General features: G+C 27.5%; 69 protein-coding genes and 2 tRNA genes (2 of these 71 running past the window's edge). 52 read left to right on the forward strand and 19 right to left on the reverse strand.

Annotation, left to right across the window (positions count from 1 at the left end; genetic code table 4):
* The 5 genes from H9M94_RS00480 to H9M94_RS00500 form a co-directional block, all read left to right on the forward strand.
* A protein-coding gene (locus H9M94_RS00480) for a M60 family metallopeptidase (protein WP_187469646.1) crosses the window boundary here: on the forward strand, positions 1-2108 show its end. The gene continues 8029 nt to the left of window position 1, outside the view; only the last 2108 of its 10137 coding nucleotides appear in the window; the start codon falls outside the window, past its left edge; it ends in the stop codon at positions 2106-2108.
* Positions 2109-2435: 327 nt separating this feature from the next.
* Entirely contained in the window at positions 2436-5396 is a 2961-nt protein-coding gene (locus tag H9M94_RS00485) for an MIP family Ig-specific serine endopeptidase (protein ID WP_187469647.1), read from the forward strand.
* A gap of 118 nt (positions 5397-5514) precedes the next feature.
* Positions 5515-5604 (forward strand) — tRNA-Ser (locus H9M94_RS00490).
* Positions 5605-5771: 167 nt separating this feature from the next.
* A complete protein-coding gene (locus H9M94_RS00495; RefSeq protein ID WP_187469648.1) occupies positions 5772-6608 on the forward strand; it encodes a hypothetical protein in 837 nt (278 codons plus the stop codon).
* A gap of 172 nt (positions 6609-6780) precedes the next feature.
* Positions 6781-8682, forward strand: a complete 1902-nt coding sequence (locus H9M94_RS00500; RefSeq protein WP_187469649.1) for a ribonuclease J — start codon at positions 6781-6783, stop codon at positions 8680-8682.
* Between the two features lie 29 nt (positions 8683-8711).
* On the opposite strand, the gene rlmD is transcribed toward H9M94_RS00500, so the two are convergent.
* Together rlmD and rsmD are read right to left on the reverse strand one after the other, a co-directional pair.
* Complete coding sequence (rlmD, locus tag H9M94_RS00505; protein WP_187469650.1) at positions 8712-10058, reverse strand: 23S rRNA (uracil(1939)-C(5))-methyltransferase RlmD; 1347 nt, start codon at positions 10056-10058, stop codon at positions 8712-8714.
* Positions 10046-10591: a 16S rRNA (guanine(966)-N(2))-methyltransferase RsmD gene (rsmD, locus tag H9M94_RS00510; protein WP_187469651.1), complete on the reverse strand. Its 546-nt coding sequence runs from the start codon at positions 10589-10591 to the stop codon at positions 10046-10048. Before rsmD ends, rlmD begins: the two co-directional genes overlap by 13 nt.
* An 83-nt stretch (positions 10592-10674) precedes the next feature.
* Between rsmD and trmB the strand changes: the two genes are divergently transcribed.
* The 19 genes from trmB (at position 10675) to H9M94_RS00605 (ending at position 35970) form a co-directional block, all read left to right on the forward strand.
* Complete coding sequence (gene trmB / locus H9M94_RS00515) at positions 10675-11286, forward strand: tRNA (guanosine(46)-N7)-methyltransferase TrmB (protein ID WP_187469652.1); 612 nt, start codon at positions 10675-10677, stop codon at positions 11284-11286.
* A 7-nt stretch (positions 11287-11293) separates the two neighbouring features.
* Positions 11294-11887, forward strand: coding sequence for a M48 family metallopeptidase (locus tag H9M94_RS00520; protein WP_187469653.1), 594 nt, complete (start codon positions 11294-11296; stop codon positions 11885-11887).
* 134 nt (positions 11888-12021) lie between these two features.
* On the forward strand, positions 12022-13044 hold the full coding sequence (locus H9M94_RS00525) for a glycosyltransferase (protein WP_187469654.1): 1023 nt from the start codon (positions 12022-12024) through the stop codon (positions 13042-13044).
* On the forward strand, positions 13044-13766 hold the full coding sequence (locus H9M94_RS00530; protein ID WP_187469655.1) for an RDD family protein: 723 nt from the start codon (positions 13044-13046) through the stop codon (positions 13764-13766). Before H9M94_RS00525 ends, H9M94_RS00530 begins: the two co-directional genes overlap by 1 nt.
* A gap of 3 nt (positions 13767-13769) precedes the next feature.
* Positions 13770-16010, forward strand: a complete 2241-nt coding sequence (locus tag H9M94_RS00535; protein ID WP_187469656.1) for an ATP-dependent helicase — start codon at positions 13770-13772, stop codon at positions 16008-16010.
* Between the two features lie 3 nt (positions 16011-16013).
* Positions 16014-17693: an MHO_4530 family protein gene (locus tag H9M94_RS00540; protein ID WP_187469657.1), complete on the forward strand. Its 1680-nt coding sequence runs from the start codon at positions 16014-16016 to the stop codon at positions 17691-17693.
* 101 nt (positions 17694-17794) lie between these two features.
* Positions 17795-18697 (forward strand): hypothetical protein, encoded by a 903-nt coding sequence (locus H9M94_RS00545; RefSeq protein ID WP_187469658.1) that lies wholly within the window; start codon positions 17795-17797, stop codon positions 18695-18697.
* 109 nt (positions 18698-18806) lie between these two features.
* Positions 18807-19145: a hypothetical protein gene (locus H9M94_RS00550; RefSeq protein ID WP_187469659.1), complete on the forward strand. Its 339-nt coding sequence runs from the start codon at positions 18807-18809 to the stop codon at positions 19143-19145.
* 8 nt (positions 19146-19153) lie between these two features.
* On the forward strand, positions 19154-20416 hold the full coding sequence (locus H9M94_RS00555; RefSeq protein WP_187469660.1) for a hypothetical protein: 1263 nt from the start codon (positions 19154-19156) through the stop codon (positions 20414-20416).
* Positions 20417-20835: 419 nt separating this feature from the next.
* Positions 20836-22512, forward strand: a complete 1677-nt coding sequence (locus tag H9M94_RS00560) for a type IV secretory system conjugative DNA transfer family protein (RefSeq protein ID WP_255483483.1) — start codon at positions 20836-20838, stop codon at positions 22510-22512.
* Positions 22505-23332, forward strand: coding sequence for a hypothetical protein (locus H9M94_RS00565; RefSeq protein WP_187469662.1), 828 nt, complete (start codon positions 22505-22507; stop codon positions 23330-23332). Before H9M94_RS00560 ends, H9M94_RS00565 begins: the two co-directional genes overlap by 8 nt.
* A gap of 22 nt (positions 23333-23354) precedes the next feature.
* A complete protein-coding gene (locus tag H9M94_RS00570) occupies positions 23355-23927 on the forward strand; it encodes an Mbov_0392 family ICE element protein (RefSeq protein WP_187469663.1) in 573 nt (190 codons plus the stop codon).
* Positions 23928-23937: 10 nt separating this feature from the next.
* Positions 23938-24588, forward strand: a complete 651-nt coding sequence (locus H9M94_RS00575) for a hypothetical protein (RefSeq protein WP_187469664.1) — start codon at positions 23938-23940, stop codon at positions 24586-24588.
* 2 nt (positions 24589-24590) lie between these two features.
* Entirely contained in the window at positions 24591-24980 is a 390-nt protein-coding gene (locus tag H9M94_RS00580) for a hypothetical protein (RefSeq protein WP_187469665.1), read from the forward strand.
* Positions 24973-27303, forward strand: coding sequence for a DNA topoisomerase (locus H9M94_RS00585; protein ID WP_187469666.1), 2331 nt, complete (start codon positions 24973-24975; stop codon positions 27301-27303). Before H9M94_RS00580 ends, H9M94_RS00585 begins: the two co-directional genes overlap by 8 nt.
* A complete protein-coding gene (locus tag H9M94_RS00590; RefSeq protein WP_187469667.1) occupies positions 27304-27954 on the forward strand; it encodes an Mbov_0398 family ICE element protein in 651 nt (216 codons plus the stop codon).
* Positions 27932-33250, forward strand: a complete 5319-nt coding sequence (locus tag H9M94_RS00595; RefSeq protein ID WP_187469668.1) for an Mbov_0399 family ICE element protein — start codon at positions 27932-27934, stop codon at positions 33248-33250. Before H9M94_RS00590 ends, H9M94_RS00595 begins: the two co-directional genes overlap by 23 nt.
* Before the next feature lie 116 nt (positions 33251-33366).
* On the forward strand, positions 33367-34569 hold the full coding sequence (locus H9M94_RS00600; protein ID WP_187469669.1) for an Mbov_0400 family ICE element protein: 1203 nt from the start codon (positions 33367-33369) through the stop codon (positions 34567-34569).
* A gap of 150 nt (positions 34570-34719) precedes the next feature.
* Positions 34720-35970: an Mbov_0401 family ICE element transposase-like protein gene (locus tag H9M94_RS00605; RefSeq protein ID WP_187469670.1), complete on the forward strand. Its 1251-nt coding sequence runs from the start codon at positions 34720-34722 to the stop codon at positions 35968-35970.
* A 452-nt stretch (positions 35971-36422) separates the two neighbouring features.
* On the opposite strand, the gene rpsR is transcribed toward H9M94_RS00605, so the two are convergent.
* From rpsR to rpsF, 3 genes are read right to left on the reverse strand one after another with little or no spacing between them, the layout of a single operon-like run.
* Complete coding sequence (rpsR, locus tag H9M94_RS00610) at positions 36423-36686, reverse strand: 30S ribosomal protein S18 (protein ID WP_187469671.1); 264 nt, start codon at positions 36684-36686, stop codon at positions 36423-36425.
* A gap of 14 nt (positions 36687-36700) precedes the next feature.
* Entirely contained in the window at positions 36701-37336 is a 636-nt protein-coding gene (locus H9M94_RS00615) for a single-stranded DNA-binding protein (RefSeq protein WP_187469672.1), read from the reverse strand.
* A 29-nt stretch (positions 37337-37365) separates the two neighbouring features.
* Positions 37366-37770 carry a 30S ribosomal protein S6 gene (rpsF, locus tag H9M94_RS00620; RefSeq protein WP_187469673.1) on the reverse strand — a complete coding sequence of 135 codons (405 nt, stop codon included), beginning with the start codon at positions 37768-37770 and terminating at the stop codon, positions 37366-37368.
* Between the two features lie 305 nt (positions 37771-38075).
* On the opposite strand from rpsF, the gene topA reads away from it, so the two are divergent.
* The 4 genes from topA (at position 38076) to H9M94_RS00640 (ending at position 42360) form a co-directional block, all read left to right on the forward strand.
* Entirely contained in the window at positions 38076-39932 is a 1857-nt protein-coding gene (gene topA / locus H9M94_RS00625) for a type I DNA topoisomerase (protein ID WP_187469674.1), read from the forward strand.
* Positions 39933-40258: 326 nt separating this feature from the next.
* Positions 40259-41215 carry an SPFH domain-containing protein gene (locus tag H9M94_RS00630; RefSeq protein ID WP_255483484.1) on the forward strand — a complete coding sequence of 319 codons (957 nt, stop codon included), beginning with the start codon at positions 40259-40261 and terminating at the stop codon, positions 41213-41215.
* A gap of 61 nt (positions 41216-41276) precedes the next feature.
* Positions 41277-41732, forward strand: coding sequence for a hypothetical protein (locus H9M94_RS00635; RefSeq protein WP_187469676.1), 456 nt, complete (start codon positions 41277-41279; stop codon positions 41730-41732).
* Positions 41733-41868: 136 nt separating this feature from the next.
* Positions 41869-42360 (forward strand): hypothetical protein, encoded by a 492-nt coding sequence (locus tag H9M94_RS00640; protein WP_187469677.1) that lies wholly within the window; start codon positions 41869-41871, stop codon positions 42358-42360.
* Positions 42361-42525: 165 nt separating this feature from the next.
* Here H9M94_RS00640 and msrA read toward each other — a convergent pair whose 3' ends face one another.
* From msrA to H9M94_RS00665, 5 genes are all read right to left on the reverse strand, one after another.
* The gene (msrA, locus tag H9M94_RS00645; RefSeq protein WP_187469678.1) at positions 42526-43404 is read right to left on the reverse strand and encodes a peptide-methionine (S)-S-oxide reductase MsrA; all 879 of its coding nucleotides are present in this window, start codon (positions 43402-43404) and stop codon (positions 42526-42528) included.
* Between the two features lie 153 nt (positions 43405-43557).
* Positions 43558-43926: a hypothetical protein gene (locus H9M94_RS00650; protein ID WP_187469679.1), complete on the reverse strand. Its 369-nt coding sequence runs from the start codon at positions 43924-43926 to the stop codon at positions 43558-43560.
* A 147-nt stretch (positions 43927-44073) separates the two neighbouring features.
* Positions 44074-44406 (reverse strand): hypothetical protein, encoded by a 333-nt coding sequence (locus H9M94_RS00655; RefSeq protein ID WP_187469680.1) that lies wholly within the window; start codon positions 44404-44406, stop codon positions 44074-44076.
* Positions 44407-44599: 193 nt separating this feature from the next.
* Positions 44600-48262, reverse strand: a complete 3663-nt coding sequence (locus H9M94_RS00660; protein ID WP_187469681.1) for a leucine-rich repeat protein — start codon at positions 48260-48262, stop codon at positions 44600-44602.
* Between the two features lie 231 nt (positions 48263-48493).
* Positions 48494-54067, reverse strand: coding sequence for a PA14 domain-containing protein (locus tag H9M94_RS00665; RefSeq protein WP_187469682.1), 5574 nt, complete (start codon positions 54065-54067; stop codon positions 48494-48496).
* Between the two features lie 446 nt (positions 54068-54513).
* On the opposite strand from H9M94_RS00665, the gene H9M94_RS00670 reads away from it, so the two are divergent.
* On the forward strand, positions 54514-56772 hold the full coding sequence (locus H9M94_RS00670; protein ID WP_187469683.1) for a hypothetical protein: 2259 nt from the start codon (positions 54514-54516) through the stop codon (positions 56770-56772).
* 142 nt (positions 56773-56914) lie between these two features.
* Positions 56915-56999, forward strand: a tRNA-Leu gene (locus H9M94_RS00675).
* Between the two features lie 129 nt (positions 57000-57128).
* Here the strand turns inward: H9M94_RS00675 and H9M94_RS00680 are convergent.
* Together H9M94_RS00680 and H9M94_RS00685 are read right to left on the reverse strand one after the other, a co-directional pair.
* Positions 57129-57416 carry an HPr family phosphocarrier protein gene (locus tag H9M94_RS00680; protein ID WP_370576685.1) on the reverse strand — a complete coding sequence of 96 codons (288 nt, stop codon included), beginning with the start codon at positions 57414-57416 and terminating at the stop codon, positions 57129-57131.
* 93 nt (positions 57417-57509) lie between these two features.
* Positions 57510-59027, reverse strand: a complete 1518-nt coding sequence (locus H9M94_RS00685; protein ID WP_187469684.1) for a phospholipase D-like domain-containing protein — start codon at positions 59025-59027, stop codon at positions 57510-57512.
* Between the two features lie 115 nt (positions 59028-59142).
* Between H9M94_RS00685 and ybeY the strand changes: the two genes are divergently transcribed.
* The 11 genes from ybeY to H9M94_RS00740 all read left to right on the forward strand — a co-directional run bounded on the left by ybeY (position 59143) and on the right by H9M94_RS00740 (position 87748).
* Entirely contained in the window at positions 59143-59610 is a 468-nt protein-coding gene (ybeY, locus tag H9M94_RS00690; RefSeq protein ID WP_187469685.1) for an rRNA maturation RNase YbeY, read from the forward strand.
* Position 59611: 1 nt separating this feature from the next.
* The gene (cdd, locus tag H9M94_RS00695; RefSeq protein WP_255483466.1) at positions 59612-60028 is read left to right on the forward strand and encodes a cytidine deaminase; all 417 of its coding nucleotides are present in this window, start codon (positions 59612-59614) and stop codon (positions 60026-60028) included.
* Between the two features lie 2 nt (positions 60029-60030).
* Positions 60031-60912 carry a GTPase Era gene (gene era / locus H9M94_RS00700; protein ID WP_187469686.1) on the forward strand — a complete coding sequence of 294 codons (882 nt, stop codon included), beginning with the start codon at positions 60031-60033 and terminating at the stop codon, positions 60910-60912.
* A gap of 101 nt (positions 60913-61013) precedes the next feature.
* On the forward strand, positions 61014-62051 hold the full coding sequence (locus H9M94_RS00705) for a heat-inducible transcriptional repressor HrcA (protein ID WP_187469687.1): 1038 nt from the start codon (positions 61014-61016) through the stop codon (positions 62049-62051).
* A gap of 10 nt (positions 62052-62061) precedes the next feature.
* Positions 62062-62907, forward strand: coding sequence for a nucleotide exchange factor GrpE (gene grpE / locus H9M94_RS00710; protein WP_187469688.1), 846 nt, complete (start codon positions 62062-62064; stop codon positions 62905-62907).
* 116 nt (positions 62908-63023) lie between these two features.
* Positions 63024-64817, forward strand: coding sequence for a molecular chaperone DnaK (dnaK, locus tag H9M94_RS00715; RefSeq protein ID WP_187469689.1), 1794 nt, complete (start codon positions 63024-63026; stop codon positions 64815-64817).
* A 160-nt stretch (positions 64818-64977) separates the two neighbouring features.
* Complete coding sequence (locus H9M94_RS00720; RefSeq protein ID WP_187469690.1) at positions 64978-67482, forward strand: DUF262 domain-containing protein; 2505 nt, start codon at positions 64978-64980, stop codon at positions 67480-67482.
* Positions 67483-67898: 416 nt separating this feature from the next.
* Positions 67899-70283 carry a DUF262 domain-containing protein gene (locus H9M94_RS00725; RefSeq protein WP_187469691.1) on the forward strand — a complete coding sequence of 795 codons (2385 nt, stop codon included), beginning with the start codon at positions 67899-67901 and terminating at the stop codon, positions 70281-70283.
* A gap of 226 nt (positions 70284-70509) precedes the next feature.
* Positions 70510-71769, forward strand: a complete 1260-nt coding sequence (gene dcm / locus H9M94_RS00730) for a DNA (cytosine-5-)-methyltransferase (RefSeq protein WP_187469692.1) — start codon at positions 70510-70512, stop codon at positions 71767-71769.
* Complete coding sequence (locus H9M94_RS00735; RefSeq protein ID WP_187469693.1) at positions 71756-74716, forward strand: DUF262 domain-containing protein; 2961 nt, start codon at positions 71756-71758, stop codon at positions 74714-74716. Before dcm ends, H9M94_RS00735 begins: the two co-directional genes overlap by 14 nt.
* A gap of 459 nt (positions 74717-75175) precedes the next feature.
* On the forward strand, positions 75176-87748 hold the full coding sequence (locus H9M94_RS00740) for a GA module-containing protein (protein WP_187469694.1): 12573 nt from the start codon (positions 75176-75178) through the stop codon (positions 87746-87748).
* Between the two features lie 164 nt (positions 87749-87912).
* On the opposite strand, the gene H9M94_RS00745 is transcribed toward H9M94_RS00740, so the two are convergent.
* Together H9M94_RS00745 and H9M94_RS00750 are read right to left on the reverse strand one after the other, a co-directional pair.
* Entirely contained in the window at positions 87913-89427 is a 1515-nt protein-coding gene (locus H9M94_RS00745) for a hypothetical protein (RefSeq protein ID WP_187469695.1), read from the reverse strand.
* A 211-nt stretch (positions 89428-89638) separates the two neighbouring features.
* Positions 89639-90685, reverse strand: a complete 1047-nt coding sequence (locus tag H9M94_RS00750; protein ID WP_187469696.1) for a S66 peptidase family protein — start codon at positions 90683-90685, stop codon at positions 89639-89641.
* Positions 90686-90758: 73 nt separating this feature from the next.
* On the opposite strand from H9M94_RS00750, the gene H9M94_RS00755 reads away from it, so the two are divergent.
* The 5 genes from H9M94_RS00755 (at position 90759) to H9M94_RS00775 (ending at position 101682) form a co-directional block, all read left to right on the forward strand.
* Complete coding sequence (locus H9M94_RS00755; RefSeq protein ID WP_187469697.1) at positions 90759-91841, forward strand: M42 family metallopeptidase; 1083 nt, start codon at positions 90759-90761, stop codon at positions 91839-91841.
* Positions 91842-91861: 20 nt separating this feature from the next.
* Positions 91862-92104: a YneF family protein gene (locus H9M94_RS00760; RefSeq protein WP_187469698.1), complete on the forward strand. Its 243-nt coding sequence runs from the start codon at positions 91862-91864 to the stop codon at positions 92102-92104.
* A gap of 324 nt (positions 92105-92428) precedes the next feature.
* A complete protein-coding gene (locus H9M94_RS00765; RefSeq protein WP_255483467.1) occupies positions 92429-93967 on the forward strand; it encodes a potassium transporter TrkG in 1539 nt (512 codons plus the stop codon).
* 6 nt (positions 93968-93973) lie between these two features.
* Positions 93974-94645: a TrkA family potassium uptake protein gene (locus tag H9M94_RS00770; RefSeq protein WP_187469700.1), complete on the forward strand. Its 672-nt coding sequence runs from the start codon at positions 93974-93976 to the stop codon at positions 94643-94645.
* 218 nt (positions 94646-94863) lie between these two features.
* A complete protein-coding gene (locus H9M94_RS00775) occupies positions 94864-101682 on the forward strand; it encodes a hypothetical protein (protein WP_187469701.1) in 6819 nt (2272 codons plus the stop codon).
* A 99-nt stretch (positions 101683-101781) separates the two neighbouring features.
* Here H9M94_RS00775 and uvrC read toward each other — a convergent pair whose 3' ends face one another.
* Positions 101782-103533, reverse strand: coding sequence for an excinuclease ABC subunit UvrC (uvrC, locus tag H9M94_RS00780; RefSeq protein WP_187469702.1), 1752 nt, complete (start codon positions 103531-103533; stop codon positions 101782-101784).
* 42 nt (positions 103534-103575) lie between these two features.
* Complete coding sequence (locus H9M94_RS00785; RefSeq protein WP_187469703.1) at positions 103576-104172, reverse strand: FMN-dependent NADH-azoreductase; 597 nt, start codon at positions 104170-104172, stop codon at positions 103576-103578.
* 244 nt (positions 104173-104416) lie between these two features.
* On the opposite strand from H9M94_RS00785, the gene H9M94_RS00790 reads away from it, so the two are divergent.
* A complete protein-coding gene (locus H9M94_RS00790; protein ID WP_187469704.1) occupies positions 104417-105604 on the forward strand; it encodes a phosphopentomutase in 1188 nt (395 codons plus the stop codon).
* Positions 105605-105764: 160 nt separating this feature from the next.
* Entirely contained in the window at positions 105765-108860 is a 3096-nt protein-coding gene (locus H9M94_RS00795; protein WP_187469705.1) for a hypothetical protein, read from the forward strand.
* Between the two features lie 98 nt (positions 108861-108958).
* Here the strand turns inward: H9M94_RS00795 and H9M94_RS00800 are convergent, their stop codons facing one another.
* The 3 genes from H9M94_RS00800 to H9M94_RS00810 form a co-directional block, all read right to left on the reverse strand.
* Complete coding sequence (locus H9M94_RS00800; protein WP_187469706.1) at positions 108959-109678, reverse strand: pseudouridine synthase; 720 nt, start codon at positions 109676-109678, stop codon at positions 108959-108961.
* A gap of 1 nt (position 109679) precedes the next feature.
* Entirely contained in the window at positions 109680-110975 is a 1296-nt protein-coding gene (locus tag H9M94_RS00805) for a hypothetical protein (protein ID WP_187469707.1), read from the reverse strand.
* 434 nt (positions 110976-111409) lie between these two features.
* The gene (locus H9M94_RS00810) at positions 111410-111814 is read right to left on the reverse strand and encodes a hypothetical protein (RefSeq protein WP_187469708.1); all 405 of its coding nucleotides are present in this window, start codon (positions 111812-111814) and stop codon (positions 111410-111412) included.
* A 110-nt stretch (positions 111815-111924) separates the two neighbouring features.
* Between H9M94_RS00810 and H9M94_RS00815 the strand changes: the two genes are divergently transcribed.
* The 4 genes from H9M94_RS00815 to H9M94_RS00830 form a co-directional block, all read left to right on the forward strand.
* Positions 111925-112389: a YhcH/YjgK/YiaL family protein gene (locus H9M94_RS00815; RefSeq protein WP_187469709.1), complete on the forward strand. Its 465-nt coding sequence runs from the start codon at positions 111925-111927 to the stop codon at positions 112387-112389.
* Between the two features lie 15 nt (positions 112390-112404).
* Positions 112405-113766: an asparagine--tRNA ligase gene (gene asnS / locus H9M94_RS00820; RefSeq protein WP_187469710.1), complete on the forward strand. Its 1362-nt coding sequence runs from the start codon at positions 112405-112407 to the stop codon at positions 113764-113766.
* Positions 113767-113879: 113 nt separating this feature from the next.
* Positions 113880-114272, forward strand: a complete 393-nt coding sequence (locus tag H9M94_RS00825) for a hypothetical protein (RefSeq protein ID WP_187469711.1) — start codon at positions 113880-113882, stop codon at positions 114270-114272.
* A 290-nt stretch (positions 114273-114562) separates the two neighbouring features.
* Positions 114563-115343 carry the start of a 5'-nucleotidase C-terminal domain-containing protein gene (locus tag H9M94_RS00830; protein ID WP_187469712.1) on the forward strand. The gene runs 1397 nt beyond the window's last position, so 781 of the gene's 2178 nt are visible here — the first part of the coding sequence; it begins with the start codon at positions 114563-114565; its stop codon lies off the right edge, out of view.

Below are 115343 nucleotides of genomic sequence, written 5' to 3' on the forward strand. Positions count from 1 at the left end.
TCCAAGATTGAGGAAACTACCATGAAGTTAACCACAACTTCCAAAACAACCAAGATCCATTTAACATTCGTGATCATGGATGAACCAACACTGTTTCAACAATCAACTTAAGTTATATTAATGACACAAACAGATGAAGAAGTTTTAAAAACTTAAATGGTGAGCATGGTTGAGGCTGATCATACTTATCTAACCCGTTTATTAATATTAAACATGGAACAAATTGATATGCACTTTATGCATCAATGATTTATTCACTTGGGCAAGATCGTTTTATTGATTGAACTGAGTGATCTGCACAAAACGGACATCATGATAAAGGTTTTGAAACTGTTCAAGCATTATCGGATTACTTTAAATTAGATTTTGTTCATCCATTTAAAGCAAGAAACTGAAGTTCGAAATTAACTGATTCAATTTCTGATTTAACACCACGTTTTGAAGCAGAGATTCAAAATATTAAAAATCAACAAAAACGTCTATCAGATAGATATGAAGTGCTTAGTGCTCAATATGCTGAAGGTATTAAAAAATATGAAGATAATTCACCTGAAATTACAAATAGAGATGAATTTAAAGTATCATTAGATGCAAAAGTAGAAGAAATGAGACAAATTGAAATTGATATTAGATTATTGAATATCAATATTAATGGTGTAAAACAAAAAATAGAAGCTGAAAAACAAAAACAAATTGAAATTAAGAAAATCAATAAAAAATATACAGCTTTTGATTTTGTTGGTAACTTATATGCATCAGGTCAATATTTCTATAATAGTCAAACAAGAGCATTCTCATACGAAGAAGATACAACTGCTGCATTCCAAATTCCAGCAGGAGAAGATTACGTATTTGACTTTGAACATGGTATAAATAGTCCAAATCAGAATTTTAGATGATCAAAAATTAAGTTTAATAAAAATTCAAAATTAGGTGGAACATTAACTGTTGATCCAAATAATCCTAAAAAAGTTATTTATCATGCAAATCCCAATTCATTAGATCAAATTGATGAGTTTGATGTAGAAATAACACCGGATGAATTTGATGGAAAACCAGAAAATTATGTACCATCATACAAATGAAAAATTAAGGTTAGAAATGTTGTTAACAGACCCGTTTACTACATTTATGATACATTGCCAAATAATGTAAACAGCATAGATGAAGCGGTAAACAAAGCAAATGAATTAGTTAGATTAGGTCAAATTTCAGTTGTTAAAACGCCAGCTGATCATAGACTAAATGCTATGAACTACCTAAATAACAAAAATAGACAACTAGTTCAATACAAAATGAAATGAACACCAGATGAAACAGGTGATTATGATATTATGGCCAGATTCGATGATTATTTCATGGCTAAGATTAATGGTGAAGTTGTCTTCAGACAAAATAGATGAACAAGTAGACCATTAAATATCAGAACATATCATTTTGAAAAAGGTAAATATTATGACATTGAATTCAATGCTTACAATGTAAGTAGTGCAGGAAGTTTTGATGTATGACTTAAAAAAGGCGATAAAACTTATCCAATTGATAAAAATACATTATCTGACACAATAGCAAATGTAACAACAGATCACAACAAGTGAGCAGAATACGCAACTGATCCAAAATATAATTACAAGAGACGTTATTATAATTCAGAAGTTAAAGATAAAAGTCAAGTTGCTAAATTTTGAAACTGAAGTGGAACACTAGGTGAAAAACGAATGACACACATCATTGGGATTAACAATCCTGAAATTAAATATTATGGTGATTGAGACTTTGATAAGAATCAATACAATAAATTCAATTCAAATGTAAATAACTTAACCGCAGTTACAAACGGAGCAAATAATTATTTTGAATATGAATTTGAAGGTAAACAAATTTCTATTTTTGGAAAACGTTCAACCGAAGCTACAAATTTTGATGTTTACATTGATGGTAAACTTATTAGTACAAATTCAACCAATTCAGATGATGTTAAATACAATTCAAACTTATTCACTTATGTTTTAACTCAAGAAGAAATTAAGAGTGGAAAACACACAATCAAAGTAAAAAACAAACAAAATAAACCGCTCGCAATTACATTTTTAGGTATTTTAAAATAAGAAAAAATCAGATGTTTTAGGCATCTGGTTTTTGATTTAAAATATTTGTTTCCTCGTCTGGGTTTTTATCCTACATAATCTTTAATAATTAATATTTGAAGTGAATTATTTAACAACTAATAAATTTTAGAATCAAGATAAGTTTTTCGAACAAGATTACCTGTATTTTTCCTAAGTAGGCCATTTTGAATTTTGTTTTATTAATATTAGACAAAATAATTAAAATCAAACAATTCATATAAATTTGTTTACAAATTATATGATTCTCAAAGTAGTATAATTTTTTAAAAGAAAATAAGAAACAATTTATACATAAAAAAGGCAAATATGAAATTTAAAAAAATATGAAAAATAGGTTTAATTCTTGGTTCAACAATTCCGTTCACATCACTTGTTTCATGTGCATGCGCAAATGTTGAAACTATTGTTGATTTTAAGATGGAAGCATTAGATCATTTAAATCAAATCAAGAACAATATTTCACAAGTTCAATATTCTCATTTTGTGAAACAAATTAATAACACAGAAACAAAACAAGGTATTGGTGAAATAATAAAATCATTACCTTCATTTAAACGTTTATATAATGAATTATTAGATTCATTTAATAACACAAAACCTGTAATTATTAATAAAAATAATTTTAGTGATTATATTTCAAAGATAACCACATTAGAAGACTTAAGTAAAACTAAGTCTGCATTTAATTCAACTTTAAATAAGATTCAAAAGGCAATTCAAAGTATTAATTCATTATCATCTGCATCATTTGAGACAAGTAAAATTAAAGAATATTCAATTAATTTAATTGATAAATGAGATTCGTTACCTGTTTATAACATAAACGATGAAAAAATAGTTTTATTAACTAGAGAATTGATTTCTAAACTAGAGAACACATATGCTCAAATTACTCAAATTAAAAACAAGTTAGAACCACTTAATGATCCAACATTAGATAGTGAGATTCAAGATATTCAAAATGAATTACCAAATTTAAATATTAATAGCAATTTAGATGAATTTAATCAAAAGATTACTATCCTAGATCAAAAAGTAAATAATTTAAAAGATAAAAAAGATAAAGAAGCTGAAGAAACAACAAACAAAGAATCAACAGAAGATGATAAAACTAAACAAGATAATCATGATAGTGATTCAAGTTCTTCGGTTTCTGATAGTGATACAATAGATGAAAAAGAACCAAAAAATGAAGAATCAACCACTGATAAAGGTGAAAAAGAAACAGATTTAGATGGTAGCGTGGATAATTCAGGAGATGCAGCTCATTCATCAGAAAATAATCACGACTCATCAGAGAATGAAGACACTGATTCTAAATCTGCTGATAATACTGATATAGAAGGAAAAGAAAACGAAAATAGTGATCCATCGTCACAACCTACTACTGATAAAGATGATGCCACTGATTCAAGTGATTCATCTACAAGTGATTCTGTAAACTCAGATGAAACAAAAGAAAAAGATGATCAAGAAAATTCAAGTAATAATCCTGATGTAAACAGCACAAGCGAAACCACAGATACAAACTCATCATCTGAAACTAGCGATCAATCATCGAATGGTGAAAAAGAAACTTCTGATCAAGAAGATAATGAAACAAATACTCATTCATCAGACACTGAGAGTGAAAATGCTAATCAAGGTGATAATGAAAATAGCAATCCTGATGAAACTACAAATAACACTCCAACTACACCAACTGAACCTAAGATTTTAGATAAAACAGAAATAAATAATTATTATGAAACTCACCCAGAAGTTCATAGATATGGTGAAAGTAATTATGATGATTCTTTAAAATTTGATAAAAACATTGATTATGTTAAAAATATTTTAGGAAGAACTGTTTCATTATTTTTTAGATACACTGATGAGACATTTAGTGGTGGGACTGCTTGATTATTGGATTACATCAAGACTGGTGCACCTCATGAAAATAAATACAAATTATTTTTAGCAACCAATTATCACGTAGCGATAGAATTATTTGCCGATGATGATTATGATATTTATAAACAACCAAATAAATTAGCTCAAAAACATATGAAAGAGTTTGTGGTTAGTTTTAATCACAAATATGATGATAGTCTAAAGGATAGCATTTGAACAAAGAAACTTAGAAGCGATTATGTTCACGTAAGACTTAAACCTTCAAAGATGGCAAGAACATTCTTTTTAGCTCAAAACTTCATGGACAAAGCAGTAGTTGATGTTGATAAAAATTATTATGCAGATTTTGCTGTGCTTGAGTGAGATGTAGATTTAGATAATCTACTTGCTCCATCTGATTTAGCATTATCAAATCCCGATACATCTTCTCATGTTGGTGCGTATGAATATAGTCAAGCATCAATTGAATGAAAATTACTTACAGATCATTTAAAAAATGGAATTAAATTAATGGAAGAAAATAAAGCGAGATTAACACACAATGACAAAGTTGTTAATTTAGATAAAACTTCTGATTATCCTTATGCAACTGTAGGAGTTGATTCATTATGATATGCAAGAAATGAATTATTAGGTGCAAAAGGTTTTGAAAGATATAAAAATATTTATGCAGATTCAGACATTATTTATAAAAAATTAGACACTGATGAAAAAATAAATAATATGTCTAAATACATTAATGAAACATTACCAAATTCAAAATATAATCCATTTTCTTATTTATATTCTGCTGGTTATCCAATTCTTGGAATTCGTATCACTACACAAGTAACTGTGCCAGCTGCAGCAAATAATCTTCAAGGTTATAAAAATTATTCAGTTGATAGAAATCTTATTTCTGCTTCATTCGATTTAAATGCAACTGCATCAGCGGATCATGGTCTTAAATTTAACAATGAAGCACAGTCATTATATTATGGTACTGCTTATGAGTTTTTAGGATTTAATCCAGTTATTGGAGGCCAAAGTGGTTCAATGGTAATTGATGAACAAGGCTTAACCGTAGGAATATTATGAGGAACATATGGTGATATTCCATTCTTAGATAATAACAATAAACAAGTTAGATTATATAGACATGCATTTGCTCCATTGATTCAAAACTTCCAATTCAATGGTGAGCACTTAATGAATAATTCTGATGGTAGCCAAACAAGAAAACCATTTAATGTTCGTAGATATAATTTAATTGACGGAACTAATAAAGAGATCTATAAATACCAAAGAGACTCATTTAGAGAAAGATTGATAAAAATATATGGTGATCAATATCAATCATCATTCTTATTTAAGAAAATAAAAACCAGTGAATAGATCATACACACCGCAACAAAATGTTGTGGTGTTTTTGTTATTTTAAAATTTTTTACAACTATGTTTAAGTTAAATTGATATTTTTCTAAATAATGGTGTAAAATCTAAATAGAGATATGGATAGTTGGATGAGCGGTTGAAATCGGCAGCCTCGAAAACTGTTAAAGTGGCAACACTTTCGGGGGTTCGAATCCCCCACTATCCGCCAAATTTATTTTCTAAATTCTGAATTTCAATGATCAGAATTTTTATTTTACCTTTTTAACTATCTATTAGTTTCAAAAGTGACAAAATTCGTGATATTTTACAAAAAATTAATAATAAATTATTAAAAGGTGCTAATTTAGTAAAATTTATGTATCAAAAGGAGTTCAAATGACATCTACAATAATTAAATATTTTGCTAACCAAGATGAAACAAGTTCAACTGTAGTTAACAAATTAAGTGATACATCTAATGCTTTTGCATTATCAAACTATATTTTAGGATCATTTATGATTGTATTTTTCTTAGCTATCATTATGCTTCAATCATCATTTATTAATAGAACAAAGATGATTATTAATCAGTTTTCAGATAATCCTAGTTTTTTTAAAAAAGTAAAACTACCACATTTATTAATGAAATATTGAAAAATTAAATTTATAGTATTTTTTATTAGTGTTGCATTATTTTATTTAATGGCAACATCAACAATTGTCACATCCGTTTTATACTCATATTGAGCATTAAAAGTAGATGGTGTAAATTCAAGTTCAAGTATTTTTTCAACAACATTATCTAAAATTGGTATCACTATTGTGTTTTCGATTTTATCAATGTTCTTCACTTACTATATTTACAAAATTTCTTACAGTATCTATATTTGAAATAAACAAATGAATTTTTGAGAAATTACTGAAACAGGTGATCAAATTTCATATCTTGAATTCCTTGAAACAAAAATTCCAGATAAAGAATGACCAATCAAACAAAACCTTGACAATGCAATCATTAAAAGTAAGAGTACATCTTTAACTTTTAGAATTAGTAGACTTTCACGTGTTGCAAGAAGTAAACAATTACCAAAAGATATCAAAATTGGTAGAACATTATTAGAGACATTTTTTGACTATGACAAAGCAACAGTAAATGACAAAAACTTTACAGATACCGATTTTGTTTTTAACTTAATCACACTATTAAAACGTCTAGAAAAACAAGTAAAATAGCATAATCTTTTATGCTTTTTTTATTGCTAAAAGTGCAAATTTGTTTTATAATTTGAAAGATAAATACATATAACTTATGTATGCATTATATTTTCACAAGAAATAATTTATTTATATTAACAGAACTCAATATATTGAGTTGCTTTGTTTTTATAATTTTAGGAGAAACAATATGAAACCAACACAAATATTCGCACTAGGTGGAGCAGAAGAAATTGGTAAGTCAACTTTAGTTATCGATCATGAAAACCACATTTTCTTAATTGACTCAGGTATTAAATTTGCCGATACTTTTAATACTGGTATTAAGGGGATTATTCCTAATTATTCATACTTAAATCAAAAAGGTAAAACAATTGAAGGTTTATTTGTTACACACGGTCACGAAGATCATATTGGTGGGATTGTTTATTTAGTTAAACAAACTTCACTTAAAAAGATTTTTGCACCTAGAATTGCAATTCAATATTTAAAACTTAAATTCGAAGAACACAGAATTACTAAAGACATCGAATTTATCGAAATTCACAAAAGTGATGTTTATGACTTTCCTAAAGGATGTAAAGTTGATTTCTGAACTGCACAACACTCAATCCCAGATGCATTTGGAGTGAGATTAACAACACCAAATGGTTCATTAATGTGTACGGGTGATTTCAGATTTGATTACACACCAATTGGAAACTATACTGATTTCGCTAGATTAGATGAAATTGGTAAAGATGGTCTTACAGCTTTATTCTCAGATTCAACAAATGCAATGCGTCCAAATCACTCGCCTTCTGAATCAGATATTTTAACTGACATTGAAAACCACATGAGATCAGCAAAAAGAAAGATTATTATTACATCTTTTGCCTCAAACTTAACTCGTGTTAAAGTAATTATTGAACTTGCAGCTAAATTAAACAAAAAAGTCATCACATTCGGTCGTTCAATGATTCAAGGGGTTAAAATTGGAAGAAAATTAGGCTACATCAATGTTGCTAATGAGGTTTTAATTGATAAAAAAGATTTACCAAATGTTAAAGACTCTGATTTAGTTATTTTAACAACTGGTTCACAGGGTGAACAACTTGCAGCTTTATCAAGAATGTCTTTTGGTAAACATGCAACAATTAAGATCATGAAAAATGATATGGTTATTTTCTCATCAAGTCCAATTCCGGGTAATAGAATGATTGTTGAATTAATGGTTAACCGTTTATACAAACTTGGTGCAATCATTAAAGAAAATGGTGTGGATGGATATTTACATACATCAGGACATGCTTATAAGTGAGAACATGATAAAATTTTCCAATTAACTAAACCAAAATACTTTATGCCATATCACGGTGATTATCGTATGTGTCTTGTGCATGGTCAAACTGCTGTTGAAAATGGTGTTAAACCTGAAAATGTTTTAATTCCAGCAAAAGGACAAGTGTTTGAAATGTATAAAGGTGAGATTAAATTAACTGATAAAAAAGTTGATTTTGGTCCAATTTATATCGATGGAAATTCTATTTTATCAACATCAGGGAAAATTCTTGAAGAACGTTCACAACTTAAAAATGGTGGTTTTGTAAATATTATTTTCTTATTAGATAAAGAAAAAAATGCAATTGTTACTAGACCACAAATTGTAACTAGAGGTAGTTTCTTTGTTAAAACATCAAAAGAATTAATCGAAGAATCAAAAAGAGTTGCTCATGGTGCTGTTTTATACCACATTAAAAACAACAAAACATGAACAACACAAGAACTTGAAAAAATTATTCAAGAAAGACTTTCATCTCTATTTTATAAAGAAAAACGTCGTAATCCAATCATTATCCCAACTATAATGTATACAAATGAAGAAACAGATCCAAAATTCAAAAAAGTAAAAGTTAAATTCTCAAATTCATCAAATAGTAATGATGAAACAATTTCAAATTTAAAACCATCTAAAGTGGCAAAACTCGCACCAAAAGCAGATGATAAGAAACTTAAAAAATCACAAAAACAACAACTTAAAGACATTAAACAAATTATGTTTGATGATGCAAAAATTGATGAACTTGAATTAGATGAAGAAGATGAAATTTAAAAACATATTGCTGTAAAAGGCAATATGTTTTATTTCAATTTTAAGAATGATAAAACTTCAAAGTGATGTGTATTTGGAAACATATCAAAACCTTGAATATATTCTAATTCATATAAATCATTTATTTCTTTAATATCTCTAATTAGTGTTCTTGCATCGCAAGACATATAGATGATGTTTTTTGGATTATTTGTTTTGATAAAGTTGATCATTTCTTTTTCAATACCGGCTCTAGGTGGATCTAAAATTAATAATGACTTAGAGAAATCTAAGTTGTTTTTATTTAGTTTTTGAATAAATCTATTCGCATCACCAACAATGTATTCACCTTTTACATTATTGTTTTTAGCATTTACTCTAGCTGTAAATATTGATTCTGGTGAAATGTCAAAACCATTTATTTTTGTGTCTGGATTACCAACTATCTGAGATATTGCTCCAGCGCCACAATATGCATCAATAATATGTTTTGGTTGCAACTCATTAACTTTATTTTTCATTAAATTAAAGATATGATCTGCTACATCATTATTAATTTGAAAGAAACCGTTTATATCTATGCAAAAGTCTTTTTGATTTAATGACATTAAGAATTTTTCTTTATTATATTTTGTCTTAAATGGATATTTATGATTAAAAGGTATATATTCAAAATTAGCTATACTTTTGATCTCTAAAATCTCTTTAATTAATTCTTGTGATAAGAAATCTGGACACTTAGAAATTAATTGTGCTGAAATTAAATTTTTATTATTGCAACGTAATACTATTGAAGCATTAAAATTATCAATTTTATTACCTTTTAAATCTATAACATAGTCTTTAAAGGTTTCATTCATAATATCTAATATTTTATTTAACGTTTCATTTAAAACTTCTTGGTTTTGCACGAAACTATCTGTTTTAATTGTTTTATGTGTACCTGTTATTATTTCTGTAGCTTGAATTTTATTGTCAATAATATTTAATGGGTATGTACATTTATTTCTATAATTAAGTTCTTTTGGTGATTTATATAAATCATGATAAATAGAATCTAATTCATTTAAATCAGTAATTAAATTACGATTTAATAAGTTTTTAAAATAGTTATTTTTAAATTCTACTTGTGCATCATATTTGTAGTTAATTAAATGTGCAGAATAAATACATTCATATCTTTGATCTTTTCTGTTATCACTACTTTTGTGAAGTTTTATCACTTTACCAAAGGCAAATTTAGATAAAACATCAGTTACTAAAACATCAGCAATTTCACCTGGGAAGAAATCATAAATAAAAATAGGTTTATTGAATTCACGATTAACTCCTAAACCTTCATAAGTTAAATCTTGACATTCAATTTTGATGACTTGATTTTTAATTAGTTTTGACATAAGTATAAAATGTGAATTTTCCCATATTTTTTGTTTTTGAATTCAGTGAATTTATCAGGGATAACCAATTCTCTTGGATCATCAGTTTCAATGATTATTTCAAAACCTTCTTCAAGAATATCTCTTTGTGCTAGTTCTGAAAGTATTTTATTTACTAATTCATATTCTCTATAAGGTGCATCAATATATACGAAATCATATTTTTGAGATGTTCTTGAAACAAAATCTAAAGCATCTGCTTTGATAAGGTTAATTTTGTCTTGTGTTTTAGTTTTTAAAATATTCTTTTTTGCAACTTCAAAAACTTCTCTATTTAATTCGATTGCATCAACACTTTTTGCACCACGACTGATGCTTTCAATAGCTCATGCTGCTGAACCAGTGAATAAATCAAGACAATTGGTATCAACAACCTTAAATTGAATACTTGAAAATACTGCTTCTCTTACTCTATCTGTTGTTGGTCTTGTAAATTTATCAGATGGTTGTTCTATTTGTAAACCACGTAATTCTCCTGCGATAATTCTAATCATAAAAACTCCTTAAATATTATTAATTAATGATTAAATTATATTTTATTATTCAGTATATTAGGTAAAACATTTATAATAATGCTATGAGATTAAGATTTGACAAAACAGCAGAAGAAAATATTAGAAAATCACCTTACTTTTTAAATGAATTTCCAATTAAATTACAAGCTAATGATGTGCTTGAAATTGGAGCAGGTAAAGGTGAAATGATTGCACAGTTGGCTAAAATGAACCCAAATACAAGATACATTGCATTTGAAAAATACCCAACTGTAGCAAATAAAATTATTAAAAAAATTGATGAAAATAATTTAACAAATTTATATGTAGTTACAAAAGATGCTAAAGACTTAAATGAACTTTTTGAAGGGAATATCGACACAATTTGACTTACATTTAGTGACCCATGACCCAAAAACGCTCATGAAAAAAGACGTTTAACATACAAAACATTTTTAGCACAATATGCACCATTACTTGGTGAAAATGGAAAATTATATTTCAAAACTGATAATGATAAATTATTTGAATATTCAGTTGAATCATTACAACTTAATAATTGAGAAATCATTGACCAAACAACAGATTTACATAACTCTAAATATGCCGCAAATAACGTGCAAACAGGTTATGAAACTAAGTGATCCCAATTAGGTAAAAACATTAATTTCTTAATTGCAAAACCTAAAAGATAATTAAGATATGTTTAAAATATCTTGTCACCCAGACCAAGATCAAATAATTATTTTTGGAACTATCTGCAAGTTTAAATGGTTATTTATCAGTGGTTATGGTAAAGATAATTATATTTATGATTCGCAAAATAAGAAATTAACTATTTTTTGTGATTTAAAACATAAAGAAAACCCACTTAAACTCAAGACGATTTTAATCGCTACATTAAAGGATATTTTGCTCAAATATATCATTGATAGACAAACGTATTTTTCAAAAATAATGAATGTTGAAGATTCTACAATTTCTAGTATCGGAGCTATCGAGACTTGAACACTAGGCGCAAATACTATTAAACGTATTGCTGGTAATATCAAAGCACACACAATTAGATATTCTGGTCGTTTAATTTGTTTTGATAAAGAAATTATTGATGCTGTGATAATTCATGAATTAGGTCATAATAAACATCGTAATCATAGCAGGGATTTTTGAAACTTCCTTGAGAGTTGTTTTAATGGGTATATTGAGTACAATAAAACCTTAAATAAAATTGCATTTACAGCAAGAAAAAGTAGCGCTAAAGTTGTCTTTGAATTAGTGCAATATGATGATGAATAAGTCTTGATAGGCTTATTTTTTATTTTTGTTGATTTCTTTATTGTTTTACTCCTGCAAGTAGTGCGCAATATGTTAAAATTTAATATATATGTCTTATTTATAAAATAAGACAACAAAATGTCAAAAGGAGAATTATGAGATTATCAATTATTTCATTAGTAGGTGATGATAGTAAACAAGTTGCATCATACTTAGAATCGTTAAAAAATCAAGAAAATCAAAACTTTGAAGTTGTTTTATGTATTAACAAAAAAACACAAGCAAAAGCAATCTATCAAGTTGTACAAGAATACTACCATTTCTTTGGAAGTAGATTAATTGTCATTTACAACACAAAAGAAAATTCATATCAATTTAACTTGGTTAGTGCATTTAGAGTTATCAAAGGTGATTTTGTCACAATTAAGAACTCTGAAGTTGTCTTAAAACGTACATTTGTAGATGATTTATTAACACAAGCAGTTAGATTTAATGTTGATGTTTTAGAATTTAAACCACGTTTAGTTGGTTCAATTCGTTTTAAACCAAAAGAAAGAATGGTGTTAGATAAAGTTGTTGATATTAACAAAAACCCACAAATTTATGCTTACACATTCCCATTTATCTTTAACAAAGTGTTTAAAAAATCACTTGTTAAGAAAATGGTGAAACATCATGTTGTAAATACTAATGACACAAAAATGTGTATGGAAGTAAATTACATCTTATTACTTAAAGCTAAAACTTATAAGTATTTAGATTATTGTTTAAATCGTGAATATATCGATGAATCTATCTGATTGATTCCAAGTAATGTTGATAAAACATTTGCTTACTTAGAAAACTATGCAAAAATTAATGAACTCAAAGTTAGTCAAGAGTTAATGTATGCATATTTCTATTGTCTCAAAATTCTCTTCTCTGGTTTCATACATGAAACATACTTCTTCTGAAGACATTTTGTTTCAATAAAAACAATTGAGGAATTAAGAATCAAACGTGGTAAGTTAGCGATTGATCGTCATGCTAAAACCATCGCAGATTTAGAAAACTCACAAAAATATCAAGAATTTATTACAACAAATGTTTATGCATCAAAAGATAACATTGAAACAAAAATGTTAAAAACAAAATACAGTCAAATTATCAAAGATAAAATTTTAGATAATCTTGAATAATGTATAAAAACGCTCCTTTTTGAAAACGTTTTGGAACTAACTTAATTGATCTTGCTATTGTTATTGGATTTTGTATATTGATTTACATCGCTGGCGGATCTAGTCAGCCTGCATCAGACAAAACCCAACAAGGCTTAGATCCAAAATTCTTTTACACATCAATATCTTTAAGTATAGTTCTGATAAATTTCTATTATTTAATCACACCAATTTTCTTTCATGGACGAACTATTGGGATGTTGATTTATAAAATAAAAATAATTGATACAGATACAAAGGATTTCAAGTATTACAAATTAATTATGCGTAATATATTAGGTTCAATCTATGTGTCTGTATTATTAATTATTGTAATGGCTGTAATTGATCCATCAAATGATTTTGTTTATGCACCAGATAAAGATGGAGTCTCTAAGTTAGTCTTCAAATTTCAAACTATAAAAGAATCAAAAGATTTTACAACTCATGACCAAATTGTTCAATTAGCAACAGGTGTTGTTGCGGCATTATTTAGTTTATGACTTGCAATTAATACTATTGGTTATGCGATGAATATTATTTATTCTAAAAAACTCTCTCTTGTGGATTTGGTTTCATCCACAAGAATCGTTAATCAAGAACCACAAGCAACAATAGATGTTAAAGAAATTCATTTATTACCATTCTTTGACACCACTCGTAAATGAAAATACTTTAAAGATACAACTACTATAGGAGAATAATTTATGGAATTAATCAAAACTGATCTTTTAGCAGATCTTAATGAGACACAGCGTGAAGCAGTTACACATTTTGATTCACACTTAAGAATTGTTGCTGGTGCTGGTTCAGGTAAAACGAGAGTTTTAACTAGAAAAGTAGCACACTTAATTAATGATATCGGTATTCCTCCTAAGAGAATTTTAGCCATGACCTTCTCTAACAAGGCTACAAACGATATGAAACAACGTATTGTGCAATATTGTTCAAAATCTAAAAAAGAGTTGAATATTTTTACATTCCACTCTTTTTGTGCTCGTGTGTTAAGAAAACACATTCGTGCATTAGGTTTTCGTCCAGATTTTACAATTATTGATGATAAAGATAAAGAACAAGTATTATCAGATATTTATACTCGTTTACAAATTTCAAGTCATGATATTAGTTACAAAAATATGATTGAATATATTTCATATGCTAAAACACGTGAAATTTTTACTGGACATGAATTAGCAGAAGAACGTGGTGAAACAATTGATGATATTGTTCCAAAAGTATTTCAAGAATACTTAAATGATGTTATTTTAAAGGGAGCATTAGATTTCGATGATTTAATCTCACTTACTAAGTTATTATTCAGTACACACCCAGAGATAGCAGATGAATATCGTGAACAATTTAGATATGTTTTAATTGATGAGTTTCAAGATATCTCAAGAGTACAATACGAAGTTTTCAAAGTTATTATTGGACCTAAAACAGTTGCGACAATTGTTGGAGATCCTGATCAAACAATTTATAACTGACGTGGTGCAGATGTTAATTTAATCCTTGATTTTGATAAAGATTTTGAAAACACCAAAACTGTTGTGCTTGATACTAATTATCGTTCTACAAATACGATTCTTGATGCCGCAAATGAATTGATTTCACACAACAAAAATCGTTTAGATAAAAAACTTAAATCCGCAAATACAAACCGTGAAAATGAACCTGAAATTGAATACTACCATGGATTTAGCCCAGAAGCTGAAGCTAGATGAGTAGTTCAAAAGATCAATGAACTTAAAAAACAAAAAACACAATTAAAAGACATTGCGATTTTATATAGAACCAATTACTACTCACGTCCATTTGAGGAAGCATTAATTGAAGAAAATATTAACCACAAAATCTTCAATGGTGTTAAATTCTTCCAACGCGCTGAAATTAAAGACACAATTGCTTTCTTAAGAACAATTGCCGAGCAAAAAGATATTGCATTTGAACGTATTATTAATGTTCCAAACCGTGGTATTGGTGAAAAAACATTACAAAAATTGCGTGACTATGCAAAAAGCATAAACAAATCATTGTTTAGAACATTACATGAAAACATCAAAGAACTTCCAATTCCTAAGTCAAAAATTAAAGAAGTGATATTCCCGTTAATGAAAACATTAATTAAATATTGCAAGGCACTTAGAACAAATAAGATTTGACTTACTTTAAATATGCTTCTTGAAGAAATTGGTTACTATAAACATATTGAAAATAACGAAAACTTACGTGGATCAGCAGTTGATAATGTTCGTGAGTTAATTAACTCAATTAAAACTTGAGAAGAAACTAAAGGAAACCAAAACAAAACAGTTATTGATTATTTAAACATGGTTTCATTATGAACTATTCAAGATGATTATGATAATGTTCCAAATTATGTTTCGATGATGGCAGTTCACTCTGCTAAAGGACTAGAATTCGAAAACGTCTTTATCGTAGGACTTTCTGAAGGTATTTTCCCACATGATAATGTTTTATTAAGCTCAAAAAGTTCAAAAGAAAAGAAAAAGAAATTTGCTAAAAAAGGTACATACGACACCGATATTGAAGATGAAAGAAGATTGGTTTATGTTGCTGTAACACGTACTAAACAAAAATTATTCCTTAGCGATTCTCGTGGTAAGTTACTTGGAACAAGTGAAGAAAAAAGACCATCTCGTTTTATCTCAGAAATGGGTATTAATCTTAATGACACAATCATTGGTTACAATGAACGTGTAAAACGCATTGGTTTTGATGATGAAAACAAAGAAATCCATAATACAAAGATTGTTGTGGGAGATATCATCTCACATACAACATTTGGGGAAGGTGAAGTTGTTGAAGTTACAAGCGATGAAATAGTTGTTAAATTTATCAAAGATAATGAAACTAAAACATTAAATAAAAACCACTCATCATTCCAAGTGGTTGTTCCGCAAGTTGTTGTAACTTCTCAAAAATAGCTTATGATCATAGCTCTAATTATTTTTGTAATAATAGCATTAGTGTTATTGACAACTGTCTTTATATTTGCTTTTTATTACTTTTATTATCGTTCATCATCAGGCATTATCACATTTAAAATTGATAATAATAATGCGCGTGTAATGCGTGATAATGACCGAAATCGTTTTTTATCAACTATCTTTGATACTAAAAAAGTTAATTTTGATAAATATCATTTCATCCCATTAGATACATTTTTAAACATCATCCAACCAAAACAACGTAAGTTGCTTGAAAATCACTTAAGCGAAAACTTAGAACGTAAATATTCAATGAAAATCAATGCTAATCCTGATTTTTATAAGAACCTAGGTTGAATTGAAAAAATTATTGTTCAATTTGATAAGTGATTTTCATTTATAACTACATATCATTTAAAAATAGTACCAACAGGTGTTGTTGGTGAATATACATGTTTTATTAAATGACAAAGACAAAAGGATAAGCATCGCTTTAATTTTGAAATTGCACCACTTCAAGTCAATGAAACTACAAACCAAGATAAGATATACAAAGAAAATTTAGTAGTTGGATTTGCATTAAAACCTTATTACTTTGATAAAAAAATTGATAATGAAATTTTAGATGACATAATAAAAACATTTAACTTTACTACTAAATCGGTGCGGATTTATCGTGAAGACGGAATTATCTATATGATTTCAAAATTAAGTCGTAGAAATTCATTAAAACGAGCAACTGAGTTGGTTAATGGTTTTAATCGTAATATGGCTACAGATAAGATGTTTTTATCTGCGACTGCATTTCAAATGGATAAAGTTAATTCAACTTTTTCAAAATCAATTTTAATTAACTTATTACAATATTCTTTATTTAATATCATTAATGATCCAACACAATATAGTAAATTTACTGGTTTTAATCTTAAAACAATTGAAACACCTGAATATAAAATATTTGTTAATAACTTGAATCGTTATATTAATGAAAACAATAATATTGCATTGTATCCAGATGATACACGATACCTAAAAATGCTTAAATTTAGTTTCTTTAGAAAATATGCAACAAATCAAAAGATTGCATACGCAGTTGCAAATATTAATTTAGAAAAAGAAAGCAACAATAGTGATGAAACTAAAAAATGAATTGAATTCTTTAATAAGATTCCATTCTTAAATTATAAAAATGAACATAGTTGATATAAATATATCTCTAATGCTTCAAGAATATCACAACAAAATAAACAACAAAAAACCACAATTCTTGTCAAAGTTTCTCAAGAAACCTTCTTGAATAAAGAGTTAAATCTTACAGATAAAACGCCAGTATGTTTAATTTATGCATATAATAATATGTTTAATTCATACGAGTTAAAACAAAAGATCAGTAAGTGTTTCTCACAAAAAATTCCAACAGCGTTATATATTAATAAGGTTGATAAATCAATTATTAACATCTTGAATGATTCTAAAATTAATGTGCTTGTGATTGGAAAAAATATTTCAGAGAACTTACATCAAAACAAGAATTACTTAGATTGTGTTGGAATTGTCAACCTAGCAAAGAACAATAAAATCAAAGTTGTTTATGAAGATGTTCGTGAAGATTTAGATCCATTAATTGTGCAAAAAACTAAACTAGATGTTTATTATAAAACTAATGATAATGACAAATAAAACACCTTAAATAAGGTGTTTTAGGAACCGAGAAATGTTGGTGTGTAGCGATACACACTAACATTTTTTTATACTTGCTGCTTCTAAAAAAGGAGAAGGCAATGCAAGATAAATTGTGAGAAGCGTTAGCAACTGTTGATTTTAAAATTAGCAAACATTTAATGAAAAGAATTGGTAGAAGCAAAATAATGATTATTATGTTTGCTTTAATGCTCCATATGAAAGAGAAAGGTATCACCATAACTTTACAAGCATTTATGGAGTTCGGTTTAAAGTATGACAGTACACAAAAAAATATGAAGAAACTCGAAAAGATGAACTTTGTTAGAAAAACAAGAAGAGTTAAAAATCTTTACTGAGAATACAAGGTAGTTAGAGCATCAAGAATTAAAGGACAAACTAACGATTGACTAGAACTTAAAACTAAAACAGATTGAGTGCTATTTTTGCAAGGAAATCTAACTACTGTTAAACTGTATCAATTCATAATTTCAAGCGCTAAAAAATCTCACAATAAAATCACATTAAATCTCTCAAATAAAAAACTACAAAAATACACTGATGAAATCTCAAGAAAGACAATTTATAACCACTTGAAAATCATCGCTAAATTTGTTTTTAAAGATAAGTACAAAAATATTTTTAATATAAACAAAAAATCATTTTTAAAGAGAGCAAGAATAACAAAAAATTTCCTAACCTTACAAGAATATAAAAATGCAATTATTTCAAGAAGCACACCAACTTCACAAAGAAATTTATTATCGAATATTAGTTATTTAAATTGCATTAAATGTTCTTCAAAAAAACTTTCATTACAAAATAATCACTATCAACACTTTTTCTCAAGAGATGGTAAGTGCATTTGATGAACCAAAAATAAAAGTTGCAAAACATACATTCATCAACCATCAATGGAACACTACAACTACGAACCAAGTTCTATTCGTTGAACTAGAAAGCGTTCAATAGATGTAAATACTTTTTTAAATAGTGTTGCTTAGCAAATTATTACCCATTATAAATATATAAATATATTTATATAATACGTGCTTTGCACATATTATGCTTTGTTTTGTTGCGGAACCACTAAAAAAAGAAAGGAATTAGACTATGTTTGACATTTCAAATAGAAAAGATGATGTTTTTTGTTGAATAAATTTCGAAAAATTTAATTTCAATGCTTTTGATAAGGTTTTACCTCCTTGCGATGATATAGAATGCAAAATATCTGGTTTTCAACATTTATGCATCGAAAACAACATAGAACTTTTGGAAAATAGATTTGGAAACAATAACAAATCATTGCACTTAAAATTCAAAAATCAAAAAGATTTATCAAAACTATTAAAACTTTTTTACAAACTAGACAATAACACCATTTTGAATAGTGTTATTAAAGTTAATATGGTTAAGACTAAAGAATACACCTTATCTTGAAAAGATAATTAGACATTAAAATGAGTAATTCTAATGACGCTGTTTTTGTTCAATTTGAATTCACTAAATTTGGTGTTGATAAAAAACAAAAAGTAGGACAAAAAGGTGTTCACGACTTTGAATTTTATACATCTGGTAATTACCTAAATTACATTTCTCGTGAAGAAGCTGTTTATATTCAAGATAACAATTCATCAACAGAAGAATTGAAAAGAAATTACCTAACATCAAATTTAACTTTTGATGAATGATATAAATCAAAAACAAAAGCAGCAAGCAAGAGTGATAAAAGTGGTGTTTATAAACTGTTTAGCGATCGTGCTGATGATTTAAATGAAAAAGAAATTAAAGAATTAAATAATCACGTTAAAAAATTGAGCAAAGAACAAAATATCTGAGAAATGATAATCAACCTTGGAGATGTTGATGGCGAGAAATATTTCTTTGTAGATAAAAACCAATGAAATGATGTTTTGTCGAGAACATTAAGTGGTTTGTTAAAAAACAATGGACTTAAACCAAAAGACATTGATGGTTTTTACACTTTACACGCTAATACCGGTAAACCGCATCTACATTTGTGTTTTTATGAAAACAAACCATCATTTAGAAATGGCACATATCGTCCAAAAGGGGCATTTAAAAAAGAAAGCATTAGTCATTTTGCACAAATGTTTAAAGCTGAAGTTACTAACCCCACCGAGTTAGCGAAACTTCAAAATATTAAATCAACGATTTGAAATGATAAAAAAATGATTAAAGCTGATTTAAAAAATAGATTAAATGATTTCTCAAGCGACTTTAATGTTCTTAGCAAAATTAGACAAATTAAACACGAGTATTACAAAGAACAAGGAGAACATAAAACAAGTTATGGTTGATTAAATAAAAATCAATCATCTAATTCACAAAAACTTATCAAAGAACTTGCTTATTGACTTTTAGAAACTGATACTTCCCTTTCAAATAAATATAAAAGTTTCAAAAACCAAATCTTTCAGTTAATTAATTTAAAAACCAATAATCAGTTTTTAGAAAAGCAAAAACAAGATTTCTTAGAAAGTGAATTTAATGAGTTAGAAAGCGCTTTATGTAATCTAGTCTTGAATTTAGTTGTTAATACACCAACTCAACAATTATCAGACTGGTTTAACCCTAATAAACGCAAAAATACACTCGATTATTTAATTAAAAAATGAATTTATCAAGCAAACAGAGTTCTAGATGAGAAAGAATATCAAGCAAAACAAAATTATAAGCACAACATAGCACAAGGTAGATAAAGGAGTTATGAAATATGACGTTTAAAAAAGATTCGATACTTTGAATTGTATTAAAAGCACTTCTTTGTTTTATTATTCTTCCTACACTTGCTTTCATAATTGTCTCGTTGACTTTGCATATTGTTCATTTTGGTTCAAAAGTTTTATCTAATGTTCTTAATAAACACATTTCATTAAAATAAACTCATTTCATTTTATGAGAAACTGCTAAAAACCATTCTTATTATCGTTGATACCTTATCGGCATTCCATTAGCAATAGCAATCATTTCTTTCTTATATTTCTTTACAACTGGAAAAGGAAACAAAAAAACAAAAAGTAAATGTGGTTGATTATGAAATCAAGTTAAACATTTAGGTTCTTGAAAAAAATTCCACAAAACATTTAAAGAACCAACCGATAACTTTTGTTTTGGTGTATTAAATAAAAAATTCTATTCTGATAAAAAAGATAATCACGCAATTGTTCTTGGTACTTCAGGTAGTGGTAAGACACAAAAGGTTTTATTACCCAATATCGAGTATATGGCGACACATCATAAACCTAACTTAGTTTTAACCGACCCGAAAGGCGAAATTCTAAGTCTTAGTGGAAATATTTTAAAAGAAAACGGTTATGACATCAAGGTGCTTGATTTAATGAATATCAAAGATAGTATTCTCTGAAACCCTTTATTCCCCGCCTGAGAAGCAATTCATAAGTCGCCAAAAAATCTAAACCTAACTTTAAAAGAACAAGAAAATGAGAATGCTGATGAAGAAATTACAATGAAAGTATCTGAATGAGAAATTGCGGAAGCATTTAAAGAAATAGAAACTTTAGTTGATGCAATTGCAATCGGTATATCTGATGGTGGAAGTAAAAGAGATATTTGAGAACGTAATGGAAAGGTAACTGTAAATATTATTCTTAAATTTATGTTGCTCTACTCAATTCAAGAAGCAAGTTTTAAACTTGAAAACTTCAATTTATCATCAGTTCTTGAATTTTTAGAATTGCAACAATTTAAAAATGGTGCTTGAACAAAAATACTTCAACAAAATAAAGAACAACAATATTGAAAAAGTCTTTTTGATATATGAAAAACACAAGCATCAATCAATGATGATACATTGACTTCTACGTTATTTAATGCAACAGATATTATTGGGCCGTTTTCAAAAAACCCTGAACTAGTAACACTAACAAGTAGAAACAACTTTGTTTTATCGGAATTATTCAAAGAAAGTCCTGAGAAACCTTTTGCACTTTATATTCGTTATAACGATGCAGAAGCATCAACTAAATTCTTGATAACAATATTTGTTACTCAAGTTTATAATGCTGCAATTAAATTTACAAGAACAATTAAGAATAATCAATTACCAAGATCGCTTTATTTCTTATTGGAAGAATTTAACACTTTAGCAAATATAGATATTGCTGATTGAATGGCGATATCACGTTCAAGAAAAATATTCTTTATGTTAATCTTGCAAGATTTTGAACAATTAGCAAAATATGCAAATGGTCGCAAAGGAGATGAATTAATTAAAAATCAAGCACAAATACTTTATTACTTGCATACTAATTCAGTCGATTCGATGAATACAATTTCTAAACTTCTAGGAAAGGTTGAAGTTGAAAAAGTTTCAACAACCGCATCTAAGAATGGAACATCAGAAAGTACATCAATCATAGAAAAAGATTTAATGTCTGTTGATGAACTTAAAACAAAAGATACTGATGAGATGATAGTTTTTACTGCTGGTTATAAACCATTCTTATTTAAACCAAAACCCTTTTATAAGATGCACGATTTAAGCAAATTAGAAAAATATGTTGTTGAAAGACAATGAAATGAAAATAAAGATAATTCAATATTTAGTTTCGATTACTCATCAATGCTAAAAAAGAAAGTTAAAAAAGAATTACCAACTCAAGAAAATAAAAATTCCCCATCACATTATGATGAAGAAATCGCTAAAAACACTTCAGATAATCGAATTAAATTGCCAGAAGTTGCACTTCCAAAACAACAAGATACCCCACCTGAACTACTTGCACAACAAAATTATAGTTATGCAAAAGTTCTTTTAAGAAGCATTGATGAATAACGAACAATATAAATCATCTGAAGGTATCTTTAATACGATTATAGAAAATGCTGAATATGTTTTAAATACTTTTATTGCTTCAAATTTTATTTTCAATGCATTTATTCAATTTGTTAAACTGCAAGTTAATCAATTTGACTTATTCACTCTTTTACACTTATTCTACATATCACAAATTGTTAATAATAATCAAAATGAAGTATTTTTATATGAATGACAAGCAAAAGAAATTGGTTCAGAGTACGAAACTTCAACCAAAGAACAAATAATTGGTGTTTGTACATTGAAAAATAACACTACTAAGAAGTTTTACAAGTATCAAATAATAGGCGTGATACCTAAAAGAACTAGACAAAATTCATATCGTATGATAATGCAACAAGCAAAATTAAGAAATATTTGAGATGTACTAAAAGAACATTTATCAAAGTATTACAACTTTTTTGAGTGCTCGTCTCCCCAAAAACAAGCGATTGATTTAGACAATAGAAAAATTTACGTATTTGAAAAAACAAAAACTATAGAGCTGTTGCTTTTAGCTGAGATTGCATTAAATTTCAAAAATAATCAAGACTTTTGAAATGCTAATAATCAAGAAACAACTACCATGACATTAATTTGATTACATTCATTCTATAATGCGCACCTAAAAAATAGTGCAAAGTTATCAAAATTAACAAAATTATTAAATTTTTTAAATAATGATGAATTGAATTCCATCAAAATTGAAATCTTGCAAAAAACTTTTGATTTAGCATTGAAAATTTTTAACAAGATTGGACATAGTGATGAAACATTCAAGTTAATGACTGAAAAATAATAAATAAAACCAAGGAGATACTATGGAATTAACAAAAGAATTAAAAGATGCATTGTGACTTTATACTGGTTATTTACAATATGGCTTAGATGATGAAGTTTTATATGAAGCAATAGAAAATACAAATCAAGTAGCTGATATTAATTCATTCCTTAAATTACTTAATACTATGCGTGATACTTGTAGTGATTATACACTTACCGATTTTACATCATTGTGTTGCTCTGGTAAATTAACCGATGAAAACGTAAGTGATTTACTTGAAATCATTAATACTGAAGATAAAACCACCTTTGTTCTTGAACACGATGAAGACATTATTTCATATGATGGTTTATTAGAAATAGTTGATATTGATTTAAAAGAAAATGGACTAGAAAGTCAATATAGATATTTAATAAACCCATTAACAAGAAATGTTAGTGAAAACGTTGAGTATGTCAAAGTAAATGTTTATTTAAATGATTTAAAAGAAATTGATATTGATGAAGAATTTTGAAATTTAAGAGATGATGCAATATCTGATTATGTTAATGAAACTTTTAAAATCATAGAAGAAGCAAGACAAAAATCAAGTTCAACAACCAAAATATAAGGAGATTAATATGAATAATATTAACGAAAAACTAAACCCGAAATTTATTATTGAAGAATTAACTTCATTTATGGAAAAACTCAAAAATGCAGATGTAGATTTGATAATTGAAGCACTTAAACAGACACAACTAACAAATGATGTTGTTCCTAATTTAAAGAAAATATTTAAAAACTTTGAACAAGAAGAAGCAAAAGAAACAGCAAGAGAAGCGTTTATTAATGTTTTAAAAAATAAAGAACTCACAAACAATGACATAAATGAGATTTTAGAAGCAACAAATGTTTTTAATATTAGTGATACATATGAAAAATTTACTTATTTATCTGAACCTAAGAATGGAGGATGGTATGGTGCTGAATTTATTTTATGTGAAACACTAAAAGAAGTAATTGATGATGATTTTGCTAGAAACGGAATTAAATCTGAGTATGTGAATTTAGCATATCGCTTAAAAAACGAATTAACCGAATTAATTGAAGATGCTCACTATATTATGTTAAACGATGTAGATTGCAAAACTCTTGAAGGTATCGAACCCACTGCTCTAAGTGATGATGATGTTAACGATTACTTCCGAGAAGTAGCAAATTGAAATGTTGAGTACTTTCTTGAAAAATGAACTAAAAAACAAACATCAAGTTCAACATCAAAAATGTAGTAATGAAAAAACAAGTTAAAAAAGATGCATTAAATCACTATTTGCAATCAATGCAATGACCTGGTTATGATGATTTTATAAATTCTCACGACATAAAATACTCATTTGATAGCGAATGCAAGTTAATCAATAAAGTCAATTCAGATGTAGATGAATGAGTTAAGAGTTTAACCGCTCAGCAAATATATCAATTATTAGATACATATTGTAAAGAAGACTTATATCTAGCAAAATATCATCTAACAATCATCATCAAAAACGAAATTGTTAAAATCGCAAAACAACTAGAAAAAGAAAAAGAAATTAACAAATGAAATTTATTTAAACCTAATGAATTTGATGATTTCAGGAATGAAATTAAAAGACTAAAAAAGGAGATTAAAGATGAGTAAGAAACTTTTCATCATCGAAAGTCCGAACAAAATTAAAAAACTAAGAGAAATCTTGGGACCTGGTTATGATGTGAAAGCAACAGTTGGACACTTTAGAGAACTATCGAATAAAGGTGAAGCAAATATTGGAGTTGATGCAAGCTTTAACCCTGATTTTGTCATTAGCGACAACAAAAAAGAAAATTGAAACAACATTATTCAAAATGTAGATAAATGGTATGACGAAATTTTCATTGCTACTGACCCGGACCGTGAAGGTGAAGCAATTGCTTTTCACGTTTGATGATGCTTGCCAAAGAAAGTTAAAGATAAAGGAATTGTCAAAAGAATTACATTTAATGAAATTACTTCATCTGCTGTAGAAAGCGCGATTGCTAACCCTAGAGAATTAGATAAAAATCTTATAAATTCTCAATTTTTGAGACAAATAGGAGACAAACTTATTGGTTATAAAGGAAGTAGAGCTGTAAGAAAAGTTGCAAATGTGCCAAGCACTGGTAGAGTGCAAGGTGTTGCATTAAAATTGGTTATTGATCGAGAAAAAGAAATTAAAAACCACATTGAAATCATCAAAAAGAAATATCAAGCAATTTTCAAAGATGATATTTCAAATAATGTAACAGCATCACACGTAAATGATGATTTAAAGGAAATCATTTATGAATTGAATGAACAACCCTGTCCTGTCGGAATTAATCTTAAATTGATTAATCAAATTACAAAAGATGAGACTATCACAGAACCGCCTAAACCTTTCATTACAAGTACATTGCTTAAGAAAGGTATTTCATTAGGAATGAAGACTGATGAAACTCAAAAGGCAATGCAAGAGTTATACGAAAAAGGACTGTATGATTTGCATTTCCTAGTTATTAATCAAGCAGAAACAATAGAAGAATTAAAAGAAATAGAGAATAAAAACTATAGATTATGTAGAAAATATAAGATTAATCTTAACCCCTTACCGTTTAAACAATTTGATGCTTTTGCACAGATGTGTCTAATTACAACAAATAATTTAAAAGAACAACTTGAAATTAGTAGTTATAACCTAACACACGGTTGAGCATTTGATAATGCATTAAATAATGATGGTAATTTAAATTTACAAAGTTTAACTAAAGAAACTGGTGAACCATTAATCATTAATAGGTTCTTCAAAAATTCATCTAAGAGAAGTAATTACAATTCATTTACACTTGGTAGTTCAGGACGTGGTAAAAGTACGTTCTTAGGTAAAGAAATTTTAAGTTTACTTGCGGAAAACCAAAGAGTTTATGTAATTGATATTCAAGGTGAATATACAAAATTAGCATCACAATTTGGTGGTGATGTATTAGATTTAGGAAGTGGTAAAGAAACTACTGTAAACCCACTCCAAATTAGAGTGCAATTATATGATGAAGATGAAATTGATGAAACGAGTGTAAAACTCATCATAAATAAACACATTGAGTGATTAGAACAATACTTTAGATTAGTTGCTCCAGAATGGAATAATTCATACATTATGATGCTTATTAAGGTAATCAAAGCATTGTATAAAGAGTTTGGAATTTATAATTTCAAAACTATAAATGATGTTATTGATTTTGACTACCCAACAATTTCTGAACTGATTGCTTTCGCACATAATTATCAGATTGATGATGCTATAAATTCAAAAACAAAAGAAATAATGTTGGTTGATATTATCGAAACATTGGAATATTTATTTGAAAATAATGGTAAATATCAATATTTATATAATGGTAAAACAAATTTAGATTTAGATGGCGACTTCTTAGTCTTTAATATTTCTAAATTAGCAATTGCTGATGAAGAATTATCTGCTGTTGGTATCTTTGTTTTACTTAGTTATTTACAAACTAAAATATTTAACAATTTTATTCTTGATAAAGAAGTTAATACAACAATATTGGTAGATGAATTCCATAGATTTAAAGACAATAAATTAACACTAGATGCTTTATTCTTTATGACAAAAACAGTAAGAAAATATAATGCTGGAATGTTATTTGCTACACAAAATCCTTCAGATTTCTTATCAAGTGCTGATGCATCTAAAAAGTCTGAAGCAATTATGATGAACTCACAATATTCATATTTCTTTGGACTTAGAGCAAATGACTTAAATGCTGTACAAGAATTATTTAAAAACTCTGGTGGACTTAACAATTCAACAACAAGATTTTTAGCTGAAGCTGAAATAGGTGATTGCTTAGCATCACTTCACGAATTCTCTAAAATACAAGCTGAAGTTTATTACAATGAATTTGAAAAGTCAATCTTATTTAGACAAGGAAGTTTCGGAAAGGAATAGATGGAAAAAGAATTAAAAAATGAACTTGAGACAAGTTCGAAAATGAGCGAAACAATTCTTAATGACGCTATTAAAATTGAAAAAGCGAAAAAGAAGGTAGAAACTAAAAAGAAACGTAAGAAAACAAGTTTATCAACAACAGTTCGTTTCTATAATGCAAGTGATATTGTAAGACTTAAACAATTACAAATTGAACTTAAAAAGAAAGGTGAAACACTTTCTAACTTTATTTCCGAAGCTGCAATTAATGCGGTTGATGAAATAGATAAAGAAGCATTGTTAAAGACTTTTAAAAATGATATGTTTTACTCATTTAGAAAAGCATTTTATGCTTCATTGGTGCCTTTTTCCAAAAGTATTACACAACAAGTGTTTATCAATCAAGATAAACTAACGATTATTGAATCGAAACTAGACTTGATTTTAGATGCATTAACAGGTAAAGAAATTACATCAGATGCAATTCAAAATATCAATAACAAAGTTAATGAACTAAAAGAATTAAGAGAACAATTAGAAAAAAACGATAGCAAAGCAATCAAACAAGTAGAAACTAGATATCAAAAGTTTGTTGAATATGATAATAGTCAATCTAGTGATACCGAAACTTATAGAGACGAGGTAGACGATGAAATTATTGAATTTGAATAAAAAGAAAATCTTAACAACATTATTATTAGGTGGTACTCTTGTAGTACCACTTACTACTATATCTGCAACACTTTGAAGACAAGATCGCGACGGAGATGATGAAGCGTATAAATTTTCAACATATTATTATTTAGATTCTGAACATTTAAGCAGAAACTTATATTATGTTGGTGATTCTGCACCTTCCTATGATAAATTTGATAAATGAAGATATAATGGTTTTTCTCGTGAAAACTTTAATTATGAATTAAATAAAGATTTAAATGAATTAGATTATAGAATTCTTAACCCAAGTGACAATGGTGGTGTTTTGGTTGTTTCTGGTTCTGAGCAAATTAAATTACCAAGACTTACTGGTAGAAATAGCATCAAAACAACTAGACTACCCCAAACACTAGGAAGAGATTTTGAAAATAGTGCTAATTATGATTTTTTAAGAAAAAAAGCAATATACAAGATGTCTGATTTAATTCAAAATGAGACTGATAAAGAAAAATGAGTAAATTTACTCATAACATCTGCAAAAAATAATTATGGGAATATTTCTATTAGTTTAAACAATAGAAATGGTAGACGTATATCAACGAAATACTTAAAATTACCTAAGGTTTTTGTTTCAAAACTCTTACAAGAAGAAATAAAAGGTAATAAAGAGAAAATGAAAAGATTTTTTGATGTTTATTTCAGAGATTTAAGCATTGAACTATCATTCGATGCTGCAACATATGATGATGGTCGTTCTAGTGATTTAAACAGTATTGTTTTTTCTGGTGCTACATTTAAAACTGATTTTCAAATTCCAAGTAATGAGAAAATAACAAGAAAATATGATGAACAAGTGGTTCAATGAATTAGTGAATTAAAAGAACTAGAAACAAATAGAACTTTAATTCAAACAAATGGTTCTTCAAGTGTCCCAATTATTCAAAGGCAATCTGGTTCAAGAGATAGATATAGATTGAATTTAATTTCAGATACTGGCGGTGATTTAAACACAATAAATGATGGAACTTTATTTCAAAGTAATCGCGAAAAACTTGATAAATTATTTCAAAGTTTAAACACAATTCAAGCAAAAATTAAGTCAAACTTGAGCATTCAAAATGACGATGATATCTTAGAAGTTGTTTACAAAACCATTCCAAACAAAAATGACTTAATCGATATCTATCTACGTAGCAAAACAAACAATGAATATGAATTCCCGATTTATAGAATGATGTCTATAAACTTTATTGCATCAACAGCAGCATTAGATCAGGGAATGAACGAAAGAATTAACATTGAATATGGTAGATGAGTAGATTTTGAGAGCGGAACCACTGAATTAGTTGCTGATACACCTGTTCGTGTTCCAAATGATAAACCAATTGGAACAAAAGGAAAAGATGTTTATTTAGGTAAATGAGAAGTTCACACACCATTAAAAATATCATTCATTGGTAAACCTACTGAAAACGAAGTTTTGGTTATTAATGGTAAAAAGATCGATGTTTTAAATCAAAGATTTAATGAGATATTAACTGATAACAGAACAAGCGCAGATGATAATGAAAGAGTTTTTAATGAAGGTGTAAGCACTACTGATAGTGATGGTAATGAAGTTACAAAAACCGAAGAAAATTCACACCCTAAAAACCAATATACAATTGAAGTTTATGAATACAACAATAATGGTAAAGGGAATTTAGAATCTGATTTAGTGAAAAAATATACCAAAATTCTTGTTATCAACTCAAGAGCAATTCAAGAAGACTTTAAATGATATGCTTGAAAACCGGAAGAAAACTTCCATCAAAGAATTTTAATTGAACCATTTTTAATTGATGAACAAGGCAATGTCATTAAAGACGAAAATGGAAATAGCATTCCTAACCCAAAATACGATTCGAGCATTGACCCGAAAACAGGTACTAAAAAACAAGTTCTTTGATTGAATTTGAGTGGTTTTAGTACATTACAAGATTTTCTTGACATTTGAAAAACAAACCCAGGCAATCAAATTGAAAATATACCTGCAAGAGCAAGATGAAGTGATGACGAAGATAATTATTATTACAAAACATTTTTACCACAAGATACAAAAACACTTTTGGTACCATTCACCGAAATAAATGATGAAGTTGGAATTCCGGTTGAAGCTGTAGTTCTTGGTAAAGGTGGTTTAAGACAATTTGTAGGAAACATATCTAATGCGAAAATATTCAAAATAAGTGTAGGAGACCAGAGTTTAGATAGAATGCTTGAAGCAAAAGCTGATTATCTTGCTTATTTAGGTTCACCAATAAATTTAACAACTGTTAGTGGTGATTCGTCTTACTTTTCTGACGAAGGTTTATATTTATTTGCTATTAGCGGCGAAAAAACTATATCACAATATAAATTAGTTTATGTCACTCCAAACACTTCACCACAAACTTTATTCGCAGATGTTATACATAACACTAACTTAACGCCATTTTGAAAGACTTCAATTGGTGCTCAAGTTTATAATTTCATTATTGATAGATTTCATTTAAAAGAGCAAGATATTTATAACTTGTCATATGAAAATCTCAATGAATATTACAAACTATTTATGGACGCAATATGAAGAAATCATAAATTTGATAATAAAATCAATGCATCATTGAGATTGAAAGATAGATTTGGAAGATTAACAGAAAAAGAATTCAAGAGAAATTTCTTTAATCTGGAAACATCAAAATGAAATTTTGATGATATTAAAGAATACTATTTTGTAAAAAATAATTCTTACAAAATTATCGATGTTGAAAACGTTGAATTCATACACACAATAGAAGGTGTTGAAAGTGATTCAGATGTAGAACACGATACAGTTAAACTTACATTAGTTTTAAATTCATACAATATAAATCATAAATTGACTACAAATACCATTTATATTCCGCTTTCAAAATTAGATAGCAACGGAATACAAATTTATACTGCAAATTGAAATGAAGATTATTTTACATCAGTAGCAAAACAAACTAGAACTTATGATGAATTTATAGAACAAATTAATAGTAATCGTAATAATTGATTTATTGAACCTAGTGAAGAATTCTTGAATTCAATTCAAAGTGGCGATATTGAAGTTAATTTAAGTAGATTGAATGATACATTAACAATTCATTTAATTCCATCTAATACATGAATTAGAATATTTCCTACAACTATATTTAGATTTGATGTTTCATCATTTTGAAGACAACAAAACTCAAGAAATCACAAAAATACAAAGAACATTTTTGACGGAATTAAACCATTCGAGATACATATACCAGGTATCAAAGATAATGATGATTATGTAGAAGATGCTATAACTGAAGAATTAGAAAAGCATTTAGAAAACATTCCTAACCCACTTAGACTAGATGAAGACTACGAAATTAGCAACATTGAAGAAGTGTTGAAACAATTAAGGGAACCAGAATATATACTTTCTGAAAAATTTAAACCAACTAATAAAGCATATTTAATCTTAACTGCTAAATCACCTAATATTGGTGTTCTTCAAATTCCAGTTTTCAACTGAACAAAAACTCTTATCAAAGATAAAATAGATTTATCAACCATCACTATTCCACCAATTAAAATTGAAAATAGTGATGAAGCAACAATGCGTAATGCTATTTACACACACATTAATAATGAATTTTCAAGTAGAAATCTTGGTATTTCTATTCCCAAAGATGTTTTATTAAGAAATGATATTAATCTTCAAATTTCTATTTTAAAACGCAAAACAAAAGTTAAACTAACAGTTATTCCAAATAGAAATGGACAAATAGTTGGTGAAACAAGTTTTAATGTCGAAACTGATTTCGATGCAACGAAATTAGTAAGAATTCCATTGAATTTAATTAAAGATTGAACAACCACTAAGTTTAACGAAAACATCTTATCAATACTTAGACAAAAAGTAGTAGATAAAGCAGTTAAATTTTTAAGAGATGAATATCAATTAGATTTTCTATTAGATTACAATATTGATTTCAAAGATTTAAATGAGATTATTAGAGGAATTTCTATTTCTGATAATCTAGAACGCTTTGGTGCAATTAGAATTTTAGGAGATAATCGTACAACTGAAGGCACTAAAGAATTACCATTTAGTAATCAAACAGATAAACAAATAACTGATGATTTAGATACAACTGATTTAGTTGTTGATGGTATAAAAATTAGAAATTTAGCACTTATTCCTGATTGAGAAACAAGAGATTATACAGAAAATAGAATAAGCATAATTGAAACAAAAATAATCAATTCTGCTATTAGTTATATGACTGATAACAACTATGTTTTTGGTATTGATTATTTAATTGATAATCAAGAACTAAGAAACACTCTTAGAAATATTTCAAAAAATGATGGTTTAAAACACGAAGGTGTTATAACATTGATATCTGTTTTTGGTAAAACCATCGGGAAGAAACAACTAAAATTTACAAACACAATAAGTTCTGAATTGAATGTAATTGATGACTTAAAAGAACCTGTAGATTTATCTATTATTCCTGATTGAGAAAATGCAAATTATTCAGAAAATTCAAAACAAGAATTAAGAAACAAATTAATTCAAGCAATAACAACATATCTTGAAAAACATAATTTGACTTTATTCAAAGATTATAAATTCAATGCAAACGAAATCAATCAAGTAATAAATGAAGTAATGATTAGTGATAATCAAATACATAATGGTACAATAACCATTTACCCAATTCAAGGTAAGAGCATTAACACTAAAAGTTTTACTTTTACTAACCAAACCGATAAGCAAATAATTGATGATTTAGATGAAACAATAGATTATGGAAATAGTCTTAAAAAAGCAACTTTAAGTGCAATTAATGGTGATTTATTTGTGTTTAGAGAAAATGATAAGGAACGCATAAAAAGACTTTTCTTAGAGCGTTTATCATCTCATATTAAAAACATTTATAAACTAGATTTAAATGTGCATTATGAAGTTGATGATACACAATTAAACAATGCTATTGAAGCAATAGCAATACCTGATGATTTAGTTCATACAAGTAGAGTTATTTTACATTCAAAAGATAATAAAGCTGATGAAAATGGTTATGTATTAATTGCTAACAAAACAAGTATTCCATTTATTAATAAAAATAACATAACATCAACAGAAACAAATAGAGAAAAAGAAGCTTTCAAAAAAGCAGTTTCATATTTCCTTATACCTGTTGGAATTCTTAGTTTTATATCGTTAGCATTACTTGGTTGATTTGTATATATGAAAAAATATAAGAACAAAGTTCAATAAAATAAGTCTCAACGTAAAAGTTGAGATTTTATTTGCGGAACAAAATAACAATAATTATTTTTAATAATTATTGTTGTATAATATTTATAAGAAAATATGATTAAGGTGGTGAATATATGTTTAATTTATTAAAACGCAAAAATACATTAAAAGAATTTATATCTGGTAAAGATGATAAGGGAATGATATTCAATGTTCTTGGAGAAAAAATCTCTGAACACCCATTAGTGATTTATTACGATGTTGATTCGAGACAAGTTTTTTATTTAAAAATGCGTTCTAAGAAGTCGAATGAATTAAAAAGTCGTAATGCATTTGATTGAGAAGAAGAAATTAAAATTAACGGTACATCTAAATTTAGTTTTATTAAGCATACATCATATGTAGATTGTGCACAAATTTTTGTAATGTCTGAAGATGATTTTCAAAAATTACACCCTGATAATGATTATTTAGATTTAAATTCATTAGGTTTTCAAACATCAAAGAAAATTTTAGATAAGGTAATCAGCAATTTAAATCACACACCACCAAAAGTAAGTATTACAGAAGTTAGTGTTAAAGAAGAAAATAACGAACTTAAAACAGTTCCAAATATTTTATATTGTTGAGAAACATTAGAAAATATTGAATCTGTAGCAGCAACCAAAAATATAGACAATGAAAAAGATATAAAAACTAAAACAAAATTAATGAAGCAATATATAACAGCAATTGACAAAATAAACTTTATAAACAAAAATAAGAATTTTGTTAGTGTTGAAATGGTTTCTGCTTCATTACGAGAAGCGCAAAAGTATCTAAACGAAGACATTGATTTATATAAGACAGAGAAGAATAAGAATTTTGTTTTTGATGCATTAGAAAACAAAATTAAAGACACTACATTACCATATATTAGAACTGCAATTTATATAAGAAATTATAGAAGTCAAAACAAACAAAAAGATGATATATATGATGTTATGAAATATATCAAAAAGCATATGTACAATGAGAAGAAAAATGCTCTTAGAGTTGATATAGACAAAGCAGAAGAAAAATGAATGGAATATATAAGTTCAAGTGAAAGAGATGAAATTGTAAGTACATTCTATAAAACAAATCAAATCAAATTACCAGATTGTTTTAATAAACCTGAGTTTTTAAAACAACAAAAGAAACAAGTACAAGAATTAAAAGTGCAACAATATTGTGCAGAACAAAGGAAAACAGAAGCCGAAAATAAAATAGATGTAAATCTTTTTGATGAAGAATATCTAGATGAAACTAATCAAACCATTACTAGTCAAACAAAAAAATCTACTTCTATAATGTAGGAAATAGATTATAATATATGTACTGCTTTAGTGCTCCCAAAATTTAAGGAGCACTTTTTTTATGCAAAAATTTAATAAAAATGTGGAAAATTACTTGAAATGCGGAAATGTTTTTCTACTGAAAAAACACTAAAATATAATATTTTTGTTATGAGAAATATTATAGAAATCGAAGAAAATAAAAATCACATTAAACAAGCATTAGAAGAAAAGATTGCTAAAATCAATGAATTAGAAAAACATTTTAGAGAAGTAATTCGTAAAAAAGAACACCCAAATTGAAAAATTTGTAGATATAAGAAAAGAAAATATATCACTAAATTTGGTGTTTTTGAACTGAACATTACTATGTATGAAAAGAAACAAGAGAATGGAAAATTAAAGAGATTTGTTTATTATCATCACGATTTATTAAAGCAATTATCACGCCAAAAATATGATTTTACAATAATAGAAGAAACAATAGAAGCGATATTAAAAAATGATAGTTTGCCAACCGTTAATGGTAAAAGAATAGAACCAAGCACAGCAAGATTTTGAATGAAAAAATATGCAATAGAAGAAAAGATAATTAATGAAAATAACAAGTTAATCGAGCACTTTCAAAAGGAAAAAATCAATAAGAAAAACGAGCAAATTAACATTGAAATTGATGATACGTACCACAAGATAAATTATGGAAAATCAAAGGAAAAAGTACGCTTTAGAACGGCTGTTTTTCACACTGATTTTACCAATAAAGATATTAAGAAAAAAGGTGTCGTTTTACTTGAAATTAATGAGTTCATCAAAGGTAAAGAACACACTAAAAAATCATCACAATATTACGATATTTTAGCCGAAAAAACATCTGAATTTGTACACGAAGAATCGCAAATTTTAGTGAAAGGTGATGGCGCAAGATGAATAAAAAATTCGATTTTATTGTGAGAGAATTCATCATTTTACCTTGATAAATTTCATCTCATAAAGAAAATAAAAGGTGCAATCGGACACCAAAGAAATGTATCAAACCCATTCAAAAAAGTCTTTCAAAATCTCAAAGTTGAACATCATAATCAGTATTGATATGATGTATTTTTGTATGTTCTGGAAAACAAAAATAAAGATGATTTTATGAAATTGAAAGATGATTTTTTAGCTGTATTAGAAGAAAAATTCAATGATAAAAAATTGTTAAATCACGTAAAAGAATTATTTAGATACATCAAAAATAATGAAAACGGAATATGAGATTTAGATGGAAAAAGAAAAATTGTAAGATGTTATACTGAACATTTTATGTATTACAAATGCAAAAAGAACATCAAAAAATCACATAGTTTCTTTGGTTTAAATCTAACAAAATTAAAGATTATGTACAATAACTTGGTAAATGGTTTTGCAACTATTTTTGCATAGTGGTGCAAATTTGGTGCGCATTTTTAAGATATGTATATACATAGTATATAAAAAATGTGTTGGTGCAAAAGTGATGCAAATTTGATAATACTGATGCAAATTTCAAAAAGAAAAATCTTGAATTTTTTACCAAAGTAATTATTTATAAAATAAATAATTAAAAAACAAGATAATGCGCCATACAGTAAGTATGTGGTGCGCACCTTATCTTGCCTTTAAAGGACGCGCATATGCGTGCGCGTTATTTTTGCTGAAGCAAAAATGCGGAAAATTTTGTGGAAATTTTCAAAAAATAACGAAAAAAAGCGAAAATGATGTAACATTAGAATGAAGCAGGAAATATATACGTTCCTACACACCTTAATTTCACCCTTCCGTGTTTTATTTAGTTTTAAGAGATTAAAAGCAAAAGAAAAGCTCGGCATTATTTGACCGAGCGAGTAAAGTATATCTTAGTTTCCTTTTGAAACACGAGCACGTACAACGTGGTAAGGCATTAAAGCAATGATTCTTGCTCTTTTAATTGCGTTTGCAACTTTTCTTTGGTGTTTTGCACATGTACCTGTTGATGATTTAGCTTTGATTTGTCCTGTTGCTGTTACATATTTTCCTAATAATTCTACATTTTTGTAGTCTACATAGTGCATTTTGTTATCACAAAATTCACATGATTTTCTTCTACCTGCAAATGATTTTTTACGTTTGATTAAAGCCATATTTTCTCCTTTATTTAATCAAGATTATCTAAGTCAAATAATGGGGCTAAATTTTGTTCAGCATCATTATTTGCTTCTTGATTTGATTTATTTGTTGAAATTTCGTTACTTAATGTAGGAGTGTTGTCGATTTTGTTGCCTTCAACATTATAGTTGTAATCAAATTTTTGGTTTCTTGTGTAACTACGTGTATTTGCACCTTGATTAAAACTGTTGTTTAACCCATAGGCCTGAGGTGCATTTGACGTTGTGTTATTAGGTTGTCTCAAGTTTGGTGTAAATGTTGCATTTGATCCGTTTGCAGCAATTCTTGCTTCAACAACTTGTTTTGGTTCTAACGGGTTAATACTGTTAATTCTAACATCATAACTACGAACCAATTGATTAGTTTGAGTACTATTGTAAGTACTTGATTGTAAAGAACCTGTTACAAGCACAAGTGAACCTTTTCTAATGTTTCTTGAAATAAACTCAGCAGTTTGAGTTCAAGCAACAAGTGGAATAAAATCAGCAATATCTTGCCCATTTACTTGATTTGAACCTGGACGATTAACTGCAATAGTTAAACGAACATATGGTACGTTATTTGAAGTATGAGCTAAGACTGGATCTGCTGTAATACGTCCAACTAATGTAATTTGATTTAGCATAAAATCTCTCCTAATTTAAAATTTGATTATTATTCAGTAACTAGTGCTTGTTCACTTGCAGTTTTATTAGCATGTGTTCTAGCAACTTTTTTATCTGAGTCTTGTTTAACAACTCTTTTAGCTCTTGGTTTTGCAGCTTCTTTAGCAGCTTTGTGTAAACCGTTTTCTGTATCTAAGTTGATTACAAGAATTCTTCAGATATCTTTGATGATGTTTGTACGACGTGTGAATTCAGCGATGTTTGTTCCGTCTGATTCTACGTAAGCTAAAACGTATTGTGCGTGTTTTGATTTGTTAATTTCGTAAGCTAATTCGTTTCTTTCAAGTTTTTCAACTTTTAAAACTCCTTTACCAAAAACTTCAGCCACTAAGTCTGTGTAAACTTTAACGTCTGCTTTTGGGCTAACGATTGACATAATTTCGTATTTGTTCATTTTTTCTCCTTTTGGACTTTACTGGGTTAAATTACATTTAACCAAGGAGTACTATATACTCTTATTTATTATATAACATAATATGTTATAAAAATTTTGTTGACTTTGTTTTTTAGCACTATGAGATAAAACAAAAAGATATTTTTTAAGAAAATAAGGAATTTTTCAATTTTTAAATCATCTGGTTTTTCATTTTCATTGACTAAGAAATAATTTTTTTCACAATAGATATTATTAATATAATATGCAGTCACACTGATAAAAAAATTGTTTTTATTTTAGGAATAATTGATATATTTATTTGTATGAATGCAAGCAAATTAATTATTGTCGAGTCACCCAATAAGGTAGCGACTATTAAAAAATACGTTGGACCAGACTTTGAAGTTTTAGCAAGTGTGGGACATATTTTAAAAATGAAGAGTTCAGGTCAATTTGGACTTGGAATTGATTTTGAAAATTGAGAACCTCAATATGCAAAGGATGCTTCTAAAAATGAAGTTATAAAAAAACTAAAAGAAGCAGTTAAAAATGCTGATCATGTTTACATTGCAACTGACCCGGACCGGGAAGGTGAAGCAATCGCTGAACACTTAGTTGATTATTTAAAAATTAAATCTCGTTATTCAAGAATTAAATACAACGAGATCACAAAAGATGCTATTTTAAGAGCTCTAAATAATCCAATTATGATCGATGAGCACTTAGTTGATGCACAAAAATCACGTAGAATGTTAGACCGTATTATTGGTTATAGATTAAGTAATTTAATGCGCTCAAAATTTAGCAATGCACCTGGTAATGCAACCGCAGGTAGAGTGCAAAGTATTGCTTTAAAATTAATTGTTGATCGTGAAAATGAAATTAGAAATTTCATCCCTGAAGATTACTACACATTAAAAGCAAAATTACCTAATGATGATAATTTAGCAGTTTACTTTAATGAGAACAATGAAACAAAGAAAAGAAACTGAATTTTACCTAATGAATATGAAGTAGTTAAAAAATACTTTGACAGCTGTGACAAAGAATTGGAAGTTGCAAATGTTCAAGTTAAAAATATCAAAATGCCTGCTGTAACACCATTTAAACAAGCAGCATTATATAAACGTTCACCATTGTCATCAACAGTTACACAAAATGCTTTACAAAAACTTTATGAGGGGTATGGAGATGGCGGACTTATAAGCTACCCAAGAACTGATTCTACAAGACTTTCAAATCATTTTATTGAAGAAGCACAAAAATACATTTTCAATAAATGAGGAAATGATTATGTAAGTAAAGAAATTAAAGGTTTTAGTGGTGAACAAGATGCCCATGAGGCTATTAGACCAACAGATGTTGCATTAACACCGAGTGATGCAAAAGTAACATATCCTGAAATGTCATCATCTGAGTTTAAAATTTATAAACTTGTATATGAAAACACTATGCAAGCATTAATCTCGCAACCAGAGCGTAGAAGTACTCAATACATCTACAACACAGGCGAATACAAATTTACAAATTCATATTCAAAAGTTATTTTTGAGGGATATTACGTCGTAACAGGATACACTGATGAAAAAGTTGATCCAGGTTATACACAAGGTCAAAAAGTTGCAGTTGAAAGTTTTGACTTTGATAAATCACAAACAAAACCAAAACCACGTTATAATGGTGGAACATTAATCGAAGCACTTGATTTAATTAAAGTTGGTAGACCTTCTACTTTTGCAACTACAGTTAAGACGGTTAAGGATCGTTTATTTGTTGAACCAAAACAAAAACAATTAAAACCAACTGAATTTGGAGAAATTTTATTAAATAACTTAATCAAAGCATTTCCGGATATCATCAACGAAACATATACTGCTTCTGTTGAAGAGCAACTTGATTTAATTTCTGAAGACAAATTAGACTATAAACAAGTTATGCAAGAATTTTGAGATAAGTTTATTGCAGAATATGAAAAAGCTGGTGATAAGATTGAGAAACATACATTCAAATTAATCCACCTTGGAAAACCATGTCCTGAATGTGGCGGGGATTTAGTAATTAGACACAATAAAAAGAATTTACAAAAATTCATTGCATGTGCAAACTTCCCTAAATGTAAATTCACTGATTCATACATTGAAGAACCTGAATCAGATGAAGAAATTGAAAATGAAGAATAATATCAAAATTAGTCATTCTAGTAATGGCTATTTTTGTTACTTTTATTTAATGAAAAACACTACGTTTATGGTGAATTAGTAATTTTTGATATTTTTGAGCTTAAGTAAAAAATCATTTGAATTCATTGTTAAAAAGGTTAATTTCTAGTAAAAATTGAATGTAAAAATACCATATTTCCATATTATTCCATCAATTTCGACTATATATACTTCAAAGTAGGAGGAATTAAATGAACATTTACTCAGTTATTGAACACACAGGTGGCACAAATTTAGATTAATTAATTTGAAAACACCCTGAATCTTATGTAAATACAAAATCAAAATTAATTGTTAGGCCAGGGCAAGTGTGTATTGTTGTCTCGTCGGGTCAAATGATAGCTGTTGTTGAACCTGGGACTTCAAATATTGATAGTGCATGACTCCCAATAGTTTCTTCGGGAACCCAAAAATGATGAAGTGGAAATGCATATCCTGTAGAATTTTATTTTATTAATAAGAGACTCAAACTTGATATGAAATGAGGAACACCATCTTCTTTTTCAATCACAGATCCAAAATATGCACTAGTCCTTGATTTAAGGGCTAGAGGACAATTTGGGCTAGCGGTGAATAATTATCAATATCTACTAGATAGATTAGTTGGGTCTTTTGATAATGGCAGTTATTTAACATTTGATTTTATAAAAAATCAATTAAGAGGATGGATAAATCAAAATATTAAACGTATTATTTCAGCAATAATTATTCAAAAAGAAATTTCATATTTTGATATTCTTCCAAGACTTGATGAAATTAATGATTTCTTCATTTTAGAATTGAATAAACATACACAAACAATCGGAATGGATGTTGTAAGTTCAAGTATAGAAGATATTGGAGCTCCAGAAGAAACCAAAGCAGAATTGAATAAACTCTTAATGGGGAAAGCAAAAATTAATATCCTTGGTGATGATTACTACAAAGTTCGCGAATTAGATAATATTGAACATGCAGCGAAAAATGAAGGCATTAGTGGTACTATACTTGGCTTAGGAGTTGCTAACATGATGGGGCAAGGAATGGTTAATTCTATGCAATATGGACAACGTCAATTTTCACAGTCGATGTCTGAGGTTAAAGAAATTGTAATATTAGCTTGTCCTTCATGTGCCGCAAAAAACAATGAAAAATCTAAATTTTGCATTGAATGTGGCAATAAATTACAACCATCTTGCAAAGCATGTAATGCTTCATTGCTCCCTAAATCAAAATTTTGCATAGAATGCGGGGAAAGGGTATAAAAATGAAGTCTAAATTATTAAAAAGACTTAAAGATAGATTTATATTTGCGATAACTTTGGGATGATATTGATTGTAGCAATTATTATTCCAATTCTTATTGACTCATTACTTTTAGGATATATCACAGGTGTTGGAACAGTTTTCTACTGATATATAGCAATTAAAGTGTTTGCGATTATATGATTTTTAGTTATTGGATGATTTGTAATTTTAAGTGATAAATTAGCACGTGGAATTAGTGTGAGGTTATTTACTATTGCTATAGTGTTACAATTAACTCCATTTTTCGCAAGATTTTTCTTTTTAATTAAAGATCCTAAACCTATAGTTAATTTATGAATGTTTATATACTTTGCGATAGTTCTGACTATATTTGTACCATTAACATTATTAATATTTAAGCACAGTGCTATTATGGTGAAACACGATAAAGATTTTAGATCAAAAGAAACTTTATTACGTCACTATTATGATGAAAACGCTACACATAAAACTAATTATAAAGGCTTATTATAATGGTATTTATAATCAAAACTAGATAATTAAAATAAAAAAATGACGTTAGTATTTTTTAAATTACTAACACATATAAATGATTTATTGAATCAATAACAATAATGAAAAATTACAAAAAGAAAGGTGATTTTATAATATGGAACAACAATGTTCAAAATGTGGCGCAACATTTACAAGACTAATGGAAAAATGTGAATATTGTGATGCAGTTACTTCATACGGAATGGAAAAAGGAACTAATCAAGATCCAAATGAAGTTATTAAAGAAGTTCAAGAAGAAACTAACCAAGATAATTATGAAGAGGTAAAAGAAGAAGGTGAATACAATAATAACCTCAAGACAGGATTTACTACAGCTAAAGTTGCACTAGTATTATCGTTTGTGGTTCTTATTGTTGGTGTTGCTAAATTAGGACTTACTTTGGGAGGTATTAATTTAGATACGGTTCAGACAATGTTGAGTGCTATTTTATGGCCAGCATTAGCAATATATCTTATTTTATACATCATACTAATTTTTAGAACAGCAATTAAGCAAATGCCTGGTTATGTAATATTGATAATTGGTTTATTTGTCCCGATATGTAATTGAATCGGTTTGGTCAAAGCCATTAAGCACGACTACTAAAATAAAGATTATTATTTAATATTTCAAACTTATTAAATTAAACATTTATGCATATTCTATGTAGAATATGCATTTTTATATGTTTTTTTCCATAAAAAACGCAAAGTGATAACTTACACTTTACATTTTGGATTAGTTGTTTTTCAATGATTATTTTCTATCTTACTATTTAACGAAAAAAGCTATGTATTTGGCGAATTCAGAATTTTCTATGTCTTTTATATCAATGAATGATAATAAGTTTTTATTAATGTAATATTCATTTTTATTATCTTCAACTTGTTTTACATGCCCGATGTGAAGTTGTTGGATGCTTGAGTATATTTCTAAAACATCAACAACATTTTGTACTGTAATTGCATCAGTAACTATTGGTTTTAAAAATACAACATATTCATTTTCTTCACGAAGTTTATCATTTGATGAAAATAAAGGTTGTTTAGAAATTTTATCTACAAAAATTCCTTCTTGATCTAATGGTAAGTTAAAACTTAATGATGCAAAGCTAAAATTATTAATTTCATCAATTGATACTTTTTTAACTACATTACAGAAGTTTTGGTAAAGCGCCATAACATTTATGTGGCAGTAACCATTTGGATTTTTGTCTAAATAATCTTGGTGATAGTCTTCTGCATCAATAAGGTTTTTTAATTCTTCTACTTCAACTGCTAATTTTTTATTATCATGTTGTTTAACATATGTATCTAATACATAGTCAATTACTTTTACATCTGTTGCATCAGTATAGTAAATTCCTGTACGATATTGTAATCCTTCATCTTCTCCTTGTTTATTAAGAGAATATGGATCAATTATGCTTAAAAATCTTAAAATAATTTCCGGTAACGAAACAATGTTTGGGTTGTAGTTTATCACTACTACTTCTGCATGTTCTGTTAGTTTTAATTCTTTATAACTTGTTTGTTTTGTAAGCCCATTTGCATAAGCAACTTTTGTGTTTATAACACCTGGTAGTTTTTTGAAATATGCTTGAACACCTCAAAAACACCCACCAGCTAAAATGATTGTTTTATCTTGCATTTTACTCCTTATTTATTAATAAAATAAATTATATTTTAAAATCTAAAAACACATAATTTGTTTTGTTTTTTTATTTATTTTTAATGTTTTAGGTAATATTGTGAAAATTGACTTGCATTTGTAATTTTAAGTTTTTGTTAAAAGAAAATACCATTATAAAATGGTATTTTGATTATGATTTTCAGTTTCTTTTAGGTCTCTAACAGTTGTTCATGCAAAGATAATACCTACAATCCCGACAATTGGAACAAATAAACCGATAATTAGTAATATAAACACTGTGTTATCGTTATTTTTTAAATTACGAGATTCGATTATACAGAATATGTAATATACGAACCTAGCTACAAAAACACCAAACGCTACTGCAAAAGATATATAACCAAAAATTGCCGGAATCATAGATGCACCATGGTGACCTAGACCAAATGATATTCCTACAAGAATTGCCCCAATAATAATTGCGGCGAAACTTATAAGAGTTAGGTAAAATCATATTTTGATATATTTTTTTAATTTCATCAATATTCCTTTATTGTAATGTGATTAATTTAATAATATCAAAAAACACTATAAAATCAAAATTCGCCCTTAATATTAAAGAAGTATTTTAAAAAGAAAACACCATTATGCAATAGTATTTTCATTATGATTTTGCTGATTAGTTTGTTAGAGATTTTTAGCTTTTACTCAACCCATCATCATAGCTACAAAACCAACAAACGGAACAAAAAAACCAATTATTAGTAGGATGAATACTAAATGGTTATTGTCTTCTAATTTGTGTGACTCAATTATACATATTAAATAAAATACAATACTTGTAGTAAGAGAGCCTATTGCTGCTACTAAAAACAATGCACCTAATATTTCGGGTAAAACGGAGAAATCAGAAACTCTTTTTTCTTTTGCAATTGCAAGCATAATTGCTCCCGCTATGGTTGACAATATAGTAGCTAAGAATAAGAAAAATCATATTTGAATATATTTTTTTAATTTCATAAATAATCCTTAATAAGTTTGTACTACAAAATGATTATTTTAATAATACCAGAAAATAGAATTTCATTATGAATAAGTCTTACGCATTAACTTATTCTTAAAATTGTAGCTTTTATTGTTTAAAAATCTTTTCAAATTGATTATAAAAGTTTAAAAAACAAAAGCACAAGATAATAACTTGTACTTTTATGACTTAATTATTGGGTTGTTCTTTATTATTTTCTATTATTGCTGAGACTTTTTTAAGAATTTCATCTTCGTTTGGAGTTTTATAGAAAACACCTCTACCAATTTTCTTTAATTTATTGAAATCTACATCTTTTAATGCAGTAAAACAAAATGCTCCATCACCTATTCTCTCAACATTAGGTGCATCAATTTCTGTTAATGATGATTTAGCAAAGGCACTAGAGTATATAATTTGTAATTTTGGTGCAATTATTTTTGTGATATTAGTTGATTGAAATGCTCCATAAAATGGGTCGGCACCAGATATGAAATAACATGTACCGCCATCTATTTGTACTAACTCTGGGAATGTTAATTCAGTATTACTGAAAGTAGCATCTTCAAATGCGCTTTGATAAAAACGCTTAACCTTAGGCATAATTACATTTTCTAATGTTGTCGCACTAAAGGCACCATTATATACTGTTTCGGCAGCTGGAAAGTTTGCATTAGTAAGCCCACTAGATTTAAAGGCATCATGACCTATTGTTCTTAATTTAGGTGCATTAAGAGTTCTAATTTTAGATCTTTGGAACACTCCTGCCACATCAGATCTACCATGTAAAAGTTCAAGTTCAGGTAAATCCACATCACTTAAATTAGTTCCAGAAAAGGCTCCATATCCAATTTCTCTAACTTTTGGTCCAACAAATTTTACTAAAGGAATATCTTTAAATAAATAATCCTTAATAACTTCTATCTCATTGAAGTAAACATTTGTTAAATTAGTGGCTTTGTTGAAAACTTTGCTTGCAACTTGTTTTACTTTAGGAGCATCAATTGTGTCTAAACTTGAGTTGTAAAAAGCAAAATCCTTAATTTCTAAAGCACTATTTAACTCTACATGAGAAAGACTTCCTGTGTTAGCGAATGCATTTGCGGAAACGGTAATTAAATTTGGCGTAATAACTCTGGTTATTGGTGTGTTATTAAATGCTTCAACTCCAACAAATTTTAAACTTGCTAAATTAACTTCTAACAATTGTGATGATTTAAAAGCATTGTTTCCTATGGTTTCTAACATTGGTGCATCAATTGTTTTTAATGTCGAATCTTTAAAAGCATTATCACCAACGGTTACTAAAAGTGGGAAGTTAACTTCGTTCAATTGTGTTGAACTAAAAGCATTATCTCTAATAGTTTTTAAATTTAATGCATCAATTTTTTCTAATGGAAGATTAGCAAACGTATCACTATTGATTAATTCTATTGAATTTAAAAATGCATTGGTTAATTTTGAACCTTTAAAAGCATCTTGACCAATTTGTTTTAATTTTGGTGCATCAATAAGTTGAAGATTTGAATCTTTAAATGCTCCACTTGGTATTGCTTCTAAATTTGGTGCTATTAGATATTTGACTTTCATTTCACTTGTAGAATCTGGAACTAGTGCACTACGTGAAATGATGCTTACATTAGGTAAATAAATTCATTCTAGATTTGGATTTATTAATTCTAATAGTTGAGTATTTGAGATATTGGTTCTAAAGTATTTTTCAGGGTGTTGTTTTTGATCATATAGTTGTTCTGCTATTTCATTGTTTGTTCTGAAAGATTCAGCAATTGTATTAGTTGTTTTTTCAATGTATATGTTTCTAAATGATCTAATTTCATTTATGTATGTTATAACGACTTGCACTTCTTCTCTTATTGCAAGTGCATTTGTAATTGCTTCACGTAATTTATTTTCTAAATCTTCTTTTGCAACTGGAATAATTGTAGCGGTTTGATTATCTGCGCTTCAAGTGAAAAGATCCCTACCTTTTTGAACAACAGGATTTAGTTCGTTTTGTTTGTTTTGTGAAATAATGGTATTTTCACTTTCGAATTCTCTTTTAACTGTAAAAACTTGTTCTTTTATGCCGTTATAAATATTTTGCATTGTTTTTGCTAGACCACTTAATTTATCTGCCTCAATTAAATTCCCGAGATTATTTGAACTATCATTAACTAAGTTGGTGATGTATGTCTTGGCATCATCGTTTAGGGTGTTTAAACTATCTAAACCGGTAATGATGTTATTTTTGAATTCATCTAAACCTTCTTTTATCTTTCTATCAGCATTTGTTAGGTACGTAATAAGATCTTTAATATCACTGATTTTATTAACGCTTAAACTTTCAGCACTTAATAATTCTTTAGCAGCATTTAATTTTAGTTGAACTTCTGGATTTTGGAATTGTTCTAAATCTTTAAGTGCTTCAAGTTTTGAACTTACTGAATTGAAAATATTTTCAAGTTCAGGAGTTAAACTATCTAATTCTGCTTTTTTAATATTGTAATCTTGAATATCTTTCTTTAGTTGAGTTTTTGATTCACTTAATTCCACGATTTTTCTCTTAATATCACCAATTCTACTGATACTTAAATTTTCTATAGCTAATAACTCTTTAGCTGAATTTAATTTTTCTTTAAAGTTTTCAGCAGAAATATCTGTTACATTTTTAACTGGTTCAAATAATTTTTTCGACTCACTAACTGTGGTTTCTAAATTAGTTAATAAGGTTTTTAATTCTGTTTTTTTGATATTGTAATCTTGAATATCTTTCTCTAGTTGAGTTTTTGATTCACTTAATTCCGCGATATTTCTCTTAATATCACCAATTTTACTGATACTTAAATTTTCTGTAGTTAATAATTCTTTAGCAGAATTTAATTTTTCTTTAAAACTTTCAGTAGAAAGATCTGTTTCATTTTTAACTGGTTCAAATAAAGTTTTTGATTCATTAACTGTGGTTTCTAAATTAGTTAATAAGGTTTTTAATTCTTCTTTTTTGATATTGTAATTTTGAATATCTTTTTCTAATTGAGTATTTGATTCGTTTAATTCTGTGATGATTCTTTTAATATCGCTAATTTTGTCAATACCTAAATTATCTGTGATTAACAATTCTTTGGCTGCATTTAGTTTCTCTTTAAAACTCTCAGTAGAAAGATCTGTTTCATTTTTAACTGGTTCAAATAATTTTTTCGACTCACTAACTGTGGTTTCTAAATTAGTTAATAAGGTTTTTAGTTCTTCTTTCTTAACTTGGTAATTTTGAATATCAACAACTAATTTTCTGTTTATTTGTTGAAGATCTAAAATAGCAGCATTAACTTCATCGATTTTTGTAATGCTTAATTTTTGTGTTAAGTAATTGTTGCTATTTGTTAATTTTGTTTTTAATTCATTTGAGTTGAAATCTTTTGCATTGATTACTGGGTTCAATAAATCATTAGCATGAAGAATTTCTTGTTTTAATTGTTTTAATAATTCATCTAATTCTTGTTTCTTTTTGTTGTAGTTTTCGATGTTTAGTTTCAAGTTTGTATTTGCTTGTTTTAGGTCAAATAATTTGTTTTTAACTTCTTGAATTTTCTCAATATCTTGAGTTGAAATTGTTGCTAATTTTGTAGCTGTTTCAAGTTTGGATTTAAGAGTATTTAAGTCAATATCAACATTATCGCCTACTGTTGAAACTAAAACATTTGACTGGTTAATTTCAGTTTCCAGTTCTTTTAATTTGTCCTTTAATTCTTGAACTCTTGATTCTCTTTCTTTATCAGTACATGAAATTGAAATAAGAGGTAATGGTGCAATGGTTCCAAGAAATAAAGAAGTAGCAATTTTCTTTCTTATCTTCATTTTTGTCTCTTTTCACATTTTTTGCTCCATAAATGTCGAAAAATAACACTTGGAGTACCGTTATTATATATATATATATATATATATATATATATAATCCAAGATTAACACCAAATTTAGACTGATAATATGAAAAATTTTCACATTCTTGTATACTGAAAAAATATAATAGTTTAAAACTTTTAAACCATCTCTAAAAGAAAACACACTAGCAATAGCTAGTGTGAAGGGTTATTTTGATAAATAAGGAATGTAGTTTAAAACAAGTAGTTTATCTTCTTTGTTAACTATTTTTAATATGTGCGGTTTATTATCTGGTTTTGGTGAGTTATAACTAAAGATTAAAGCATTTAATTTTCTTGTATCCGATGATGTGGTTACGTTGCTTCCAATTAATTCATCATCAAGATAAACATCAAAACTGCTTGAATTTAAATCTTCCTTACCTACAATTGCGAATGAATTTGTATTAATTGTGGTTGTTAAATAATCAGAACTTGTATTTGATGTTAATGCGATATTATTAACAACTGATCCAATGTTTGTTTGGTTATTTTCTAATTTTCAATTACCAAAGAATTTGATTTTTTCAGAATTAATTGGTAATATCTTGTTTGTGTTTATTGCTAAACTAAATTGCACGTTTACTAATTTAAGACCATTGGTTGGTTTTGAAACAGTTAGATAAAGATTTTTAACCACTTTACTATTAATAAAGTTTAAATCAAATATAGCTGGTACTTTGTTATCAGTTAAGTAATAATCTAATAATTTTGTTTTTTCTCCATTTACATCTTCACCATAGACAATATAGTGTGTTGGCACAAATTCAGTGTCTTCTTTTTCTTCTTTATCTTTATGAACAACTGGAACGCTTTCGTTTTCGTGGTTTTCAGGTTCATCTTCAAAATCATCATCAGTAATTTTGGTTTTATCAACTACTCTTGTAATGCTCATTTTGTTAATTAAACTTGCTTGATCTAAGGTAAATTTAAATGTTGCTTCATTTGCATCTTCTATATAAAGAACATCATTTACATTTGTGTTTAATAGTTTATTCAATTCTGCTTGATCAATTTGATCATCAGAAGAAATTGTATATCTGGTTTTAGATCTTTTACTTGGAATGTATTTATTGATTTGTGAAGTGAATCTATCATTTGAATCAATAAATCTTGGTTTATATTGATATTCTGGATTGTTTAAAATTGATCTTAATTCTTCAATGGTTTTCCCTGTTGTATCGAAGTTTTCTGTTAGTGCATAATCATCAAATTGATAGTGCTTATTATCATTGAATAACCATACGTTCAATCCACCTGCACCACTAGAGTTATATCCATATATTTCTATGTCGTAGACTTGGTTGGCATCGAAATATATAGTAGATAAGTTTTGTGCATACTCAATTCATTGATTTTTAGTTATTACACTTTCACCATTTACAAACATTTTAAAATGATCATCAACTTGACCTCTTATTTCATAATTACCACTCACAGGTGGAATAAATTTAAAGTGTGATTTAATTAATCTTTTCTCAGCATTTAAATAGTTATTTGAACCATTGTTAAAATGGAAGTCTTGAACTATTTTTAAAGCTTCAACATTGTTATCTTTAGCATATTGAATTGCTTGATCAATATTATTACCTGTAAAGTTTGTAAGGTTGTTATAAATGTAAAATGTTGGTTTATTAACTACATTTCTAATTTTAATTTTAAATTTATAAGCAGGTACATAATTAGAAGGTTTACCTTCGAAATTATCTGGATAAATCGTTAAATCGAATTCATCAATTTGATTTAAGTAATTTTCATTTGCATGATAAATTAGTTTCTTAGGATTTGTTGGATCAACTTTTAAAGTCCCAAACCACTTGGTGGTAGGTTCGAAAGTCATTTTTGATCATGTAAAGTTTGAATTAACTGATGCAATACCTTTTTCAAAATCAAATGTGTAATCTTCATAAGCAGGTATTTGGAAAGGTGCTTGTACATCGGAACTATATTCAAAACTATTATTTTTTGGATTATATAAGTAGTTTCCAATTGCATATAAGTTACCAACAAAATCGATTCCCATTTTTTCTTGCATACTTTCAATATTTTCAACTACTTTTGGATCCTTTGGATAATCTAAATCTGCTATTCTTAAGGCTTCTTTTGCTTCAGATAATTTGTTTAATGCATCTTTTTGAGCTTCTGCATAGTCAGAAAGTTGTGCTGTTAATTCTAAATTCTTTTCAACTTTTTCTAAAATAGAAAGAGTTTTATCTGCTTGTATTTTGTCTTTTTCGATTTGAATTTTATCTTTTGCATCTTGTAATGCTTTATTGGCATTTTCATAATTTTCAGTCGCTTGATTAAACGCTTTAATTGCATTTAAAGTAGTTTCTTTTTCAAAATCATTTCCAAATTTAGGAACATCTCGTCTAAAGTTTGAACTGTGTTTTAATAAATCTGTATATGTTCTTAAAGCATAGTAGAAATTAAGGTCAAAATAATCTGATAAATATTTAACTGTTGCAGTATTGCTTCAGTGATGACCAGATCTACCTGAACTTTGGACTCATTGCATAAATTTGTCTGGACCTAGAGTGTAGATTAAAAAGCTATAAAGTGAATATCAATCTTTTCCTGTTTTAGTTAAATTAAATGCATTTGCAAGTCTTGCCCATCCTCAAGTTCATCTACCAGATGTATTAATTAAATTTCTTTTTCTGCTTTCATCATTTACAAACGAAATATCAATAATTGATGGTATGTTTGTCCATCCATGATCACGAATATTAAATGGATCTTGATAATCTTGGAAGTTATGGTTTATTTCATGGTAGTTACCTCAGTTGTCAAAACTGAATTCAGATTTGCCCGAAATATACGAACTTGCTCAACTTGTATCGGCGTATAAATAACCATTTCCACCTCAAGCACCTGCACCACCTCAAACATCGTTGCAATAATTTAAAACAACTTTAGAAGCACCATAATTTCCTCATGCATATGACATTTGATAAAATGAATCTCATTTTCTGAAGTTATACTCTGGGAAAATTGCGTGATCAATATTGACTCCTGCAATTGTAGTAGGTGCTGTAAAGGGAATTAAAATTGATGAATAATCAGTTTGAATCGCAAATACTGGCGATGATATTTCGCCTGATTTTACTTTTCCAATTTGAGTGTTTCAATTTTCTAAATCAGTTTGCTTATAGACATAAAAGAGTTGCTCTACCCCACCATCAATGCTTAAATTAACAGTATGGAATGAACCATCCTTATTATATAAATGACTATTTAAAGAAATTGATAATGAACCACCAAATGGAGTAGCTATTTTAAGTTTTTTTGTTTCTGGGTCAATTTCATTAAATCTATATGTGAAATTTGATTGAATTCTTGGGTATCTATTTGAAATTCTTCCTGAGTTATTAAAAGGTCGATTATCTCAATAATTTTCATTTATAACAAATTGGAATGGTAAAAAATCATTATTATTTGCATAATTTTCTTTAAGGAGATTATAAGTATTATCATCAAATTGAATTGTTGCAATTTCACCAGCAGGTATATAAATACCAGTTGAATTAAAACCTAATATATTTGATGCGATTTGAATATTTTTAACAACTGCTTGTGTGGTGTCTAAGACATTTCTTTCATAAAAGTTTTTAACTGCTGGGTGAACTTTTAATTCGCCTAATTGAATTTGTTTTTTAATTCAATTGGGATCGGCATAATCGGTATTATCTGGTGTTTTTTCAGCTAAAACTAAATCTGAAATATTGACAAATTTAGTTTCACCGTTTTCTTGATATTTTAATCATGAATTTAAATAATCTAACTGTTTACCATTATCAATATAATCAGATCTACGTTTATTGCCATTTGATTCATAGTTATTATCATAACCAGGATATCTAAAGCCATATTGACCATATTTTGTTTCTAAGTCTGTAACATAGTATTGTTTATTTCCTGTTCTTTCATGATAACTTAATATTTTTGAGCTAAATGATTGTAAGTTAAGTTCATTTGTAAGTTTTTTAGCAAATTCTTGATCATTATTTAGGAGTTTTTTATCTGAAACATGAATTACATTTGTACTTCATTCAACACCATTGTCATCTGTTAAAAGTGCATAATATTCACCAGGTTGACTTGTTTCAAGATTATCTAAATTATTGCTTGCAAATAATTCATTATTTTTGTATCAATCAATTTTACTAATGTTATTAATAGTAGCGTTTTGTAATGATAATGTATTATTGTTATCAACTATTAAACCATTTGCAGAAGAATTTAAATTAATTGATGATAATGGGTTATTTTTGTGAATTTCTACTGTAGGTGTTTTAACAATGATTTCTTCATCATTAAAAATAGTAGATAGTTGTAAATGGAAATTGCTGTCATTTACAATTTGATTTTTATTTACTGATAGTTTATTTGTATTTTGATTATAAATAGGTAAATCATCTTTAAACCATTGATATTTAATGTTTTCAAGAATTGGGTTGAGTGATGATGAAGTGATTGTTATCTCATCGTTATTATTCTTAAAATAACCATTGTTAGATGCAATTATTCTTACATTCTTGAGATAATATTGAATCAAAGGTTTCGATAGTGTTTCAGTGTCTAAAAAACCATCTAATTCAAATGTTTTTGGATCTGATAAAAGGTTTCTAGCAGTATCAATGATTCTATATTGAATTCTAGCAGTTTGATTAGAAGTCGAGACTAATTCAACATTGCTCAAGTGATAAACGTTTCTATCAATGTTTGGGTTTTCGACTAATTCAATTTTAGATAAGTCAATATCGCTCGCGATTAGAGAAACTTTATCACCATTATAATTAAGTGATGATAAATTTAATACGTTGTTTAATTTTTCTTGATATTGAATTTCTCTTTTAAAACCATTAATTACAATATTTCTCGTTTCACTTAATAAGTTATATTTTTTGTTTTCTAATCTAACAACAAAACTTACTGAATCGTTGTTTTTTGTAAATGAAATTACATCTAGGGTGTATTGCCCTGAATCATATTCACCAATTGTAAAGTTTGATTGATTTATATCTGTGATGAATGTCTCACTTGGAGTTACATTTGGTGTTATTGTAATTCTAGACAATTCATTGTTTAATTTGTTTATTAAAGTTTCTTTAGTTATAAAGCCATCAATTGTATTTGAACGTAAATTAGATAATTCTTTAGTTGCTTTATCTTGCAATTGGAAACTAATAGATACAGTGCCATTAGTTTTTTTATTTATCGACTTATTAACTAATTCATATTTGTCTTTGTCGTAGCGTACAAAGGTGAAATTATCTATTGTAACATCACCTATATATTTTTTTGTTATATCTCCATTGAAAGCAGGTAAAACACTTTTGATTTCTGAATTCAATTGTTCAATTGGGTTCATGAAATTTCTATTGTCAAATAGAGATATTGTTCTCTTTTTTGAATATGTTTGTGTTTTTTTGTCTTTTAATTGTAGACTTAGAGTTAGTCTGTCAACTTCATAATTTTCTATTTTGAAATTAACAATTTGATATTTATCACTAATCTTAGAAAAGTTAAAATCATCAATATTTAAACTTTCTTTTGTTTTGTTTTTGGATGTTTCTTTAATAGTTACTTTGAGTTTGTTTAGCTCTTCATTAATTTCGAGTGTTTTCTCTTTTTTGTTCTCATTTGTACCTTTACATGCAATAACTAAAATTGGAGTTATAGCACTGACAAAAGTAATTGGAAGAACTAATAAATGTTTTTTAAATCTTCTTGTTTTCATATATTTCCTTGTATTAAATTAATTTTAATACAATTAAGAAACAACAAATTGTTATTTTGTATCTTTTAAGCCATAGTTTAATAAATATATTAATTATTTATTATGAAAACTTCCAATTTGAAAATTGAATATAAACAATTTTGAATTTACATTGGTTTGTTTGAGTTTTTAAATTGTTAATTTAAATTAAAAAAGTTTATGCTAGATTTAAAAATTGGGTTTGTGTATTTTTTCATCTTCATATACTATAAAGTAACACAATTTGCTTGGTATATATATATATATATATATATATATATAATGTCGTTTGCTTAGAGAAACCTTCGTTTCTTTTATTAAGCATATTACTTTAAGATTAGACAAATAATTAAATCTTAGAAAAGAATCTTATGTAATTTTTGATCCTAAAGTAATAGATAATTAGTTACTTGAAAGGTAATTTATAAATGGCAAATTATACAACTGAAAAACAAGGTCAACAAGATTTTTTTATTAAATATGGAATTTGAGATCCTAATAGTCCAAATGATGAAAATGTAAAATTAATAAATAATACAGACGGAATATATAAAGGTGTTATTTTTGAGTTTAAAATACAAATTGGTAATTATAATGCAGTGCTATATCAAGCAATAAAATATTTATCCTCGCAAAGAATAAAAGGCCAAAATATACCTAAAAATATTTTGTTAATTTCTTTAAATGAAGAAAAAGCATTTTTATATAATTCTGCAGACTTTATTGAAGAGATTGAAAAAGTTTATGTTGGTGGAGCAAGTAAACATAATAATGAATTCTTAAATGAAAAGAATGTAGAACCCATTATCATTAAAAATATTTTTAAAAGAGATGGTATGGATAAGATATTAGAAATTATGAAAGATGTAAGTTTCACCAAAATTAATATTGATCAAATTTGTGTAGTTGGATGAGCTGAAAGATATTATAAAAGTATTGAAAATGCTACGAAAACAGATTTTTTTCATGAATTAAAAAACCCAACTGAATTTAGAGATTTCATCAATCCTTGAAAAGGAAGTGAAGAAGATTTTAAGTATATTATGGATTTATTAAATGATCCTGATAATAAAGCAAAACTTGGCGCTTTTTATACTCCTAAAGAGTATACGAAATATTCATATAAAATGATTAAACAAGCAATTAACGAAGTCCCCAATGGTAATGACTATGTAATTATTGATAGATGTGCTGGATCAGGTAATCTTGAAGAACTATTTACAGATGAAGAATTATCACATACAATCGTATCAACTTATGAATTATGAGAATGAGTTGTTTTAAATAAAAGAATTGGAGATAAAGTTAAGTTAATTATACCGCCTCAACCAAATCACGAAAACGGACTTTTAACGGGCGGCGATGCCATGTCTCAACCGATTTTTAAAGAATGTTTAGAATATGTAAACGACCCCAAATGTACTGTTATTTTATTAGAAAATCCGCCTTATAGAGATGAAACTACCAATTTGAGAAAAACTGGAGCAGGAGAAGCCAGGGATACTTTTGTTAAAAAAGCAATGAAAGAAAGCACGGTTAATGGAAGAATAGCGAATGAATTATCGAGTCAGTTTATTTGAAGTGCTTTTGAATATTATCTTAAAAAAGAAGGCGATAGTTTAATTTTGTATAGTCCAATTAAATACTGAAAATCACAACATTTGATTAATAAAGAATTTAAACAGGGATATTTATTAAATAGAAAGTTTTTTCATGCCTCTGAAAGTGCAATATCCTTAATTTGATGAAAGAATAGTAATGAAGTTAAGGAATTAGAAGAATTAACTCTACAACCTATCACATTGATTCCTCAACAAAATAATGCAGCTTTTATGATTGATGAACCGATTGTAGTGAAGAAGGTTTATAATAATTTTAATTCATACTTTGATAATACAAGAGATAAAGAAAATTATATTGCGATGTTGAATGTATCGGGTTTTAATTTAGATAATGCTAGTGGTAGGTTACTGAGAAGAAATGAAGATTTAAAAGGACACGGAACTAAAAAATTATTATATCCTACTGATTTTTATACCAAATTACCACTTTTTGCCGCTAAAAAATATATTCATAAAAGCTGAACTGAAAAAGATGTGATTTTTACAACTAGTGATGGTGGTAAAAAATATCTAAAAGATGAAGAATTTTTAAGAAAAAGTGCATTTTGAGTTGCAATGACTCAGAAAAACGAGTGTTTTTCATATTATTGTAAAGATCAAGTTTTTCAAAATGAGTTAGTATTTTCTAATATAGAAATCGATGGTGAAATATTGCATAGTTATAAAACCGAAATGGATAAGTATTTTAATAATTATAAGTTTGATAATGAAGAGAAAAAGATTCTTACTCAATTTGCTAAAATACATAAAATATTACGAGGCAAAGAATTACAAAAGCAATTAAGTGAGTTATACCATTATTCAGGCATAACAAAATTTGATAAAAATTTGGTATATGGTTCAGCACAAATTAACAAATTATTTAATTTGAATTTTAAAAAAGATGAATTAGGAAATAATATTTATAAAGAAACTAATAAACAACTTTATAATTCATTAAAGGGGAAAACTTTTAAAATGAACGATATGCTAAATACTGAATTAGATAAATTGAACAAGATGACTAATAAATATTATGAAACTCATATCTCTAAAAAGTTGTTTAAATATGAGTTGCTTAAATAATGAATAATTTAAGATTTTAAGTAAATTTAAAAAGTACAATTATGAATTAAATAATTTTGTACTTTTTTATTTTTATATTATAAAAATAATTAAAAAAATATATTGACTAGAATTACGAATAAGTTATAATAATAGAGCAAATGCCCGAGTGGTGAAATTGGCAGACACGCTAGACTAAGGATCTAGTGGAGCAATCCGTGCAGGTTCAAATCCTGTCTTGGGCACCAGATTTCCTGTTTTCAGGATTTTTATTTTGCTTTTTTACGATTAGAGCTACTTATTTTAAGTAGTTTTTATTTTGCAAAATTGCAAACAAAAAATCAACTCTTAAGTTGATTCTTGTTACTATTTAAATCCTATATTAATCCATTTGCGTGGAATGTGTCTTTAATTGCTTTAATTGCTTCTTCTTCGTCTTCACCTTGTACTTTAATTGTAATTTCTGAGCTGTGTTTAATTCCTAAAGCCATAATGTTCATAATTGATTTTAAGTTAGCTTCTCTTCCTCTATAAATTAATTTAGAATCAGATTTGAATTTTGTAGCTGTTGAAACAATTAGAGTTGCTGGACGAGCATGTAAACCAATTGGATCGATAATTTTTGCTGAAAATTCTTTCATTAAGTTACCTCCATTATTTGACATTTTGTCATTTTTTCTGTATTATTTCATTCATTTATTCACTTGTTGTTAATGTTAGCAAAGCGAATAGATGAGCAATTAATTTTTCTTTTTTTATTATATCAATGGTTTAACCAAATCATATAAAAATTTTTCAATTACATTAGGTTTTTTGCATAATTGTGGAACTTTTTCCATAAATACGCAATGTTGATCATATAAGTCGAAAATACCTTGAATATCTTTAACTGTTTCACCTTCCACAATATCCATAGTTTCATATTGTTGGAACATACTTCTTGAGTCTAGGTTATTTGTTCCAATTCAAGCGATTTTATCATCGATAAGACCACATTTGGTATGTAAGAAATGATCCTTATAAATTTTGATTTTAAGTCCATATTTAGTGAGTTCTTTTAATTGATAAATACCAATTTTATGAACTGTTTTTTTATCAGGAAATCCAGGGAAATAGATTGTCACATCAACACCACATTTTAAAGCGAGAATAATTTGTTTCTTTAAGGCGCTTGTCACTGAGAAATATGGGGTTGCTATTTTAATACTCTTTTTAGCACTTGAAATCATTTTGATTCAGAATAATTCTGCTTCACTATGATCAAACGATGGTGACTCAGTTACTAAGATTGATTTATTATGATAAATTTGATCTTTTACATCAATGAATAAGTGTTTTTTGATTTCAATATCTTTACGTGTGATTATTTTTCAGAATAAAGCAAAGTGAACAATGTAATTGTTAATATATGGTCCTGTGATTTCATAATTTAAATCAATTCAATGACCATATTTTTTTGAAAGTGAAGCATATTCATCTGAAATATTATTACCACCAGAGAAAACCACTAAATCATCTACAATAATGAATTTTTGGTGATTTCTTAAGAATGATGATGCAAGCACAAATGGATAGTAGATTTTTCCGATAAATCTAATTTCGATGTTTGGGTGTTTAGAGAGTTTTTTGAGTAATCTTTTTTGAGATGGCATAGCACCAAAATCATCAACTAATCATTTAATTTCAACTCCTTCATCTGCTTTTTTACGCATCACTTCAAGGAATTCTTTACTAATCTCAGATTTTTTAATTATGTATGTAACTATATAAATGTTCTTTTTGGCTTTAAATAAGACTTCCATGAGTTTTTCATAAAATCTATAACCTTCATTGTAAAGTTTGTAATTTGCATCTAAAACAAGTGATTGATTAATATTTGCATACTGTTTTAAAGTTTCAGATTTAATTCCATTATCATTATCTACATTAATTAAATCTTTGTACGTAGAGATATGAAATTTAGGATCATTTAGCAGTTTTAATTCATATTTGTTTTTGAAAATCAATCCATATGTTAAGAAAATAACATGTCCAATGATCGGAAATAATAAAACTAAATAAATTCAACTAAATTTTGATTCATGTTGACGTTTTTGTGTATAGATAATAAACACAAAAACACAATTGACTAAGTAGAATAAAACTAAGCTCAAATAAATTCATTGTTCGTCAATTTGAGTGATTAAAAATGCAATTCCTGTAATTGAACCAACGAATATTGCAAGTAAGATAATAAATGTAATTGTTCTTTTTGTACTTAAAAGTAATTTATTCATACTTAAATTTTATATTTTTATCGCTTTATTTAAATAAGTTTATTAGTGAATTTTATATTGTTCTAAAACTATTTAGTTTTATTAATGTTCCATGAAAATAGTATAATTTAACTATATGAAAAATAATATTGAATTAAATATCAAAAACCGTATTAAAAAAGCAATTATCTTTGAAGATGAAATGATGCAAATTTTAAAGAACTTTTGTAAGTACTTTAAAATCAAAAAAGACATTATTCTAGATGTTAACATTGTTTCAAAAAACAAAATTAGAGAATTAAACTATATTCACCGTGGTAAGGATTATGTAACAGATATTCTTTCGTTCGATTTTAGAGATGATGAATTATATGATAAGTTACCATTCTACCATTTAGGTGAATTAGTAATTTGTTGAGATAAAGTAGAAAGACAAGCTAAAGAATTTGGCCACTCAGTTCGTAGAGAGTTTTGCTACTTATTCACTCATGGTTTAGTTCACCTTAAAGGATATGATCATGAAATCGAAGAAGAAAGAATTGCTATGAATAAGATGGTTGATGATATTTTTAATCCATTAAAAATTACTAGAGAAAAGGAATAACATGACAAAAATCGATATGACAAAAGTAGAAAAATTAAGAGAGTTATTAACAAAAGCTTATGCTCCATATTCTAACTTCCCAGTTGCGGCTATTGCAATTGACTATGATGGAAAAGAATACTACGGAGTTAACGTAGAAAATGCTGCATACCCATCAGGACTTTGTGCAGAACGTTCAGCAATGTTTGGATCAGTTGCATACGGTGGGCATGTAGGTAAATTTAAAGAAATTCACATTATTAGTGGTAAAAACGAAGTTATTAGTCCTTGTGCTGGATGTAGACAAGTTATGACAGAATTCATGCCATCAGATGCAAAAGTATACCAATACAGCAATGACGGTGAACAAGTTAGAATCAACACAGTAGATGAAATTTGTCCATATGCAATTCGTGTTGAAGAAATTACAATTAAATAATTATGAAAATTTGTTTTGCAAGTATAGTTGGTAGACCTAATGTTGGTAAAAGTAGTTTATTAAATGCAATTATTGGTTACAATGTTGCAATTGTTACTGATACCGCTCAAACTACTAGAGATCAAATTACAGGTATTTATACTGATGATGATTTCCAAATTATCTTTACTGATACTCCAGGGATCCATAAACCATTAAATAAACTTGGTGAAGCCTTAAATAAAAATGCCTATGATGCTACTAAAGATGTTGATGTTTTATTATTTTTAACACCAGCAGATGAAAAAATAGCAAAAGGTGATGAAATGATTTTAGAAAAAATAGCACATGCAAAAAATAAAATCGCTGTCATTACTAAATTAGACAAAATCAGATCACAACCAGAGTTATTAACTCAAAAAATTGCTGAGTTACAAAAACACAATTTTACCAACATCATGGGAACATCAGTGAATGATCCGCGTTCAATTCGTGATTTACTTGATGAAATTGAAAAATTCGCATATGAAGGTGAAGCGCAATATGACCCTGATTATTTAACCGATAAATCAATGCGTTTTATCGCTAAAGAGATTATTCGTGAAAGTGCAATTAATAATCTTTATGAAGAATTGCCTCACTCAATCGCTGTTGAAGTGACTGAGTTTAATGAAGAAGAAGATCATTTAACAATCGATGCAATTATTTATGTTAAAAAAGAATCACAAAAAGGTATGGTTATTGGTAAAGGTGGAACCAAAATCAAAAGAATTGGTTCAACAGCACGTTCAAAAATTTCATTCCAATTCGATATTCCAACAACTCTTAATTTAAAAGTTAAAGTTGCTAATAAATGAATTGATGATAACGATGCATTAGTAAAATTCGGTTATTCATCAAAATAATTTTAGATAGGTAAAGTTCGCTTCGGCGAATTTTATTTTTGTAATTTAGCAAATTTATAATGCGTTTGCTAAAAAATGAAAAAATGTGGTAAAATATTTCTATGAAAACAGTAGCAAATGAACAAGATTTAAACATCAAATGCAAACCAGTTTTAAAATATACAGTCCAAGCATATATTGAAACTGGTGAACCAGTAAGTAGTAGTTTATTACTTTCAAAATACGCTGCCACAAATCCAGAAATTAACTTTTCAAGTGCTAAAATAAGGTATTTAATGAATGAACTTGAAGATGAAGGTTACTTAGCTAAATCAGCACATACAAGTGGTCGTATACCAACTCTTAAAGGTTTAAACTATTATGCAAAATATTTATTAAACAAATCGAACAATAGTATTGAATCTAGGCTTGAAGCAATTTTAGCAAATAAGAATGTCCAAATTGATACAACAGTTGATCAAGCGGCACAAATTATTGCTGATATGACAGGTTTCACAATGATTACTTCACATGCTGAAGCTGATACTTTATTATTAAAAAGTATTGAACTTGTTGAATTAGATAAAAATAAAGCAGCAATTGTAATGGTTGTTTCAAATGGTGAAGTTTTTTCAAAGGTTATGGACATCACAAATGAAAAATACAAAATGAAGGACGTTAGAATTGCGATTAAAATCTTTAAAGAACGCCTTGTTGATTCTTTATTAAGTGAAATTAATGACAAGTTAGAAATTCTTAAAGATATTCTTGCACAATCTGTGAAACAATACCAAGAATTAATCAATGCATTTGTTAAAAATATTTTTGTAAACATTGCAAATAGAACTAAGAGTAAAAACAATATATATGGAAAAAACAATATTATCTTAAGTCCAAATATTGATCGTGAAAGTTTAAACAAAATGATTGATCTTATTGAAAACCATTCAGTTTGAGAATCAATTGAAGCAGATATTGATGAAGATGAAAAAATTAAAATACATATTGATCAAACTGGTTCATATATGTCTAAAAAAATCCAAATTGGAAATAATCCAAGTTCAGTTACTGAAATTTCAGTTGTTGGTGCAACAAAATCAGATTACGATGCAATGCACTCAGCTATCAAAATATTAGATAAGTTTTTAAATCGTAAATAAAGGGGGAATTATGACAAAAAACAAACTATATAATAACGATGTTTTAAAAGGTGATTTCACTTTATATGTTGAAGATCAATTAGTACCAGAATACAGTAAATTTTTCGAAATAACAATTGGTAAAAATGAATATTTACCTGATGTTGATGAATTTTTAATTAATCGTAAAGTAAAAGATTCTTTAGAAGTTAAATTAACTTTCAATAAGCATTATGCAATTCAAGAATTTGCAGGAAAAACTGCAAAAATTGAAATTAAAAATATTGAAATTATTAAAGATACAGCATCAAATAATGATGAATTAGAGCAATTAAAATCTCAATTAGCACAAGCGCAGTTAGAATTAATTAATAAAGATAAACGTATTGTTGAACTTGAGATGCAATATAAAAGAGCAGAATGAACATTTAAAGAAAAAGCTACTGAATTAACAACAAAAGCAAAAGAACAAGTTGAAGCAAAACAAAATGAATTGGTTGAAAAAATGAATCAAGAAAAAGCACAAATCAAAAAATATGCTTTACAAAAATTCTTAGAAGACTTTATCGAACCATTCAATAACTTCCAACTTGCAAATCAAGCAGGTATTAATTCAGATGATGCAAAAGTTAAAAACTATTGTTTAGGTTTCTCAATGATTGCACGTCAATTCATTATGCTTTTAGAACAACATAATGCAAGTTTAATTGAACCACAAGTCGGTGCAGAGTTTAATCCAGAACAAGAAGAAGTAATTGATTTCGTTCAAGACGAGACAAAAGCAAATAATACAATTGTAAGACTTGTACGTTATGGTTTAAAAATTGAAGATAGATTAGTGAAACCAGCATCAGTTGTAGTGGTAAAAAACAACTAAAAAATTATTTTAAAAAAATTTAGCAAATAAGCATTGTGTTTGCTAAATTGTGTTATAATATTAATAATTAAAAGGCTGAGAATGCCTATAAACAAACTCATACGGAGGTATAAATTATGTCTAAAGAAATAGTATTAGGAATTGACTTAGGGACAACAAACTCAGTTGTTACAGTCATGGAAAACAAACAAGCAGTTGTTTTAGAAAACCCAAATGGTAAAAGAACAACTCCATCAGTAGTTGCTTTCAAAGGTGATGAAATTATTATTGGGGACGCTGCTAAAAGACAAGTAGAAACAAACCCAAACACAGTTGTATCTATTAAAAGATTAATTGGTACAAATAAAACAGTTAAAGCAAATGGTAAAGAATATAAACCAGAAGAAATTTCAGCAATGATCTTACAATACATGAAGGACTATGCTGAAGCTAAATTAGGTCAAAAAGTATCAAAAGCAGTTATTACTGTTCCAGCATACTTTGATAATGCTCAACGTGAAGCTACAAAAATTGCAGGTAAAATTGCAGGTTTAGATGTATTAAGAATTATTAATGAACCTACAGCCGCAGCATTAGCTTTCGGACTTGAAAAAACACACAAAACAATGAAAGTTCTTGTATACGATTTAGGAGGGGGAACATTTGACGTTTCTGTACTTGAATTAGAAAACGGAACATTCGAAGTATTATCAACTTCAGGAGATAACCACCTTGGTGGGGACGACTGAGATCACGAAATCGTAAACTGATTAATTAACAAAATTAAATCAGAATACAACCACGATGTTACAACAGACAAAATGGCTATGGCTCGTTTAAAAGAAGCTGCTGAAAAAGCGAAAATTGATTTATCAAACCAATCAACAACATCAATCAACTTACCATTCTTAGCAGTTACTGCAAACGGACCATTAAACGTTGAATTAGAACTTAAACGTAGTGAATTTGAAGCTATGACAGCTCACTTATTAGATAGAACAAGAAAACCAATTCAAGATGCATTAAAAGAAGCAGGAATTGCTGCAAGTGATCTTGATGAAGTATTACTTGTTGGAGGATCAACAAGAATGCCTGCTGTACAAGAAATGGTACGTTTAACTTTAGGTAAAGAACCTAACCGTTCAATTAACCCTGATGAAGTTGTATCAATCGGTGCTGCAATTCAAGGTGCTGTATTAGCAGGAGATATTCAAGACGTATTACTTCTTGATGTTACTCCATTAACATTAGGAATTGAAACATTAGGTGGAATTGCAACTCCATTAATTGCAAGAAACACAACAATTCCTGTAACAAAATCACAAATCTTCTCAACAGCAGCAGATAACCAAGAAGAAGTTACAATTAGCGTAATTCAAGGTGAAAGACAAATGGCTGCTGATAACAAATTACTTGGACGTTTCAATTTATCAGGAATCGAAAAAGCTCCTAGAGGTGTACCACAAATCGAAGTAAGTTTCACAATCGATGTTAACGGTATTACAAAAGTTACAGCAAAAGATGTAAAAACAAATAAAGAACAATCAATCACAATCGAAAATTCATCTAAATTATCAGAAGAAGAAATCGAAAGAATGGTTAAAGATGCTGAAATGAACAGAGAAGCAGATAAAAAACGTAAAGAAGATGCTGAAGTTATCGTTAAAGCTGAAACATTAGTTGCACAAATCAAAAAAGCACAAGCAGATCAAGGTGACAACGTTGATCCTAAAGCTAAAGAAACAACAGATAAATTAGTATCAGAATTAGAAGAATTAATTGCTAAAAAAGACATTGAAGCATTAAAAACAAAAACAGAACAATTAGAAGAAATGGTTAAAAACTTCGCTAACCAAGCAGCAGAAAACAAATCTTCACAACAACCAAATAATGAAGAAGTAGTTGAAGAAGCTGAAGTTGTAAACGAATAATAATAGGCACAAAATTCCAGAGTAAAATCTGGGATTTTTATTTTCTGATGCTATGACAAAGTGAAATAAATTCCAGAATCTGCAAAAAACCTGGAAATCTAAATATTTTCTGACGTCTCACAGCGTACCTGGTAAAATAACAGACAGAACAGGAGAAAATATGAGTGATTTTTCAATTAATAAACTAGATGCAGAAAATTTTGATATTTATAATGAGAAAAAAATAAATATGATAGCCGATTGTGAATGCGAAAGCACCAAAAATATCGGTATTAGCTCATTATTTAAAATATTAAATAATCGTCAGTCAAAATATGTAATACCCGAATATCAAAGAGAATATGTATGAGATAAAAAAATGCTTATAAATTTATTTAAAGATTTTAAATTAATTTTAAATAGCAATAGCGTATACTACAATGAACATTTCTTAGGTTTCATGATAATTAAACAATTGACATCTCCTAATCAAAAAATCACTAATCGTATTATTGACGGCCAACAACGTTTAGTAACATTGGTTATATTTTTATGTGTAATTAGAGATTATATAATAGAAGATCAGGAAAAAATAAAAAATAGTGAATATAGTGAAATTGCTGCACAAATAAATGAATGATTACAAATAGATAATCTAGAACCAAGAATAAAATATGATGATGAATTTAAGAGTCCTATCAAAGAAGATTTTAAAAATATCATTATGCATGAAATGTCAAATGAAAAATCCAAACATAATAAAAAAACACAAATTATTGATGCATATCACAAACTTAAATCTCTTTTTACAAAATTATTGACTGAAGAACAAGAAGAGCACCAAAACGTTAGCGAAGTAAATTATTTAAGAAAATTAGTATTTACGTTGACACAAAAAATGTTTTTTGCATTGATAAGTTTGACGGCTGATCCAAATTCAAATAAATTTCCAATAGAAAATAGAATTTTTGAATCGCTGAATAATAATGGTAAAAAACTCGAACAATATGATTTAGTTAAAAACTATTTAATAAATTTATGAAAATATTCAAGTGATGACAAAAGAACAAAGGAAAAGAAAAAAGAGTTTTCAAACAAGTTTTGACCGTTTATAGACACCCTTAAAAAAGAAAAAAATAATTTTTTCTATCAATTTGTCAAAACATACAAAAGCGATAATAGCAAGGTAAGGGAGCAAGATTATTATGATGCTTTCAAGAATATTGTAGAAATAAAATTAGAAAGTGATTTTATTAAAACTATCGAATTATTAGGAAGTTTTAAAGATAAATATAAGTATTTTCTAATCGAACCTAAATCAACACAAAAAATAAATAAGACTGATGATTTATATGTCCAAAGGTTTTATTACAAAAAATTCAATAACCATGTTTCATTACCTATATTAATAAAATTAAAAGAGATTATCGAAGATAACAATAACCAATATGATGAAAACATTTTAATAGAAATGCTAAAAAGATTAAATAGTTATTTGATGAGAAGAATATGTGTTTCAGGAGGTGATGGTCTTAAAGATGATAATAATGTTTTATTAAGATTTTATTACGAGAACTTAAATAATAATAATGATATTTCAGATATTATAGTTAAATTTGATAGATTTGTTGCCAAACGTGAGGTAACTACTACAAAGAATCCTGATAATACCCTTATTAATAATAGTTTCTTTGAAAAAGATTTTTATCAAAATAAAAAAACAGCTAAGTGGTTAAAAAATTATTTTGATTATTTAGTTAATGTAAAAAACAAAACTTGATTAAATAACCAATATATTGATATCGATTCATACACAATCGAACATTTTATTCCTCAAAATCCAAACTCAGATTGAAAACAAATATTATCCGATGATGATTATAAAGCTATTAGCAAAATTGGTAACTTATTTATTTTTAATCAATCTGAAAATTCAAAATTAAGTAATAAAAGTTTTGAAGAGAAAAAGAAATTAATTACTGAAAAGTTTGGGTTTGTATTAAAATTCAATACAACTGTCCTAAACGAAAAAAAATGAGGTTTTGAAGAAGTCGAAAAAAGAACCGAACTTCTTTATAAATACTTCATAGAATGTTTTCCAGACTATTGTGATAGATATAGAAACCAAGATGATAAAAATGAGGAAACGACCAAAATTAAAATCGAGCATAAAGATATAAATGCTCCAATTGTAGATAAAAAGATGAAGTTACCTTCAGTAAAATCAAAAAATGTCAAAAACAAAGAAAATGATAATTCTATTTCTGCAATATTAGCTAATAAAGAATTTATAGACAATTATTTAATAAATGATGAGATAGATTTAAGATTAACTTTCAGAGTTAGAAACGAAGAAACAAAAGGGAAAATAGCTACTATGAAAGTATTGCCTGATGGCAAAATTAAGGTTCTAAAAGGTTCTGCAATTAAGAAATATTGAGATCCAAACGCCGTTAAAAAGCCTGAAGTAATTCAATTAAGAGAGGATGAAGCAAAATTAGAAGATATCGGTAGTGATTATATTTGAATTTTAAAAGAAGACGTAGTTCTAGATAATATTACCGATGTTCAAGATTTTACTATAGGAACACATCGTGGGTGTCCTAAAAGATTAATTTCTAAACAAAAGCACAAGTACATCGAAGATGTATATGTTGAATGGAAAACTAAAAAAGAATCGCTATAATTTTGCGATCTTTCTTATGTCCTGGGGTTAAAATACTGAATTTTACAGCAAGTAAAATCCGAATTTACAGTAAAATTATTTTAGAAAAAGAGAGTAGTTAATGATAATAAATGTATGTTTACAATATATATATATATATATATAGAACTTTTTATTCGCAAAATAATTCAACGAAAGCAACTGGCGGTTTTTAACCGTGATTTTTTCGTATTTTTGTAAGCTTAAAAATGTTTTGTGAATATTTAAAATGTAGTTTTTTATAACATATATCAAATGTCAAAATTTCATACTTAAAAACCTAAGACAAAGGGTTAAATGAATATAAAATCAAATGATAAGTGATTTTATTTAATATGAAAAACACTCTAAATTCTTTGATGGTCAAGTATAGAAATTAAAAGAAATAAAAATTATTAATGAAAGAAGGAAAAATGGATACAAGAATGATTACTAAGGGAAATGTAGAACCAACTAATTTAGCTAATTTATTTACCGTAGAAGGAAAAGAAGATTATTATATTCCTACATATCAGAGAAATTATGTTTGAGGAAAAGATGCGATTAACAGTTTGTTCAATGACTTAAAAAGCATTGTGAGCTTTAATGATGATAATAATTTTAATGAGCATTTTTTAGGAGTTATTTTAATGTATAGCCCGGGTGAAGAATATGGTAGATATCCTAAATATTTAATTGATGGACAGCAAAGAATAACAACATTAACCTTAATGCTAATGGCATTAAGAAATTTAATGTTAAAGGAATCTGAAAAAACTGCACAAATTAATGAAATATGTGAGAACATAAATAAACGTTTTAAAAATTCAAGTGAAAAAAGTGTTACTTTAATAGATGACGAAAAAAATTCAACATCAAGCGAAAGTTCTTTAAAACAAATAATATTATCAAACACAACATATATAGACGAATTACACAAGAAATTAGGGATTGATGGTTCTAAAATTGATAAAAATAAAAATATAAACAATATAGAACTTGCATATAAAACTATTTACAACAAGTTGAAGTCTTATAAATTAGAATTAAAAAATAAAGATATTGCTCCTGAAATTTGATTTGAAAAAGTTAAAGATGCCATTTTAAATCAAATGATCTTTGTCAAAATAAACTTCAATAACAACAATCAAACAACAAGTTTTCAACATAAGGTTTTTGAATCATTAAATAATAATGGTGTAAAACTTGAAGAATATGACTTAATCCACAATTACTTAGAAAGATTGTATTCTCAGGAAAAATTTGATGCACGTAATGATAAAGATATAAAAAAGGAATTAGACAAAGCTATAGAAGAATATAGAAAGTTTTGAAATGATGACATTATTGGAAAAATGAACCAAAGTGAAATAACTGAGTTTTTTAAAACATTATTGGAAAAAGAAACCTACGATCTAGTTAATAAAAAGACATACTATAAAACTTTTAAGGAAACCGAAATTGTTAAGAATAATGGTTTTATAAAAGTTTTCAATTGAATTAAGCGTAATTTTGTTTTATATACAAAATGTTTAAATGTTGCATATGGCAAAAAAGGTAGTTTAGATAGAGAACTATATTTCTACAATCTATTAAATAGAAAAAACTCATTACCTATCATAATGACCATTTACGAAAAAGTAAAAGAAACAGATGATAAGTCAAAAGAAACAGAAGAACTTAAGAAGATAGTAAAAATAATAAACACATATACAATGAGAAAAACAGCCGCTGGGCACAATTCTAAAAGTGAAAACAATTTATTTATTTCTATTTACAAAAAAATGTTTGGTCCTAATAAGATGTTTGATAATGACAAATGATATGATCAATTAATTCAATTATTAATAGAAGAAAATAAATCTGAAAGTTCTAGAATGCCTGAAGATAGCGAAATCCGTGATAGATTTAAATCACGTAATTACTATGGTACAGAATGATTAAAGCAATTCTTTAATTATGTGATTAACTATAATGAAACAGGTGTAAATCCTGTCGATATAAGTTTGTACACTTTTGAACATTGAATTCCTCAAAGTAAAAGAAGAAATTCTGATAATCAAGAAGAAATAAAAGCAATTGATTTAATTGGAAATTTATTTATCTTCAATAAAGAAGACAATAGTAAATTGTCTAATGCTTCTGATGAAGATAAGAAAGATATGTTAAATCAACTTCAAAAACAAGTTAATTTCAAAGTTAATGAACTTGCTCTTAATGAGAAAATAGATGCTAAAAAAGTTGATGAGAGATGTGTAGATCTTTTTAATGAATACTTCCTAAAATTTTTCGAAGATCCAAGACGCAAATTAAATACATTCCAAGATAAAAAAATCAAAAACAACACTAAACCAAGTGAGAAAAATGTATCTAGTGATTATCCAAAAGCATCAATTACAAAAGTATTGAAAGATAAGGACTTTTGAAACGAAAAATTAAAGAATAGAGTTGCTTTTGACTACAAGAATCAAAATAGTAGTAAGCAAACATATGCAGAAATAACATTTGGTGAGTTTGGTGATATTATTCTTCTCAAAGGTTCTAAAATAGTAAAGACTTTTGAATACAAAAATCCCCATGATGATGTTGTGGAATTACGTAATACAATCAAAACAGAAGTTTCAAGCGAGAATAATGAGATATTAATCACCCAAGAAAATGCTACATTCGAATTTATCTCACATCTATATGAATTTGTTAATAGCGCATATGAAAGTCATAATGAAAGATGAAAATTCAAAGATAATGAGAAATATATTGATGAAGAATATGTAGAATGAAAATTAGAAAAAGAATCGCAATAATTTTGCGATTTTTCTTATGTCCTAGGGTTCAAATACCAAATTTTACAGCAGGTAAAAACCGAATTTACAGTAAAATTATTTTAGAAAAGGAAGGTAGTCAATGAAAAACAGATACATCCCTACAATATATATATATATATATATATATATATATAGAACTTTAAATTCACAAAATAATTCAACGGAAGTAATTCGCGGTTTTTAACCGTGATTTTTTCGTATTTTTGTGAAAAACACAAAAGTCTTAAGAGTATTTGAAACCTTTGCTGGAATTGGCGCACAACACAAAGGTATTAAATACAACAATAAACATGATAAAGATGTGAATTTTAAAGTAGTAGCTACATCAGATTGAGATATGAGAGCTAATATTGCATATAGTGCAATACACCATAATTTAGACATAAACACCTTGAAGAGTGTCCTAAACAAACACAAGGTGAATAATTTAGATGATTTTCTTGAAGGAAAAACATATTCAAGTAATTCTAAAACACCATATAGAAATTTAAAAAGATTAGATCCAGAATTCAAAGAGATTTTAGTTGCGGCAAATCTTTTATCTAATAACCATAGTGATATTAATCAAGTTACAGGTGAAATAATCGATAACTTAAAAATTGATTTATTAACTTATTCATTCCCTTGTCAAGGGTTATCGGTTGCGAATATGGGACGTGATAAAGGGATTAAAAATAGTGAATCAACTTCAAATTTAGTTTGACAAATTGGGAGAATATTATCTGAATCACAACATAAACCTAAATACTTATTACTCGAAAACGTAAAACAACTTGTACATAAGTATAATGATGAATATCAAGAATGAAAAGATTACTTAGATGGATTAGGTTATAAAACATTTACAGGTATTTTCAATGCATTTGAACACGGTTCATTACAACGTAGAGAAAGAGTTTTTGCAATTAGTGTGCTTAAAGATACAAAAGTACCATTTGAGGAAAATGATATTGCATACAAAGAATATGTTGGTGCTTTCGGAAAGAAAATACCGCTTGAATCAAGGGGTAAACAATATTTAAATATTTTTGATGTTAATAATGAGAATGTTGAAGAAACAACAAAAGTAATAATTAATGATACACCATCTAGAGTAAGAATGGTAAATGAAGGTTTAGACTTATCTGACTTGGACAAAGCTGCAAAACGTAAATTTATTATTAATACACTTACAACCAAGCAAGATCGTTTACCTAACTCAGGTTATATTCCATTAAAGAATGATATTAGAAGAAAACTAGATTACCGTTTTATAACACCAAGAGAAGCTTATAAAATCATGGGATTTGAAGATAAGGATTTTGATAAATTAAAACCATTCATTGATAAAGGTTACTTAAACAATGAATGTTTATGAAGACAAGCAGGAAATAGTATTGATGTTAATGTTATTAAAAGTATTTTTAAATGTATTTTAGAGATAGAAAAATTTGATACAAAGGAAGAAAATAATGGCAGAGATTAAAAAAAGTTTTAAATTAGGTTATTGAAAACTCGGTACAAATGCCAAAAATTATATTGATGAATCTATTATTAGATCTATAGAATGTATTGAGAAAAAAGAGATTAATTTAATATCTAATAATAGAGACACATACGAAATAAAAATACATGAATGTCCAAATTATCCCGATAATTTTGGTATGTTTCTTACGGCTCCAGATAATGAAGAAATAAATTTATTTCCAACCAGGGATCCAAATCGTCCCGAAAATAAGGACAAAAAACAAAAAGAATTAGGTAATAGTAAGAAAACCTGAGGTCAAATTTGTAATGTGCTTTATTGTTTTGGAATTATTGAGCAAATTAAACAAAACTCCGAATATGTTTTTAGTAAAGAAGTAGAGCAAATACTTATCAATAAGAGCAACCAAGAAAATGATTTCTATGATTTTTTATATAACAACTTTATTCAAAATTTTAAAGATTACTACTTGTCAGATGTTTCGGATAAAAGTAAAAAATCTTTTAAAGAGAATGCAAGTAAAAGTTTCCTATTTACCATTTTCTTTGAGTTGGTGCGTAAATTTAAAGAATATGATGATGAGGTCATTGGCGGCTTTTACAACAATTTAAAAAATTACTTAGGTAACGACGATTTAGCAGATGAAATTATGTCTATAGAGGAAAATTACTGAGAAGACATAGTAAATAAACTTGCTCACAATAAAATGGATGATAAAAAGGCGCAAATTGCGTCATTGGTTGAAGAATTTAAGAATATTTTGTCTAATTCAATAACAAATTATGATGCAGAAAATGAAGATTTCGAAAACCAAAAAACATCTAAAAAAAATAACCAGAAAGACAACTTTATTAATTTTATAGATAAGAACGAAATATCTACTGGTATTCATAAAAAAACATTAGACGACTATAAATATAAACCTATTAAAGAAGTTAAAGGACAAATATTTAGCGTTATGACCGAAATATTTGATTTAATATTTAATAGAATTTTCAAGAATAAATTTAACATACCTATATATCAAAGAAATTATGTCTGATCTCAAGAGTTAATTAATAGATTAATGATTGATATTAATTCAAAGATAGATTCAGAATATGATGAATACCATTTTTTAGGAAATATAGTACTATGCAGCAAACATATTAGAGATGAAAATGATGATAATAAATCACACCAATATATTGTGGATGGTCAACAAAGAATTATTACATCTATTTTAATTTTGAACGTTATTTTTAAGTATTATCTCCAAAATGATTGAGAAGCACCAAAAGAATTATTTAAGATTTTTGAAAATACAAATACGGGGAAAGTTGAAATTCTAAATCACTTTCAAGATGATATATCTGATACTGAATCATATAAATACTTAAATAATTTATTATCAGGCAAAGGTGTTGATGCTAAGAATAAGAAAAGGCTTTATGACGATGTTGTTATTTACCGTAATGCTAATTGTATCTACACATGATTAAAAGATAAAATAGCACAAAAAGAAGATCAAAAAGCATATTTAGATAGTTTTTTAAAAACATTCGTTACGAAATTTATAATTAATGTTTGTTATCTAGAATTAAAAGATGAGTTCATATATTATGAAAAAATTAATTTATTAACAAAACCATTAAATGATATAGATTTAATTAAGTCATTTTTATATGCTGAATTAAACAAGCATTATGGCATTAAGTTTAAAAAATCACATTCAAACAATATATATAAATTTTTAGATTTCTTTGTAACTAAAAAAGGTGATGGAGTTAAGACTGAATTTGAAAAAGTAATAAAACTTTTTGCTTTTAACAACTTGGATTGAGCAAAATTTAATGAAATAGATACTAAAATACAATCAAAAAGTCGCATTACAAAAACATACACCTTTTTTGAGGCTGTTATTAAACAAAAGATCAAAGATGCTAATCCCAGCATTGAAGAATTTATTAAATGAGTAAAATTCGAAATCTCTAAGTGCTACTATGTGTTAGGTGAAAATGAGTCGTGAAATCTGATGGAAGACTTTAATATTACATCAGATTGAGAAGAAGAAAAAGTCAAATCATTAAGATTACTCTTACCTCACATTACAACTTGAACAAATCAAGGTGATCTGACTGATGTAACACCGGCAATTCTTGCTATTCTTGAAAAGGGTAATTTATTTGATGGAAAAATAATAGATGAAAAAATCAAACATGCCGAAAAAATTATTAATAATATTTATCCATTATTATTTGAAATAGAAAGGTTCACTTTCTTCTGGAAGTTAGATGAACTATTTAGGGGAAATTCATTGGGTGATAAATTTATTAGATTAGGGTATGCAATAAAAAATAATGAAATAAATACGAGTTTAGAAATCAAGGATCGTTTAAAGGATTTTTCTGCGCCCATAAAGAAATTCTTAAATAATACAGAAGATAAAGTTATAAATGATAAAAAATTAGAAGATGAATTTAGAGAAATATTAAAGAAACAATTCATTCAAAACACAGAAATGGGATCCGAAGTAAATAAGAAGAAGTTAAAAACATTACTTCGTATTGAGTGGTTCCTCTTAAATGATGAAAAACATTTAGTATCAGTTTTAACAAACTTGCAGCAATATAAAAACATAAGTAACGAAGCCAGTTATGAGCATATGGCTGCCACAAATGGTAATGATGATGTTTCTATGGAATCTAAGCAGATGATTGGTAATGGTGTTATTTATCATAAACGCCTAAATAGTAGTGATAGTAATCATAGATTTACGGTGAAGAAAAGATCGTATACAAAGGACCCTATTCTATCAAAATTGAAGATATATTCACTAGATACTAATAGTAATTATGAATCTAAGGATATTTATCCTAGTCAATGAGAAGATATTGATGATAATAAGATTTTAAGACGTAGCGAATGACTAATCGACATTTTAATAAGAATGTACCTAAAAAAATAAATTCATATGTATAAATTTTGTTAAAAAGAAAATACATTAACAATGTTAAAACCAAAAATTTATAATTGTAATTTTTAGTATTCTAAACTACTAAAATAGATAAATTAAAAAAGCACGTGATAAAGGAATTTTACCACCAGACACTAATTCGAGCGGTTATAAATTAATAAGCGACTTAGAAGTGAAGTCAATTTCACAAGCATTCAAATTTATTTTTGGTTAGGTTGCGGATCACAAGCACAACAAACTTGAAAATTCATCGCTCCAGGACAAACAATCGATGAAGCAGATCAAGATGTAAACTTAACGTATCTAGAAGACATACTTTTATCAAAAAATACCACAAAATAATGTGGTATTTTTTGTACGATTTTCCATATTGGTGCTATATATACAAAAAAGTATACTTTTTTGTGGTATTAAATATTGAATATTGTGCTTAGGTATAAAATTATAGATATGAAAATCGCAGATAAATTAATAAGCACAAAGAATCTTGCTATTTCAGCAGGAACTTTGTTAGGAATTGGTGTGACAAGTGGTGCAATTGCTGGAGGTGTAATTGCAAGTCAGGAAAATGAAGTTGATCAAGCTAAAAAAGAAAGTTTATTAAAGATTGATTCTTTAAATAATCTTAGTCAAAGCTATATCAGATTACTTAAAGAGAAACTCTCAGTTATGCAAGAAGTTTCTAAAGTTAAGAAATTAACCAAAGAAGCAATTGAACTAAATTCAATGACAAGTGGATATATCGAATTGATGAATGAAAGTCACAAACTTAAAACTACTAATAACTTTAAGTTTGCTTCACTTGATAAGAAACAAGAATTTGAAGATAAATTAACTATGGCTCATAGTTTATTATCTGACGATGATAAATTATTAGACACAGTTAACATAGACATGCTAAATGAATTTTATAAAGCATTATCTACAAATAAAAACAAACTTGACGGAAATAAAAACTTTCAAAACACAAGAGATCTAATTGATTCATTAGATCATTTTAGTGATTCTGTAAAACAATCATTACACGACAAAATTAATGCGGCAGAATCAATTGTTGAATTAGATGTTATTAAAACAAAAATTCATGAGAAAGAACAAAGTTATAACAAACTCCTTAAGTTAATATCAGATATAAACAATTTAACTGAAAGAGCAAATCAATTAGGTTTATCTTTAAATGAAGATGTTCTTGTACTTAAAAAAGCACAAAGTAAATTAAACGAAACAATGCAAGATAGTAAATTAATTAATGATCTAAATTTTGATTTAGATGATTTTATTAATGCAACAGAAACTAAACTTGAGAGAGTTGAAAATTTAATCAAAAGTCAAATTAGTGCAATTGACAGATATTGAATGAATGTTGAATTGATTACTACAAATAATAATAAGTTCGATAATAATACAAATACATTAAATGTATCAATCAATAACAGAAATAATAATCATGATAATTTTGAAATCACAAACATTGAGTGATATTTAAATGATGTCTTATTACAAAATCAAAATAATAAAACAGTATCTATAACAAAAGATGAAGTTGTTCCATTTAATGAAGCATATCATGTGTATGCAAAGATTTCTGGTAGTTTAGATGGTGTTGTATTTCAAGCATATAAATTAAAACCTATTGTATTGATTCAAAAACCTTGAAGCGAAATTGATAAAAGTGAATTATTAGCTCAAATTGATCTCTTAGATAATTTATCTGCTGATCTTAAATTCTTAATTAAAAACGATATTAAACAAAGTATTAATAAAAAGAATGTAGAAATGATTATTCAACAAGCAAAAGGTATAAATGCACTTGTTGATGAGATTAATAATAAACTCAATGGTATTGATAAACAAGGTTTAAACTTTAAATTATCAAGCAATGCTATTCAAAGAAATCTTTTAACTCTAGAAAATAGGTTTCTTTCATATCTTGATGATAATAAATTTAATAATCACGAAATCACAGAAACCGATTTAAACACTTTAAATGATGACTTAAGTAATGTTATTTTAGCTTTAAATGGTGAAAATGAACTAACAAATGCTAAAGGTATGGTAGCAACTTTTTCAAAGTTATCTCAAAGCATTAGAAACAATATTTATAATCAACTTGATGAATCAAATACTTTAGAAGAATTAAAATCCGTACTTAGTTCCTTCAGAGACATAAATAGTAATGTTGCATTGTTAATAACCGCAATTAACTCTGCAAGAGATTTATTAAATAGTGAAAAACTTGCTAAAGTAAATAATTTAAATAAAACAAACAAAGTTGAAAAACTAATTCAAGCAATAAGTGTTTTAAATGAAGAAAATCAACTTAATGAACTAATTAATATTCAAAGTCAAATTCAAAAGATTAATAATTTAATATCAGAAATTCAAAATATGATTTCTAATGCAGAATTACTTAGTAATAAATTAAAAGCAATTCGCTTAAATGTTGGAAGTAGACATATAAATGATGAACCAATTATTGCAAGAATTGAAAACATTAATGACTTAAATATTCAAGACATTTCGTGATATATCAATGAAATAAAAGTCGACGGAACAGACGTTTCATTAGAAATTTCAAAACAACAAGTAAGAAGTAGTGATATTGATATTTATGCAAAAATTAACGGTTCACTAAACGGCGAAATATTTACTGATATCAAAACAAATATTGCAAGAGTTTATAAGTTCAAATATAGTGCTGATTTTTTAGCGCAATATTTAAGTCAAATAGATTCACTTACAACTTTAGGTGATGCAATAAAAATGAACATAAAAAGTTCTATTTCTGATGTTTTTGAAATCAATGAAGTAAATGAAATTATTAATAATGCTCAAACACTTAATAATAGTGCATTGGATTTACTTGATAAATATAACAATATCACTGCGGTAAAGGCTCAAAAAGCTTATAAGTTCGCAAATAATAACTTAAAAACAACTTTAGAAAACTTGAACCAAACAAGAGATTATTATTTTGATCAAAATAATAAGTTAAAGAACAATAAAACATCAATTGAAATCAATGACAAAAATCTACAAATTCAAACTGCATTATCCGATCTTAATGGTGAAAACCACTATGAGAGTGTAATAAAAGAAATAAATCAACTTGATAAATTATCTAACACAGTAAAGAATCAAATTTTTGTATTAGCCCAAAGTCAAAATAATTTAGATGATCTAAACAACATTAGAACTAAAGCATCAAAATTTAATGAAGATGCAGATGCTTTAAATCGTGAAATTTCTAAGGCAACATTACAACTTTCAGAGTTGAAACAATTAAGTGATGCAACTTTAAATTTGAGCAATGAAATTCGTGATTATCAATCATTGCTTGATTCTAAGAAAAGTTTAATAAACGCTAATCATCAACTTATTCAATTAAATGAAAATTTAACATCAGAAATTACTACTTTAAAAAACAAAAATAACTATATCGCAGAATTATTAGTCAATAATAATGAGTTATTTGGCGAGCTTAAAAACGTTAGAATCCAAGTAACTAATAATGGTTATTATGATGCAAGTGAATCTCTAACTGCAAGTTTAGACAATATTAGTGATTTAATAATACAAAGTGTTAAATGAATTTTAGATGATCAAGTACTAAACTCAAGTAGTAATACAACTATTTCAATTCAAAAGGAATTTCTTAGAGACAAAGAAAAAACTCTTATAGCTAGAATTAGTGGTTATAAAATAATTGATGGAAAAAACATTGCATTTAACAATTTTGAGATTTCAGAACCAAAAACAATTCATAAATTTAAACTACATGAAGCTCTAATAAGTCCATTAATAAGTGTAATTAGTAATTTAAATCATTTATCTGATGATGTAAAAAATCAAATTAATCAGCAAATTAGAAATTCATTTAATATTGAAGACGCAAGAAATATAAAAAGTGATGCTGTTTTATTGGATTCAAAAGTTTCACAAATTTTAAATTTAATTAATGGTTTCGATGAGCAAGAAGCAAATATTAAATTTGACAGTACTAACTCAATTAACACATTGAGATCAAAACAAAACATTGTTCATGATTTACTCAATCAAGATAATAAGTTAACGGAATCGACTGCTTCAAATAATCAAATATTAACAAGATTGATATTTGAATTAAGTGAATTAAGAAATACATTTAATGGTGAGAATAATTTAAATGTAGCTAAAAGATCAATAGATTCATTACCTAATTTATCTATGTCATTGATCAATAAGTATAAAGATGAATTAGAAAAATCAAACAATTATAGTGAATTACAAAATATTATTTCCGATGCAACAAAGCAAAATTTACTTACTTCACAATTAATTGACAAAATCACACGTACCAAATCACTTCAAACAAGATTGAATATAATTATTTCTAATAATAATTCATTAATAGTTTTTGGTAATAAACCATCTGAATTGCAAGATCTAATTAACAATCATTCAAGAATGCTTTCAGAAAATAAATTAATTGAAAAACAAGTTAATTTCGAACACATTAATAATTTATTTGAAACTAAAATACAAGATTTTGAAAGATATATAAATCAACTTCAAACATTCAGAAGTAATTTAACAAAAATCACTCTTTTAGCATCAAATGATGGTCATTTTATTGATGATAATTCTGTTAGATTAAGTATCAATACAAGTGATAGTAATGTAAGCATTACAAGCGTGTTATGACATGATGAAAATGGTACAATTCCAAATGAAAATCAAAACACATTATCTGTAAGCAAAGAATCAGTTAGAACTCAAAACAAGCAATATCATGCATTTATTTCTGGTTCTTGAAATGATATTAGATTCAATAATTATAGAATCTCTAATGATGTTATAGTTTATAAGTTTTCATTAACTCTAAGTGCTATTCAACCACTTATCAATGAAGTGGCATCATTAAACAATCTTGATGTAAATATTATTAATTCATATAAAGAAAAAGTTCGTGAATCATTCACAATTGATGAAGCAAACAACTATGTACAAGTTGCAAAAGAATTAAACAATGCAACAACTAATTTATTAAATCTATTAGTCGATAATACATCTGAAACAAATAACTTTAAGTTTGCATCTGATAATTTAAAATCAACTTATTTGGATTTAATTTCGCAATGTGTAAGACATTTTAGTACGAATAAAACTAAATTAATTGATGCAACATTAACCAAAAATGACTTAGTTGAATTATTCAAGATTTTAAATAATGCTAAAAATGCTTTAAATGGTGATGTAAATGTATTAAATGCACAAAATGCTATTAAACAACTTTTAAGCATTAATGAAACTGTTAAAAATCAATATTTAACTGATATCAATAATGGTGAAACGCTAGTAAATATTAATAATATTGTTGAATCAGCTACACACTTAAATTCTTTAGCAAATCAATTGACAACTCTTAGAAGTGATTCGCAATCCTTTTTACAAGATAAAAATGATATTTTTGCTTATTCATCTGATGAAACTCAAAGAATAAATCAATTATTAGATCTCATTAATTCAAAATTAGAAGAAAGCAAGATCAATACAAGAGATTTAACTAATTTAGATACATTAAAGCAAACTTTTAATAGTATTAAGACAAATATAGATATACTGGAAGCTAAAGTCAATAAACTGAGCAGATTAATAAAAGCAATAACAATTTCTGTTTCAAATAATGGCATTTTTAGTGATACTGTGAATGTGTTAAATGTTGAATTGTCAAATATATCTAATGATCTAAACATTAATAACACTAAATGATATTTAAATGATCAACAAAAATCAACAAACTCATCATTGAACTTGCACGAAAATGACTTAGATATAGACAAAAAAGTTCATGCAACTATTTCGGGGACATATTTAGGAATCTCGTTTAATGATGTGATCATTACTCAAAGAACAATCAAAGCAGCGACTTGAGAAAATTATGATAAAGGTAATTATATTGAAACAATTAATTCATATCCAGAACTTAGTCAATCTCAGAAAGAAAACGCAATTAGTTATTTAAATAATTCAGGAAGCAAAGATGTTGCTACAAATTTAATTAACAAATTAAATGAAGTAAATCAATATAAAGCATCGTTTAAACCTGCAAATAAAACAATAAATTACAAGTTTGCTCAAACATGACTTATTAGTGCAGTGGAAAATGTATTAAATAGCATTAATGAAACCATTGATAATAGTCAATTAACTTCTATAAATTATCTTGAACAATTAGCATCGAAATTAATTATTTTAAACCAAAAAATAAGTGTATTAGATGGAAATGTCCAATTACAAGAAGTAAAAGATTCAATCAATCAACTATCATCATTATCTGAATCTACAAAAAACTACTTTATTGAGCAATTAACTCAAAAAGCAAATCTTAGTGAAATTCAAGATTTAAAAGAAACTGCAAAACAATTGAATCAATCTGCAAATAACGGAATTAATGAACTAAATATTGCAAAAAGATTAAGCGAACTACTTTCACAGATATCTACAAGTGAAAAAGCAATAACTCTAAAAACAAATATTGAAAACGCCTTAACAACATTATCTAATCATTATTCTGAATCAATGCCAAAATTATTAATCACAAATGATTTAAGTGCCTTGAATTTAGATATAAATAATTTAAAAGACCAAATTAATACAGTTAATGAATTCTTGCAAGATCAAAATAATATTGATGCTTTAAAGATATTAACCTTACATTCATCAAAAGCAAATATAATCACTCAATTCGATAGCGTGACTGTTTCGATTAATAATAATGATCAAAACTTTAATATAACTCAATACAATTGATACATAAATGATGTTTTACAACCTGAAGCAACATTAGACACACTTGTTCTTACAAATTATGAATTTAACGAAAATAAACGAATCAAATTAGTGATTAGTGGTACATATTCAGGTTTATTGTTCACTAATTATCAATTACCTGAAATAATGTTAAATACAACAATTGATACAAATACTAAAGAACAATTTAAAAGCTCAATTAAAGGTCTTATTAATTTATCAAATTCACTTAAGCAAAGTATTAAAAATCAAATTGATTCATCAAATATTTATTATCAAGCAGCAACTATAAAAACAAATGCTATTGCATTAGATACATATATTGGTAGTGAATTTTTAGGAGTTTTAAATCAAACTCTAAGTAATAATGATTCAAAATTAAAGCTTGCTTCAAATGAAAGTGTTATTGCATATAATACTGGTTTAAATAACATAAAAAATGTTCTAGATGATTCAAAAAGACACTTAAACTCTGATGTTTCAAAGGAAAGATTAATTGAATTAAAAAATGCTTTTATCGAAGCTACAAATTCGTTAAATGGAAATGATAATTTAACTAATAAAACAAATGAATTAGTTGGTTCATTAAATAACTTCACTAATGAAGCAAAGAATAATATTCGCTCATATCTTAATAATGCTATTAATTATCAAGATTTATTAAACAAAGCAACTGAATTAACAAACAAAAACACCTTATTCCAAGAAATAAATGATTTCATCAACGCTGAAGATGGACCATCTTCAACGTTAAGAGAAGTACAAGAATTTAATAATAGTAGAGCAAATGTTGCTATATCTAATTCTGATGTTGCATTATTAGAAAACAAGATTAATGAATTTAACAATTACAGTGTTGAAGGTAAATTAAATAACTTAAGTATAGATTTAAATGCATTATTTAGTGAATTAAAATCACAGAATAATACATTAAAAGATAAGATAAATATTCATAGAGCATTAACTGATAAAATTCAACGTATAACACTACACGCAAGCAATGAAGGTATAGTTCAAGATGAAAGACATCCAGTTACATTAACATTAGGAAACATAAATAATATTAGAATAAATTCATATAAATGAGTTAAAGACAATAACCTTGATACAACTATTTCAACAAACAGCAATTTAGTTGTTCGTTTTGGCGATATTCAAGAAAAATCAAATGAATACAAAATGATTATTTCTGGTATTGATGGAGACATTCAATTCAATGACATAGTTCTAAATGCATCTATTACAGTTAGAAAACCAAAAGAAACAACTGCGCTTAAAAAGCAAGAATTATTCAAAACCATTGATGCATTAGAAACACTAAATGATCAATGAAAAACCAAATTTAAAAACCAAATCGAAGTTACACCATATGAAGCAAATGCACAAGACATTTTAGAAACTGCAAAACGATTAAATAATGCTGCTTTACCTCTTGTTGAAAGACTAAAAGGTAATAATGCTTTTGAAAATATTAGATATAAATTTGAAAGCGAAAGACGGCGTGGTGCATACTGAGAAAAAGTTCATGCTGCAAAAGATTCAATACTTGAAAATGATGGTTATAAACTTAAGTTTATTATGTCAAATGACATTCAAGGTCTTATTAATAAAATAAACGAAGTAAATGATGGAATAACATTTGAGTTCAATGGTTTAGGTGGAAACTATAATTTAAATGCATATTTTGAATATGTAGATCGTTTCAGCAAATTCTCTGAACAACTTCGTGAAAAGATTAAGAATGAAATGCGTCAAGCTAGTTCATATACTGAATTAGGTGATATTTATGTTCGTTATAGTACCTTACATAACAATAATAGTGCTGCATTAGCTAATATTATTTCTGAAATTAATGTTGCAAAAGAAATTAATGACAGAATTGAAGCATTGCAACAAAACGACATGCCTTATGTTTTAGATAAAAACGCATTTGATCAATTCAAAGCTGCTAATGCAACTGCTATAACTGCTAAGCATGATATTGATAACAATGTTATTCCACAAAATATCAATGAAATTTATGAAGATCTTAAGGAAAAGAACAAGAGAATGAAAGAAAATCTTGATTCATTCAATGAAATTGATGATTTATTATCTTCTGCATCAATTAGTGTAGATAACTTGGGATATCGTAGAAGTGCAAATGCAAATTACAAATTAGACTTGCTTATAGATGAAAACATCAATGTAACAGAATTTTCATGATATTTAGGTGATGAGATAATTTTTGGCGCAAATTCAAGACACCCGGATGTAGAGGTGAGACTTATAGATACAAATTCAAAAGAAGTTTCATTAAGAATTACAGGATACTATAAGGATATTAAGTTCACTGGATATAGAATCAAAAATAGAACTACTCTTTATAAAGATAATCCATTAAAAGAGATTTCTATTTCATCTACTAATGCAAATAATAAACTTCTCAATGGACACAATACATTAAGAATTAATAATTTAACTGCATTAGATACAAGAATTAACTGATATAAATATGATGAAATATTACATAATCAAACAAATGACACATTAGATGTAACAACCATTGGTTCATATAATGCAAAATTACATACTTCTAATGGAGTTGAATGAATTACAAATACCATCAACGTTACCGAATTAGATTATGTTAATGACATAGAGAAATTTAGAAGTATAGCAACTAGTGATGTTTCATTCTCAAATGGCTATGTCAAAGATATAGATGAACGGACAAGACATGGGAATAATACATATTATGATTCACCTGTTTTAAGAGATTACGGATCTCAAGGATTTAAATATCCAGCTTGAAATTACAATTATGAAGATAATGGAAATGCAAAATCATTCTTAACTATCAATGGTACGAGAACAAATGTATCTAATTTAGTTTTAAATGAAAGAGTACCAGGAACAAATTACACTTATGCAAACGGTGAATGATTAAAATCTGAAATTAATGCTGGTCGTCTTAAAAAACACTATGCAGCAGATGGTTTCTATGAAAGAAAAATTTCAGAGAACATTAAATCTACTACAAGAAAGATGTCGATATCTACAAATTGACTCGGATATAACAACACAGGTATTTATGCAGTAGCAGGAGAACCCGTTGAAATTGAATTTTCAGAAACCACATATAATAGATTGGTTCAAATGTATGGTGAAAATTCAAGAACTGAAGTTCCAATTGAATTTATTATTAACCAAAACTATTGAGATAATCGTGGTTTTGATGATAGTGGTCGGATTTCTAATAGATATCCATTTATTAGATCAGCATTTAAATTTAGAATGAATGAAATTCATGATCGTAAAGTAAAAATCGGTACACCATTTGGTGGTTCAATTACATTAAGAGTACTTCAAAACATGAAAAATGGTGATGGCACACCAATGGATATAGATTTCACAATTAGAAATGGTATTAAGATGCTTTCATATTTTGAAGGTATTACAACCGATCAAGATTGAGATGCACAAATTCAAGCTGTAAAAGATGGAACAATTGCTGCGCCAGTTGTCGCAATTCAAACTGAATACTCAGCAATTTTAGTACCATTTACTGCAATGAACGACATTGCATACATTAACATTAATAATATTAAGAATCCAAAACCAATTATTAAAAAATGAAATAGTTTTTATAGTAGTTCATTCAAATGAAATTCATACCAGGGTGAAAAGATAGCGCTAAATTATTGCAATGACGTTTGAGGTGGGGCAGGTGCTTGAGGTGGTTCTGCCAACTTATATGCAGAAATAAGTTGAGCATCTAAATATTTTAAGGGTGAAAATGACTTCAACTTTGATGATTGAGGTAATTATCACGAAGTAAATCATAACTTTGAAAATATGCAAGAACCATTTGGTATCCGAGATCATGGTTGAACAAATATTCCATCTGCATTAAATCTAACATATATTAATGATAGAAATAGAATTAGAGATTTTTCTAATATTAATGGTGATGGTGGTTGAGGTTGATCGAGGTTAGGATCGATATATAGTATTGTGAAAAGCAGAAACTATGATTGATATGCTTTATATGCCGCGCTTCAATATGTTTTAGGTCCTGAACGTTTTGTTTCTTGAGTTAAAAATAGTTATGTTTCAAATGCGCATTCATTTGATTATGAAAGACATAGTGATATTGCTGATGCTGTTGTTTTTCTTGTATGACATAATAAATTAAATTTCAAAGATGCCTTAAGTTCTGCTACATGAGGCGTGTCCTCAATATCAGAAGTATTCAAAATAGCAGAAACATATGAAGCCGATCAAAAAAGATTTGAGGAATTGGATAGACAATATAATGAACTTTATCCACGTAGAAAACAAGTTCCTGGTGCATATTATAAACTTGGACAAATTAATGATGAAAGAACTAAATTAAAGAATAAATTAAATGCAGTTGGATTCAATGCAAGTAAAATTAAAAACATGACTAGTTTACCTGCTATTGATTTCGTTGGTAACTTATATGCAGCGGGAAGATATTTTTATGATAGTGAGAGCAAGAAATTCCTATACAATGGAGATTACAATGCTCCATTGGATATTCTTGCCGGTGAACCATATGTTTTTGATTTAGAAAATGGTATTAATTCAATTAATAGTAAGTTTAGTTGATCTAAAGTTAAATTTGAAAGCAAAACAAAATATGGTGGTACTTTAGAACTTGATTCACATAATAACAAAAAATTAATTTATCATGCAAATCCAAATTACATTGGAGAAATTGATGAATTTGATATCGATATTATTCCGGATGAATTTGAAGGAAGATCAGATAATTATGTTCCATCATATAAATTTAGGATTAAAGTTAGAAATGTTGTAGCGGGTCCATCATTATATATTTATGATTCGCTTAATGATAAATGGAATTACAATGCAACTGAAGCTTCGGCACTTGCAGATGATGAAGTTGCACGTGGAATTTTAAGATATACTAAAAAACCAGGCGAATATTATTGGTCAACACTCAACCCAATCACCAAAGAACATCAATTAGTTAGACTTAAATACAAATTTATAGCAAAAGAATCTGGATATTATAAATTTAAATATCAAGTTGATGATGTTGCTGAATTAAAAATCAATGGTCAACGTTATGATTATAGTAGATCATATAGTCCTAATTGAAGAGAAATGAATTGAGTTTGATTCAATGCCGGTGATGTCTATGACGTAGAGTTTAATGTATTCAATCAAGGTGGACGTGGTGGTCTTAAATTTGAAATGTATGACCCATCTGGTAGATGATTAAATCTAAATGATAATGTTTTACCTGACACAATTTCAAATATTACCAATGACCACAATAAGTGAAATGAATTTTTAACCAATGATAAATACAAATATCACAGAAGATTTAAAGATCTAGAAAATAGAGATATTGAAGAAGTGCATAAATATGCACCGGGAAATGTTTTAAATCTTAAACAAGATATTGACTACACTTTTACACCTATTTCGCCAAGAAGCAATGATCGTAAAAAAGCACAATTAAACGATGATTCAAGTGCATATTATGAAGAATGAACTTCAAGTGAATTGTCAATGAAATATTCATTTAATCACTCACAAAATATTTCATATGTGCAATTATTATTTAGAGAAGATGCAAATGAAAAATATCGTCCATCATTTGCGAAGATTATTACTACAATCAATGGTAGAGATGTTGTGCTTTTTGAAGGTGCAATTCCAGATCGTGAAAAAGGAATGAGTTTTGTAAAATTAAATACTAATGAAGCAGTTGATAATCTAACAATAACACTTAGAAATCAAGTAACAAGAGAAAGCGGTCTTATTCTAAATAAAATTAGATTTATCAATGGCGAAATTCCAAACAAAATAATTGCAACTAATAATCCTAAAATTCAATATTTTGGATCATGAGATTTTGTTTCAAATTCAAGTGATGAAGCTAAATCATTTGCAAATTCACTTAGTGCTAAGTCGAATTCGGTAAATGATTACTTTGAATATTCATTCCAAGGTGATGCAATTAATATTTATGGTAAAAAATCACCAGATAATGTTGGTGTGTTTGATGTTTACATCGATGGTCAACTAATTGCGAGTGATGTTAGAGCACACTCAAGCGATACATCATACAATGCAAACTTATTTAACTATGTTTTAAATGAAAACCAAAAAGTTAAATCAACACACACTATTAGAATAGTTAACAAATCAAGCAATCCACTTTATATTTCATTTTTAGCGGAACATAATTAAAAATAAGAATTACACACCAAGATTTCCTTGGTGTGTTTTGTTGTAATTTTTTACTATGCAAAAGTGACTATTAAAATTTTTAATTCAAGACTTTTTCAACTATGAGATATTATAAAAACCACATTACAAAATATGTAATATGATTATATATTATTGATTTAGTTTTACTTTTTATCGCAAAATTCCAGCATAATCTCTAGGTCAATTTCACCTTGATTTCTAGAAATATTTTTTGTGTAGTTTTCAACTTCTCTTTCACAGAAATCACTTAAAGTTTTATTCTCATCATTAGAATTATTTAAAAGTTTTTGTGCATTTGTGTATTGTAAAATGTTTCTTATTTTTAAGTCTTTTAAGTATTTCTTGATTACACTTAAACTTTCTAATACATTTTCACAAATACCTCTTGTGTTTCTTGTAGTATAGTCAAATCTGTTAATAAAATTATGCAAGAATCCTGAGATAAAACTATTTGAGGTAATTAAGTTTGCATCTAGTGTTTCTCAATGCTTATCATTGAATTTTTTACAAAATGCAGCTGTAAAAACCTTATCGAAAATAACTTCACTCAATACTCTTATTTCTTCATGGATTAATCCAAAATGTTTAAATGATACTAAACAGGTATCAATATAGTTTAATTCAATATGTAAGACAACAATAATTGCAATGTAGTAATAGAAGTTGTAAACATCAAAGATTGTATCTTTAAATTCTTCACCTTCATCCATGTATTCACTAATCACACCTGCATCAAATGCTGTTGCTTTAAATCTTAATTTGTCATGTTCATGATTTTCTTCTTTAACGAATTCGATTAATTCAACTAATCATGCTAGATCATCTTCTTCATTACAAATTTTTACTTTAAGTCCACATTCTTCATTCAATATGTGAAACTTAAATAAAATACCATATTCCTTAATTTTCTCTTTAGTAAATGTGTGCAGTTTAATAATAGCATCTACAATTTCTAGTGCTGATGATTCTTTCTTGATAGCAGCAAATTTATTAATCATTTTAACAATTTTCTTAATGTATCTTGAGTTGTAAATATTTAATATATTTGCAAGCAATTCAGTATTCCAGAAAATTTGTATGTTGTGTATTTTGGTCATGAAGCCAAGATAATCTAAATATCTATTATAAGATTGATATTGACTAAATAAATTTGTGGTTTGATCATCAAGATTTTTACATTTATCTTTTTCACATTCATGAGTTGTATTTCTTAGTTTTGCAACTTGTCCTGATTCTTTCTTGTAAAATCTCTTGATGCTTATTGGTTTGTGCAATTCACAAATTAGTCCTAATCTTGATTCTAAGTTTGTTTTAGATAAAACACCCTTCATCAAGAGTTTGTTTTCATATTGAATTTGTTCGTCATTGATCATTTCATCATCTACTTCATCGATAAATGTTGCTTTTAATTTTGTGCACACACTATCGCCTGCAATTAGATGTTTTTCAAGAAATTCCTTAACAATATATGGATCAAAATATTTACACTTATTTTTACCACTGATTTTAATTGGAACACTTGTGATCGATGTAAACAAGTAGTCTTCATTTAAAATTTCATTAATAACTTTTTTGGTGTTGTTTGAGGCATCTTTATCTTTATTGACGACAAAGATTTCCTTGATTTCTCGAGGTTTTTTAACTTTTATATTATTCATAATTCCTGCTTTTATATTTTTTATAAAATTGGTTTTTTTATTCACTATTCACCTAAATTATAAAAAACATTAAAACTGTTTAAATTAAAATAAAAAATAATCTTGAAAAATTTCACAATTCGTGAAAATGTGGAATTTAGGAAATTTAAATGTAGCAGGTTTATAACAATAAAAAATAAAGATCCAACCCTTAAAATAGGTTGAATCTGGTTTATCTAATTACTTCAATAGTTTGTTTTTCAACATCAATAATTGTCTCTGAACCGAGTTCTAAAAGCATTTTTGGATATGCATGACCAACATTAATGTTATAAACAACTGAAATATCATATTTACTAAAGAACGATGAATAGACTTGCATATATTCATTGAAATAAACTTCATCTTGTGGTTTACCAATAATCACTCCAGTTACACGTTTAAAAACTCCTATTGATGCAATTATTTCTAAATATTGTTCAATAACTTCTGGTTTGAGCTTTTCTTCAGAAGTTTCAAGTAATAAGATTTTTCCATCAAAATCTGTGTTTTTTGTGAATAAGTCATATTTTTGGTTAATTATTGCTTCTTCAGGATATCTGTTTCCTGAAATTAATTCAGCAATCGATTCCAAACAACCACCAATTAATTTACCTTGGAATTTCTTTTTACCTTGGATATGAATGTAACCATATTTTTCATCTAAACTTTTTCTTGGTGAGTTAAGTTGTTTTGCTGAAAAATCAGTTCTTTCAAAATATCATTTTGAAGCCGGTTTATAAATTCAATTTTTATCTGTAAATAAGTTTCAAAAGCTATCTGATGTATATGAGAGCATATCTTTATATAACTCTGCAATACATGTTAAAAATGCTAATCCATAATATGTTTTTAAACCTAATTTATTAAGCATTAAGTGATTAATAGTTGTATCAGAGTAACCAATAAAGAATTTAGGATTATTCTTAATTATTTTAACCGCTTCTGGATCATCTAAAATATATGGAACAGTTTTAAATGTATCGTTTCCACCTAAAGCACATAATATTGCTTTGACATTGGGGTTTTGAAATGCTTCAACTAAATCTTTAGCACGTGCTTCCGGATGTTTTTCAATATACTCCATACCGTCTAAAGCATGTTTTGAAAAATCACATTGTAATTTGTATTCGTCAATACGTTTAAGTCCTAATTCTAGTTGATGTTGACAAAAATCTTCTCCTAAGATACCTGCTGAAAGAGAAATAATTCTAATCAAATCATTTGCTTTGAGTTTCATAATATATACCTCTTTAATTAATTAAATGTTTATTATTTAAATGATATCATTAAAGATATAAAAGGAGTTAGATATGGAAATAAAACAACAATTTAAAAATAGATTAATCAAATATATGGAAATTGAAGCAATGTCTAGATATGAAGAACCTGTTGCTACAGAATTAAGAAATAACATCAAAGCAGGTGCATATGAAATCATAAGAGACAAAATGGGTTCAATTATTTTCTTTAAAAAGTCTAAAAAAGCAAACGCTCCAAAAGTTATGATTGCAGCTCACATGGATGAAGTTGGATACATTGTAAGAAGTATTGATAAAAAAGGACAATTACTTTTAAGCCCAATTGGCGGTATTTGAGCAAATACAGTTATTGGAACTAAAGCTAAGTTAATCACAAGAAACAAAGAATATTTAGGTGTCTTTGGCCACACATCAATTCACATCTTGCAAGCTGAAAAAGTCTCAAAAGCAGTAACAAACGATGAATTATATGCAGATTTTGGATTTAGAAGTGATACAGAAGCAATCGAAGCAGGTGTTGAAATTGGTGATAGAGTAAGAATGTCAGGTGAAACAATTCTTTTTGCTAATGAAGATTTAGTTGGTGGTAAAGCAATGGACAACCGTGCAGGTGTCATAGTATTAGAATTTATCGCAAATGAACTTGCAGATAAAGATTTAGATTGTGATTTATACCTTGTTGGTACAGTTCAAGAAGAAGTTGGAACACGTGGTGCTAAAACATCAGTTTCAATTGTTAATCCAGAAGTGGCTATTGCACTTGATACAACTTCAAGTCATGACACAATTGGTACAATTCCTGGAACAACAGCATTATTTAAAGGTGCAGCATTAAGATTCAAAGATGGTGGAACATTAATGGATACTAAATTAGTTTCATTATTTGAACAAGTTGCAAAACAATACAACATCCCAGCATATAAATTTGTGGCTATGGGTGGTGGAACAGACGCACATGAACTACAATTTGCCAAAGGTGGTGCAGCAACTTTAACAATTTCATTACCACAAAGATACTTACATAGTCCAATTGGTGTTTGTGCTATTTCAGATTTAATTGCAGCGAAAGATTTATTAGTTAAATTTGTGTCAGTTTTTGATAATGAAAAATATGATAAAATAAGTTATAAATAAAACAACTTAAGGAGTCAATTATGGTAGAAATGTCAACAGCATCATTTGCTATAATGATCGTCAGTTTAATTATTGGGATTGCACTTATCGCGGGGTTGGTAACATTCTTTATTACAAAACGTATGTTTGAAAAACAAATTAAAGAAAACCCGCCTATTACAGAGAAAATGATTCGTATCATGTTCAAACAAATGGGACGTTCAGCAAGTGAAACACAAATTAGACAAATTATGAGATCAATGAATCAAGCAAAAAACAAATAATTTCTAAAAATAATAATGAGATCATTGTCAAAAATGATCTTTTTTATTTTTAACTCTAGAACATAGTGATAAAAATATCAATTCACAAAATTGCAAAAAATTTGCAACTTTAGCAAAAATGATTAAATTATATTAATATTTAATATAATTAATTTAATAGATGGAGGTCATTTGAAAAGTTTCTTTCTAAGACTTAGGCGAAAATTCATTAAATCAAAGTTTGGACAATTCATGATTAGACTTTGAAATTTCAAAAATCATGTTTCTAAACTTAAGTATTTATTTTTTGTCTACTTTTTGATTATAGTTTTTTCAAGTTTAATTTTGTGATCACCGATTTCACAAGTTCAAACTGAGACACAAATCTCATATATTGATTCAGTTTTTACAACAGCTAGTGCCTTTTCTGACACTGGACTAGTTGTCAAAGATACTTTTAAACATTGAAATGATTTAGGACAAGCAGTAATTGCTATCCTAATACTTTCCGGGGGTATTGGTATCTTTGCTTTAAAGTTTTTCTTTATTAATTATCTTTTCGGACATAAAACATCCTCATTTAATGAAATGAAACTTTTACAAACTGAACGTGGTGGAACTGATAATACTAAAACTACTAGATTAATTATTTCATCAGTAAAATTCATTTTTTTTAATATCTTTATTTTTAGTATTATCTTAACAATTTATTTCTTTTATGCTGAACCAAGGCACACTGAAGCAATGAAAGAATTCTTAAAACCAGGTAAAGATTATATTAACCCACAAGGTAATTTCTTATTATCATTAAAATTTGGTATCTTCCATACCATCTCAGCAATTAACAATGCTGGATTTGATATTATTTCTAATGCATCATTAATGCCATATTATCAAAACTATGAGTTACAAATTATTTTTATTATCTTACTTATTATTGGTGGTATTGGGTATCCTGCAATTTATGATATTGCTTCATATATCAAACATAAATACAGACGTAATAAAGAAAAATTCCGTTTTTCATTATTTACAAAAGTTTCTTTAACTGCTTATACATTGATCTTTGTTTTAGGTTTTATTCCTTCAATTATTTTTGAATCAAGTTCACAAGATCCGTTTAGTTTATGAAATCAATATTACATTCCAACTAACGCATCAGAAACAAATGTCGATGTTTATGTAAAATGATTCAAAGAAGGACAAAACTTACAAAATATTCCAACTGCAATTAAACCATATATTGATAAAGGTTACATTTATGGTTCAAATTGAGATAAATCATTTGCAGTTATTTTTACAACCTTTTCAACGCGCAGTGCTGGATTTGCCACAATAAACCTTAAACACTTAACTTCTGGTACTACTTTCATTTACATTATAATGATGGTTATCGGTTCTGCTCCGGCATCAACGGGTGGTGGCATTAGAACTACGACTGCTGCATTGATCATTATGTCGATGATTAGGATTCTTTTTGGACTACCAAGAGTTAGAATGTTTAAACGCGCAATTAATAAAGACACAGTAAATATGGCGAGTCAAATTCTTGCTATTGCTGTTATGATTCTGATAATTGCATCATTAATATTAAGTTCATCATTTGATACTTATGGTGGACAAATTCATACATATTCACAAAGTGGCAATGCAAATAATGCATATACAATAGATAATATAATTTTTGAAGTAGCTAGTGCCTTTGGTACAACTGGATTATCAAGTGGTATTACCAAAGATCTTAATATAGCATCAAAAATAGCATTAATTTTAGTAATGTTTATCGGACAATTTGGAATTAGTTCAACATTACTTGTCTGAAAACGTAAAAATAATTATAAACGTACATATGAATACGTAGATGGTGATTTCGCTATCGGATAGGAAAATATGAAAATCAAATATAAAGATGATATAGCCGTTATTGGTGTTGGCCGTTTTGGGCAAGCTGTTATTGATGAGTTATTACACTTGAACAAAAGTGTAATCATCATTGATAAAGATGAAGAAGGTTCAAAATTATATACTGATGATGTTGATCGTATTATTATTGGTGATGCCGCTGACATGCGTACTTTAAAATCAATTGGAATCGATCAAATTGAAACGGTTGTTGTAGCTGTAGCAGATAACATCGAAATTGTTGCAGCACTTCAAGAACTTAAAGTCAAAAACATCATTGCACGTGCTAAATCAAAACGTCATGCTAGAGTTTTAAAACAAATTGGTGTTACAGTTATTATTCGTCCTGAGTATGAATCTGGAACACGTGCCGCTTTAATTGCAGCTAATAAAAATTTCATTAGATATTCAAGTGACCTACAAGAAATTGGGGACAATTTTGTCATTGGTTCAACGACAATTAAAAATGCTGCTTTAAACGATAAAAAAGTTCGTGAAATTGGTATTGCTGAACGTGGAATTACAATTGTATTAATTAAGTCTAAAAACGTATCAAAAAGAGCAACAGGAGATGTTGTACTTAAATTAGATGATATTGTTACAATTATTGGTGAAGTAGGCGATGTAACAAGCGCACTTCAATGATTTAATGAGGGTTAAAAATTTATTCAAAATGAGCACAGACAAAAAAGTGCTCATTTTTTAATAAAAATTTTAAATATGGAACTTTTTTCATCAATTACTAACTGTTGGCGAATTATAGTGGTAATATTTATAATATATATATATATATATATATATATATATATATATCACATATTACATACAAGAACATAATTGCAAAATTATTACTTTTATGTAAGAAAAGGAAAAACACAATGAGTGAAAATGCAAACAAAAAACGTAAACGCAAATTAGCTATTATAGCTGTTTCGGGAGCATTATTAGGTTTTGGTGGAACAATGGCAATTGCTATTCCGCTTGCAAAAAATAAAGACAAACCAACAAATAATGTCGATGAAAAACAAAAACAAAAAGAACTAAAAAACAAAATTGCAGATATTAAAGCAAATAATCCGGAATTACTTGATAACAAGTTGTTCAAAGATACTGTTTTAGATACTGCCCAAAAAGTTGCTCAAAAAGATAACTTAGATGGAAAAGATTATTACAAACAAGTTAATAAGTTAACTAAAGCAACTGTAAATTATGATAAAACATACAAAATGAGTGACTTAGCAACAAAATTACTCAATAAATTAGATACTACCGACAATAATGATGTTGTAGCATTAACAACTGATATTAGTAATATTGTTGCTAAACTTACAAAAACATTAAAAGAAGACTTTGATAACGAGCAAGTTATCAATGATTTAACTTCGCAACTTGAAACTAATATTCAAAAAGGTGAAGCAATTATTACAAAAGAAGTCGATTCATTAGATCAAGTAGTTAAAGATATTGATGCAAAAATTGAAAACAAATCACCAAAATTAACCGAAAAATTAAATGCATCAAAAGTCGTTGTTGCAAATGGTAATGAAAATAAATTATCAGAAATCAATAAATCTCTTAATGATTTAATAAATACATCATACAGAGATGAATTAAAACAAGAATTATCAAAATTCAAAACTGAAAACCCAACTTTTGTTTCAAATGAAAAATTAAACAATGCTGTTATTAAACCAATTGAAGCAATCGCTAATAATGAAGATCTTAACCCAAGTGCATATAAAGATCAACTTGATAACCTTAAAAAATTAAACAAATTAGCAAATAATTTCAACACTTCAATGAAAGCACAAGATGCTATAAACAAATTAAATACTACTGATGCATCTGTGACAGAGTTAAAAGATCAATTAGAAGCTCAAAACAATCAACTTAAAACACTTTTAGATGCTCAATTAACCAATCCAACTGATGAAAATGTTACTCAAATTGCTGCACTTGAAGAAACAATTAAAGCAAACATTACTAAAGCAAATGAATCGGTTAATAATGAAGTGGCTAAATTAGATGAATTAATTAAAAAATATGAATCAGAAATTAATTCAAGATCAGAAAACTTCCAAAATGCACTTAACGCTGGTAAAGAGTTAGTTGCAAAAGGAAATGATAACGATTTAAATTCAATCGCAAATGCAATTAAAAATATTGAAGATAACTCATATCAAGACAAATTGAAACATGAATTGGCAACATTAAAAGCTAATAACTCAAGATTTAATGATGGTGGTTCTTTACATGATGGATTAATTAAACCGATTGAAAAAATAGCAAATACTGATGGACAACCACAAGAAGATTACAAAGTACAAATTGAACGTCTTAAAGCTATAGAATCTCTTGAAGATTATCTTAATACTGCTGCAACATTTGTTGAATTCTTTGATAAATTTAATGATTCAGGAATTGATACATCAGAAATTGCAATAGAAACCATTGATAAAGGACAAGAATTTGGTGAATTACTTTCAAAAGAAATTGATGAGCACAATGGCGAAAATTTAGCAAGAATTCAAGAATTAGACACCTTTTTTAAAGAGAAAAATGCTCTTCTTAATGAAATTATTAAACAAGAGATTGCTAAATTAAACGATGAAATCAATAATTTAGAAGCAAAAATTGATCCAAGATCTTCAAAATTCCAAACTAAACTCGATGAAGCTAAAGCAATTGTTGCTAAAGGTTCAGACAATAAAGTAATCGAAATCTTAAACGCAGCAAAAGAAATTAAAGATGCTTCATACCAAGATGAATTAAAACAAGAATTATCAAAATTCAAAACTGAAAACCCAACTTTTGTTTCAAATGAAAAATTAAACAATGATATTATTAAACCTATTGAAACAATCGCAAATAATGACACACTTGACCCAAGTGCATATAAAACAGAAATTGAAAGTCTTAAGAAATTAAATCAAAATAAAGAGAATTATGCAACTTCTGTAAAAGCAAGAAGAGTTTTAAATAACTTAGATACAACTGCTAGTGAAGTTACAAATGTAAAAACACGTATTGAAACAGAACTTGCTAATTTAGAAAACACTTTAGAAGAATCACGTAATAATTCAGATACAGATAATGAATCTGCAATCGCTGGATTTAATAGCAATTTAGAAACAGCAATAACAGATGCGAATACATTAATTGCTGCCGAAGTAACTAAATTAAATGATCTAGTAACAAAAACTAAAGCTGATGTTGAGACAAAATCAGAAAAATTACAAACTGCACTTGATGCTGCTGATTTAATTATCGCAAACCAAAACGATAATAAATTATCAGTACTTGCAAAAACAATGGATGATGTTAAAAATGCATCATATCAAGACATTTTAAAACAAATGTTAGCTAAATTTAAAGCTGCAAATCCAATTTTTGAGACTGACACTGTTTTACATAGTGATTTACTTCAACCAATTGAAGAAGTTGCTAATAATGACGGACTTCAACCAGAAGCATATAAAGCAGAAATTGAACACTTAAAAACTATTGACCAATACAAAGATCAATATGTTATGTTTTCTAAATTTAATACATTACTTAAAAAACTTAATAACCGTAAAGACAACAAAGATGTTAATGACTTAAGAAGAAGCTTATTTACTAAAATAAGTGATTTAGGAGTGAAATTAAATGCTGAATACGAAAACCCAACAGGTGCTAATACAGCAGAAATTCAACAATTAGCTACTGAAATTCAACAAGGTATTACAAGAGGTAATGATTTAATTGTTGCTGAGACAACTAAATTAAATACAGCTATTGAAAAATACGAAACTGATATCAATCCTAGATCAACAGAATTCCAAGCTAAACTCGATGAAGCTAAAGCAATTGTTGCTAAAGGTGCAGAAAACAACTTATTAGATATTGAAAATATTACAACAGATATTGAAAATGCATCATACCGTGATGTACTTAGAAATGCACTAAACACATTTAAAGAACAAAATCCAAACTTTGTTAGTGATGCAGTATTAAATAGTACAGTACTTCAACCAATTGAAAATGTATTAGATGATCCAGAAGCACAACCTGATGCATTACAAGAGGAAATTAAAAAACTTGAAAAACTTAATAACTTCAAAGATAGCTACCCAATATTATTAAGTGCTAAAGCTGTGGTTAAAAAATTAAACACTCAAGATCAGGAAGTAACTGAACTTAAAGATACAATGGATACTGCAATTGAAAGTTTAGAATCTAAATTAAACCAAAGTCCAGATACAACAACAGAAGACACAAGACAAGAAATCCAAAACCTTGTTAATGGACTTACTACAAATATTCAAAAAGCAAATGAAATGGTAACTAATAAAGTTGCATTATTAAACACTACAGCTGAAACTGCAAAAACTGAAGTAGATCCAAAATCAGATAGACTTAATGTTGCATTAGAAGAAGCAACAAATATCATTGCTAAGAGTTCAGAAAACAACTTATCAGATGTAGAAGAAGCAATTACAAAAATTAAAAACATTTCAGCTCAAGATAAATTGAAAAAAGATCTAGAAGCATTTAAACAAACTAGCCCAGAACTTTTAACTAGTGAAACATTCATGAACTTTTTCTTATTACCAATTGAAAAAATTGCTTCAGATGATAACTTATCTGAAAAACAATATGAAGCATCGCATTCAAGATTAAATCAATTAAAATTAAATAAAAACGGGTTCGCAGCTAGTGTTGATATTTCCAATACACTCGCTAAGTTAGATACAGATTCTCAAGAGGTTGTAGATATCGCAAATGCTTTAAAAGAAATTAATAAAAAATTAACTCCAGCACTTATTAACGCATTAAGATCAACAAATGATCAACCCGACGCTACACTTGCTGACATAGTTTCTGATGCAAATAACAAAATCGCAGAAGCAGAACAATTAATTATCAATAAAGTTGATAGTTTAAGTTCTGAAACAACATCTGCTAAAAATGATGTTCCGGAAGCGAACAGAACACCAAGATTAAATGAAGCACTTACAAATGCTAATGCCATTATTGCTAAAAACTTAAATAACAAAATTTCTGAAATTAAAGTTGCTCTTTTAGAATTGCAAGAAGCAAAACAAGAAGCTATTATAGCAATGGTTCCACGAGGTATACCATATAAAGAACAATTAAAAACAGAAATTGATGAATTCAAACGAAACAATCCTGATTTAGCAGGAAACTCTGAATTCATGGCAATTGTTTTACAACCATTAGAAACACTTGCTAATAGAGATGATCTTGAAGATTCAGAATTCCAAAACTCAGTTGGTAAAATAACAAGAATGGCAAGATATGCTGATTCATTTACTCAATTAATTAATGGTGCAAGAACTGTTGCAAGATTAGATTTTGATAGAGATCCTAATGTTGCGCAAGTAAAACCTCTTTTAGAGACAAATATTCAAACATTAAAAACAGTATTGAATAAAGAATTCGAAGAAAGTAATGCTGAAAACCAAAAAGCAATCGAAGCTGCTACAACAAATATTTCAAAAATTATTGCGTTTGCTCAAGGTGATCAGATATTTGGTAAATATAAAAAAGAATTAGAAGACTTCATTGCATTCACAAATGGCAGAATTACAAATAAATCAACTAAATTAGAAGCTGCACTTGCTCATGCACAAACAGTAGTAGATAATGCTGATACAGAAAATCTTTCTACATTAGTAAATGAAGTGACAACTCTTCAAGAAGCTGCTTACCAAGATTCACTTAAAGCACTTGTCGAAGAATTTAGAGCGCCATCTGAAAATGTTTTCATGAGCGATTCATCATTTGTAAGAGATATTTTCACACCTATTGAAACTATTGCAAACGATGATGATTTAACACCATCAGATTATAAAGAAGCATTTACAAAATTAACAACATTGAAATCATATAAAGATAAATATCAAACACTCTCAGATGCTTCAGTTGCTCTTGCAAAACTTAACGTAACTAATGATCCAGAAGTTACAGAATTAAAAAATTCACTTACTACTGCAATGACAGATTTAAGCAATATTTTAACCACACTTTACACAGATTCAAATAATGTAAATACTGATGATATTACAAGAAATCAAGAATTTGTTAGAACAGATATAGAAAAAGTAAAAACACTTATTATTAGTAAAATAGAAAAACTTGGTGAATTAATTACAAAAACCGAAGAATTAAATAGTAATCAAACATTACAAGAAACAACTGATGCACTTGAAGCTGCAAAAATAGTTCAAAATAATGGCACAAATAATAACTTAAATGAAATAGTTGCTAAAACTAATGATTTAGAACATGCATACTACCGTCAAAAATTGCAAGATGATATAAATGCAACATTAACTGAACCTACATATCGTGATAATGGTGCATTTGGTACTTTTGTAACTGAAGAAATTATGAATAGTATAAATGGATTTGGTGTTACAACAGAAGAGTACAAAGCACTAGCGAATAAACTTGAAAAATCTAAAGATTATATTTCTACAATAACAACGGTAGGCGCTTTAAGTGATCTTTTACTTAATTTAGATTATGAAAATCTTCCACTTGATTCCGAAAAACCGAGTTCTCCGAGAGAAAAAATTCATTCAAAAGCTTTAGAATTAACAGCAAAAGCACAAGCATTAAACACTGCATTAACAAATGCAATTAATGATGCAACACCTGAAAATATTCAAGCAAAAGATGAAGCGGATAGATCTGCAACAGAAGATATTGAAAATGCAAAAAATGAATTATTTATACCTGAACTTACTAAACTTCAAGAAACAATTACAAGTGCAGAAGAACTTGGAAACGATTCAACACCAAAAATCCAGACTGCATTAAATGAAGCAAAAGAAGTAATGATCGGAAAAGATAATGCAACTTTCTCAGAAATTTACAAAGCTAATAATGATTTAAAGGCTGCAATCGCTCCATTCCATGAGCTTAAAGCATTCGAAAAAGATCATGCAACTTTATTAACTAATGAAGCATTTGAAAGATATTTATTAACTCCTGTTAAAGAAGTTATTGATAATCCAACTTCAACAAATGAAGATATTGAAGCCGCATTACATAAACTTGAATTAGCTCCTACATATGAAAATGCATACAATAAAATCAATGATTTAAACGGTATACTTTCTAGACTTGACATTCCTCAAATTAGAGAACAAGTAGAAGGTCCATTCATAACACCTCTTATCGATGGTATTAATATGGATTTACAAAACATTTACAATGGAACTGCAACTCCTCAAGATGGTTTAAATTCAAAACTTGAACAAGTTACTACGGTAATAAATGCAATTAAAACAAATGTAATTTATAATCACTTTACTAGTCGATTAGAAGATGTTATTGGTGGTGCTGAAACTGGAGTTCAAGAAAAAGATTTTGATTTAGAAAATTCACTTAGAGAAGCAAAAGAATTAGTAAGCAATATTGATAATGCCAGAATATCTCAAATACAAAACAAAACAAATGAATTAACAAAATTTTATAGAAAAGGACAATTAAGAGATTTTATTACTAAAGTTAAAACTGAAAATGCAGATTTAACAAGTAATTCTGAATTTATGTCTGAAGTAATTGAACCAGCTGAACGTGTTCTTAATGATCCAGGATCAACAACAGAAAACTATAAAGCTGCTCACACAAAAATATTTGAACAATCAAAAGATTTAAGTAAATATAGAACTACAACAATTTAATAGTCTTTAACTAAAAATAAAGAAGTTCAAAACAAAACACATCACAATTTAAACGTGATGTGTTTTAATATTGCTTAAAATTAGAAGTAAAGGTTTAAATTACTTTTCAAAATTGTTTAAAAATTCTTTTAGAATTTTTGCTTTTTTGGCACCAATAACTTCATTGATTTCGGTAATATCAGCAGTAAATATTTTGTTGAAACTTTCAAAATGGTTAAGTAGTTTCTTTTCAGTTTCTTTACCAATACCAGGGATGTTTTGTAGAACTGATTTAGTAGTGCCCGCTACATATTTGAGTCTCATATTGTTTTTTGCATAAGCATCAACACGCTCCTGCATGCCGCTAAAGAAATCATATTCTAATTGTGTAATTGGAATAACAACACCATTAGAATCGAGCAGATTACGTGTTTTATGGTGTTGATTTTTAACTAAACCATATACTTTAACGTTATTTATATTATGTTTTTCTAGTGCTTTTAAACATGCGTTTATTTGCCTTTTAGCACCATCTACAATAAAAATATCATTACTGTTTAGATTGTTAGTGATATTTGGGTTTTCTTCAAGAAAACGAGAGATAGTTAAAAACATATAATGATCATCTGAATGTTTAATCTCATCGATAAATTCTTCGTGATTAAATTTTCTAAAATGATTAAAGTATTCACTGAAATCCTTATAACAAATAGCTACACCAGTTAAATAGTTATTACCTGTGTGAGAGTTATCAAACATATAAATATGATTGATTTTATTACCTTGATTTAAGGTATAGTTTAATCTTAATTGTGTTTCTTTAGTTTGTCTTAATGATGCGATTAATCTTGTACCATTGAGTTTAAAGTTGTTTTCATTATTATCATCTGCTAAATCTATTATGGTTTTATTTTTACCTTTTTTAGGAAAAATAAACATTTTATGAAAAAATGAAGCATCTCAATCGTAATTTTCATACTCACTATTTATGATTATGTTGTTTGGTAAATTATTCTCTAAATAAAAACCACTTAAACAATTATCGATTGTTCACTGTTTACTTTGAGTACTATCTCATAGCATTATTTGATTAAATGAATGTAATAAAGCACCGAAGTGATATCTCAAAACTTGAATACTAAGTACGTCATCATAAAACTTAAATGAAAAAGCATCAATGTTTTTAAAATTAGACAACTCAACTATCTGAGTCTCTTTGATATTCTTAAATACCTCTATTACATCTCGGTATTCCTTAGCAAGTTCATATTGCTGTTTTTCAAAACTAGCTAAATCATCTCTAATTTCAATGAGTTTATTAACGAATTTATTTGTTTTCAGATTTAGAATATCAACTATTTCGTTGAATTTATCTCTTGCTTCTTTTGGACTAAATTTCTCGATTTTTAATCCGTTCCTATAGGTAAAAAAGCGTTGTAAAGTACTTATTAATAACTTTGGTTTTAAATTAGTTGTCAATGGTCCAAAATAATAATTTGAATCATTATTTCAACCTAAGGCATAGGTTTGTTCGATGATTAACATATTATTTCTATCAATCTTGACATGTAAATATATGTTATTTCTTCCGTCTTTAAGTTTGATATTGTATCTAGGAGCATATTTCTTAATTAACTTCTTTTCTAATTGAAATGCATCGCGTTCTGATGCGGTTTCAAAGATTTCAAAATCATTGATTTGTTCAACCATTGAATTAGTTTTATATGAATTAATCGAACCTTGAAAATATTGGTGCATACGATTAAATAAATTCTTTGCTTTACCAATGTAAATTACATTATTATCTTGATCTTTTCAAAGGTAAACACCTGGTTTCTTTGGAACATTTTTAAGTTTATCTAGTACTTTCATAATTTAATTTTACCTTTTTATGAAAAAAGCCTGCATAGCAGACTAATTTAGATCTAATGTTTCATCAATTTTATCTTTAATTGATGTAGCAGTATCTTCGATAGCAATATCAGATAATGGTTTAACTTTTGTTCCAAAGTGTTTGATTGATTTAACACTTTGTGCTCCAAGGAATTTGAATGTACCTTCAAGTCATTCAACGTGTTGACCTCATAAATATCAACCTTCTGGTGCTCCTTGTGTTGCAACAATGATGACATTTAAATTAGTTAATAAACCAATTGCATCACCTTTTTTAGAATATTTATAGCTAAATGTTTTGTTAGCCACAGCAATTGAATCAATAAAGTTTTTAACAATTACACTTGGTCCAAAGTTGATCATTGGCATTGAAATAACAAGTGTATCAATTTCTTTAAGTTTGTTGATTCACATATCTGAATCAATATCATTTCAATATGTTGACATGTTGTTTGCTGTTAAGAAAATTTCAGCATGTTTTGTATTGTTTAAGTTATGTCTCTCAACTTCAAAATCTGAATGATTTTGATATTGAGTTTCAATGTAATTCATAATATTGAATAAGTGAGATTGTTCATTTGGAATAACATTACCATCTAATAAAAGTATTTTTTTCATTTTTCTCCTAATTTTTACAAAATAATTCTACTATTTTTTCTTAGTTTTCTTTAAAAAATCATTTTAATAATAAAAAAATACTACTTTTTTAACTTTTTATGATTGATATTTTAGTCATGAAATCAGTGAATTATGACTAGTTCAATTTAATTAAAAAAGTTATTTTTTAATAAAAAAGTTCATAAATGTTTTAAAATTATAGCGATATTATACTTAGTATAATGTCCAGAATAGGAGAGAAATTATGGCAAAATTTAGACGTGTTTTCATGATCGTTACTGATGGTCTTGGAATCGGACCAGATAAAGACCAAAACAAATTTGGAGACACAGGAGCTAACACAATTAGATCAGCTTCTATGGTTGAAGAATTCAAAATCGATACATGAAAAAAACTTGGGATTGGTAATATAACAGAGTTAAATGGAAATTACCATGTTAAACAACCTTTAGCATACATGGCTAAAGTTCAAGAAGTTTCAAATGCTAAAGATACATTAGCAGGTCACTGAGAAATGATGGGTATTAAAACACTTGTTCCATTCCCTACATTCACAGAAAATGGATTCCCTCAAGAATTAATTGACGAATTATCAAAAGCTTTTGATGGAAGACCAATCGTTGGTAATAAAGCTGCTTCAGGAACAGATATCATCAATGAATTAGCACATGAAGAAAAAGAACGTGGTGCAATCATTGTTTATACATCAATGGATTCAGTTCTTCAAATCTGTGCTCATGAAGAATGAACAGGACTTGACAACCTTTACAAATACGCAAAAGCTGCTCGTGAAATTTGTTCATCACGTCCAGAATGAAACGTAGGTAGAATTATTGCTCGTCCATACATCGGTGAAGAAGGAAACTACACAAGAACATTCAACCGTCATGACTATGCAAACAAACCAAGAGAAATGATTTTAAACGAATTACAAAATGCTGGAGTTGAAGTTATTTCTGTTGGAAAAATCAATGATATTTTCGTAGGTCAAGGAATTACTCGTCACTTACCAAGTGGTAGCGATGCAAAAGGAATGGACATTACAATTGAATTAGCAGAACAAGACGGAGAAAACCAATTTATCTTTACAAACTTAGTTCAATTCGATTCACACTTTGGACACAGAAGAAATGTTCATGGTTATGCACAAAACATCGCTGACTTAGATGTTAAATTAGGAAAATTAATCAACGCAATGCGTGAAGATGATTTATTAATCATGACAAGTGATCACGGAAACGATCCATTATATCCAGGATTCAACCACACAAGAGAATTCTTACCGGCTACAATTTACTCTAAATCATTTAAATCACCTAAAGTATTACCTAACTTCACAGGTCTTGGAACATTAGGAAACATTGTTGCAAGAAACTTCGGAGTTGAAATCATTACAGAAACAGGTGATGATGTATTTGAAAAACTTGTTTAATAAACAGTTTTAGCTAAATAATAAAGGCGGCAGTAATGCTGCTTTTTATATATCTTTGAGACTTATAAAAAGCATTATTCTAACAAAAAACCTTAATTTAATGCCTGATTTCATGCTTTTGAGTATGGTACGGCAAAATAAGGTGAAAAAATGGTAAAATATGATTAGTAAAAAGGAGGGTAACTTACTCAAAAGTTACTTTATTAATATGATGAATAAAAAAACGATAAGAAAGGCAATTTCATTATCAGCCGTTGGAGCACCTATTATTGCTGCAACAACTTTGATATCAGCTGAAGCAACTTCAACTGACGAAATTACTACAAGACAAAATACAATAAATAATATTATTGCAAACACTAAAAAAGAACTAGATAAATATCCGGGATTAGCAGATAGAGCATTCTTTGATAAATATTTAGCAGAAGTTGAAATGATCAACAATAAAGAAGTTTATACAAAGACTCTTGAAGAACAACTAAAAAGCGAAAAAGACTACACAGGAAAAGAAGACGAATTAGCAGCAGATCTTGAAGCTAAATATAAAGAAAAGTTAGAATTAGCTTTTGGTGTTGGTACAATCTTGGAATCTATTGTTCCTTTACAGGCAGTTTATGACGAAATCTCTAATGATTTAGATACTTATGGACCTAACTTTGCTAGTGTTAAACTTTTAAAATCATCTTCAAATAAATATTTAAGTGAATTTAAGAAGACTATTATATTACAAACCGGATTAGGCGTACCATATCGTGTTGATACCAATGCACAAGGCGAAAAAGAATCATCAGCATTAGTAGATGCTAGATATGCACGTGCATTCACAGAACAATTCAAAAACAATGTAAACAAAATTAAATTAGGAGCATCAATTAAAAGAATGCAAACAATTTTATTTGAATCTGATGCTGAAGAGTTTAAAAAATTACAAGACAACAACACAACATCAGAATCTTCAATTACAACTCCAGCATCATTATTAGCAGCATGAGAAGCAGTTGAAGCATTCAAAAATACACAGTTAACTTCAAATATCGATCCATTAAACGCAAGTATGTTCTTAAGCGACAAATATGTTGAATTAAATGTAGACAAAACAAATATTTTAACTTCATTAACTCAATTGTTATATTTAACTAGACTTGCAGAGGACTATACAAAAGGTCTAGAACTTACCGAAGAATACAAAAATGCTTACAACAAAGCTTTAGCTACTTCAGAAGCATTTAAAAATTCTCAAACATTAACTATTAAAGAAGAAGGAAAAGAAGATCAAGTAGTCGAATGAGGTAAAATAAATACTAATTTAACAGACGCTGATGCTGATGTTGATTCATTAGAAGAATATTTAAATGAATTATACAAAGCAGTTAACCCACAAGAAGATTCATCTACACCAACAGATCAAGATACATTAGTTTCTATTCGTACACAAATTAACACATTATGTGAAATGATGCTTAGAACTAAATACAAAAAGAATATTCTTGCAGCAGATCAAGTATTACCACGTTTAGATGATGACGCAAATTATCCTAATTCTGTACCTTTCAAAGAAACAATTAATAGTGCATATAAAGTTAACTACGTAAACGCATATGACAACACTGATTTCAATAAAACAATTGGAACAGACCGTGAAGTTTCAGTTATTGTTGATGAATTCATTCCATCAAACACTGCATTATCAGAAAATTTTGCCACAACAAATGAAGCAGTTGCACAAGCATTAACTTTACTTAATACAGAAGTGAATGCTTTTGAAGAAGGTTTTGCTCCAATTAAAGAAACAAAAGTAGTCTTTACAACAGAGGATCAAAAAACTTTTGATGCAATTAAGAAACTTCTAGAAAATAAAGATATTATTAAATTAAGTGAAATCACTCAATTTGCACCAAAAATCGCAGGATTAACTAAATATGCCAATTCATATGAAAAATTAGATGCAAAAGTAAAAGACATTGAAGCAAATAAACCAGAATTAGTTTCAAGTAATGCATTTAAAAATGGACCACTTAAAGCTGCTAAAGATGAATTACAAAATCCTCAAAGAACTTCAAAATCACTTGATGATATGCTTCTTGTATTAGATGCACAATTAAATAATGAAGATGTATATTTAACTTTAAATAAAGCAAATGCATTGCTTCCTAGATTAGATACAGAAAATGCAAAAGCAATTAAAGATGAATTAGCGGCTAAAGTTAAAGAACTTGAAGATTCAATTATTAAAAATAAAGGATTTAATCCAGCTTCTGATCAAACTAAATATGAAGCATTATCACCAATTATTCAAAAAGGTGAAAAATTCATGTCTGATCTTCATGATGAAGCAATTCAAAAACTTAATGAAGCCAAAGCAATTTCAAATAAATCTACAAGATTAGAAAAATATATTGCTATGCTTGAAGAAGTGATTGCAATGCCTGCTGCAAAAGCAAGCCAATATGAACAAAATATCAATGAAGTTCAAAATTCAATCGACATGAATGATAAAGATTTAATTTTTAATGATTTCTACAAAAAACTTCAAACATATATCTCTGCAACAACAAGTGATAAAAATACATTCATCTTAAATCCAAAAGGTGAAAAAACACTTAAAGATGAATACAAAACACTTGCTAAAGATTTCAAAGAAGAAGATAAAAATGCAATCAATATGATTTTTGAAGAAATTGATAAAGCATTTGAATTAAATGATGCAATTAATAATTACTTAAATACAAGCGTTAATGAATTTAACTACGATGAAATCGTTGTTAATGTTAAAGAAATTAAAGCAAATGCATTAAAAGCAAAAATTAACCCAAATAAACCAATTGATTTTGGTATTGAAGACTTAAATAAGGGTATCGATGTCCTTGGAGTTAAGTTAGATAAAATTATGGATATCGTAAATGATATTCAAGTAAATAAACAATCACTTCTTGATCAAGATGTTGAAAGTATCAAAACACAACTCCCACAAGCAGTTACATTTGCTAGAACATTAAATGATAATGATTACTATGGTTACTTATTAGCAACTAGAAAAGAATATAAATATAGAGAAAAATCAGACAAGTTAAACGAAATCCTTAACCTTGAGAAGAATCAAGGTGCTCCAACATTATTTGTTTCTGCATTAGAAACAAGAGTTGATGAAGCACTTAGAACTTCTCACTGATGAGTATGATTATATATCGGATCTATAATAGCAGCAATTTCTGGATTTATACTTATTATTTCTAAAGCTAAAAAGAAACAAAAATAGTTTCTTACTATAAATAAATTCCTGAATACAAAGTTGACATTTAATTGTCAACTTTTTTGTACAAAAAACCACAACTATTACGTTGTGGTTGGCTTATTTTAAAACAATTTGTATAGTTCTTTAACTTCTTCATTTGTTAAATAACGATATTCACCAAGTTTTAAGTTGAGTTCATTTAATTTTAAGAAAGAAAACTCAATTCTTTCTAATTCAACTACAGTGTAGTCGAATTTGGCCATCATACGTTTAACTTGATGATATTTACCTTCTGTAAGAGTTAAATGTACAACATTTGGTTCGATAACTTTGATTTTAGAAGGTTTAACAACTTCGTTTTCATCTATTTCAAAGCCTTTTTCGAAATATTTAATCAACTCTGCATCAAACTCTTTGTCAAGAGTCACCTTATATTTCTTTTCAACATGTTTTTTTGGAGCTACAAGCTTATGTGTGAATTTGCCATCATTAGTAATTAATAAAATTCCTGTTGTATCAAGATCCAAACGTCCAACTGTATGTAAATCACGATATAATGAATCTTCTTCATAAAGATATTCAAAAACAGTTTCATGCATATTATCTCAATTAGCACATACACAATCTTTTGCTTTATTCATTACCATATAAACTTTTTTATCTTTATTTTCAAGGAATTCACCATCGTATCTGATTTCATCATTTTCAGGATCAACTTTGATGATTGTATTAACTAATTCACCATTTACAGTGATCAATTTATCTTTGATCACTTTTTTAACTTCACTTCGTGTAAAACCTAAAGCAAAGGCTAAATATTTATCTAAACGTTCTTGTTTCATATTATTTTAATGTGATGTTATAGAAATTACGTTTATAAACATGAATACCAGGTTGATTAAATGGATCAACACCCCTTAACATTGCTGATATTATTGAGCTGAATTGAATAAAGAATATTAAATCAATAATATTATGTAAATCAAAGCGTTCAATATTGATTTGTAATTCTAATAAATTAGATTCATCAGCAATATCTATGTTTTGTAATTGTTTTTTAACATCTTCCTTTCTTGATCTTGTAAATTCGAGAATATCATACCCTTTTATAAATTCGCTAAATTGTAAATTATCAAATTCAGAATTATTTATATATGTTTTAAAAATAAAATTCTCTTGCCCAGTGTTTCATTGTTTGTTTTTAAAATCATTATCATTTAAAAAAGCTTGAGTTATTAGTGCATTTGTATTTTTATTTTTAGTTTGGGTTAAAAGCATTTGAGCTCATTCTCCTAGGCTTAAAAGTTCAAACTGTTTCACAATTAAAAACTCATTTGAATAATTTAATTTATCACATAAAACATATCTAGCTAAAGCATATTGATAAATTGGATTATTACTATATTTAGTATTAATAAACTCATTATAAAGTCTTTTCGAGTATTCCAAATAATCATCTATATCTACACCATAGGCTAACAAAGTAAAAATTGTAATAGCATTATATGCATTATAAACCAGTGACGAATTAGGACTGATTGAGAATTTTGGATAATAATGTAATTTAACAAGTGAATTTAAAACATTATCTTGGTTATCTGTTGTTATATAAATTAAGCGATTAACGAATTTTGAATCATAGCCATCTTTATTTAATTTATCAATTAATTTTTGTCTAAATTCTCTAAATGCAATCCCTGTATCAACTGCAATTCCAGATTTAGAAATATAATTAATTGCGTAAATTTTATCTTTAACATTTAATAATTCACCTACCAAATTTTCAGAAGAAATTGAGTTATCAATAAAAATTAATTCAAATTGTGGTTTTCTGTTGCTATATTTACCAAAGAAAATCTCAAAAATTGCTTTTGCAAGCAATGATGCTTGATCATCAGCAATAATCACAATTGTATTAATTTTCATATCTCTAAGTAATTTGAGATAACTTTTAATACTTGATATATTATCTATTTGATCACTGAATAAGTCTGCAACCAATGGTATTTGTTGCATAATTTCTTGTTGATTAGCAAAATCAGATTCAATTTGTTTAAGCATATGAGAGTGTTGCGACATCTCTTTAAGTAATTTTGAATTATGCTTATTTATCTCAAAATTTATATTGGCAAATTTCATATTTCTCCTAATGCTTAAATTTTACCAAATTATGCAATTTAAAAGGCAATGAAAAACAAGCATAGAAACGGATATGCTTGCATATTAATATTATTTGATGAGATAAATCTCATTTTCACTAAAGGGATAAAAATTAATTATAAAACTATTATTTAATAAAAAAGATTTATTTTATCGTCAGATAATATAATTATTGGTTTTCTAAAATTTAAAAAATCCACTAGAATAATTTTATTGTGATAGTGAAAATATAATATAAACTACCCTTAGTACACCTGGGTCATTCCTAGTATTATTAATAATTTTCACTATACTTAAATATTAGCAAATAAGTAACTCTAGTCAATAAGTTTCCATTAATTTCCATATTTTAGCTATTTTTAGAACAAAAATTAAAACAGCAACTTTAATTTGCTGTCTTAATTTAGATTTAATTATTCATTTATATTCATCTTGTTGTATGGTGTTTCTTGTTTTTCTTCCAATGTAAGAACTCTGCATGCTGCAACAATCATTGTAAATGACACAAATAAAATTCCTATAATTGCTAATCAATAAGTTGTTTTATCTTTTAAAAGATTAGCATGCACTGCAATAACAGCTATTGAGAAGAGGTAAAATAAAATTGTCATTCCACATAATAGTCCAGTGATTATAAGTCCATAGTAATATAATGTTCCAGTATGGAAATCAGGGTTTGGATTAGCAGAACCTTTACTATTTCAGTCTGCATATGATTTAAAAACACCAGCCAAAATTGCTAAAACAACTATTAAAATAAATGAAAAAATTGAAATATAAGCCCATCTACGTGGGTATGAATCATAAGTTTTAACCATATATAATTTTCCTTTGTTTAATTTTACTTGAAAAATTAAAGTTTTACTAATAACAAAAGATAAAACTTATATAATTAATTTACTTATAAAAATAAGTAAAAGGAGATTAAATGATTTTTGATAAATTAAGCAATATTAAAAACTATAAATTTGAAAATAAAGCGCTCGAAAAAGCTTTAGAAATTGCGCAAAACATCAATATTGATGATTATGAAGATGGTCTTTTTGAAATAGAAAAAGATATTAAAGTTTTTAAACGGAATTTTAATCCCTTTTATGAAGATGTAAATTTTGGTGAATTACATGATCAACATGTTGATATTCATTTATTTGCAAATGATATCGATGAAATTATTGAATTTGATTCTGAACCAAAATTCTCAGAAAATGACATTTTAGATGCAATACCTGCAAATGATGTTGTTTTTATTAAAACACCTACATATAGTAATAAAGTTCGTGTATCAAAAGGAGATTTTGCATTATTTTTCCCTGGAGAATTACACAAAGTTTTAAATACAGATAGCAACTATCCAAATAAAAAGAAATTAATAATTAAAGTTAAAATTAAATAAATTAGGAGTTTAAATATGACACATTCAGTAAAAACATTTTTATTAAAACCAAACTTTTATGACAAGTGAACAGATGTAGAAGTTAAAGGTTGAGTTTCATCAAACCGTGGAAACAAGAAAATTCGTTTCATTGAAGTAAATGATGGTTCAACAGTTAAAAACTTACAAGTAGTTTTTAAAGGTGAAAACTTTGATTTTGAAGTACTTGACACATTAAAACCTGGTTCAGCGGTAATCATTAAAGGTCAATTAAACGCAACACCAAATGCACCACAACCAATCGAAATGATGGCGCATGAATTAGTTGGATACAAAAAAGTCGATGAAGATTATCCAATTCAAAACCAAGAAATCAACCTTGAAACATTACGTGAATTACCACACTTAAGACATAGAACAAACATTTTAAGAGCAGTTATGTTGGTTCGCTCAACATTAGCGCAAGAAATTCATAAATTCTTTATTCATAAAGATTTCCACTGAATGGCAAGCCCAATTATTACTTCAAATGATGGTGAGGGTGCTGGTGAAACATTTATGATTCAAGATGGAACTGAAAAAGATCCATTCTTTGGTAAAAACAAAAAAGCTACATTAGGTGTAACTGGACAATTACATGGTGAAAGTTATGCGGTTGGAATGAATAAGATTTATACTTTTGGACCTACATTTAGAGCAGAAAAATCAAACACAAAACGTCACCTAGCAGAATTTTGAATGATTGAACCTGAAGTAGCATTCTATGATTTAAAAGACATTATTCATTTAGCTGATGATATGCTTAAAGTTGTTATTCGTAATACACTTGCTAAAAATAAATTTGAAATTGAATACTTAAATCAAGTAACAAACAATGGTTTAATTGATCGTTTACAACATTTTATTGATACACCATTACAAATTATTGATTATAAAGATGCTATTACAGAATTAGCAAAAGTTAAAGATATCTTTGAAAACAAAGATATTGAATTTGGACTTGATTTAGGTTCGGAGCATGAAAAATACTTAACTGAAAAAGTTTACAATGCCCCAATCGCTGTTATCAACTTCCCTAAAGATTTTAAAGCATTCTATATGCACCAAAATGAAGATGGAAAAACAGTTGCTGCATTTGACTTACTTGTTCCTGGAGTAGGTGAACTTATTGGTGGTTCTCAACGTGAAAGTGATTATGATAAATTATTACAAAGAGTTGAAGAACTTAACATTCCTGTAGATGATTTACAATGATATTTAAACTTACGTAGATTCGGACACATGTTAACATCTGGGTTTGGAATTGGTTTTGAAAGACTTGTTATGTATATGACAGGAACAGAAAACATTCGTGAAGCAATTCCATATCCAAGAGCAACAGGAAATATCAAAATGTAATTTATGAAGCGGCCTATTGGGTCGTTTTTATTACCAAAAAACATTAAACGCTAATTTATTAGAATAAACACAAAAAAGAATACAATTGAATATAGGGGAAATAAAGGAGTTTTATGAAAAAAACAAGCACAAAAAATCTTATTATCATATGGCTTATTGTTGCTACTTTCTCTCTTGCACTTCAAATTACAGCATTTTCACTTATTTTTACAGAATATTTAAAAAACCCAAGTTGAACTACAATTTCAAGTAATTTAAGTTTATTAACATCATTCTATGGGTTAACTATTGCTGTATTCGTTTTATCAGTACTTATAACAATTAGAATTTCTAAATTCAAAAACCAAACACCTTTTATCTTGGTACTTGTTGGTTTTGGGGTTCCGATTGTATCGTTTGTCGGTATGATAATGGCGTTAATTGATATTAATAGACAAGAAAAAGCAAGAAAAGAACAAATGGCTCAAGAATTAAAAGAGCTTGAAACAAACAAAGAAGCACAATAAGACTATAATGATTAATAATTTACCACAATTTCGCATTGTGGTTTTTTATAACTTTTATGAAAGTTATAGTGATCTGAAAAATAAAAAATATTATCTAATCATTAATTTGTTCCACATTTATGAAAAAATTTCCACATTTATATGCAGAATAAAACAACATATAAAAAATTTACTTATAATTAATTAGGTTGATTACCAAAAAATTAAGACACTTAACTCATTTTTACTACTTATTTTTAGTCTTAATTAATAATTATTTATTTCAAAAAATCTTATTAGGAGCCACATAAATGAAACTCAAAAAATTCGCTTTATCTATGGTACTGCCAGTTATGGTTGCTACGCCATTAGCTGTTATATCATGTGCACAAGAACAAAAGAAACAAGAGCAAACAAACTTAAGCTTAGATGAAATTAAAGAAACACCAGAATACAAGGATTACAAACAAGCATTTACAGCATACAATACAACAATTGATGAAAATGCTATTAAATTAAAAGATTTATTCAAAGCAAAAAATAAAGCTAAAACAGATGAAGAAAAAGTTAAATTAAACGATGAATATTCAAAATTATTAAAAGAAAAAAGTCCAGAAATTTTACAATTAAGAAAAACAGCAGATGCTAAATTTAAAGTTTTACAAGACAAATTAAAAGGTAATGATATTCAAATTGTTAAATTATTCCAAACAAACGATGAACACGGAAGAATTAAAGAAAACTTAGGTAAATATACAAGTGAAATTGGAATGGAAAACCTTTCAAAATTCCTTGCTACATCACACAAAGAACTTTTACTTTCAGGTGGGGACACAACACAAGGATTACCACTTAGTGACCATGACCACGGTAAAACAATTGCAAAAATCGCTGAAATCATTGGATATGATGGTTTAGCAGTTGGTAACCATGAATTAGACTTTGGTTACGAAAACATCAATAGCATTGAAGATGCATATGCAAAAAGTAGCACAAACACAAACAAAACACAATTCTTATCTGCAAACATTAAATGAAATGATGCGGTAAACGGTACAGATGCTGAAACACTAAAACTTAAAGAAAAATTCC

The organism is Mycoplasma sp. Pen4 (genome assembly GCF_014352955.1).
GTDB lineage: Bacteria > Bacillota_I > Bacilli_A > Mycoplasmatales > Metamycoplasmataceae > Mycoplasmopsis.